The following is a 115,343-nucleotide window of genomic DNA, read 5'->3' on the forward strand; positions in this document are numbered from 1 at the left end:
CTGCGAGGTAAGCACTTGGATTGGCTTGTTTATAAACGTTATACTTTATAAAATCGGCATCTAGATTATGTTTATGCGCAAAGGCTACTCTAATCGTATCTGGCATTTTATTAAAGAAGTAATCTCTAATTAACTGCTTACCAAAATAGTTTCCGCTGGCATCATCCATTAAAATAAAACCAAGACTAGACACACGTTGGTGAAGATTGCTACCATCGTAATAACTACAATTAGAACCTGTACCTAAAATACAAACTACAGCAGCTTCATCATTAGTATTAATACAAGATCTTACGGCCGCATAGGTATCTTCCTTAACTTCTACCTTAGCATTGACAAAATAAGATTCTAAAACAAATTGTAATGACAGTCTAGGCTTATCCGTACCACAACCTGCACCATAAAAATACACATGTGTTACGTCTTCAGCAATAGCCATTAATGCTTTGCTTTTCTTTATAATTTTATTAATTTTTTTTTCTGCAACAATAGCAGGATTTAAACCTTTGGTTCTAATCTTATCCCCGAATTGATTCCCATCTTTATCGATTGCAATCCAATCGCATTTGGTAGAACCACCATCTGTAATTAAAATCATGATAATGTATATAAATAAAAATTCCGTAGTTTATGACAAGACATAATTCTACGGAATTTTCAGAATTAATAATATGTCTTAAAGGCTATTTACCTTTTGAGCTAAATCAACTAATTTGTTAGAATATCCAAACTCATTATCATACCAAGAGATTAACTTGAAGAATGTAGAATTTAATTCAATAGACGCATCAGCATCAAAAACACTAGTTTGTACTTCGCTCACGAAATCTTGAGAGACTACAGCATCTTCAGTATATCCTAAAACACCATTCATTCCTCCTTCAGAAGCACTTTTCATTGCAGCTTTGATGTCTGCTAAAGTTGTTTCTTTTTTAGTTTTCACTGTTAAATCTACAACAGAAACATCTACAGTTGGTACTCTAAATGCCATACCTGTAAGTTTTCCGTCTAATTCAGGAATTACTTTACCTACAGCTTTAGCTGCTCCTGTAGAACTTGGAATAATGTTGTTCAGTGCAGAACGACCTAAACGGTAGTTTTTACGTGACGGTGCATCTACAGTAAATTGTGTTGATGTTGTTGCGTGAATTGTAGTCATTAAAGCTTCTTCAATTCCGAAGTTATCTTCAATTACTTTAGCGATTGGCGCTAAACAGTTTGTTGTACAAGACGCGTTAGATACAATTGTATCTGAAGCTTTTAAAGTATCACAGTTAACCCCCATTACAAACATAGGAGCATCTTTACTTGGCGCAGAGATAACTACTTTTTTAGCACCACCATCAATATGGTATTGAGCTGTTTCTAAAGTGGTGAAGATCCCTGTACATTCTGCAACTACTGTTGCTCCAGCTTCATCCCATTTAAGGTTTTTAGGATCTTTTTCTGCAGTAATACGGATTGTTTTTCCATCTACAACTAAGTTACCGTCTTTAACCTCAACTGTACCATCAAATCTTCCGTGAACAGAATCATACTTTAATAAATATGCTAAGTGCTCTACATCTAATAAATCATTGATTGCTACAACATCGACGTCATCACGTTTAACCGTTGCTCTAAATACAATTCTTCCTATTCTTCCGAATCCGTTGATTCCTAATTTCAAATTTCCCATTTTTTTAATTTATTTTAATTGTTACTCTTATTAAATTGACATAATGTCTGAAACTCTTAAAAGTTCCTTATCTATTTTTGATTTTCCTTTTACGGCTTGATCAAATGGTGTTAAATCCATTCCATCATTTTTAAGACCTACCATATAATTACTCTTTCCGGTAATAATACTTTCAACAGCTTTTACACCCATTCTACTGGCTAAAACACGGTCGAAACAAGATGGAGATCCACCACGTTGCATGTGGCCTAATACAGAAACACGAACTTCGTATTCTGTCATATTTTCTTCTACATAGTCCTTAAGCTCAAATACGCTTTTTCCTATTTTATCCCCTTCAGCAACCACCACAATACTTGATGATTTTCCTGAAGTTTTACTACGACGTAGGGATTCTAGCAAACGATCTAATCCTAAATTTTCTTCAGGGATTAAGATTTCTTCTGCTCCTGCTCCTACACCTACGTTTAAGGCAATATGCCCTACATCGCGTCCCATAACTTCAATAAAGAATAATCGGTTATGTGAACTTGCTGTATCTCTAATCTTATCGATCACTTCTACCACGGTATTTAAAGCGGTATCGTATCCTAAGGTATGTGTTGTTCCATAAATATCATTATCTATGGTTCCTGGAATACCCATTACAGGAAAATCGAATTCTTTATTAAACACCATAGCACCGGTAAAACTACCATCACCACCAATAACCACAAAAGCATCAATTCCTGCTTTCTTTAATTGATCGTAAGCCGCTTTACGTCCTTCAACGGTCCTGAAGGCTTTTGAACGTGCCGATTTTAAAATTGTTCCTCCTTTGTTGATGATCCCTTTTACACTTCGGGCATCCATTTCAACAAAATCACCATCTATCATTCCTTCATATCCTCTATAAATACCGTAGCATTTTATAGAGTGAAATGCACAAGTTCTAACTACAGCTCTAATTGCAGCATTCATTCCTGGTGCATCACCACCTGATGTTAAAACACCTATTTTTTTAATTGTTTGTAGCATTGTCTTATTTATTTACAGTAAAATTAATAAACTCTACATAGATTAAACTGACTATTATCATAAAAAGATGGACTAATTTCTAATTCAATCGTTTTCGTTAATAAGTATTCAAAATATTATTGAAAAATTTATGAATTTCATAGTTTGATTTAAGATTATTCCTCCTTCATCATCATATAATCAGGAAGCAATTTCTCTTCTGTTGCTTTTGGTTTGGATTCTTGTTGGGGTGGATTTTTATCTTTTCTGTTCTCTCCAGAAAAAATAATTCGCAATAATTCTTTAAACGAATCGAACTCTACATTATAAGATAAACCGACCCCTTGGGTGTAGCCTATTTCTTCTCCGAAGTTACGGATGCTATTTTCTCTATTAAATACTTTTGCTCTTAGGGTTCCATCTTCATTTAAAAGTAAATCTATTTGTACATCTCCACTAATCACCGTTTGGCTGGCACTTCCAAAAGGTACCCCCACCTTACCATTAACCAATATTTTTTCACTTATTTTAGTTTGAAGGGTTACTCCAACCTTATTATCGGTTTGAAGCTCTGGGGTGTCTTGACCAATTTCAAAATCGAAACCGACATCTAGGTTGCCATTGCTTGTCCCAAAAAGGTTATTGACAATTCCCGTAAGACGTTCGGAAATGGTCCCTGTAAAATTAGCTCCGGTTACGCCACTAGAGAAGCCTCCAGACATTAAGAAAATTAAAGCTTGGTTATCGCGCTCTTCTTTAGAGGACAAACGGTATTCTAACTCCGATTTTACCGTAGAACTCACGTTCGGAAAACGGAAGTCGAACTGCGGATCGGGTTGCTCTAGCTTCCCTGTTAAATGAATTTCCACCTCTACATCTATACTCTGGTTTATAGGGTTATCTAACAACACCGAAGGGTTAGCATTACCCGCATAAAGGGCTTTTAAGTTGATTTCGGCCCCCATAGGCTCTCCTTCCCAAACGATACTCCCTCCTTGCTCAACTTTAAATTTCTTCTCTACAAAACCACCATATTTAAAATTGTAAAAGCCTTCGAGCACCACAAAATCACCCCACATATTAAAGGTTCCGTTGGTGTTGATTAAGAAATTGAGTCCCCCCACACCTTTACCTTTAATGGTACTTCCGGCTTCTTTATCAATAACAATTTCTATAGTAGCGTTTTCATTCACATTTAAATCAAAATCTAAGACCAGACCTTTAATTTCAATTTGTTCTGTGATCTCACCCTTTATTCTGTTGGCTTTTTCTTCAGGACTTAAAAAATGGATAAAGGAGTTGTCCCCAAAACTTTCAGCATCATTTAAAGGTATAAAGAATTCCGTTCCGGCTTCGGTACGTCCATTAATCACCTTAATAACCAATTGTTCGGTGGGGCCTTTAATTTCGGCTTTTCCGGAGATAAACCCTGTTCCGTAATACAACTCGTCTTCAGACTCTTCGGTATTTAACACTAATAAACGGTCTGTAGTGAGTTCTAAACCGAGTTTCCAATCGGAAAAATTATTATGAGCAATAAAACCATTAAGACTTCCTTTAGAGAAATATTTAGAATCCGTCATGGCCACATCATTAAAGATGAATTGCTGCCCACGCAAAGACACTTTAGAATCGAAATCGAAACCATAATCTACATTGAGATACGGAATGGATAAGCCGGCACGATCTAAAAGCAGCTCGCCATAAATGGCAGGCTTATTTAAACTCCCTGTAACATTGGCATAGCCAGAAACTAAACCTCTAATATTACTAATAACCCCTTCCCCTAGCGGATTTAAAGGATCTAGCATAAACTCTTCAAAGGTGACATCTAAATCTATCGTCGGATTTTTTTGTGCCACATCAATGGTTCCTTTTGCATCAAAAGATTTTAGGTTGTCATTAATTAACGTCACATCGACATCGTAATTGGTAATGGAATTGTTCCCTTCTATTTTAGCGTTTAGATTTCCTAAATCGTAATCATTAACAAACAAACTAGAAATTTCTACATCTGATTTTGGGAGATACACCCCATCGTTCTGTACCACATCTAACTTCCCATTTACAAGTCCTCTTAACGCTAAACTATCTATACGAGGAGTGATCTTCACCAACTCTACGTCTTTAAAATCTACATTAAAATTCTTATTTAAAGAGTCTTGTATGGCGCCAGATACGACTATTTCTTCATCTTCATGTGTTACACGAATAGGAAAAATGTTGAAGGTTTTAAAATCTCTATCAAACTGAATTTTGTTTAGACTGTCCTTTTTAGCATTTAAAAGCCAGTTGAACCCTTTAAAACGCACATCTGATTTTCTAATTCCCACTACCGATTTATTCGTTTTATCTATGGTGTAAAACAGATTGAGCTGAAAATCGTCCTTATTATTTTCTCCGCCTTTAAATTCCGTTTTAATCAGTAGTGTGTCGCGTCTTGTTACATTAATTAGACTAAACTGAGATGCATTATAAATCCCTGCATTTAAACTATCAATTTCTATATAGGTATTGTAAAGCGGGTTGCTATTATCAATATTAACATTAATGTTATTTGCAAAATAATCCTTGAACTTAATTTCTGGCGAATTAAATGTGAGCTCAAAGCCTTTTTCATCAGTTTCAATTTTACCTTCAATAAAGGTGTTTTTTCCAAGAATAAGATCTTTATAAAATACAGCCGCGATCTTAGAATAAATATTAAATCTAAAATCGATATACTGCCCTTTGTCCACCACATTAGGCACAAAATTGGTATAAATACTCCCAACAGAATTCTCAACTAAACCTAATATGTCTTTGGTTTTAAATTGTCCTGTAATACTTCCTTCTATAATATCTGGAGAATTTATGGCTATGGTACGCTCTTCATCTTCAAAAGTAGAGACGATATCAAAATCTTGAAATTCATAATCGCTATCTTGATTTTTATAGGTGGTATTTTTAATATTAATAGATCCTACAGCGTTATCAATTGTAGTTCCTACTGCAGACATGGTTACTAAACCTCTGAATTTTGAAATACTATCTCGAGTTACAAAATTTAAGGCGCTTAGGTTGGCGTACCCCACATTGGCTTTAAAATCGAATTTCTTAAGGTCTTCTGAAAAATCAGCCAAACCATTAAAGTTGAGTTGTAAGTTGAGATCTTCAACATCGAGGACCCCATTGAAAATACTATTTCCTAAATCTCCAGAGAGTTTAATATCTCTATAGGTATAATGGTTATAGTTAAGAATAAAAATATCCCCTGTTACTTCGGTGTTTAGGTTTTCTATGGTAAATCCTTTACCATTCACATCTAAATTTAAGGACGTATTTTCTACTAAAGGATCATTTATTAAGGCACCGATATTGAATTCTTCTAACACCACATTCCCCACGTAATTAGCATTATCGATATCATCAATATTAGTCAATTCTAAATTCGATTTAATATAGCCTAAATCGGTATCAATCTCTAAATCAGCCTCAACACGTTTAGTGGTTATAAAAGACGTTCCTTTGATTTTAAAATTCCCCACCTTAGAAATCACCGTTGGAATTGAATTCCCCAGAAGTCTTGGCATCAATGCTGTAAGATCGCGATAATTAGAAGCGAGGTTTTGAAAATTTCCACGTAAGGCAAAACTATCATCTTCCTTGCTGAATAAATTTTCAAAGGTAATAGCGCCAATAATTCTTGTGTTACTACTAGTACTTACATTGAGGTTTTTGGCTACAAGATTATTTAAAGTTCCAGAAAAATCGGCATTAAAATTAGCGTGCTGCTCGGTTCCGAATTCATCAAAAAAGACATTTAACTCTGTTAAAGAGATATCAGAATCTCTAAAACTGGCTTCCACATTAACCTTATCGCTAAAGTATTTAAAATCTTCACGGTTGTAATTAAACCTTAAATCTCCTTTTAATTCTGAAGCTCCTGTTTCAATATTTAAATCCCCAAAACTCATATGTTCCAAGGTGTATTCAAAATTAGCCATAAGGTTTTTCACCGCAATGCCACGACTGTCCTTAAAACTGAATTTATTGATACGAGCGCTTACTTCAGGCCCATTAATTAAAAAATTGGTGGTATTCGCGTTTAAATTGGTAAACTCAAATATTTTAGGCGTCTCAAGATTTTCATCAAGTAATCTAAAAATACCATCTTCAATAGACACATCGCTAGAAGAAAACAGAAACTCGCTTGGTCCAACACGTGGATTATCGGAATCAAATTTAGCGACAAACACATCTAGATTGGTATCGGATTCCCCTTTGTAAGTAATTAAATTAAACACTACATCCTGAAGATCGATATCGCCAAAATTAAGTTTGCTCTTATACAGATTTCTAAAACTAATAATAGAACTGTTTAACTCCCCCACACTAATAAGGGTGTCTTTTTTATAGTCTCTAATTAAGATTTCTTTTAGCTCTACATCGCCATTAAGCTGAAGTCCAACACGCCCAATATTAATGTCTGTTTTAAAATCGGCATTCACACGGTCGGTCACATACCTCCCCAAACGGGTTTGCACCGCTGGAATAGAAAGTATCAAAAACAAAATAAAAAAAAGTAGCAATATGATTCCTGCTAGTTTTCCTATTATTTTCAGTATCCGTTTGATAGAATTAATGCGTTTTAATGTGTGAAATCTTATTACCTTTGTCCCTACAATACGTTGTTAAATATGGCCTTGGACTATAAATGGTAAAATTAACAATTATTGTGCCTAATATCGACTATGGAAAAAGAAAATATTTACATCCTCGGAATTGAATCCTCTTGCGATGACACCTCTGCTGCTGTGCTATGTAACGCTCAAATTTTAAGTAATGTTGTTGCCAATCAAGAAATACATACAGAATATGGTGGTGTGGTACCCGAATTAGCCTCTAGAGCACACCAACAAAATATTGTTCCGGTTGTTCATCAAGCTTTAGAAAAAGCCGGAATAAAGAAGGAACAGCTCCATGCTATTGCTTTTACAAGAGGCCCAGGATTAATGGGATCGCTTCTTGTAGGCACTTCTTTTGCCAAATCTTTAGCTTATGGTTTAGATATTCCACTTATTGATATCAACCATATGCAGGCTCATATTTTGGCTCACTTTATTGATGAAGAGCATCAGCAAAAACCCTCGTTCCCGTTCTTAGCGATGACAATTTCTGGTGGCCATACACAAATTGTAAAAGTGAATAGCTATTTTGATATGGAGGTTTTAGGCGAAACTATTGACGATGCCGTTGGTGAAGCCTATGATAAAAGTGGAAAGGTTTTAGGTCTTGGATATCCTGCCGGACCAGAAATTGACAGACGCGCGCAATTGGGAAATCCTAAGGCTTTTAAATTTACCAAACCTAAAGTAGATGGTTTAAAATTTAGTTTTTCAGGATTAAAAACCGCCATTCTTTATTTCGTTCAACGCGAGGTTAAGGCCAATCCTAACTTTATAGAAGAAAACCTAAATGATATTTGTGCCTCTATTCAATACACGATTATTGGTATATTGATGGATAAACTAAAAATCGCTGTAAAACAAACGGGCATTAAGCAAATTGCCATTGGTGGTGGTGTTTCTGCCAATTCTGGTATACGCAAGGCATTAAAAGATGCTGAGCAGAAGTTTGGGTGGACTAGCTATATTCCAAAGTTTGAATATACCACCGATAATGCAGCCATGATTGGTATTGTGGGGTATTTAAAATACTTAGAAAAAGATTTCTCTGATTTTGATGTTATGGCCACAGCACGCTTAAAACTGTAAGGTTTAAAGTTTGTAGGTTATTTCTGTTGAAGATTTTTATGGGCTAGAAAGGCCCAGGAGGTCACAATTCTAATAATTATTACCCCTTCGTATAACATATTAGGTCGTTTCGTTCCATAATCGCTTAAAATTTAGTTGTTTTGTAAGACACCCAAATCAAACACTTTTTTTAATTATGAAACATTTACTGACCTTATTACTTTTCATGCCTTTTATCTGTGCGGCTCAATCTGACTTTGAGGAGCAACTCGATTCCATTTCAACACCAGAAGAAGCCACAACCTTTTTAAAAGAGAAGAAACCTTACAAAGGAAAACTCTTCACCTTTAACAAAGCAAAGCATAAAACCAAATTAGCCGACGAATTGTTTAGCATGTCTAAAGGTGGCAAAAAAGTGATTAAAAGCAACTATAAAAAAACCTACTATAAAGTTGTTGATAAGGCTAACGTTAATTATTCAAAATTTAGAATTATTGTTTTCGATGCCGCTAAAACTTCAAAAGAATCAGCCATAAACGAGCGTAAAGATGTGCTTACACAATTTTTACAAGGCTATCGTTTTAAAGATTTAGCCAAACATTATTCTCAAGGCCCTACCGCTAAAATGGGTGGTGACACCGGTTGGATTAAAGAAGGAGAAATGTCTCCAGAATTTGACGCAGAAGCTTTTCATGAAAATCACGCCTCTGATGAAGCTTTTATGGTAGACGACGCGGCCAACAATAAATATTATCTAGTTATCCAAACTGAGCCTATAACCTCTATTGAAGAGATTACGGTTTTAAAATTTAGTGAAAACATCGATTAATGCAGTTATTTTACAATCCACATATTACGGCACAAGACACCGACTTTAGTTTTGATAAAGATGAAAGTCGGCATATTGTAAAGGTTTTAAGAAAAACCGTCGGAGATACGCTACAAATAACCAACGGTCAAGGTTGGTTATTTGAAGCGGAACTCACCTCTGCACACCAAAAGCAGTGTTCCGTAAGTATCCTTTCTAAAACCTTACAACCACCACGTGACTACGATCTACATCTCGCTGTGGCACCTACAAAGATTAACGATCGTTACGAATGGTTTTTAGAAAAAGCCACAGAAATCGGCGTAAGCAGCATCACCCCTATTATCTGTGAGCATAGCGAACGTAAAGTTGTAAAATTAGAACGCTTTGAGAAGATTATACAATCGGCCATGAAGCAATCCTTACAATATTACTTGCCCACTTTAAACGCTCCTATAAGCTTTAAAACGTTTATGGATCAAGATTTTAAAGACCAAACCTTTATTGCCCACTGTGAAGAAACTGATAAAAAATCATTAAAATCACAATTACAACCTTCTGGCAGTTACACCATTTTAATAGGTCCGGAAGGCGACTTTAGCGTTAAAGAAATTGAAATGGCGTTGCAACATCAGTTTATTCCCGTAACTTTGGGTAAAACGCGTTTAAGAACGGAAACGGCCGCAATTGCAGCTTGCCATTCTGTAGCGTTTTTAAATGAATAAATGCATGAAAGTTTTCTTTTCCATACTCAGTCTTTTCGTTGCTTTAAATGTATTTTCTCAAGATGTTGCTATCTTAAAATACAAAGGTGGCGGGGATTGGTATAGTAACCCTACAGCACTCCCTAATTTAGTGAAGTATTGCAATGACCAAATTGGTACTAATATTAAGGAGAATGTTCAAACGGTAGAAGCCGGTAGCATCGATATTTTTCAATTTCCCTTGTTGCATATGACGGGGCATGGCAATGTCTTTTTTAATGATGACGATGCTGAAAATTTAAGAAACTATCTGATCTCAGGAGGCTTTCTCCATATTGATGACAATTATGGTATGGCTCCTTATGTGACCAAGGAATTAAAAAAAGTTTTCCCTAATGAGGAACTGATAGAAATTCCTCGCGACCATGAAATATTCCATACTGCTTTTGAATTTAATAACGGACTTCCTAAAATTCATGAACACGACGGAAAAACGCCTCAGGCCTTTGGTATTTTTGTAGACAATAGGCTTGTTTTACTTTTTACTTATGAAAGTGACTTGGGTGATGGTTGGGAAGACCAAGAAGTGCATAATGACCCTGAAGATGTTAGAGAAAAGGCTTTAAAAATGGGTGCTAACATTGTAAAATATGCTTTCGAAAACTAAATTTCAGTAGGGTTTTATATCACCTTCTTACAAGCGCTTTTAGAATTACACTATGCAACTGGACCATTACACTACCAATTTTAAGCAACAGCAACATCCTATTACTGTGGTATGCGATAACGTTAATAATGCTCCAAATATTGGCAGTTTGTTTAGAACAGCAGACGCCTTTGGTGTAAAGGAATTAATTTTTTGTGGTACAGACCTTCAGTTAGGCAGGCGTATGGCAAAAACTTCGCGTGCAACCGAAAAATATGTATCGCATAGAATTAATGAAACTATTGAAACCGTTATAAACGATTTTAAATCTAATAACTATTACCTTATTGCGCTTGAAATTTCTGAAACCAGCCAACCGTTAAGCACGTTTACGCTAAAAACCGACCGCCCTATTGTCCTTATTCTGGGCGATGAAAAGTTTGGCATTTCTGACACCATTTTAAGTCAAGTCGATGCCACTATTCATATTAATATGTATGGAAACAACAGCAGCATGAATGTGGTACAAGCCACAAGTATTGCGCTCTACGAATTAACCAAGCAACTTAATGCTTAAATTTGCCTTGCTCGAGATAATTCAGCATCTTTGAGTAAATCTAACCTTATGAATTCAAAAATAATTTCCCAAGGCCTGTTAAGAGCGCTCGGTATCATCGTAGCGGTGCTTCTTGTCCTCTATTTTTTATTTAAAATTCAGTCCGTAATTGTTTATATCGCTATTGCTGTGGTTATTTCGTTAATTGGACGTCCTATCATTCTATTTTTAAGGAATAGGCTTAAGTTTAATAATACCATCGCCGTCGTAACCACAATGCTTTTATTGGTAGGACTTTTAGTAGGACTAGTGGGCTTATTTATTCCATTAATTGTTGAACAAGGCCATAATTTAGCCTTGCTGAATATTGAGCAGCTTCAAGGCAATATTGAAAATCTCTACGATCAAATTATTACGTATTTCCAGTTTAACCATATTGATGTTGAGCAATCCATTAAAGACTCTAACCTTTTTGCTAAACTCGATTTTGCTATTATTCCTAATTTCTTAAACGGATTTATAAGTGGATTAGGAAGTTTTAGTATTGGTTTATTTTCAGTGCTTTTTATCTCATTCTTCTTTCTAAAAGACAGTAAATTGTTTGAAGACGGCCTTATGACCTTTATCCCTGTGGGCAATGAAGAGCGTTCAAAACGTTCTATAAATGCCATAAAAGATCTTCTTTCACGCTATTTTGTAGGCTTAATATTTCAGATTTTAATTTTATTTATCATTTATACAATCGTTCTTTTAATATTTGATATTGATAACGCTATTGTGATTGCCTTTCTATGTGCTTTGCTCAATTTGGTGCCTTATATAGGACCTGTAGTGAGTGGTTTTCTAATGCTTCTTTTAAGTATGTCTAGTAATTTGGGGGAAAATTTTAGTGACGTTATTTTACCAAAAACCACTTATGTGATGATTGGGTTTATCTTTGCACAATTGGTCGATAATTTTTTTAGTCAACCTTATATATTTTCAAAGAGTGTAAAATCGCATCCCTTAGAAATATTTTTAGTCATTATCATTGCCGGAATTCTTTTCGGTGTTGTGGGTATGGTAGTTGCAATACCAACCTATACTGCCATAAAAGTAGTTTTAAAAGAATTTTTATCGGACTATAACATCGTAAAAAAACTGACCAAAGGTTTATAATTTTATGTTGAAAGACGCACTGCTCCAACCCCAAGTTCAAGACTATATTAATCAGCATCTCAATGCAGACCCGACCGAACTTTTGCTTCGTGGCCTTCCTTTTGAAGATATAGATCCTAAATTGATCATAGAACAGATTGAAGCAAAAAAACGATGCGAAAAGAAACTTCCGACGTGGTATAAGGCGGAAAATATATACTATCCTAATAAGTTAAATATAGAACAAACTTCTTCAGAACAAACCGCCGCTTATAAAGCGGCTCTTGTTTCAGGAAAAAGCCTTATTGATGTTACGGGAGGATTTGGTGTAGACACCTATTATTTTTCAAAACAAATAGAACAGGTTATCCATTGTGAAATAAATACTGAGCTCTCTGCCCGTGTGGCGCATAATTTTAAGAGTTTAGACGCCGAGCACATTACTTGTCTCAGTACCGATGGTGTACAAGCCGTAACGGAATTAAAAACGCCTTTAGATTGGATTTATATTGATCCTTCTCGAAGAGATCAGAGCAAACAAAAAGTATTTTTATTAACGGATTGCGCTCCTGATATCACAGTTTATAAAACTGTGTTTCTAAAGCAAAGTAAAAACGTGATGATTAAAACATCACCATTATTAGATCTTACGGCCACATTACGCGATTTAGAGCATGTTAAGGAAATTCATATTGTGGCGTTGCAAAATGAAGTAAAAGAATTGCTTTGGATATTAGAACGGGATTTTACCGCTAGGCCACACATTAAAACCATCAACCTATTAAAATCTAAACATCAACATTTTGATTTTAATATAGACGAGGAATCATCCTCTATAGCAACCTACAGCAAGCCACTAGATTATTTGTACGAACCTAATGCGGCCGCCCTAAAATCTGGAGGGTTTCATATTCTGAGTCAAAAACTGAAGGTTGATAAATTGCACCAGCACGCACATTTATATACCTCAAATACCTTATTAGAATTTCCTGGACGACGTTTTAAGATTGAGAAGGTGTTACCGTATAACAAAAAAGCCCTTGCCAAGGAAAAGATTGTTAAAGCGAATATTACAACCCGTCATTTTCCAATTCCTGTAAAAGACCTTCGAAAGAAGTTTAAAATTAAAGATGGTGGCGAGATTTATTTATTTTTTACCACGGACACTGACAACTCAAAAATCGTCATTGTCTGCTCTAAAGTTTAAAATAAATTTAGAAGCCCAATTAAAATACGCGCTTTAATAAATTTATCCCTTTTTAATTTTTAAATGTACTCCAAAAAGGATCCCTAGCATTTAAATTTTTCAGAGAAATAAAAATAGGCTTAGTGCTCCAATTCTTTAGTTTTATTACGCTTTTAGCCTGTAGACACAAAAACCTTCAAAAAAAGTGCAATTTATTTTTAAGCATATCTAACTGATAAATATACAGTTAAAAAATAAGCGTCTAAATCTGCTAATTTTTTTTCAAAAAAAGTCTCTAAAATGTTGTGTCCTTCTAAATGTTCTCTTATATTTGCACCCGCAATTCAAGGATTGCAGATTGAAATACTGGAGAGGTGCCTGAGTGGCCGAAAGGAGCGGTTTGCTAAATCGTCGTAGGTGGAAACACTTACCCAGGGTTCGAATCCCTGTCTCTCCGCAAAATTTACTGCAGCTTATGCGACAGTATGTATTGAATTAAAGATAACCAATTCGGGGTGTAGCGTAGCCCGGTTATCGCGCCACGTTTGGGACGTGGAGGCCGCAGGTTCGAATCCTGCCACCCCGACTTTTATTGTAAATTTAGAGTTTAACTCTAAAGGGTCGCATAGCTCAGCTGGATAGAGCACCTGCCTTCTAAGCAGGCGGTCCTAGGTTCGAATCCTAGTGCGATCACAAAAAGCCTTACTATTTTTAGTAAGGCTTTTTTGTGTTTAATAACGCGGTAAAAGAACAATCCGCTCTGCATTGCAGAACGGATCTTAAAATTCTAAATCCAGAACACCTTTATAATTGCTTTTATGTTTTGGTTTAGCGCTATAAGGTAAATTCCCAACGCCAATTGAATCACTTCTTAAAGCGTGTGTTTTGGGGCTTTATTTTATAAATCTTTCTGAGTTTTGTGTGATCACTATTTTAAAAGGCCCAACCTTTTTACCAACCCTAATGGCAAAGATTGAAGGCGATAGGACAAAATAACCATTGGCTTCAAACTAACAGGTGGACCATATGCAAACTTTAAATCGAATTCAGATTCTAAATACGTAAAAGTTTCAGCACTGTATTTTATTTCTCCTTCCAACCAATTGGTCCAACCCATAACAATTTTCTTCATTCCTTTTCTTAGAATTAAAAAATCGTCATCAATCCCTGCATCGAACCCATAATATTTCGCCGTAACGCACCAACCGCGATTTTGCAATTCAGAAATGAGATGCGTCCACATTTCCGTTTTAATATTAATGGCCGTTTTATTCAAATTCAGTTTAAGCGTTTAAGTTTTTAAGTTAGTCGTGCACTTACAAACCTCACTAATTGGGCTTCGCTTTCAAATAGAAATAGCATACTTAAGTCTAGCTTCCCTCCTACACGCTTTATTTACAATAAGACCTCGCTTTTGGCTGTGTGTTCCTTGAGAGCTATTTAAAACGTTTCCTAGACCTCAGAAAACATGGCGAGCTCTAAGCCTGATTTTTTATAGAGGGTTATAGCGGCCATTTATAAGTGGTCCGTTAGCAGGATTCATTATTCCGGATATTCAATACGTAAATGATAGATATTCGCCAACTTGGACTTTAATACTTTTTTTATCGATTGAATTTCTTTAAACGTAATATCCGCATTAAGAAACTGTCCGTTTTCCATCTGTTTGTTAATGATATTCTCTACAAACTCATTAATCTTAGTACTAGTCGGTTCCTTTAAACTTTTAGAAGCCGCCTCTACACTATCACACATCATTAAAATAGCTGTTTCTTTACTAAACGGTGTTGGACCAGGATATCTAAAATCGTTAACGTCTACATTTTCATTTGTCGCTTTCTCCTTCATATAAAAATAGTACACCAAACTGGTACCATGATGGGTTCTAATAAAATCTATAACCCGATCTGGTAAGTTGTATTTCTTTGCAATCTCAATACCTTTAATGGTGTGATCTATAATAATTTTAGCACTTTCTTTGCTTGATAATTCATCATGCGGATTAAGAGCCGTACTCTGGTTTTCCGTGAAATACGTCGGATTGTTCATTTTACCAATATCATGATACAAGGCCCCTACTCGCACCAACATAGCATTCGCTCCAATTTCATTGGCCGAAGATTCAGCCAAATTTGCGACATTTAAAGAGTGGTGAAAGGTTCCGGGTGCTCTATTCGATAATTCTTTTAATAATTTAGTATTCGTGTCTGAAAGTTCTAATAAAGACACATCCGATACTAAACCAAATATTTTCTCATAAATGTAGATCAGCGGTTGCACAAATAAGGTGGCCAATCCGCATAATACAAACAACCCAAAGGTTTCTAGTTTTAATCCTGTAAGTTGTCCTTCATGAATAACGAAAAAGGCAAAATAAGCGATAATATAAATCAGGGTAATTTGCCCGACAGAAATAAAGAGGTTTGCACGCTTATACAATTCCGACACCGTTAAAATAGTAACCATCCCCGCAATGATTTGTAAAAACATATACTCATAACTATTAGGCACTACAAAACCTAAAAGCAAGACCGTTAAGACATGTGTAAACAACCCTAATCTGGCATCGAAAAACGCTTTTAAGACCAAAGGCATGATACACAATGGTACAATATAAATAAATTGGGAATTGACATTAACCACTAAAGAAGTAATTAAAATCATTAAAGCGATATTGAAAAATATAAAGGTGACTTTAGTGTTATTTAAAAACACCTCATTTCTATATTTTTGAAGAAACAGTAATAACATTAATAGCGTTAAGGCGACTAATACGGTATAAGATACCAAGACCCAGTTGTAATTGGCGGTATTCCACTCTTGAGACTCGTATTCTGATTTTAAAGAGCTTAAAATATCGTACTGAGGTTCTTCAATTACCTGTCCTTTAGAAATAATCAGCTGATCTTTCTCTACACGACCACGCGTTAAAGACAACCGCGATAATTCTTCCTCAAGGGCTTTATTGGTTAAGGTTTCATTGAGACTGATATTCGGTTGAATGACATCGAAAAAAATAGACACCATTCGTTTCTTAATCTCTATAGGAAAAGCATTTCCTAGGTCGGCCTCAATATGACCTCTAAGGGTACTGAGTTCATACAAACTGCCATATTGCACTTCTTTTTCCACTTTATTAGCCGTAGCTAACTTCACCACCCGATCATCATCATACTTATATTCTAAATCTAAAACCCCTTGATCATAGAGTTTTTTAATAATGGATTGCCCTTTTTTATACAAATCTGATTTATCACTTTCAAAATCGTTAGATTCAATAAAAACTTGATTAAATCGCGCTAAATAATCCGACAAGACATTCTGTTCAACCGCTTTATCAAGCTCGAAATAAACCAGACTTCGACTTGTAATTTCAGCTTTTTCTTCTTCAATCTCTTTGGCCGATTTTTTAATCGCAAAATTAAAAGGCGCGTAAAGATTTTCGGACTGCCAAGGCTTTCCTTTTTCAAACGAATACTTAAACTTTCCTGTTTTAGGAAACAGGTACACAATAAACAGTGTTGTAACAATAAACAACAACACTTTATAGACTAGAGCGTGGTTCTTATACCACTTGTTATAGAATACATTCATATACAATCAAATGTAATAAATATTAAATTTTTAGAGGGCTAATATCATTAATACATTCTCAAATCTCTCAAAAAATGTTTAATTTCGCACGAAACAACAATCAAACAAATTTATTATGAATAAGGATGTCGTTATCGTTTCAGCCGTAAGAACGCCAATAGGTAGTTTTTTAGGCCGTTTATCTACCGTTCCTGCCCCAAAATTAGGTGCTACAGCCATTAAGGGAGCCTTGGACAAAATCAATTTAAAACCCGAATTGGTAGATGAAGTCATTATGGGAAATGTTGTACAAGCAGGTACAGGACAAGCCCCTGCAAGACAGGCCGCCATTTATGCTGGAATTCCTAACACAGTACCTTGTTCTACAGTCAATAAAGTGTGTGCTTCAGGAATGAAAACGGTGATGCAAGCCGCACAAGCTATTCAACTTGGAGATGCAGAAATCGTAGTTGCAGGTGGTATGGAAAACATGAGCTTAATTCCACATTATTATCATGCAAGAACCGCCACTAAATTTGGACCTGCAACTTTAGAAGATGGTATGCAAAAAGACGGATTAGTGGATGCTTATGACAAAAATGCCATGGGAGTTTGCGCTGATGCTTGTGCTACAGAATATGAATTTTCTAGAGAAGCTCAAGACCATTTTGCTGTTCAATCTTACGAACGCTCTAAAGCCGCTTGGGACGCCGGAAAATTTAAAGATGAAGTTGTACCCGTAGAAGTTCCACAACGTCGTGGCGAACCTGTTTTAGTGGATACAGATGAAGAATACACAAACGTAAGAATGGATAAAATTCCTTCTTTACGTCCTGCTTTTAGTAAAGACGGCACGGTTACCGCTGCTAATGCCTCTACCATTAATGATGGAGCCGCCGCCTTAGTCCTTATGAGCAAAGCTAAAGCCGATGAATTAGGCTTAACCCCTTTAGCTTATATTAGAGGCTATGCAGATGCCGCCCAAGAACCAAAATGGTTTACAACAGCTCCTGCAAAAGCTTTACCTAAAGCCCTAGCCAAAGCAAACCTTGATCTTGATGCCATTGACTTTTTTGAGTTCAATGAAGCTTTTTCTGTGGTTGGTTTGGCAAATATGAAAATTTTAGGTTTAGACGATAGCAACGTTAATGTAAACGGAGGCGCTGTATCTTTAGGACACCCATTAGGTTGTTCTGGAGCTAGAATCCTTGTAACCTTAATACACGTCTTACACCAAAATAATGCAAAACTTGGAGCAGCCGCAATTTGTAATGGTGGTGGTGGTGCTTCTGCGATGATTTTAGAACGCGCTTAACAAAACTCTATGCAATACGGCATTTGCAATCTTGGGATTGTACCTATTAGAATTGAACCTACCGATACTAGTGAAATGGTAACGCAGGCCTTATATGGCGATTATTTTAAAGTGCTAGAACAGCGCAGAAATTGGAGCCGTATTCGTTTTGCTTACGATAATTATGAAGGGTGGATTGATAAGAAGCAATTTTTAGAAATTGATGCTTCTCAGTACGCAGATTTATCTAGAGCGAATATTAACTTATCTAAAGATTTAGTTGAATTTGTAACGGATGATGCTGACCACTTATACCCAATTCCTGCGGGCTCTAATATGAATGGACTAAAATTATTAGGCCATCATTTTGACGGCTTAACTTTGACCTCTAAAAGTCCGAAGGAAAACATAGTAAAATCGTCTTTTCTTTACCTCAACTCTCCTTATTTATGGGGTGGTAAAACACCGTTTGGAATAGACTGTTCGGGTTTTACACAAATGGTATACAAGCTTAACGGTTATAAAATTCAAAGAGATGCCTCGCAACAAGCGAAACAGGGTGAACCTTTAAGTTTTATTGAAGAGAGTGAACCTGGCGATCTTGCCTTTTTTGACAATGCCGAAGGGAATATCACCCACGTTGGAATTATTATGGAAAACAACTATATCATTCACGCTCATGGTAGGGTCCGTATTGACCGCTTAGACCATAGTGGTATTTACAATATTGATAGAAATATACACACGCACAAACTTAGAGTGATTAAAAAAATAGTATAAAAAAAAGCGACTTTTCAGTCGCTTTTTTTTTGATCTATCTTATTTCTTAGTTACCTGCAGCCGAAGCTTCAATCGCTTCAACTTTAGCACGCATTTCTTTAAATTTAGCGGTTTCACCTAATGCACTATAAATGTTCATTAAGGTTTTAGCGGCATCTAGATTTGTGTTTCTTAACTCTAATGCTTTCTCTAAATAAGGAATGGCATCATGATATAATTGCGAACGTTGCGCTTTTAATTCATCATACTTCTTATTATCTGCTGCACTAGTTCCTAAACCATTCATCTCTTCTACGATCGCGGCTTCACCACCTAAAATTACAACGGCTAAGTTATTGTAAGCATCAACATAGTTAGGATTAATTGAAATGGCTTTTTCATAGTATTTAATCGCTTGATCAGCGTTTCCACCTTCAGCAGCTAAAACCCCTAAGTTATATTGTAACTCTGCATTCCCTGGGTCTTTTTCAGTCGCTTCTTCCATTAAAGCTTTAAACTTTTCTTTATTCCCCATTTTCAAGTACACATTAGCTTCAGATAATAATAATCCTATATCATCTGGGTTTTCAGCTCTTGCATCTGCCATAGCCCCTAAAGCTTTTTCATTTTCTCCTTGAGAAACGTAAATAAGCGCAATGTTCTTTACAATCTCAGCTGTTTTAGCTTCAGATTTTTCGTCTTTAGGATCTTTATGTAATTTCGCTTTTACAGAAAAGTCACGCTGGTTTTTATCACCAAAAGATTCTTCTTTACCTGTTTCAACATTAACAGCGGTATAAAGCATACGCTCACCTCTATATCCCATATTTTTCAATTGAAGATAATAGTCTAAAGCTGCATCATAATCTGGCTCAGAAACTGCTGAAGAAGCTGCATAGTATAAATACATGGTATCTTTAGGAGACATTTTGTACACCTTTTCAAAACCTTTAGCGGCTACTTTAAAGTTCTTATTTGTAAAGGCTTTATTGGCCTTAGTTAAATAAGCGTTCATCATATCAGTAGTCATCTTATTAGCCTCTGAAGTATATTTTAATTTACCCATTTCAGACTCTAAAGTTTTTAGATTATCGATGCTCTCGATAGCTTCATCAATATTAGCGTCAGACCCTTGTCCATCCGCATATAAAGCTTGGGCTTTTAAATAATAAAATTTAGCTTTTAATTTATCGTCCATGCTTCCTAATAAAGCTTCTGCAGATGCTACCGCAGACTTGGCATCTCCGTAATTTGCATTTTTTATTGCTTTTTCAATTGCCTTTACTTCATTTTTTTGAGCAAAAGACATCGACGACATTGCCAAAAGCAACATTAATGTCATTAGTTTTTTCATCTCGTATTAAATAATTTAATTGTTAATTATAGTTTTTAGTTTTCAGTTTCGTTATTATCAATAGCCGTGCCATCTTCCTGCGTGTCATTAGCATCAAGAATTTCGGCGTCTAATTCTTCTATCACTTCTTCGTCCTCTTTCATCACTTTAGCAACGGCAGCAATAGAATCATTTCCTTTTAAGTTGATTAATTTAACCCCTTGTGTTGCACGTCCCATAACACGTAAATCAGCTACGGCCATACGAATTGCAATTCCAGATTTATTGATAATCATTAAATCATCATCATCTGTAACGTTTTTAATAGAGACTAAATTTCCTGTTTTTTCTGTGATAGAAATGGTTTTAACTCCCTTACCTCCTCTGTTGGTAATTCGGTAATCTTCTAAACTAGAACGTTTTCCGTAACCATTTTCAGAAACCACTAAGATATTGCTTTCCATATCATCTACGGCGATCATACCAATAACTTCGTCTGTGTTTTCATCTTGAAGACGAATACCACGGACTCCAGAAGCCCCTCTTCCCATTGGTCTAGTCTTCGCTTCTTCAAAACGAATGGCTTTACCAGATTTCAAGGCTAACATCACTTGGCTTTCCCCAGTCGTTAATTTTGCTTCTAGTAACTCATCGTCGTCTTTAATAGTAATGGCATTAATACCGTTAGAACGTGGTCTAGAATATTGCTCTAAAGATGTTTTCTTAACCTGTCCCTTTTTCGTTGCCATAATGACATAGTGACTGTTAATGTAAGCTTCATCTTTTAAATCTTGCGTACAAATGAAGGCCATAACCTTATCATCTTGCTCAATATTAATTAAATTCTGAATCGCTCTACCTTTTGAAGTTTTAGAACCTTCTGGAATTTCGTAAACACGCATCCAGAAACATTTTCCTTTCTGCGTAAAGAACAACATGTATTGGTGATTGGTTCCTACAAACAAGTGTTCTAAGAAGTCCTCATTTCGGGTTGTTGATGCTTTCTGACCTACTCCACCTCTATTTTGTGTTTTGTATTCTGAAAGAAGCGTTCTTTTAATATAACCGGCATGCGAAATGGTAATCACCACTTGTGCATCTGGAATCATATCTTCAATACTAAGATCTCCCCCAGCATATTCAATAATAGAACGACGCTCATCACCGTACTTTTCTTTAACAACTTCTAGTTCCTCCTTAATAATAGCCATTCGGCGTTCTTTCTTATCAAGAATATCTTTAAGATCAATGATAGTTTTCATGATCTCATCATATTCAGAACGTAATTTATCTTGTTCTAGACCTGTTAACTGACGCAGACGCATCTCAACAATAGCCTTGGCTTGAATTTCTGATAATTTAAAACGCTCTATTAAACTGTTTCGCGCTTCATCAGCATTACCCGAAGCACGGATAATTTTAATAACCTCATCAATATTATCTGAAGCAATAATTAAACCTTCTAAGATATGGGCACGCTCTTCAGCCTTACGCAATTCGTAAGTTGTACGTCTCACTACAACCTCGTGACGGTGTTCAACAAAATAGTGAATCAAATCTTTAAGATTCAATAACTGCGGACGTCCGTTTACTAAGGCAATATTATTTACACTAAAAGAGGTTTGTAAAGCCGAATACTTATAAAGTTTGTTCAGTACAATATTAGGAATAGCATCGCGCTTTAAAATAAAGACAATACGCATCCCTTTTCTATCCGATTCATCACGAATAGAAGCAATACCTTCCATCTTTTTCTCGTTTACCAAGTCAGCAATCTTCTTAATCATGTCTGCCTTATTCACTTGGTAAGGAATTTCAGTCACAATGATACATTCTCTTCCTTGAACCTCTTCAATAACCGCTTTACCACGCATTACAATACGTCCACGACCGGTATGAAAAGCTTCTTTTACACCATCATAGCCATAGATTGTTCCTCCAGTAGGGAAATCGGGTGCTTTTACGTGCTGAATTAATTCATCTATTTCAATATCATTATTGTCAATATACGCAATAGTACCATTAACAACCTCTGTTAAGTTGTGTGGCGGCATATTTGTAGCCATACCCACGGCAATACCAGAAGCACCATTAACAAGTAATCCTGGAATACGTGTAGGAAGTACTGTTGGTTCTTTTAAGGTATCATCGAAGTTTAATTTATGATCTACCGTTTCTTTCTCTATGTCCGCTAACATATCTTCCGATATCTTACGCATTCTAGCTTCTGTATAACGCATTGCTGCAGGGCTATCGCCATCTACAGACCCAAAGTTACCCTGTCCGTCTACTAACATATAACGTAAACTCCATTCTTGAGCCATACGAACCATGGCATCATATACAGAGGTATCTCCGTGTGGGTGATACTTACCTAAAACTTCACCGACGATTCTTGCTGATTTTTTATGTGCTGAATTTGCTCTAATACCAAGCTCATGCATACCATAAAGCACACGTCTATGTACCGGTTTTAAACCATCTCTTACATCTGGTAACGCACGTGACACAATGACCGACATTGAATAATCAATGTAAGCCGATTTCATTTCATCTTCAATGTTAATTGGAATGAGTTTTTCTCCTTCTGCCATATATAAAATTAATTAGTTTTTTTGTAAATCTTCATAACGTGCTAATATAACCAAAATACTACTGTTTACCGCTAAAATCCTCATCATTTTTGGGATTTTTTATTAACAATACAAGCGCGCATTTTAGTTAATAAGTATCTCTGTATTTCCTTTGATTTAAAATGCTTTTTCTGTCTCTTCGTTTAGAACATTTAATGACTTTAAAAGATCTTCTAAAATTGTCTTAACAACAAGGTGACAACATGACTATAAATGACTTAAAAATAACAGATTAGCAAAACCGCTTTCCGGCTATTTTTAAATTGTGTGCCACCTCTTATAATTCGAGAATTTAGAATCCTTTTAAAATTTCATTACGTTTAGGTATAGTTTTTGAACTGTACTTCATATGTTTTTATTATTTTTAATGCAGAAAGGAACACACTATGGATGATAATTTTTCCCCAAGAGTTAAAGATGTTATAGCTTATAGTAAAGAAGAAGCTTTACGATTAGGTCATGACTTTATAGGTACAGAGCACCTTATGCTTGGTCTATTAAGAGATGGCAACGGTAAGGCTATAGATATTTTAAGTGCTTTAGATATTGATCTAAATCACTTAAGACGTAAAGTAGAGATATTAAGTCCTGCGAATCCTAATATAGTTACAACAACTTCTAACGAAAAAAAGAACTTACACCTTACAAGGCAAGCTGAACGTGCTTTAAAGACAACGTTTCTAGAAGCGAAGTTATTTCAGAGCACTTCAATAAATACCGCCCACCTGTTATTGTGTATTTTAAGAAATGAAAATGACCCCACGACCAAGCTTTTAAATAAGTTAAAGGTAGATTATGATAACGTAAAAGAAGAATTTAAATCTATGATTACAAGCGAAGATGATTACCTAGACACACCGAAAGCAGAATCGTTTTCTGATGATGATATAAATGAAGAGGAAGAGGATGCAAAACAAAATCCTTTTGGTGGACCGTCTAACAAGAGCAACAAAAAATCTAAGACTCCAGTTTTAGATAATTTTGGAAGAGACTTAACCGTCCTTGCAGAGGAAGGGAAACTAGATCCTGTAGTTGGACGTGAAAAAGAAATACAACGTGTTTCTCAAATTTTAAGTCGAAGAAAGAAAAACAATCCTTTATTAATAGGAGAACCTGGTGTTGGTAAATCGGCTATTGCTGAAGGTTTAGCCTTACGCATCGTAAAACGTAAAGTATCACGTACTCTGTTTAACAAACGTGTTGTCACTTTAGACTTAGCCAGCCTTGTTGCCGGTACAAAATATAGAGGACAGTTTGAAGAGCGTATGAAAGCCGTTATGAATGAGCTTGAAAAGAATGACGACATCATCCTTTTTATAGATGAAATTCATACCATCGTTGGTGCTGGTGGCGCAACCGGAAGTTTAGATGCTTCTAATATGTTTAAGCCTGCCCTAGCAAGAGGTGAGATACAATGTATTGGTGCAACAACTTTAGATGAGTATAGACAGTATATTGAAAAAGATGGGGCCTTAGAGCGTCGTTTTCAAAAGGTTATTGTTGAACCGACATCGGTTGAAGAAACCATAGAGATTCTTAATAACATTAAAGCTAAATACGAAGAGCATCACAATGTGAATTATACTCCTGAAGCCATTGAAGCTTGTGTAAAACTAACTAACCGTTATATGACGGAACGTTTTTTACCAGATAAAGCGATTGATGCTTTAGATGAAGCAGGTTCACGAGTTCATATTACTAATATTGATGTGCCTAAGCAAATTCTAGAATTAGAGAAAAAACTTGAAGAAGTTAAAGAAACTAAGAATAGCGTTGTTAAAAAACAGAAATACGAAGAAGCTGCGAAACTTAGAGATGATGAAAAACGCTTAGAAAAAGAATTAGCAACAGCTCAAGAAACTTGGGAAGAAGAAACCAAACTTCATAAAGAAATTGTTACTGAAGATAATGTCGCGGATGTTATTTCTATGATGACCGGGATTCCTGTGAATAAAATTGCACAGACTGAAATTAACAAATTATCGCAATTACCAGAGTTAATTAAAGGTAAGGTTATTGGTCAAGATCAAGCGGTTGCAAAGGTGGTTAAAGCCATTCAGCGAAACAGAGCCGGATTAAAAGACCCAAACAAACCAATTGGCTCCTTTATCTTTTTAGGTCAGACTGGTGTTGGTAAAACCCAATTGGCTAAAGTATTGGCTCGCGAACTTTTTGAAAGTGAAGACTCACTGGTAAGAATAGACATGAGTGAGTACATGGAGAAATTTGCCATTTCACGTTTAATTGGTGCTCCTCCAGGATACGTTGGTTATGAAGAAGGTGGTCAGTTAACGGAAAAAATTAGACGTAAGCCTTACGCTGTTGTCCTTTTAGATGAAATTGAAAAGGCACACCCCGATGTCTTCAATATGCTTTTACAAGTATTAGATGACGGTTACTTAACGGATAGTTTAGGTCGAAAAATTGATTTTAGAAACACCATCATTATTATGACCTCTAATATTGGAGCTCGTAAGTTAAAAGACTTCGGTACCGGTGTTGGATTCGGAACTTCAGCTCGTGCTGCCCAAGAGACAGAGTATGCTAAAGGTGTTATTGAAAATGCTTTAAAGAAAGCTTTTGCACCAGAGTTCTTAAATAGAATTGATGATGTCATTGTGTTTAACGCCTTAGAAAAAGAAGATATCGGTAAGATTATTGATATTGAAATGGCTAAGTTAATTACAAGAATCAAAGATTTAGGCTATGAACTTACCTTAACTGAAAAGGCTAAGGATTATATTGCCGAAAAAGGATTTGACAAACAGTATGGAGCAAGACCTCTAAACAGAGCCATTCAGAAATACGTAGAAGATGCGCTTGCTGAAGAAATTATCAATTCTAAACTTCATGAAGGTGATACCATCTCAATGGACAAAGAAGAGGATAATGAGGTTTTAAGTATTAAAATTAAATCTTCTGAAAAGACCACTGAATCCTAAGAAATTTTAAATATTAAAGAAAAAAACTCTTTCCTATGAAAGAGTTTTTTTTCATCCTTGATACAACACCAATGAATGCATCCCTATCATTCGATTTTTGTAATATCAAAGTTTTTGATTTTTACATGATTGTAACCTTTAACGAAGGGGTTACTGTAACACCTAAAATGAATCATACCCTAATTCATGTTACAGAAACACACTTCGATGATCAACCTTTTGTTTATATCTCAAACAGAGTAAATTCTTATGCCGTAAATCCTGAAATCTATTTAGATACGGCTAAGATTAAAAACTTAAAAGGCTTAGCAATAGTCTCCACCAATTATCAAGCAAAAGTAAATGCGCGTATTGAAAAGATGTTCTTTTCTAAACCCTTTGAAACTTTTTCTGATATTGATGATGCCATCCGCTGGGGCCAAATGCTTATTTCAAGATAAAATTTAAGCTTAAGACCTATTAAGGCTTATTTTAAATCATAATGATTTAGAAATAATTCTTCGATCTCAATATCCACATCTTTTAAAAATTGGATTGAAGCTTCTATAGAATCATGCAAAACCTCATCTGCTTTTATAAACGGAACCACTTTTCTATATTGTTCTAGAAAAGATTCTAGCAAAGGTGAGGTTTTTAATGGTCTTCTAAATTCTAAAGCCTGAGAAGCATTCATCAACTCAATAGCCACGACACGCTCTACATTTTTAACTAAAGTATAGGCTTGGGTTGCGGCATTTGCTCCCATACTTACATGGTCTTCTTGTCCATTACTAGACACAATACTATCTATACTCGCGGGAGATGCCATTTGCTTATTGGCACTTACAATACTTGCGGCCGTGTACTGCGGAATCATAAATCCGGAATTTAAACCTGGGTTGTCCACTAAAAAGGCTGGCAAACCGCGTAATCCAGAGACCAATTGAAACACACGACGTTCTGAAATATTTCCTATTTCGGCCATAGCGATTTTTAAATAATCCAAAGCTAAGGCTAAGGGTTGTCCATGAAAATTCCCTCCAGAAATAATTAAATCTTCTTCATGAAAAATGTTAGGGTTATCCGTCACCGAATTAATCTCGGTTAAGATTACTTTTTCAACAAAATCTAAAGTATCCTTCGTGGCACCATGCACTTGAGGAATACAACGGAAAGAATAAGGATCTTGTACATGTTCTTTTTCACGCGTAATAAGTTCACTTCCTTTTAAAAGTTCATTAAAACGTCGGGCCACTTTACGCTGTCCTGGGTGAGGTCTTACCGCGTGAACTAAATCGTGAAATGGGTCTAAACGGCCATCAAAAGCGTCTAAAGAAATACCAGCAACAATATCTGCCAAGTACGATGTTTTATGAGACATTAAAAGTAAGTACACCCCATAGGCACTCATAAACTGTGTTCCGTTTAATAGCGCTAATCCCTCTTTGGCTTCAAGCTGAATTGGCTTCCAATTAAATTCCTCTAAAAGCGTAGCCGCCTCATATTCCTTATTTTGGTGCACCACTTTTCCTTTTCCTAATAACGGCAATGCTAAATGCGCTAAAGGTGCTAAATCTCCTGAAGCCCCTAAAGATCCTTGGGTAAAAACAAAAGGAAATATATCGTTATTAAAAAAATCAATTAAGCGTAAAACCGTATCTAGCTGTACACCACTATGCCCATAACTTAAAGACTGAATTTTTAAGAGCAACATCACTTTTACCACAGATTCCGGAACACGTTCTCCTGTTCCACAGGCATGCGACATTACTAAGTTTTCTTGTAACTGACTTAAGTCGGCATCAGAGATTTTTACATTATATAGAGATCCAAAACCGGTATTAATTCCATACATCGGTTTCTTTTCTTGAGCTAATTTATTATCTAAATAGGTTTTACATTTTTTAATTTCATTAGCAGAAGCTTCAGAAAGCTTTAATTTTTTCTTTTGATAAAAAATATTGTAAATCGTTACAATGTCTAGCGCTTCCGAAGAAATAATATGATAGTTGTCCATTTAGTTTATAATTTATAGAGGCTCAAAATTGAGAAATATTTTGGGTTTTACCATAACAATTTTGAAATCTTTAAACCCCATAAGCAATCCTGTTTTTAGTTCCTTGAAATCAATTCATTATAACCATGCGCCTCCCCTATTATCCCTTTATCATCACCCTAGCTTTGTAAGAAAACCATCTCGTCCAAAGCCTAAGCAAGACTAAAACCTTTTAAGACCTCAAAACGTAGCGCATATAAAAGCCTAATGCGACTAAAACCCATTGAATACGCCGCGCCTTAACTTTATAACAATTTTAAATTTAGTTTTCTCTTATATTTCTTACTTTTGAATTTAAACAAAATCATATTTATGAAACAATTATTATCACTTTGTATAGCTGTAACTTTAATGGCTTGTAAAGGAGAGCCTAAAGATTATGTAACCCTTTCTGGGAAAATTTCTAACCCTGATGAAAGTAAAACTTTAAAAGTCTTTAAAGGGAGAGGTTATGAAAAAATGATTTCTCTAGATGATGATGGTAGCTTTAAAGATACATTAAAGGTTATTGCTGGAGACTATAATTTTCAGCACGGAAAACAATATGGTCAGATCTATTTAGAAAATGACAATGTGTCTTCATTTACGACAGATAACAATAACTTCATAGATTCTTTAAAATTTGGAGGTGACGATTCTGACCTTAATAACTTCACCGTACAGTCTTTTTTACTTTCTAAAAAATTCTTTTCACCTAAGTTGGTGGCGTCAAATGATGCTGAAGTATTAAATAAGGCATTAGAAGATTATCAATCTAGCTATGACAACCTTAAAGAAAACTACACCGAAGTAGATTCTACACACAAAGCTTTAATGGACAAAAAGATTGCTGGTACCATCAGCCAAATTAGCAATTTTATAAAATCTAAACAAGCCACTAACAGCGCCTTTCCGGCAGGATCTCCTTCTCCTAGTTTTGAAGGCTATGAGAACCATGATGGTGGTACAACGTCCCTTTCAGATTTACAAGGTAAATATGTTTATATCGATTTATGGGCTACTTGGTGTGCACCTTGTTTAAAGGAAATTCCTTCTTTAAAACGTGTTGAGGAACAATATAAAGACAAGAATATTGAATTTGTAAGCATTTCTATTGATGAAGGTAGAGGTTATAAAAACGATAAAGCCGCAGCTTATAAAGCGTGGAAAAAAATGGTGTACGATAAAAATTTAGGTGGTATACAGTTATTAGCCGATAACGGTTTTAAATCTCAATTTGTTCAAGATTATAGAGTAAATGGTATTCCTAGATTTATCTTAATAGATCCTAAAGGTAATATTGTTAGTGCTGATGCGCCAAGACCTTCAAGTCCTGAGTTAATGAAGCTTTTTAACAAGCTTGACCTTTAGTCTTAATGACCTTAATAAAAAAGCCAGTTTCTCTTGAAACTGGCTTTTTTTATTCCTATTAAAATTTACTTCTTAGGTGCTTCCTCTACTTTTGGCTGCTCTGGTTGTTTAAATAAATCGATATAAGCTTCGCCCAAAGTCTCTATAATATGACTAGCTATTAGACTTTGATAGCCATAATCTTCTAAAGAAATATCGGCCGATTTCCCATGCAGATAAACCGCAAATATTGTCGCTGCCAAAGGACTGTAACCTTGTACTATTAAACCAGAAATTACGCCCGTAAGCACATCGCCTACACCGCCTGTGGCCATCCCCGGATTCCCCGTGGTATTGATGTATAATTTATCTTGATCTACCGTAATAGAATTGGCGCCTTTTATAAGGACAATAACCTCATGAGTTTTAGAGAACGTTTTTACTTTTTCAAGCTTTTCAAAATCACCTTTCCATGCCCCTATTAATCGCTCTAACTCTTTAGGGTGTGGTGTTAACACCGTCCCTTTTGGTAAATATTGTAATAAATCTTGGTGTTGCGCTAAAATATTAAGGCCATCTGCATCAATCACTAAGGGTACTGAATTCTGTTTTAAAAAGGCCTCAAATGTTTTCACGGTTGCTTCAGAAGTTCCTAAACCGACTCCAATTCCAATAACGCTAGGCTCTAAATCAAATTCAATATTTGAAATTTCTTTTTCCGAAGCATCTGTAATGACCATAACTTCGGGGATTGCCGTTTGCAAACTGTGGTATCCACACTCAGGAACATAAGCCGTTACCAATCCTGCTCCAGCACTTAACGCCGCTTTACTAGCGAGTTGTACAGCTCCAATTTTCCCATAACTTCCACCTAAAATCAGCACATGCCCAAAGTTCCCCTTATGAGAGAATTTTTCACGAGGTTTATATAAAGGTAAAACCTCATGTTTTCCAATTAATTCTACTTCGGTTTTTGTCTCCTTTAAATACTGGCGGTCTATCCCCACATCAATCACCTCCCATTGTCCAATAAACTTTGCGGTCTCTGGCAGGAAAAACACGAGCTTTGGGGACTGAAAACTTAAGGTATAATTGGCATAAACCACAGCTTTATCGTCGGTAATAGCTTCATCTGTATAAAGCCCAGACGGAATATCAATGGCCAGAGTAAATGCTTTTGAAGCTTTAAACTTTTGAAACAATTGAGCCACCCAAGGTTTTGCAGCCCTGTTAAAACCTATTCCAAATACGGCATCTACAATAATATCATCGCCCCCAATTTGAATTTCACTAAAATCATCTTCGCAACTTAACATTACGGGCCATTTTTTAGTCACATTTTTAATCTGATCATAGTGCTCTAAAAAATCTTTAGAGCGCTTATCACTGTAATTCACAATATAAGTTATGACGTGGTAGCCATGGGTAATTAAATGTCTCGCCATAACCAAACCATTGCCCCCATTATTACCAATACCGCAAAATACATGTATAGGAACTTGCGCGCCTTGCATTCGGGTATGAATCCAATTAAACAACTGTGTTCCTGCCTGCTCCATTAATTGGGTAGAACTAATATTTAAGCGCTCTACGGTTAGTTTATCGCCTTCGTAAATTTGTGCTTTAGAAAATAATTTCATGTACTAATACTTGTTTTTTATATCTGTTGTTTCTTTAACGACTTTCTCGATTTTTTTTAAGAATCCATACGCTCACTGAGAATCTATCAGCAATACATTTAAAACTCTTTGCAAATATTCAATTTTGTTTCATTTTTCTTAATGAAAAACCTTATTTTTATGAATTCCTTAAAAAGATTTGAATTGTTTTTTTATTGTTATAAAAATAATACATTTGATACGTACAATGAGCACACAAAACCACATAACACAAATTTTTTTAACGCCGATGATGCGCGTGTCTATGTCTATGTTCATTATTTCTAGCATTATTACCCCTTGGGGTAATCTGTAATATGCTCTCCGTCCCTTTGTGTCATCCTTGACATTTTTTTTTATCCTTATTTAAATATAAATTATATGAAAGTTCTCAAATTTGGTGGAACCTCAGTAGGTTCAGCCGAAAACATCAATAAAGTCATAGCCATATTAAACCAGCAATCTCAAGATACTGCCATTGCGGTTGTCGTTTCTGCCGTTGGTGGCATAACCGATAAATTACTGGAAGCCGGAAATTTAGCTTGCCAGAAAAACCTTGAATACAACCAAAAGTATGATACCATTTGGTCCATACACAACAGTGTTATTGAAGGTTTGTTCCCTACTACTCAAAATAACGAGGCCTTGCGTAAGCAACAAGATGAACTTAGAGACCTTGTTTCCGAAAAATTAAACGACTTAAAACAGCTTTTAAATGGAATTTATCTCATCAATGAGCTCTCGCCTAAAACCTTAGATAAACTCCTTAGTTTTGGAGAAACCTTATCGTCTACAATAATTTATCATACTTTAAAATCGCGCGCCGGAGATGTGGTTTTAAAAAATTCGCAAGAGCTTATTCTTACCGATTCTACCTTCAATAATGCCACAGTTAATTTTGAAGTCACAAATAAAAACATCACTGATTTTTTCAGTAAGAATACCAGTCCTATTGTTTTATTACCAGGGTTTATCTCTAAGTCTATTCATGGTGAAATAACCACATTAGGCCGTGGCGGATCAGATTATACTGCCGCTATAATTGCTGCTGCTATGGAGGTTGAAGAATTACAAATTTGGACTGACGTGAGTGGGATGTATACCACCAACCCAAAGCTTGTTAAGCAAGCCTCTCCTATTGAGCAACTGTCGTATCAGGAAGCTGTAGAGCTATCACACTTTGGTGCTAAAGTGCTCTACCCGCCTACGGTCATGCCGGTGTTAAAAAAGAAAATTCCAATTATCATAAAAAACACTTTAGATCCGGAAGCCGTTGGAACTACCATTACTAAACAGGTTACTCCGAGTGGAAATTCTCCAATTAAAGGCATCAGTAATATTGAAAATGTTGCATTATTAACCTTACAAGGTAACGGTATGGTTGGTGTTCCTGGTTTCAGTAAACGTTTATTTGAAACCTTGGCTCAAGAGAAAATAAACATCATTCTTATTACGCAATCGTCATCAGAGCATACTATTTGCTTCGGTATTTCACAAAATGACGCTCAACGTGCTAAAGAAGCTATAGACGCCATATTTGAGTATGAAATTTCATTACAAAAAATAGATCCTATAGTCGTAGAAACCGACTTATCAATCATCGCTGTTATTGGTGATAAAATGAAAAACCACCAAGGTATCAGTGGAAAAATGTTTAGTACGCTAGGAAAAAATAACGTGAATATAAGGGCCATCGCACAAGGCGCTTCAGAACGCAATATCTCTGCAGTAATACATAAAAACGACGTGAAAAAAGCACTCAACAGTTTACACGAACAATTCTTTGAAATAAAAACCAAACAGATCAACTTATTTATCACGGGTGTGGGTAATGTTGGCGAGCGTTTAATTGAACAAATTAAGCAACAAAAGGCTTATGTTAAAGAACAGTTTAAAATCAATTTAAGAATTACAGGCCTATCAAATTCAAGAACCATGGTGGTTAATGACGATGGCATTAATCTTAAACATTGGAAAACCGAATTAGAAAATGGAGAAAAGGCAAGTCTACAAAACTTCTTTGAGCATGCTAAAGCTTTAAATTTAAGAAACTCTGTTTTTATTGATATTACCGCTAATGAAGCTGTTTCTAACATTTACGGGCAATACCTCAAGGAAAGCATATCGGTGATTGCATGTAATAAAATTGCCTGTTCTGGTAACATTGAATACTATAATGAATTAAAGGCGCTATCAAGACAGTACAATGCTTCTTTTCTATTTGAAACCAATGTTGGTGCAGGCTTACCTGTAATTGATACCTTAAATCATTTAATCACTTCTGGGGATAAGATTAACACAATACAAGCTGTATTATCGGGTAGTCTTAATTTTATTTTCAATAATTTTAATACCGATACTACCTTTTACGATGTGGTAAAACAAGCCCAAGAAGAAGGTTATACCGAACCGGACCCTAGAATCGATCTCAGCGGCATTGATGTGGCAAGAAAAATATTAATCTTAGCCCGAGAGAGTGGTCATCAGATTGAATTATCTGAACTAGAAAGTGATAGTTTCTTAACTGAAAACGCTAATAATTCTGATAGTGTAGACGACTTTTTTGAAACGCTTAAAGCAGATGAAGCTTACTATCAAGGCCTTTATAAATCGGCTCAAGAACACAACAGCCAGTTAAAGTTTGTTGCCGAATTTAATGATGGTAAAGCTAAAGTTGGTTTACAAGAAATCCCTGAAGGACATCCTTTCTACAACCTAGAAGGAAAAGACAATATCGTTATGTTTTATACGCAGCGTTACCCAGAGCAACCTCTTATTATTAAAGGTGCCGGCGCCGGTGCAGATGTTACAGCTTCAGGATTATTTGCAGACATTATAAGAATCGCTAACAATTAAATGATGCAAAAAGAAATTAGATTATTCTCTCCAGCCACCGTAGCGAATGTTGCTTGTGGATTTGATGTGCTTGGGTTTTGTTTAGATACCATAGGCGATGAAATGGTCATTAGAACAACCGAAGCCAAAGGCATTAAAATCACTAAAATTGAAGGTTACGATTTACCTTATGAAGCTGAAAAAAATGTAGCCGGAGTTTCAGCTCTAGCCATGTATAATGCGCTTGAGCCCGATTGTGGTTTTGAAATAGAGATTTATAAAAACATTAAACCTGGTAGTGGTATTGGAAGCAGTTCTGCGAGCGCTGCAGGAAGTGTATATGGCATGAACCTTTTATTAGGATCGCCATTAGATTTCACGGCTTTAACCAATTTTGCTATGAAGGGTGAAGCCTTAGCAAGTCAGTGTGAACATGCCGATAACTTAGCTCCTGCTATTTTTGGTGGTTTTACCCTTGTAAAAAGTGCAAAGCCTCTAAAGATTTTAGAATTACCCACACCAGACGATTTGTATGCGACCTTAATTCATCCGCAAATTGAAATTAAAACTTCAGAATCGAGAGCGCTTCTCCCAAAAGAAATTCCCTTAGATCATGCTATTACGCAGTGGGCTAATGTAGGAAGTTTGGTACACGCCCTTCATACTTCTGACTACGCTTTAATTAAAGAGGCCCTACATGATGTGGTTATAGAACCGCATAGAAAGCAACTCATACCTCATTTCGATGCCGTAAAAACAGCGGTCCTAGAAGCCGGTGCATTGGGTTGTGCCATTTCAGGATCAGGCCCTTCTATTTTTGCGCTAAGTAAAGGTGAAAGCACTGCCAAAGCTGTGGAAAATGCCATGCGTAATGTCTATGCCAATACCGCCATAGACTTTGAAACCTATGTGTCTAAAATTAATACTGAAGGCATAAAGAAAATAAACTAATATACCGTTAATCAATAAGCTTATGAATTATTATTCTCTAAATAAAAAAGCGCCCAACACCACATTTGAAGATGCCGTTGTTAGAGGTCTTGCTCCAGACAAAGGCTTGTATTTCCCTGAAATCATAAGACCTTTAGATCCTTCATTTTTTGAAACTATTGAAGACAAATCCAATACAGAAATAGCCTTTGAGGCGATAAAACAATTTATTGTCCCAGAAATTCCTGAAGATGTTTTAAAGCAGATTGTAGAAGACACCTTAAATTTTGACTTTCCTGTGGCTGAAATTAATGAGCATATTTCAACCTTAGAGCTCTTTCACGGTCCTACCATGGCTTTTAAAGATGTTGGAGCACGTTTTATGGCACGATGCTTAGGCTATTTTAATGAACACAACACCAAAGATGTAACGGTTTTAGTGGCCACTTCAGGGGATACCGGAGGTGCCGTGGCTAATGGATTTTTAGGCGTTAAAGGGGTTAACGTTGTAATTCTGTATCCGAGTGGAAAGGTTAGTGATATTCAAGAAAAACAATTAACCACTTTAGGACAAAATATTACCGCTTTAGAAGTTGATGGTGTTTTTGACGATTGCCAAGACATGGTAAAACAAGCTTTTATGGATTCTGAATTGACTAGCCAAATGCAGTTGACTTCAGCAAATTCCATAAATATTGCGCGATGGTTACCACAACTCTTCTATTTTATGTTTACCTATAAGCAGTTAAAATCGAAGCATAAGGATTTAGCCTTTTCAGTACCAAGTGGAAATTTCGGAAATATCTGTGCAGGGATGGTGGCTCAAAAATTAGGTTTACCTATAAAACATTTTATTGCAGCCAATAATGCTAATGATACCATTGTTAATTATATGCTGACCCAGTCTTACGAGCCTAAACCTTCTGTGCAAACCATTAGTAATGCCATGGATGTGGGGAACCCTAGTAATTTTATTAGAATTCAAGAATTGCATAACAACGATTTTGACGCTTTAAAAGCTAATTTATCATCTTTCAGTTTTAATGATGAAGACACCAAAGCTGCACTATTAGAGTTGTATAATGAATACAATTATATTGCAGATCCTCATGGAGCCGTAGGATATTTGGGCGCTAAGACTTACTTAAAATCTAACGATGCTCATGTGGTTTTCTTAGAAACCGCACATCCTACTAAGTTTTTAGATGTAGTGGAAGAAGTGATTAGAGAAAACGTAGACCTACCGCCACAGATAGAATCGGTTATGCATAAAGAAAAGACCGCTATAAAAATAGATACCTATCAAGGGCTTAAAGATTATTTGCTCTCTTAATGCTGTCATTAGCATCGTCAACCTTTAAAACTAAATTTAGAATAAAATTTATGAACTACTTGCTTTATGCGTTTTTAGGTTTAATAGTCTTCCAGTCCTACGCACAACAAAAAGACCAAGACCTGCGCATAAAGTATGGGGTAACGCAAACTCAGATTGAAGCGTTTCAGTATGATAAAGGCGAGCTTATAAAACAGAAGCATCACGTTTTAACGTATGACCGTTATGGAAATCAGGTAGGCTTTAAAACTTTAAATACTGCTGGCGATTTAATCACTGAAACACGCTCCTATTATTCAGAAGATGGCCAAACAAAATACGATACTATTCGTGATGCCAATGAGGCCTTAAAACACCTCTCTATAATCACAAGACATAGAGCGCAGCGTTACACACAGTTTTTAAAAATAGCGCCTAAAGGAGATACTTTGGTGCAGCAATTAAAATACGTTGATCGGAATTTAAACGACAGTATTTTATTCAACATTAAAAACAAAAAACGTCTTACCCTTCAGAAATGGGATTATAACGATGGCGGCATGTTAATTTCTAAATCTTGGTATGATGAAAAAGGACGCCTTAAACGACAGGATGAGTACACCTACCACATCAACGGAAAGTGTAAAAAAATAAGAAACAAAAATCGTTATATCGTGGGGAACCAATGTAAAGACAAACTCACCACTATTGACAAATTTTCTTATCCCCAAAAAGCCGAACTCTACGGGATTACCCTTAATTATGAAAAAGGTGGCAAACGTATTATTACTAGAAATGATATGGGTTTAACTGAAAGTTTAGAAGTGGTATCCAAGAAAGGAAAACGGCTTGCCTTCATGAGTTTTCAATATCAGATGCTTAACAATCAATAATGCCAAAAACACTATATACCATATATGTTGTAGAGCTCTCTAAACGCGTTTTTACAGCAAACGCTAAATTTAGAAAAGCGAATCCGCATTATCATGGCGTTTTAGAATGTTTGTATGTCGGTATGACGAGTAAAACCCCTAAAGAACGCTTTATGCAACATAAAACAGGGCATAGATCTAAAAAAGGCTATAAAATAGCTTCAAAGATTGTGGAAACCTACGGCACCTATTTACGCCCAAGTCTTTATAATCATATTGATCCTTTCTTCACTCGTGCAGAAGCTTTAAAAGCTGAAGAACAGATTGCCTTAGAACTGCGACGGGAAGGCTATGCCGTTTGGTCTAATTAAAAAAATAAAGTTTTAATTAAACCTTTGTATTTTTCTGTAGTCTTAGTACAATAGACAAAATATATTATTTCAATATGCCATTTTCTTTACCCCGCAAAATACAGCTATACGCTATCGTTGTCCTATTTATTTTCACTACCAATTGCAGCAATTCAAAATCTAACACAACAGCTAATACTGCGACTAGCGAAGTCAACGCGGCTATTCCGGTATATGATTTTAAAACATTTGAACCCCTACTTTATACCGATACCGATAAAACCTATCTTGTCAATTTCTGGGCCATGTGGTGTGCCCCTTGTGTTAAGGAACTGCCCTATATTGAAGCTTTTGCTGAAAAGCACCCCGATGTTGAAGTCATTTTAGTCAGCTTAGATTTCCCAAAGGATATAGACACAAAGTTGAAACCTTTTTTAGAAGACAAAAACATAAACGCTAAAGTAGTTTTGCTTGATGATCCTGATGCCAACTCGTGGATTGATCAGATCAACCCTAATTGGACGGGTGCCATTCCTTATACCATACTATTTAATAAAGATAAACGCTTATACTTTGAACGTTCTTTTGAAAGTATAAATGACATAGAAACACAAATCCAAAACCTTAATTAAAAACAACTATGAAAAAAATCAGTGTCTTAATGGCCATCATTGGCTTATCTGCAAGTGTACTCGTCTCTTGTAAAAATGAAGAAAACAAACAAGGAGCACCTTCTGCTGAAAATCAACAAAGTGAGCCACGAGGAGAACGTCCACCACGCCCACACGATGGAGACCGTAAAGGCCCACCGCATCACGGCGGCGATAGAAAAGGACCTCCAAGAGGCGGTAGTCCAGAACAAACTAAGACCTTAGAAGAAATTGGCGGGTATAAAATTGGTGATGTTGCTACGGATTTCAACCTAAAAAATGTAGATGGCGAAATGGTTTCTTTAGCTAGTTTTGAAAATGCAAAAGGCTATATTGTTACTTTTACGTGTAATGAATGTCCATTTTCAAAATTATATGAAGACCGTTTAATTGCGTTAAACAACGAGTATGCTCCAAAAGGCTATCCTGTTATTGCTATTAACCCAAATAGTCCAGCCAGCGAGAAAGAAAGTTTTGAAGCTATGCAGAAACGATCTGAAGAAAAAGGATTTACATTTCCTTACTTAGTAGACGATAAGCAAAGTATATACCCTCAGTATGGTGCTGTTAGAACTCCACACGTATTTTTACTAGACGCGGAACGCAAAGTGCAGTACATTGGTACTATAGATGACAACGCTAAATCACCAGAAGATGTAAAGGTAAACTACGTTAAAGATGCCATTGCAGCGCTGGATAAAGGCGAATTACCAAGTCCTAATTTCACTAAAGCTATTGGTTGCCCTGTAAAGCCAAACAAGGCTTAAAACATTCAAATTAAGCACAAAAAAAACAGCATCTTATTGATGCTGTTTTTTTTATATTAAGATTTCTAAGTCTCTCTATCTTGAATAGTTTGGTGCTTCCTTGGTAATGGTTACATCATGCGGATGACTTTCATTAATACCAGAACTTGTAATTTTTACAAATTGTCCGTTTTCTTTCAACGTCTCAATATCTTTGGCTCCGCAATATCCCATACCTGCTCTAAGTCCACCGATAAATTGGTGAATACTTTCTACCAATTCACCTTTATAAGGTACACGACCAACAATTCCTTCTGGAACTAATTTTTTAATATCATCTTCCACATCTTGGAAGTAACGGTCTTTACTTCCTTGTTTCATAGCCTCTACAGAGCCCATTCCACGGTAAGATTTAAACTTACGTCCTTCATAGATAATGGTTTCACCAGGACTCTCTTTTGTACCTGCTAAAAGTGATCCTAACATCACGGTATCAGCACCGGCAGCAATCGCTTTAGGAATATCTCCTGTATAACGAATACCACCATCTGCAATCACCGGAACACCAGTTCCTTTAATCGCTGCAGCAACTTCTAATACGGCAGAGAACTGAGGAAAACCTACACCAGCCACGACACGTGTTGTACAGATAGAACCTGGACCAATTCCTACTTTTACAGCATCTGCTCCCGCTTCCACTAAATATTTAGCCGCAGCTCCTGTTGCAATGTTTCCTACAATGACTTCAAGCTGTGGGAATTTCTTTTTGATTTCTTTTAAAACCATAACCACACCTTTGGTATGACCATGAGCGGTATCAATAATAACCGCATCAACACCTGCTTTTACTAAAGCAGAAGCTCTATCTACAGCATCACCCGTAACACCGATAGCCGCAGCTACACGTAAGCGACCAAAAGAATCTTTATTAGCATTTGGTTTTTGCGTTACTTTAGTAATATCTCTAAAGGTAATGAGGCCTTTAAGTTTAAAGTTATCGTCTACAATTAAAAGTTTTTCAATTTTATTCTGTTGAAGAATGTGTTCTGCATCTTTTAGTGACGTTCCAACGGCAGCGGTAACCAAATTTTCTTTGGTCATTACCTCTACAATGGCTTTGCTCCCTTCATGTTCAAAACGTAAATCTCTATTGGTTACAATCCCTTTTAATTTCCCTTCTTCATCTACAATAGGAATACCTCCAATACCGTGCTCTGCCATATTTGCCTTAGCATCTAAAACCGTAGCCGTCATTGGTAACGTAACAGGATCTATAATCATTCCGCTTTCAGCACGTTTTACACGACGCACCTTATCGGCTTGCTGAGCAATGGTCATATTTTTATGTAACACACCAATTCCACCTTCCTGTGCCATGGCAATAGCCATTTTACTTTCGGTAACCGTATCCATAGCTGCAGAAATCACAGGAATGTTAATGGTTATATTTCTAGTAAATTTAGTTGTAATACTAACTTCGCGAGGAAGAATTTCGGAAAATGCTGGAACTAAGAGTACGTCATCATAAGTAAGACCTTCTCCAACAATTTTATTTTCGTGTGCTGTCATTGCAATTAAGATTTAATTGCGTGCAAAGATAAGCTAATATTTCCAAACTAGTGTTACTAAAACGTAACTTCTAATGTTGTAAACCAATTGCGCGGCGCAGATGGTATGATACCAGGACCTGGATAACCTGTAGCGCGTCTTGTAAAGTAAGCCTTATCCAATACATTATTAATCCCTGTTTCTAATTTGAACATTTTATAGCGATAGGAAATTGAAAGGTCTAAAATATCGTATTCTGGAATTTCACCAATAACGCCACTTAAATTGGATGCAACCGAATTGGTAGCGTCTGTAAATTGCCTTCCTAAATACGTGTATTGCATATTAGCCATAAGGTTTTTATAACCGAATTTTAAGCCTGTTTTTAAATTTAAATCGGGTACAAATTCTACCTTATTACCTTCAATTCCGGGTTGTTCAGACTTGGTATATTCTGAAGAAATAAAGGAAGTATTGATGTAATAATTGAAACTGAAATCGGTATTCAGTTTTAAGATTTTCTTCAAATTAAAATCAAATAAAGATTCTACACCATACATTACGGCATCTCCAATATTACCACGTTCACTAACAACGCTTCCGTCTTCCTGTGCTTTTTGAACAAAACCTATTCTATTATTGTAAAATAAGGCGAAGGCCCCAACATCATAGGATACGATATTATTATAATTTCCTCTTAAACCAAAATCTACCGTAAACCCATCTTCATCCGTAATATCAGGATTAATGGCAAAAGCAGGATTTACAATATTTATATCTGAAAAAGTAACAGAACGATAGTTTTGCGAAATATTAGCGTAAGCTTCTAAATTTGTAGTGGGTTTATAACTTAAACCTAAGCCTAATAACACAAAATTGCGTTCAAAATCACGATTATCTTCTACCGTCTCTTCAAAAATAACATTGCCTGCCGCATCTGTATTGATACGTTTATAAGCCCCTTCACTTTGTGTTTTTATATATTCGAATCTAAATCCAGGTGTCACAGAAAATTTATCATTCAGATAGAAGATATTTTCACCAAAGACTGCAACATTTAGATTTGGAAAATCAAAATCGGATTGATCTGAATAGTTGGGAAATTCATCGGTTCTGATATTAAAATCGGGACCTATTCCATCGGAACCTGGCCCTTGTTGTTGACTGTTATTGGCCTTGTAAAATTTAGAACCGATTAAGAAGGTGGCGTCTTTATTAAATATTTGATACTTGCTTAATAATCGCGCTTCAAAACCATAATTATTGAAATCTCCTTTTATTAAATCGCGCTCTGTATTCGGATCTACCTGATCCACACGATTGGTTCTAAAGCCTAATGCATTTCTTGAAGCATTCAACCCGAAAAAATTAAACGTAAAATTAGTCGCTTCTGAAAACTGATGTGCTAATTTAAAATTGTAGAGCAACCAATCTACTTCAAACCAATTTCGAGCTCTATTACTTTGGTAAGGGTCTTCATTAAACATGGTATCAGTTAAACCACCGGCTTGTTGTGCTAAATAATCTAAATATGTAAGTTCTGCTGTAACTGACGTATTTTTATTAAATTGATAACCAATATGAGCGTATATGTTTTTAGATTCGAACTCTGAATTTGGCCTAAACCCATCGCCTTTTTTATAATTGAAAAAGGTATAATAACTCCATTTATTGCTCGTCCCACTAAGGCTGGTAAAATTAGTGTACAAGCCAAAACTTCCTAAAGTATTCCTAGTAATGACCTCTAATGGTTTGTTGGGATTGGGGTCTTTCATTACAAAATTAATAAGTCCTCCAAACTGCGTTCCATATTGTAAAGATGCCGCTCCACGGATCACTTGTATTTGTTTTAATCCTTCTGAAGCTGGCGAATAATAACTTTCAGGATATCCTAGAACGTCTGCGCTAATATCATAACCATTTTGCCTCGTGTTAAAATTTGCGGTTCTATTAGGGTCTAAACCTCTACCACCGATATTAAGTTGTAATCCGGCATCATCATTCTGATAAATATTTAAACCTGCCACTTGGCTATAAAGTTGCCTCGCATTATTTGTGGCCAAATTGGCCATAGATTCTTCTACTAAAACCACCTCAGTTTTCTTTCCGGCATAAATGGCGGTTTCTTCAACATCCTTTAATCTACTTAAGTTAAAAACTTTAGATCTTCGTGCTGTAATTTCAACGACTGTTAAAGCTTCGCCAATGGTCTCTAATTGTTGATTTAAAACAACATCATTTTCAACGGTGATTGTAATTTCTAGTATTTTGAATTCATAAGAAAAATACACCAAATTCAAGGTTTGCTTTTGGGTTGTGAATTGATAATAGCCATTGGCATCGGACTTTGCCAACAACCCAGAAACTTTATCATAAACCTCTACATTTTTTACCGGTTCTTGTGTTTCCCGATTGGTAATAATACCAGATACCTTTTGTTGTGCATTAAGTGCAAATGCAGACAAAACAATTATTATAAATGTACTAAAGTCCTTTAATGTCATCTTTAAATGGTAAAATCCAATTTTTGGGTTTAAATGATTCCGTTTGTTTTAGCAAATCCACTTTGGGGTCAATGTAGCGTTCACTAGAGCGACCGTTTAGAGCCACAAAACTATCGACGTAAATTTCAATATTTTTATGCCCTTGTGCTGCAAAATGTTGTTCTAAATATTTGGCATACTCTAGAATAAAATCGGGCTGTGTGCTCATTTGTTTCTCTTGAAACGGTGTTAAAAAATCTGAATTATTTACAGAAAATGAATGTCCCGATGCTGCATCAACCACTTTAAATTCTGTATACCCTGCTTTTTCCATTAACATAACGCGCCAAGAAAACCGATAGCCTTCTTCGGTCCAAAATAATTCGTTAGGATACAACAAATAACGAAACGGCAAAAGTAATTGAATCGTAAAAAATAAACCTAAAATTGGCAAAATTATCTTTTGATTTTGAAATTTATAATTCGAAATTTCAATTGTAGAGGCTTTTAGCTTTAAAACGTTGCATAATTTTCGGAATCCATTTAAAATACGCTCATGTACATCGGCATCGAAAAAAATTAGAGTTGCGACAATCATGACATAAGGAAACATGCCTATAGGAAACAACACTCTTGTAAAGACATGGAAAAACACAATTAATGCAAAAGCAAAACCTCGTGTGCGCTTAAAAAGCATAAAAAAGGGAATGGTTAGATCATATAACATTCCAGACCAACTCATGGCCATATGAAACCATTCTTGTTGCATCACATTTTCGCCAATAAAAGGCAAATCATATTTGGAAGGCAACCATATTTTTAAAGGCATAGCTTTACACAACCAATCACTATTTATTTTGGCCAAACCGGCATAGACATAAACGATCCCTAATAACAGTTTTATGCTATTAATAGTCCATTTTGGAATTTGATGGTATTGCTTTTTTCTAATTATAGCGTCTAAAGAGAAGTACGCATTGGCGGGTAAGAAACACATTAAAAAACTCAATATACTTATAAAATAGTAGTGATTGAGGTATGTGGTTTTATCCATAAATTCGATATAGGTAAAACTTATAAAGAACGTGATAATGGCGATGCGATATTTTAATCCTAAGGCCACAAAGAGTGCCGATAAACCGCATATTACAAATAGAAGGTATGTATAATTGCCGATAGGTTTTACCCATTCGAAACCATAATACGAAAAGTGAAATTGAGGTTCTAAGTACAGTTTTTCAATCCAACCATAAGACCAAAACCTAATAATGCTTGCCAACATCATAAGACCAAAACCTATTCTGAACACCGCCAACGGTGCAGGATGGGTTTGTTTATTGAAATAGGATGTAAGTTTAATTAGCATAATGCAAAAAAAAGGATTCTTATTGAATAAGAATCCTTTTTGAATTTAATTTTTTAATTCTAGTCCCCATCAGCATCAACATAATCGACACTTACATTTAAGGCTTGTAACATATCAACCTTAAGTAAAACCACTGCCATTTGCAAAGCATCATAAGCTTCGGTCATTTTAGTGTTATCCATAGCAATCTGATCTGCAAAACTATCATCTAAGGTATTAATTTTAGATTGTGCGGTATCAAACTGATTATTTATAAGTACACTTAAGTCTTCCCCATTTTTTATGGTATTTAGATAGTCTAAATAAGAGGACAAACTTTCTCCTGTGGTAGAACTGTTATAATGTTTTCCATTAAAAAAATCTCTCACAGCAGTTAATGCTTCTGTTGCTAGCGTTTTTGAAATATCACTTCTATAATAAGCTTCTACTTTATCTGGCAACGGCGTTGTAGAGAAATTACCTGCAGGAATCCCAATTTTATTGGCTCTTAATCCTTTTTCGTAATAAAACATAAAATCGTTAATCAGTTTATTAATAGATCCTGTAGCCGTATTATTGGCATTATCAATAAACGTCTGACTGTAGGTTGCCCAACTTTGCGTAACATCTTGCGTTAGCGATTCCATTTGATTTACTAAATCTGAAACATAAGCCAAATATTTAGCCGCATCTGCATTTGATGTATAAAAGTTTAATATATCCATATCGTTATCCGCCAAACCATATAACATATAGTCTAAAGCAGGAAAACCAACTGCGTCATTATTATTAACATTAGCTAAATCATAATTCTGAGATTGAATATTATTTTGAATATCTGTAATATTTGTAGGATAGATATTCATCTGGTACCCAAAATTAATCTCTTCCGCTCTACCGATATTAAACATTTCAGCAGATTGCCATATTTTATAGGCATTATACCAAGCTGTCCTAAATGAATCTAGATTGGCTTGAGTAGGTGCATTTACAAAATTATCTTTTTCAGTTACCATATTGGTCACTGCTATATTTAAATCTTCATAAACCGGAACTATAATATTATCCGCCCAATTGGTTAACATCGCGGTTCTGTCAAAATTATCGGTTACACCTCCTGAACTCTCATCTGAAGAGCTACATGCCACGGCTAGTGCAGTGATTGTGAAGATTAAAAAAGCTTTCTTTAACATAGTTATTATTTTTTCAATTGTAAAAACAACGAAGTATAAACGTCCTAATAAAAGGAGGTTTATACTTTGAAGTTTTTGGCGTATTTCTTAGTTAATAGTTTGCGCAACGGTAAAGTCGAAACGATCTGCAATTGCAGTAGAAATAGCATCTAAAGTCTCTGGAGTTATATCCCAAAATCCGTTACCTGCAGAGATCTGTGCCATAAATGCATCAACCTCTGACTTGCTAAAATAAGGACTGTTTGTACCAGGTTGACGTGTAAATTGAAGACTGTACACAAATCCAAAACCTTCAGATAATTGGTGGAATGCGCTTGCCATATCGCCTTCTGCTAAGACTTCTTTTCCTCTTTGTAAATAATAAACACCTCTAACGGCTAAAACTTTAGAAATATTTTCTTTTATGATTTCAGCTTGTGCATCTCTCACGGTATAATTTTTCGCCACAATTGCAGCTCTACCCAATTTAAAAGCATCATAAACCGTTTCAGCAATCCCAGCAAAATCTTCATCCGCCTCTACTCTATCCATATATTCGCTTAAAAATGAATCTGCATCTAAAGTTGGCATAGTCGCATCAGCTTCCGCACCATATAAATAGCCAAATGCTTCATCCCATTTATGCTCCATCGTTGTATAAGATTTTCCTTCTTCAACGATATCATTATCATTATTAGAAATATTAGAAGCTTCATCTAAAACCGCAGGACTTAAATAATTATTAAGAATTTGATCTGTCATTAAACTTCCTATTAAACCTTTTGCAACAAATTGATTAAGTTCAAAACCTTTAGCGTTAATATATCTTACCGTTCCGCCACCAGCTTGTTGTAATTGTCCTGCATTTCCTGCACTTGCTGTATTATCCCAATTTGAAAATACATTTGTTGCTTGATCTGAAATCCAAGCGTCAAATTGTGATTTTATAGCATTCGCATCGGTAGTGTTTGCCGAGAAATAATCTTGAGAAGCCGCCACTTTACTTCTAAGACTTTTATCTGAAGCATTTAAATCTGAATCTAGAAAATCATTGGCTCCTTCAACGTGCGCAAACATAGCATCTAATTGAGCTTCTGAATAGGCATTATCTTTAAGTGCTGTTACAAATTCCTCACCCATTGCAATCCTTGTGGTTTGACCACTAAAACTTACCGTAGAATTTCCGTCTCTTGAAAACTCATAAGTTACAGGTGTATTGACTTGTGCTCCTGAAGCCCCATTATCATCATCACTAGAACATGATGTTAATACTGCTGCTATTGTAAATAAACTTAAGGCAATTTTTTTCATTTTTTTACTATTATATTATTCTTATTAAGACTTGGTATAAATAATTTCACGCGAAAATAAGACAAAAATTAATTCGATGCACTTTATTTAGATTAATTTTAAATAAAAAATTAAAGAATGTTTCTATACCATTTGAAGAACAACAGTAAACCACACTTATCCCCTTAGATACGGCGTTTAGATTTTAACAGTAATAAGAAATTAATAGCAGTCCATTTTAATTTGTGACCGCGCTTCAAAAGTACTTAAGGGCTCGTTTAATTGCGACGTGGTAATTTCATCTAAGACCGCTAACACCCGCGTTTGCATGGCAACAGAACCACAAATCATTACTGTTCCCTTATTTTTTAGGTGAGCGGCCACCAAATCTGATTGTTGAAGCAAGACATCTTGCACATAGATTTTATGAGACTGCTCTTGAGAAAATGCCGTAAACAGCTGCGTTAATTTACGCGTGTTGAGGGCATTTTGCAACACCTCAGCATACAAGTCTAAGGAGCTTTTAGTGCGTCCGCCCCAAAATAGATGTATGTTTCTTTGTTTTTTGTTGCTATTAATCATTCCTAAAAACGGTGCAATACCTGTACCATTGGCAATTAAAATAGCAGCTTTAGATTTTGGCAAGTGAAAGTCTGCATTGCTTTTTATTGTGGCCGTAAACGTATCCCCCTTGGTTAAACCACTAAAATAGGTAGAGCACAATCCTTGATCGTGTTTTTTAATACTCAGTAAAATATCGCCATTAGCAATTTTAGCAATTGAATATTCTCTAGCCGCTTCGTCTTTATTAGGTTTAAAAGCCAGCAAATCTCCCGATTGAAAAGCAATCCGTTTTAAAGGTCGCAACTGCAATAAGAAGGTCGCATCTTCATTAAGCGCTGTCCGTTTTACCACGCTAAAACGTCGCGTTGTTTTAGGATCAATTTTTTCTATAGGTTGAACAATCTGAAGTTGTTCTCCAGAGCTATTATTCCACGCTAAGACCCAATTATAGAAGGCTTCATAACTTTGATTATGAATTTTAACCAAGCCCATTTTCTGATTAAAATTTGGGTGGACTTGCAAGAGTTGATCGAGATCTTCAGCATACTTACAGTAATCAGGATATAATAGCGACCCAAAACCTACTACTGAAAAGGCCATGGTATTATTTTGACTTGTACTGGCTAGACGTTTTTCAAACTTATTCGCATTTATCGGCGCTTCCCCTTCTCCATAGGTTGCTGTAAATACCGTTAGTTCTTTAGCTTTTTTATAGGTGGTGTAAGTATTTAAAGCTGAAATATAAGCACTTTTCCCTTCCGCTAACAATGCCTCGTAGAAACTAGCAGCATATTTATAAGTACTTCCGGTTTCAGAACCTACGAGAATAATATGTTCCGCCTCATCCTTTTTAAATGAATTCTTGATTTTAACACTTGATTTTTGACGTTTTAAGGTCATGGCAAATCCTGAATAAATAAAGAAAATTAAGGCTATCCCTACTAAGGCTAAAACCAGCGCCCAAACGATGGTCCCTTGCCCTGTATGCAACCATAAACTCCATTGCGATAAACGGTGAACGATAGGATATGTTTGTTCACTCACCACCTCTCCAGAGACTTGATTTACTAAAAGTTCTTTATCCTTTAACGTGAGATAGAAATAGTCCTCAACATCTTCTGAAAAAGGAAATTCTAAATTTTTAACTTCTGAAATAGGTATAGACTTAAAAAGCTCGAAATCTGAAAATGCTATTTTAGCTATAGCCTCAGGGATATCTTCAGGATAGGTATGTGTAATTTTTGATTCTGGTAAAAGAGAAAACTTTTCTAAGGATAAATAAACACCAGTGAGCGCTACTATAATCACAGGAATTAAAAACCATCGTCCTAACTGAACATGGTAATACTGCTGAAAATTTTCATTGACGACCTTTGAGAAAAAACGAAGCATTCCGCCCTGCCGTTTGGCAATTAAGAGTACGCCCGTAATGGCCATTAAAATAAGGAAAAAAGAAACCAATCCGACAATAAAGCGTCCGGTTGATTTTAAAAATAAGGAGCGGTGTAAGTTTGTGGTAAACCTAAAGAGTGGCGCTTTTTCTATGAGTTCGCCTAACTTCTCACCCGTTTCGGGATTGATATAAAAGGTGGCGTTATCTCCTTCCGAAGTAATTACAGAAGCTACAACAAAATTATTCTCATCCGTGGAGATGGTCATAATTTCATCGTAGCGTTTATTAAGACTTTCTATTGTGGTTGCTAAAGTGGTATTCTCATTAATCTGGTAGGACTGTAACTGGTTAGACAAAGGCTCGAAGGCCAAAATCGTTCCTGTTATAGAGGCTAAAAGAATAAAAAGAGAAGACACAATAGCCAAGATAAGATGGCTAAATCTCCAAATAGAAAGAGTCATTTGCAATCTTATTTTTGAGGCATCATACGGATGTAACGGATAAAGCCTTTACCTTCTACTTTACTTTTTACGTTTGCAGAGGTAAGTTCTAGCTCCACATCACTTTCGTAATATTCTTGATCTTCAACAGCAGATTCAAAACGCAGCTTGTACCCTTTGTCTAATTTATCGTTATCAATTTCAATAACATTAATGGTACGCTCCCCACCACTTACGGTTGCTCCGGTAATGGCATCGATATTATTTCGTTTTTTTCCGTAAAAATCCCACCAAGACTCAACAGTGTTATACCACTCATCATCATCACCAATAACGTTTAAGGTTTCTACATATTCGCCTTCAGGATTTAAAAGCGAAATTACAATATAAGCACCTTCACCGGTGTAGTTGGTCATTTGAATCATACACTTATACTTCGTAACGTCTTTAAACGGACGGAATGAGACTAAGCCTAAGGTAAGCGTTAAAATTAAAACTAATGCTTTTGTGTTTTTCATGGTTGTAATTATATTACTTTAAAAATTCAATAGAGATGTTACGGTCGCTAAGCAATTCATTTTCTTTAGCTAAATCGTAAGCTGTTTCTTCAAAATCAGTGACAAGGTTTTTCTTTGCGCCTTGATCTACTAAAAACTTAAGAATGGTTGTGTCTTTAGCTTTTAGTGCTGCAATATGTAAAGCGGTATTGCCTTCACTATTTTTAGCATTAATATCTTGGTTCATGTCTACGGCAAGTTTTAATAAATCAAGACTATTTTGTTCAACGGCTAAATGGAACCAAGTGTTTCCGTTCTTTTGTACAGCCGTTACATCTGCACCATTCGATTTTAAGATCTCTAATTTTTTAGAAAAAGCCGCTTTGTTACGCGCCGAATAAGACCCAATGGCGTAAGCCACTAAGTTATTCCCATCAACATCTACGATGTCCGTTTTAAATCCTTTGTCAATTAAGTATGCTACAACTTCTGGAGAATTGGCTGCTACTGCTAAAGTTAAAGCCGACTGTCCTTTTTTATTGGTATTGTTAACGGCGTTTAAATGCTGTGCTAGTGTTTTTACAAGCTCTACATTATTGTTCCCTGCGGCATTCATAAATGCAGTATTCCCTTTATGGTCTGGAGTACTCACATCTAAACCTTTAGCCATTAAGTATTCTATAACTTTTAAATCTTTACCTCTCGCTGCAACAATATGTAATGGAGAAATACCTTCTTTATTAGTAACCTTAGGATTTAAGCCTACTGACTCTAAAAACGTATAGACCTCAACACCATTAGTGGTTCCTCTAGCGCCATTAGCCGCCATAATAAAGGCCTGATCAGTTCCTGTTAAACCTTTATCTACAAGCATTTTCAGTAAATCTAACTGCCCTTTTTTAACGGCATAATTAAAAATTCCATTTCCATCATTATCCGTGCTTTTAATAGATAAGCCTTTAGAGAGAAAATATGAAGTCAGTTTAAAGTCGGGATCACTTGGTGCCGCTAATAACAATGCATTAGCACCATGTGGGTTGGTTTCATGTACTAACTCTGAATTTTCCTTTAATATAAGCTCATAGACTTCAATGTTTTGCTGACCTGCACTAGCAGCAAAATGGATAACAGTACTCCCTTTGTCATCCGTTAAATCGGTTTTTGCGCCGAGTTTTAAAAGTTGCTCAACAATTGTTGAATTTCCTTTATACGCTGCCCAAAAGAGGTAGGTTCTACCATCATGAGTCAATTTATTAACGTCATTTCCTTTTTGCGTCAATAAATAATTAATTGTTGCTGTAGGTGCATCTTGTAAAATGGCATACACTACAGGATCGAAGTTTCCTTTATTCGCTTCGGAAGGATTATTCCCTTCCTTAATTTTCGCTTCTACTAACGCGACACTAGGTTGTGTCCCCCAAAAATCACGATTTAAAAGGATATTCTCTTTCTTCTTTTGAGCGTGAGTTGGAAGCGCCAATACTAATACAAGCACTATAATTAGGGGTTTTAAAATTTTCATATTTATAGGGGTTTATTTTCGTCTTATTTTACAAAAGATTCAATAATACTATTAATTTCTTTTTCTGCAATAATTTCATCATCAAATAAGTATTTGTATAACACTTTATTATCTACTTTTTCTTCTAACGTTAGATCTTTATCTCTTCCATATACATCATTCCATTTAGATCTCACCAATTTCCATTTTGCTTCGTGTTCTTTCCACCAATCTTTTGAAGCTTGACATCTACTATCATCAACTCTCTTATAGGTATTGTAACCTTTTTCTTTTGCTAAAATTACATCATCAGAACCAGCTACACGAATTACTTTTTCATTGTCTTGGTCATGAACCCAACCAAAGTTAGTAATTTCGTGACGGTTACCTCTTAATGTTATATTATAATCACTACGTTTAGTATATTCACGTCTTGGCAATGGTGCTGTGGTTGTATTTTCCCAATAATTTTTTCCATCTACGTGAACCCAAGATCCTGAGCCTTCATAACGTGGACTATCATCTACTTGATACACTTTTTGTGTCCATTGGCCTTTTACGTCGTCTTTAGATTTTTTCTCATAGGTCCAATTATTATCACCATTGTATATATAAAAATCTTGATTTTCAAACAACCAATCCTGTCTCCAATGCTTTATAATCATTGGTTCAGCCGGATTGCCTACTTGCAATAAATGCTGAATAGATATTTTATTTGAATCATCCTCTACCAACTGAGCCCACTCTAAGCCTCTATCTATTTTAGTTTCTGAAGGTCTATAAAGCGAATCTTGACTATAGTTGAAGGTCTCCGTAAAATTAAAAGTCACTTCAAAACAACCACACATTTCTTTTATGGCCTCTTGATCTTGGGTTTTCTTTTGTTGAGCATGAGCACCGAAGTTTAGGGCGACCACTAAGGATAAAACTAGGATAAATCTCTTCATCATTTATTTTGAGTTATTAGGTTTAAAAAAAAATTAAAAAAACTATTCTTATTTAGAATGAATTAAAATAAGATTCTATATTTGCGACAAATTTATCAAGAATGAGTCTAAATAAAAATAAAATATCTATTTATTTTTCAATTATTTTCTTTTCATGGTCTTTTGCTCAAGAGAAGGGCTTTCCTACAGATAGCATACGCAATTCCTCCCTAGATGAAGTTATTGTAACAGGACAAATAAATCCGACGTCTATAAAAAAATCAGTACATAACGTCATTGTTATCAACCGTAAACAAATTGAGCAAGTTGCCGCAAACAATTTGGCTGATGTATTAAATTTCAACCTCAATCTTAATATTATCCCTAACGTTCAAACCGGACGATCTACCATTTCATTTTTTGGTTTGGACTCCGAATATTTCAATATTCTTATTGATAACATCCCTATGGTTAGTGATAATGGGGTTGGGAATAATATAGATTTAACTCAAATTAATCTCGATAATATAGAACGTATCGAAATTGTTGAAGGTGCTATGGGTGTAGAATATGGGGCTAATGCCGTTTCTGGAGTCATTAATATTATCACTAAAACATCTATTGACCATGATTGGCGTATACAAGCCTATATACAAGAAGAAACCGTTAGCGATGAATATACTTGGTTTGACCAAGGCCGACATATACAATCTATAAACATTGCGCATAATATAAATGAAAAATGGATGGCGAAAATAGGCGTCAATCGTAACGATTTTGCAGGTTTCTTAAATCAAAAGCAAGGCGAAAATTATTATCAAAACGATGGTCTTAGAGGTTATGAATGGTTACCTAAAGAACAATTAACCAGCAATGCCCTACTCAACTATAAAGGCAACAATTTTAGACTGGTTTATAAATTTGAATATTTTAATGAGCGTATTAATTTTTACGATGCTTCGGTAAGAGCGAATATAGACACCGAAAACCAAACGAGTAATCCTTCTGCTACCGATAAAATATACACCACGAATAGGTTTGTAAATAACTTAAATATAGACGGCCAGCTAAACTCTGGTGCAAATTATAATGTAGCGCTCTCGTACCAACAACAACAGCGCGATTTAAACGAATTTAACTATTATATTTTAAGTCGAGAACGCAGTAATGAATCCGATGAAACTTACCAATCGAGTAAGGTTTTATTTTCTAAGGGAACCCTCAATAATATATTTAAACGTGACGCTTCTAACTTTCAATTGGGTTATGAAGCGCGTTATATGGAAGGGTTTGATACGCAAGCTTCGGGCAGCATCACCCAACAAGACAAAACCAATACGCAGACCAATGTTGCGGTCTTTGGGACTTCTGAGCTTAAGTTATCTCAAAAAATGTCTTTACGTCCGGGTATACGCTATGAATACAATACGCTTTTCTATTCTAAATTTTTAGGCTCATTAAGCGCGCGTTATTTAATGGCGAACGGTTTTGAGCTGCGTGGAAACCTCGGCACATCATACCGCGTTCCTAATTTTGAAGAACTCTATTATTATTTTGTTGACTCTAATCATGATGTACAAGGTAATGAAGATTTAAAACCCGAAAATGGTTACTCGGCATTTTTAAATTTAAAAAAACGAAGCTGGATTAACAACCTATCGCTCATCAACAATTTAAAAATAAGCTATTTAGATGTTTCAGACAAAATAGATCTTGCCGTTGTAAATGCAACTCCTTTACAATACCAATATATCAATATTGACACGTATAAACTGATTGGTTTCACCTTAGAAAACACCTTAAAAATGGAAGATCTTTCATTCAATTTAGGTGCTACTGTTCAAGGGATTTCCAGAATAAATAATAGTGAAGCTAATAGTAATGACAAGTTTCTTTACAACCTTCAATTAAACACTAGCGCGTCCTACTTTGTTAAACCCATAGAGACGGCTTTTACCCTCCTGTTAAAATACAATGGTGCCCAAGAGCAATATTACGCTACAGGAACAGATTCCGAAGGAAATTCAACCTTTTCATTAGCCAAAACTGAGGCTTATAGTTGGGTAGATGCATCCGTAAAAAAATCGTTTTTAGACCGTAAAATTGAGGCCACCCTTGGTGCTCGTAACCTTTTTGATGTGACCAATGTTAATGTTAGCAGCAGCACCACAGGAGGGACACATAGCACAAGTAACAACTCCCTTTTACTAGGCTACGGTCGTTCATTTTATCTTAAACTCTTATATAATTTAAATTTTTAAACCCTTAATAATTATGATAAACAAATATTTAAAAGTTGCCTTATGCTTTGGTATTATGGCATTGAATAGCTGTAGTAGCGATGATACAATTTCAGGACCAATTTCTGTTGTTATAGAAGGTGCAACAGTAACGCCAGAAGTTGGTGGATCTAATGAAGAAAACCAAGTGTATATAGACTTAAGCACAGATACCTCAATTGCTGTACAACGCGATTCTTGGGATTTAGGTTTTTATTCTGGTGATGAATTTAGAGTGGGCATCAACGGCTCTATTTATATGGCCACTTCAGCATTATCGACTACGGATATTGATGCGGTAAATTCTTCAACTGCAGAAGTCCAAGAATTACAACCTCTTGTTGCCATTGGGACGTTTGATGCTGATAATATGGAATTTATTGACGCGCCTTACGGTCAAATTACAGAAACGGCTATTGAAACAGTTTCATCTGTGGCTGATGAAAACCCTGTGTATTTAGTGAATTTAGGTTATGAAGTCGGTACCGAGGCTGCTCCTACCGGAAGCGTCGCTGTGGCAGGTGATGCAAGAGGTTGGAAAAAAATAAGAATTCTACGAGATGGAGATGACTATGTGCTTCAGTATGCCGACTTAGATGCCAGTACACATCAAGACATTACAATTTCAAAAGACAGCGCTTACAATTTCACCTTCTTTAGTTTTAATACCGAATCTGAAGTTAGTGTAGAACCGATAAAAACAAATTGGGACTTAAACTTCACCGTTTTTACGAATGAAATTGAAGGTTATGGCTCTTATGGCTATTCAGATTTTGTGGTGACCAATACCAAAGGCGGTGCTGTTTCTTATAAAATTGATACCGAAACGGAGGCTTACACTTATGAGGATTTTACTTTAACCGATGCCCTATCCATAGCTTTTGATACTGACCAACGCAACATTGGTAGTTCTTGGAGAGTTGGTGGAGGTCCAAGTAGCTCACCTGCCTTAATAGACAACGTTTTCTATATCGTTAAAGATAGCGCTGGCAACTATTATAAAATGCAATTTTTAGCCATGTATAGTGATGATGGCGAACGTGGTCATCCTAAATTTGTGTACAGCTTATTACAGTAGACGTATTCACAACTATAAAAAAAGAGTAGTTCGCTGCTCTTTTTTTACAACTCATTTCAAACCTTAGAATCATTATAAATAAGAAACTTATGAAAACAATTTTACAATTTTTAACCCTGCTATGTCTTAGTGCTACAGCATTTGCACAAGAAACCATCGTTAACCTATCTATGCAACCGAGTTACACAGATCAGGTGTATTATAAATTAAGTACAGCAACAGCAAGCGCATTCACAGCAAACTCTTGGGATATCGCTTTTTTAAGAACAAGTGCTTACAATTTTGGAATGCGCGTAAACAGTGGTATTGGTATTGAAGTCTTTGAAGCCGCTAATACGGCAGCAAGTTATAACACTATTGATGTCGCTAACGAAGCAAATTGGACTGCTCTTTATAACAGTGAAACGTCATGGAGTAACGGGGCTTTTGAGCAAGGCTCAGCAACCTATGGATTTGGAGAATATAATCCTATTACCCATGGTGTAGAAGGCAGTATTGTATTTGTTTTAAAATATGCAGACGGAACTTATAGAAAATTCATTAATGAAAGTTATGCAGCCGGTTACACCTTTAAGTATGCCACTTGGAATGCAGAAACGTCAACTTGGAGCGAAGACCAAACGGTAACACTCTCAAATTCAAACAATCCAAATAACAAATTCAATTATTATTCTTTACAAAATAATGAAGAAGTTGTGGCTGAACCTGCTATTTCAGATTGGGATTTTGTATTCACTAAATATGCAACCGATTATTTTGGTGATGGAAGTTTTTTCTACCCCGTAACAGGGGTTTTACATAGTGATGCAATTACCGTGGCACAAAACGATGAACAAAGTGGTATGCAAGCTAACCCAACATTAACTTATTCTGAAGACATCAATACTATCGGTTACGATTGGAAAACATTAAATGACGCTTGGGCTTACGATGTAAGCTCTAATCAGGCTTACTACATAAAATATGCAGACGATACTATTTACAGATTGTATTTTACAGCCTTTGAAGGAAGCAGTACAGGAAACCTTTCTTTTGGTTTTGAAAATGTAACGAACGCTTTAAGCATCGAAGATGTTAATAATTCTGTGGCTTTCGGAATATATCCTAATCCTACAACAGACAAAAAAGTAAATTTAGTTTATGATGTAAATACGTTATCTTCTCATAACAATGAGGTCGCTATTTTCTCTACTACAGGTCAAAAAGTATATCAAACGAACTTAAATTCTAACTCAGGATTTTATAATAAATCACTTGATTTATCTTCATTAACTAGTGGTATTTATGTTTTACAATTTACTTCTGGAAATAACACTGTAACTAAAAAACTAATTTTAAAGTAATTTCTATAATCTCATCATAAAATCGAGAAGAGTTAATTCAAACTCTTCTCTTTTTTTCAAAAAACCAAAACTTAGAATCATTCTAAATAAAACAATAATGAAAACATATAAATTAATCTTACTGTTCTTTACTATTATTCAATATTCTTACGCTCAACAATTTACAGAGAACACTGAAATTGAATTAAATGGTATCGTTTATGGCGAAGCGCAATGGATAAATATAGATAATAATTCTAGCGAAGAACTCATCATATCTGGATATGATGATTATTACAATAGCACATCAGCTATGTATTCATATCAACCTGAAACTATTGGGCTAATGAGTTTCGACATAGAAGCTTTTTCCAATTCAAATATTGAAATTTTAGATTTTAATAATGACGGTTTTACCGATTTTATAATAAATGGATTCAACTCTAGTGACTTACCAGAAACACTGTTATATGTTAACGACACCAATGGTTCCTTTACCTCACAAACTTTATCGATTCCTGGAACATCAACAGGCGAAATGAAAGTTGGTGACTTCAATAATGATAATTTAGATGATATAATTATTACCGGTATGGATGCGAATTACACATACATCGCTAAACTATACTTACAAAACAATGACGGTACTTTTACTGATACTCCGACTCCTTTTTTTGGTAATTCCTACGGAAGTATTTTGAGTTTTGATGCTAATAATGACGGTAACTTAGATATACTTCTTACAGGTTTTAGTAATAATTATACACCAGAAACAAAATTGTATCTTAATGATGGTAATGCTGTTTTTACAGAAAAAATAAATGCGGGTATCGCTGAAGTATATTTTTCTGCACTAAGCGCTGCTGATTATGATAATGATGGTGATGAAGATATTTTAATCTCTGGTTATGACTCCACATATAAGCCATTCACTGCATTATATAACAATGATGGTAATGCAAATTTCAACATCAATACAGAAATTAATTTAGCTAATTTATATTGGGGAGCAACTAATTTTGTAGATTATGATAATGATGGTGATTTAGATATTTTTATTACTGGTGCTGACGAAAACACGCTTCCTCATATAAAATTTTATAATAACATAAATAATGTATTTACAGAAGACACAAACGCAAATACCGGTATTTATGCCACCTACGTGAGCTCTGCACATTGGTCTGATTATGATAACGATGGAGATATGGATTTTGTTTTAAGTGGACTTAACAGTAACGGCGATGCAATTACGAAAGTTTATACTAATCAGAATGAAAATTTAAGTATTGAAGATGTCACTCATAATACACAGTTATTGCTACACCCCAACCCTTCAGTAAACAAAACAGTTAATTTAGTTTATGATGAGAACAACTTAAATTCATCTATAAATGCAGTGACAATTTATTCTTCTTTAGGGCAAAAGGTATACGAAACAGCATTGGTTAATTCATTTAATGAATACATAAAATCTCTAGATTTGACGTCTTTAGAAAATGGTATTTATTTAATGCAGTTTACTTTTGATAAGAAGCGCATTACAAAGAAACTAATTTTGAAATAGCAAACAGTACATCTATTTTTTATGGAAGCCCTCGCAACTCTTGTGAGGGTTTTTATGTTTTAATGATAGAACTTAAAAATTTTCGAGGCTTCATTATAAGCACTTTCAAAACACATGGCATTAAGATCATGAGCTTTCTTTTGGGTAAAGTAAGAAAACATTCTTTCGGTAGGCATGTTTCCTGTTAATTCATCTTTAGCCATAGGGCATCCGCCAAAACCTTGAATAGCCCCATCAAAACGTCTGCATCCGGCAAGGTAAGCCGCATCCACTTTTTCAAACCACGTTGTTGGTGTGGTATGGAGGTGAGCACCAAATTCTATATTTGAATATTCACGAATTAAATTTGAGAATAAATAATTGATGTTTTCAGCATCTGAACTACCAATAGTATCACTTAAGGATAGAATCTTTACACCCATTTTAGATAAGCGTTCAGTCCACTCCCCTACAATATCTACATTCCATGGATCACCATACGGATTTCCAAATCCCATAGAAATATACACCACAACTTGCTTATTACTCTTATCGGCAATTTCAAGGATTTCAGATAGCGTTACTACAGATTCTGCAATAGTCTTATGCGTATTTCGCATCTGAAAGTTTTCTGATATTGAAAACGGAAACCCTAAATAATCAATCGCTTTATGTACAGAGGCATCGTTAGCACCTCTGGTATTAGCAATAATTGCCAAGAGCTTACTCTTGGTTTTACTTAAGTCTAATTGAGCTAATACTTCGGCAGTATCTACCATTTGCGGAATCGCTTTTGGGGATACAAAACTTCCAAAATCAATGGTATCAAAACCAACGCGTAATAAGGATTGAATGTATTGTACTTTTTTTTCTGTTGGAATAAAAGCTTTAATGCCTTGCATGGCATCCCTTGGACATTCTATGATTTTAACCGGCTTGTTCATTAGTTCAAATATACATTAATTGAAATTGAATTTAAACTCGAAATTAGATTTCAAAATAAAATAGTCAACTTGTAAATGCCATTGCTTTGGTATAAATAAATACTCATTTTAGACATACCACTGGTATTCAGAGCCTATTTACCAATTGAACACGGCGGGTCCTAAAAAACCAAACCACAATGCGTAACCTGCTACGCTACCAAGACCTCCTGCGAGGATAAATGAAAACCGATAGCTTAAGGGTATAATTTTAAATACCACATAACCTGAAATGAGTAGTCCAATCACTAAGGTTAGTGTTGGTATCATCCATTCATTAAAACCCAAATCTCTAGAAATCTTAAATTCATCTCCCTGAAAATTCGATTGAGAATAAAATAGGGCTTCATAAGAAGCTAGTATAAAATTAAAGACCTCACGAAGCGCAAATAGTGCCATAAATACAGCAAGCCAATCTAGAGTCCTAAATTGAACCCGCCATTTTTTTCGTCTTAAAAAAGAAGTAATATACCTATACCACTTGTTAGTAAGGTTTGAGCGGGACCTCCTAGCGTAATGAATTTGTCGTGTAATTTATAGGTTTCATTGTAGGGATATCTTTCCATTACAATTTTATCTAAAGCTTGAAGTTTTATTTTTACATCTTCAGGCCATTCATCATAATCTAGATCACCGTAGGGTTCAGATAGTCTTTTAATTGCTTGTACCTCTTGATCTTCAGAAAAATCTTGACTATATCCCATACTGCCATAATTTAAGGTTGTGTTGTAACCAAAATAGTTTGCAACGGCAATATGACCCCATTCATGAGAAAGCGTACCGATAACAGTAAAAAGCATAAAAGAGAGGAAAATAGCAATAATAAATCTCGGAATAATCTTAAACCTTAGCATTTCACTAAGTTAAAATAAAAATCGCAATGCCAACAAAAACAATTATTTGAAGCCATTTTAAGACTAAACCAGAATTTTTATGTTTTAAGGTATAGCGCTTTATTTTACCTGCCAATAGGGCTATGGCAGTGAAAATGATAAAAGATACGAGCATAAAAATACCACCCAAAATATAGAATTGAATCACGGTATTCATAGTCTCGCTAAATAAAAACCCAGGAAAAAAAGCCAGAAAGAAAATGGTGACTTTAGGGTTAAGCACATTCATAAAAAAGCCTTGTACAAAACATTTTTTTAGACTCTTCTTGGGCATATGGTCAGCACTAAAATGGATTTCAGCATTAGACCTAAATACTTTATAAGCGAGAAATAAAAGGTAACAGGCGCCTAAGATTTTAATTCCTAAAAATAAGTTCTCATTAGCTTTAATAAGGGCAGATATCCCAAAAGCGAGTAAAGTAGTATGAACAATACATCCCGAAATTAAGCCACAAACCGTGGCCATTCCATAAGACTTCCCATTTGCGATACTTTGCACTAAAACATAGATATTATCTGGTCCTGGCGAAAGCGCCAGTGCAGAAGTGGCTATGATAAAAGAAATAAGAATATCGTAACTCAAAGGATCAGCATAAAAATTTCAAATGACGCAAAACTAAGGCATCGTTTACTTTAGTAAAGCCTTATTAATTTGTTTAATTAAAGCAGGCCCTTCATAAATAAAGCCGGTATACACCTGAACCAAGTCGGCACCAGCATCTAATTTCTCTAAAGCATCTTCGGCAGAATGAATCCCTCCTACTCCAATAATTGGGAACGCCTTGTTACTTTTATCGGCTAAGTATTTAATGACTTTGGTTGATTTTGTTTTAATAGGTTGTCCACTTAAACCTCCATTTCCTATTTCGTCTAATCGGGCGTCACTCGTTTTTAAACCTGTTCTATCAATAGATGTATTACTTGCAATAACGCCATCGAGATTGGTTTCTGCAATTAATTCTATAATTTCATCCAATTGTATGTCGTTTAAATCGGGTGCGATTTTAAGAAGAATTGGCTTTTGGGTATCAAAATTAGCGTTAGCACTTTGCACGCTAGAAATTAACTCTAATAAATAGTCTTTATCGTTTAATTTAGCATGGCTTCCTACGTTTGGACAACTCACATTAAGTACAAAATAATCGACATAAGGGTGCAAAGCATTAAAACATTCCAAATAATCTTTGGTATAATCCTCTGGACGTGTTTGCGTATTTTTCCCAATATTTCCACCAATAATAAGTTGGCCTTTATTCTTTTTTAATTGCGTTATTGCCGCCTCAAGCCCTTCATTATTAAAGCCCATTCTATTGATAATCCCTTTATCATCCTTTAAACGGAATAATCGTTTTTTAGGGTTTCCTTCTTGTGCTTTTGGGGTTACGGTTCCTATTTCAATAAAGCCAAATCCAAAATTAGCAAGATCATTATATAACACCGCATTTTTATCAAAACCAGCCGCTAAGCCTACAGGATTTTTAAAGGTAAGTCCAAATAACTGACGTTCTAGTTGTTTATCTTCAACCACAAACAGCGCTTTAAATAGGGCTTTAAATCCTGGTATTTTAGATAAGGTTCTCACCATAGAAAAGGTAAAATAATGTACTTTTTCAGGATCGAAAGAAAATAATATGGGTCTAATAATAGCTTTATACATAAGAAGAATTTTGCGAGACAAAAATAAACAACTCCTCGCTAAAATAAAGCATTCCATAAGCTAATAATTTTAACAGAAACTGTTATATATCATTATTTTTAGCTAAGAATTTTCTTAACTTTGAAATCCAAACCAAAATCAAATTATCATGAAAAAAATTATCGTTCCTGTTGATTTTTCAAAACATTCGGAATATGCTTTAGAAACCGCTGCTGAATTAGCGAAACAACACGATGCAGAATTAATTGTAATGCATATGCTAGAAATGTCTGAATCTATCTTTTCAGCTTCGTTAACAGAACGTAATGACGAAAATGCTTTTATGCTTTTGGTCGCTAAAAAGGAGTTTGATACATTTTTAGACCAACCTTATCTAGAAGGTCTTAAGGTTACTCCAATGATTAAATATTTAAAAGTATTAAATGAAGTTGCTACAGTGGCTAAAGAGGTGAATGCCGATATCATTGTTATGGGCTCTAGAGGTCATAATGATTACGACGGTGTATTTACAGGTTCTAATACTGAAAAAGTAGTTCGGCATAGCGACACGCCAGTATTAATTGTAAAGTCTAAACCAAGCGCTGTTAACTTTAACCATATTGTATTGGCTACAGATTTTTCAGAAGAAAGTATTCCTGCTATAACTAAAGCCTTAAACTTATTAAAAGAATTAGGTCAAGAGATTACACTATTAAACATTAATACACCAAACTTAGGCTTTTTAAGTACGGATGAAGTTGATGAAAAAATAGCTTTATTCTTAGAAAAAGCGAAATTAACAGAGAAAGATGTTACTATTGCACGTATAGCAGACCATAGTATAGAAGGTGGAATTTCTAGTTATATTAGACGTTCTAAAGCTGATGCTGTTTCTGTAATAACACACGGAAGAAAAGGCTTAAATCACTTTTTCAGTGGTAGCATTTCTGAAGATATCGTAAACCACGTGAAGCTTCCTGTGGTTACTTTTAAACTTTAATGATTACAATTTAAATAAAATTATGCAGCATATCATAGATCGTTTTATCGGTTATGTTACTATTGATACGGAATCTGATCCAAATTCAGAAACCACTCCGAGTACCGCTAAACAATGGGATTTAGCTAACAAATTAGTAGAAGAATTAAAAGCCATAGGATTAAGTGATGTAACCATAGATGATAACGCCTACATTATGGCCACATTACCTAGTAATGTAGAGCATGATGTTCCTGTTATTGGCTTTATATCGCATTTTGACACCTCTCCAGATTTTACAGGAGCCAACGTAAAACCTCAGATTATTGAGAATTACGATGGTAAAGATATTGTTTTAAATGCTGAACAAAACATTATCCTATCGCCAGATTATTTTGAAGATTTGTTGCAATACAAAGGACAAACTTTAATTACTACCGACGGAACTACACTTTTAGGTGCTGATGACAAAGCCGGGATTACAGAGATTGTAACGGCGATGGAATACCTTATTAATCATCCTGAAATTAAGCACGGAACCTTAAAAGTTGGGTTTACACCTGATGAAGAAATTGGTAGAGGTGCTCATAAATTTGATGTTGAAACATTTGGAGCCGACTGGGCCTACACCATGGATGGAAGTCAGGTTGGTGAGCTAGAATATGAAAACTTCAATGCCGCAGGTGCCAAAGTAACCGTTAAAGGTAAAATTGTACATCCAGGGTATGCGAAAGGTAAAATGATCAATTCTATGTACTATGCTACTGAATTTATTAATGTTTTACCACGTTTAGAAACACCAGAACACACGGAAGGTTATGAAGGTTTTTTCCACCTCCATAATATTGAAGGTGATGTTGAAGCCACAACGCTTGAGTATATTATTAGAGACCATGACAAAGATAAATTTGAAGCCCGAAAAGCTTTAATGGAAAAAATTGTCTCGGATCTTAATACCAAATATGAAAGTGAGATTTTTAATATTGAAATTAAAGATCAGTACTATAACATGAAAGAAAAAGTGGCTCCGGTAATGCATATCGTAGATATTGCAGAAGAAGCCATGAAAGCTGTTGGGGTTAAACCACTTATTAAAGCTATAAGAGGTGGTACAGATGGATCACAACTATCCTATATGGGATTACCTTGTCCTAACATCTTTGCTGGTGGACATAACTTCCATGGACGTTATGAATATGTTCCTGTAGAAAGTATTCAAAAAGCGGTTGAAGTAATTTGCAAAATTGCTGAATTAACGGCTGAAAAAAAATAAGTGTCCCTAATACGGAAGACTTTTAAAAGTTAGCAATATTATATTGCTAACTTTTTTTTTGCTTAACTTTAATCTATCCTAAGGGTTTCATTATAAAGATTAAGACCATGACAACGACACCTGCGCATGATAAACGTATTGCTGAAATGACCTTCGCTTCCGTTTATCCTCACTATATCACTAAAGTGGAAAAAAAAGGCCGCACTGTAGCAGAGCTTCATCAGGTCATAACCTGGCTTACCGGTTATACCGAAACCGATCTTACCCAACTGCTAAAAACTAAAGTTACTTTTGAAACGTTTTTTAAAAACGCTACCCTTCACCCTAACGCTAAATATATTACAGGGGTTATTTGTGGCTATCGAATAGAAGCCATAGAAACCCCATTAACCCAACAAGTACGTTACTTAGATAAACTTGTGGATGAGCTGGCTAAAGGCCGGAAAATGGATAAAATACTTCGTCAACCGAAATAAACCCGCTGCTCTACTTTCATTTTAAGCTGCAAAAAACTAAATTCATGTTAATTATTTTTTTATTTCTAAACGATTGGTTAGTTTTGTCCTGTAGTTAAATAGAAAGGTTTTTATCAACCTCAGAAATGGCAAGAAAAAAAGAATACAATAAAGAAGAGGTTTTAGAAAAAGCGATGCAGCTCTTTTGGAGAAATGGTTATGAGACCACTTCTATGCAGATGCTAGAAAAAGAAATGGGCATCAATAAGTTTTCTATATATTCTGCTTTTGGTAATAAACAGGGCTTATTTTTAGAAAGCCTAAACCATTACAAATTGAGAATCAATTCTATTTTTGAACCCTTAATACAAGGCACAAAAGGCTTAGAAGACATTAAGCAATTCTTTTATGACTCTGTACGTTCTAATTTTAATGATGAGGCTTTAAAAGGATGTTTAGTAACCAATACGTATAATGAATTTTCAGAAAGTGAAGACGTTTTAATCAAAGAACAAATGACTTCGTTTATGGAAGATTTAAAAGCCATTTTTATTGAAAAGCTACAAATGGATCCTAATAAAGATCAGGAAACCGTTTTAAAACAAGCTAATTATTTATTATTAGCAAAGCACGGTCTAGCGGCCGCAGCTAGGGTTAATACCCCAAAAGAAATTAAAGATTATATAGAAATGACCTTTAAAAACCTCTAAGGTTTTTTTTACAACAAAACTAAACGATTGTTTAGATATTATAAATTAAATAGAAAAAAGAAAAATTATGACAACTTTAAAAATTCACGATTTAGAAAGTGCACCTGAAGAAGGAAAAGCATTATTAGAAAACTCTCAAAAAGCTTACGGTATGATTCCTGGATTACACGGTGTATTAGCCGGAGCTCCAAAAATATTAGAAGCTTACCAAACTTTACATGAATTGTTTACGCAAACCTCATTTAACGAGGAAGAATTAACTGTCGTATGGCAAACCATTAACGTAGAGCACGCGTGTCATTATTGTGTACCTGCACATACCGGAATAGCGCATATGATGAAAGTTGATAATGATATCACCGAGGCCTTACGTAACGAAACTCCATTAGAAAGTGCTAAATTAGAAGCTTTACGTACAATGACCTTAACTATTGTTCGTAACCGTGGTAATGTAACACAAGATGATTTAGAGGCGTTCTACGCTGCAGGTTATGGCGAAGCACAAGTCTTAGAAATTATCTTAGGATTATCTCAAAAAGTAATTAGTAATTACACCAATCATATTGCAAATACCCCAGTAGACGACGCTTTTAAGAAATTTAGCTGGTCTAAATAAGCGCTAAAATAATCCCTGTTTACCCCTATTGATTAATAGTTTAAACCTTCCGATCCCTATCGGAAGGTTTATTAATTTTACAACACTGAAACGTAAATTTTAAACCTATCGACAATGACAAAGACTTTAAAAATAGATATTGTATCTGATGTGGTCTGCCCTTGGTGTACTATTGGCTATAAACGTTTAGAAAAAGCCATTTCAGAACTTGGTCTTGAAGACCGTGTAGAGATTGAATGGCAACCTTTTGAACTGAATCCTAATATGCCTGCAGACGGTCAAGACCTCACAGAACATATCAATGAGAAATACGGTGCAACTTTAGAACAACAAAAGGCCTCACAAGCCCAAATGGCAGCACATGGTGAAGAACTTGGTTTTACTTTTGACTACTTTGATGACATGCGAATGGTTAACACCTTTGACGCCCATATTTTATTAGACTATGCTAAGACCTTTAAAAAGCAAACCGCTTTAAAAATGCGTCTAACCACCGCTTTTTTTAGTGAACGTCAAGATGTATCTGATCGTGAGGTTTTAAAGCAAGCCTTATTAGATGTAGGCCTAAATGCTGAAGAAGCCTTAGCCAAATTAGATCTAGAATCAGAACAAGAAAAAATTAGAACCGAACAATCTTATTGGAAGAATTTAGGCGTTAATTCTGTCCCAACGTTTGTTTTTGACCGTAAAAGTGCCCTAACGGGAGCCCAACCTACGGACACCTTTAAGCAAGTCTTAAACGAATTACTTTAAAGGCTTAAAACGCTTTGCCAAGAACAGCTTTGACTGTTCTGTATAAGGCATAAAAAAAAGACCATTCAAATAATGAATGGTCTTTTTTTATATAAATACCTTTAGCTTATTTAGTCGCTGCAGGTGCATTTAATTTATTACTCATTTCCATAGAAATTGCAGAACGGTCAAACTTAATTTTCCCTGCTAATGTTTCAATAATACAACTATTATCTTTGTCATTTAATTCTACAATCTTTCCGTGCATACCACTTTTGGTTATCACACGATCACCACGTTTTAATTCGCTGGCAAATTTTTTCTCTTGTTTAGAGCGTTTCATTTGTGGTGCAATCATAAAGAAATACATCACTGCAAAAATAGCGATAAACGGTAAAAATGATCCTATTGCGTCCATTTAGTAATTTGTTATATGTAATAATTAATCGTGGTTATGTCCTTCATGACCTGGCTGCGTAGAGTATTTTCTAGGTGCAGCAGCATTATCAGTCGCTAAAGGATTAACTTTAGTTGTTGTCGTTCTTACTGGAGTTGTAGCAGCATTAGGATCTTTGTTAATGAATGCTGAAATTCTTACAGGAATTTGTCCTTTTTCAGTATTTGTAATCATCGTTAAAGACTTTGTTACTTTACCGTTTCCTCTACCGTTAAATTTAACTGTAAATTCTCCAGTTTCTCCTGGCTGAACTTCTTTTGTATAGTTTGTTGGTACAGTACATCCACAAGTACTTTTAATATCACTAACCACTAACATAGAGTTTCCTGTGTTTGTATATTTAAAAACAGTTTCTTGTGGAGTCCCATTTTCAATATTTCCAAAATCGTGCTCGGTCTTGTCTAAAGAAATTACAGCAAAATCACCTGCATTTGCATCTCTTTCAGCAGCAACCGCTACATTTTCGTCTTTTACTTTGCTTGCTGCATCATCTTTACAAGATGTAAACGCTACCATGCATAATGCACTAAGTCCTAAAATTACTTTTTTCATTACTATTAAATATTTATTAAAATTAGATTTCAATTTCGGCAAGCGAAGTTAATAATTATTTCAAGGTATTAAAATTTTTAGCGCTTTGTTAACACTTCGTTTGTAAGGCCTGCCTTAGCTGCGACGAAATCTTAATGCTCTAAACCTCTTCCCTTTTTTATGTCACTCCTAGGTAATAAGCTTTAATCTTTATATCTAATGTTCTCAGGTAGAAGGCTTAACTACATTAAACCTCTCCCCGTTTTCATATGAATATTATCGGCTTGGTATTCCTTAACAATTTTATCTAAAATACCATTAATAAAGTAGCTACTTTTTGGCGTCGAATACTCTTTGGCAATTTCTAAATATTCGTTAATTGTTACTTTATGAGGAATTGATGGGAATTTCTGAAATTCACAAAGTGCCATCTTCAATAAAACACCATCTAAACTGGCTAAACGCTCCGAGTCCCAATTGGTTGTTTTTTTACTGATCTCCTCTGCAAACTTTGAATTGTTTAAGAAGGTTTTCTTAAATAATTCAATAGCAAAATCACGATCTTCTTCATCTTTATACAAGTCAGGCAATAAAGCCGTTTCAGGAGAACTTAATTTAAGTTTACGAAGTACTTTAAGCATGGCTGTGTTTACCACTGGTAAATCATCAATCCACGTTAATTTTTTATCTTCAAAGAAATCAAAAAGCTTCTCGTTAGGCGCTATAATTTCAGTAAAAACATCAATTACAAACTGCTTATCTCTTTTAAAGTTTGGTTCCTCTTCTTCGGTATAAGCCTTATAGATATCGCTCTTTAAAATGGCTTTAAAAAGTAGATCGACATAATCAAACTCTAAATCCCAGAAATTCAGCTTTTGGCTAGAGATCACATCCTTTAACATCGTATTACTACTGATGGCATGAAGAACTTGATTTTCTTGAAATTTAAGATCCGGATTTTTATCTGCCGCTGTGCCTAATAATTTATTCTGCAACTTTTGGTTATGACTCTTACTCTTCTTGTGAAGTTCTGTTAATAAAGCCAACAGTGATAAATACAAATCGTACATACCATCTAAACTCTGTAATAGAAACTTTTGTTCCTTTATTAAATCATCACTTTCTGTCCCCTTAAAAGCATACATAGATTGCATAACTTTAATTCTGATGTGTCTTCTGTTTAGCATGTGTAAGAACTCACTTTATTTATGGTTTATTAAAAAAAGGTGAATCTCTAAAAAGATTCACCTTGCAAAAATACTATTAATTAATTTTTATATCAGAATTTAATCTGGACTATTTTAAGTTTTCTCGCTTACGTGTTTCAATACGCTCTCTAGCAATATTTAAAGCCGCATCATTTGTGGTCAGTTTATTCACCTTCGCGTTATCTAAAATTTCTAAGGTTGTATTATAGATATTTTCAGTTTTACGCATAATTTCTTGGCGGTCGTAATTTTCTAATTCAGCATAAACGTTGATAATACCACCGGCATTAATTAAGAAATCTGGCGCGTAAACGATACCGCGTTCTTGTAAAATTAAACCATGCTTATTTTCTTCGGCTAACTGATTATTAGCTGCACCAGCAATAACTTTAGCTTTAAGCTTATGAATTGTATCATTATTTATGGTAGCTCCTAATGCACAAGGCGCATAGATATCCATCTCCTCGCTATAAATATCATTACCACCATAGATGGTTACACCATATTTAGAACGCACCTCTTCTAAACGCTCTTGGCTTATATCTGAAATCGTTACATTAGCACCTTCGTTAACCAAATGCTCTACTAAAGCTTCACCAACGTTACCGATACCTTGAACAAATACATTCTTATCTTCTAAGATATCAGATCCGAATTGAAATTTCGAAGCTGCCTTCATTCCCATAAATACACCATAAGCTGTAATTGGAGAAGGGTTTCCTGCACCACCTTTACTTTCTGAAATACCAGTAACATAAGGGGTCACCTCTCTTACGGTATCCATATCTTCAGTAGCCATCCCTACATCCTCAGCTGTAATATAGCGTCCGCTTAAAGAATGAACAAACTCACCAAAACGTCGCATTAATTCTGGTGTCTTTTGGGTTTTAGCATCGCCAATAATAACCGCTTTACCACCACCTAAGTTTAGGCCGGTAATTGCTGACTTAAAGGTCATTCCACGAGATAAACGCAGCACATCATTTAGCGCTTCCCACTCGTTTTGATAATTCCACATTCTTGTACCACCCAAAGCTGGTCCTAAAACTGTATTATGAATACCAATTATAGCTTTTAAACCAGTATCTTTGTCATTGCAAAAAACAATTTGCTCATGATCGTCAAAAGAATTTTGTCCGAAAACCGGATCTATTTTATGGAGTTCTTTTGAAGTAATTATTTCTGATGTCATGTTACTTTAAATTAAGGGTGTCTACAGATATTCTAAAAAGCATGCAAAAGTAAATTATAAATAAAGGATTAGCAAAACATTAACTATTAAATACGATTCTCGTAATACTTTTGAGGGATTAAAACCTAGTATGAAAGCACTAAAACACCTACACAAATACTTTAATAAATACAGATATCGTTTAATCATTGGTATTATTATTACCATCATAGCCAAGGTGTTTGCCCTGTTTACGCCACGTTTAATAGGGAGCTCTATAAACATTGTTTCCGAACGATTGGACGGTACTATTTCTGATGAAATTTTTAAGCACGATTTAACAATCAACATCATTTATCTTGTTGGAGCGGCCATTTTAGCTGGAATATTTACCTTTTTAATGCGCCAAACCATTATAAACGTATCGCGATTTATAGAATTTGATTTAAAAAATGAGATTTATAAGCATTACCAAGTCTTATCCCTCAACTTTTATAAAACCAATAGAACAGGTGATTTAATGAACCGCATTAGTGAAGATGTGGGTAAAGTAAGAATGTATGTTGGTCCTGCTATTATGTATACCATTAATACAGTCACCTTATTTGTTATTGCTATTATTTATATGATAGACCGTTCACCATCATTAACCTTATACACCTTACTCCCGCTCCCTATTCTATCGGTAGTGATTTATAGATTAAGTCGTTTAATTAATAAGCGAAGTACCATTGTACAGCAATCCTTATCTACATTATCAACTTATTCTCAAGAGACTTTCAGTGGCATCTCTGTGATTAAATCTTATGGTATTGAACCTAGAACAAATAAAGAGTTTGAAGACCTTTCTGCAACCAATCGCGAAAAGCAAATTAACTTAACTAAAGTACAAGCCTTATTTTTCCCTATGATGATTTTACTCATTGGTGTAAGTAACCTCATCGTTATCTATGTAGGTGGGATGCAATATATGGCTGGTGAAATTGAAAAAATAGGAACCATTGCAGAATTTATTATTTATGTAAATATGCTTACTTGGCCCGTAGCAACAGTTGGTTGGGTGACGTCTTTAGTACAGCAAGCTGAAGCATCACAAGAGCGTATTAATGAATTTTTAAATACCCAGCCCGATATTCAGAATAATACCCCTGAATTAACCCCAATTAAAGGCGATATTACCTTTAAGAATGTATCATTCACTTATCCTGACACTAATATAGAAGCCTTAAAAGATGTAAGTTTCACATTACAATCTGGGCAAACATTGGCTATTTTAGGTAAAACAGGTTCGGGTAAATCTACCATCTTAGATCTCATTGGTCGTTTGTATGATATTGATCAAGGCCAAGTTTTAATAGATCAAACTCCGATTTCAGAATTAAACTTAAACAGTTTAAGAGAAAGTATCGGCTATGTGCCACAAGATGCTTTTCTATTTTCAGACAGTATAAAAAACAACATCAAATTCGGAAAAGAAGACGCTACCGATGAAGAGGTTATTGCTGCAGCGACCAACGCTAAAGTTCATAAAAATATTATTGGCTTTACTAAAGGCTATGATACGGTTTTAGGCGAACGTGGCATTACCTTATCTGGAGGTCAGAAACAACGGGTTTCCATCGCTAGAGCCATTATAAAACAGCCTGAAATATTGTTGTTTGATGACTGCCTCTCTGCGGTAGATACAGAAACCGAAGAGAAAATCTTAAAGAATTTGGTAAAATTAACGAAAGATAAAACCACCATTATTGTAAGTCACCGTATCTCTTCTGCCAAAAACGCAGACCATATTATTATCCTCGATGATGGAAAAGTTATAGAGTCTGGAAACCACGATACGCTTATTAATTCTGACGGGTATTATAAGGAGTTATACAACAAACAACGCTCTGAAAAAGAAATGTAGTTATTTGTTGTTTAGCTTACTTTTTTTTTAGATTTTTGGATTGAAATTAAAATAGATTGAGTTATGAGTGATTATGAAATGACGGACAAAGAAGAAATATACTCTAAAGTATTACGTGCAGGGAGAAGAACCTATTTCTTTGATGTTAGAGCTACCAAAGCTGGAGATTATTATTTAACGGTTACTGAGAGTAAGAAATTTACGAATGATGATGGATCTTTCTACTACAAAAAGCATAAAATTTACTTATACAAAGAAGACTTTACAGAATTTAAAGAGATCTTAGCTGAAATGACAGACTATATCATTAGCGAAAAGGGTCAAGAAGTGATTAGCGAACGTCACCAAAAAGATTTTAAGCGTGATGATGAATTTGTAACGCTTGAAGCTAAAACACCAGAAGATACTAAAAACGCAGAAAGTTTTACAGATATCAGTTTTGACGATATTTAAAACCAATCGTATTAAAATAACCTTTTTAAAGCCCTGATATATTTATCAGGGTTTTATAATTAATTACATTTTAAGACAGGACACTTCCATTTTTTACCGTTTGTTCGGGTTGTAGTAAAAAGACATCTTTAGCTTTAACAGCACCAACCACTAAACATTCGCTCATAAAATTAGCAATTTGCTTCTTTGGGAAGTTCACAACAGCCACAATTTGCCGTCCCAACAAATCTTCTTTTTGATATTGTGTTGTAATTTGTGCAGACGTTTTTTTCACCCCTAAGGCTCCAAAGTCAATGACTAACTGATATGCCGGCCGGTGCGCTTTAGGAAAGTCATGAACTTTTATAATGGTTCCTATTCGTAAATCAACTTTTGTAAAGTCTTCAAATGTTACTATCTTTTCCATGTCTATAACAAAGGGCAATTTAATTGTCCGCTAAAAACAAATATACAGAAATAATGGCTCGCACAGAATCTAACATGTTGCCCCTTGGCACTAAAGCCCCTCAATTTAAACTTACAGATACTGTAGATAACACTAAAAAATCACTTCAAGAATTAAAAGGCACTAAAGGTACTTTGGTAATGTTTATTTGCAACCACTGCCCTTTTGTACTTCATGTAAGTTCAGAGTTATCGCAATTGGCAAAAGATTATATTTCTAAAGGGATTAACTGTATTGCAATTTCAAGTAATGATGTTGCTAATTACCCACAAGACCGACCAGAGTTAATGGCAGAACACGCTATTAATGAAGATTATATTTTCCCTTATTTATACGATCAGACGCAAAATGTAGCCAAAGCTTATGAAGCAGCTTGTACGCCAGATTTTTTCTTGTTTGATTCTGATTTAAGTTTGGTTTATACCGGACAACTAGACGATTCTAGACCCGATAATGGTATTCCTGTAACCGGAAAAGACCTCAGAGCCGCCATGACCGCCTTAGTGAATAATACACCTATAGATCCCGACCAAAAACCGAGCTTAGGTTGTGGTATAAAATGGAAATAATAAAGCAAGAGCGTTAGCAACTTTAACGGAAGCCCTAGCCGCAATAAAACGATAAGCCTTAATTGTTTTTAAAGCCGTCTGTATGAGCTATAAAACCTTTGAAACCGACAGATTAATCATAAGACCGACGACTTTAGAGGATGCTAGTTTTATACTTCAGCTTTTAAATAGTCCTTCTTGGTTAAAATATATTGGCGACAGAAACGTACATACCATAGCGGAGGCCGAGGATTATATCAGCCAAAAAATTACAGCACAACTAGAACGGTTAGGGTTTGCCAATTACACCATTATAAGAAAGCAAGATTTCACAAAAATTGGAACCTGCGGATTGTACGATCGAGAAGGTCTAGAAGGTGTTGATATCGGTTTTGCTTTTCTTTCTGACTATACCGGAAAAGGCTATGCCTACGAAGCTGCAAACCGAGTATTGACTGCCGCTTTTAATGATTTTAACCTTCAGGAAGTCTGTGCTATTACGGATAAAGATAATTTCGCTTCACAAAGGCTTCTTGAAAAATTAGGTCTACAACCCGCTGGAGAAATTGCATTCCCTGAAAGTGAAGATCCTCTTTTATTATACAATATAAAGCCGTAAAAGCGCCTTTTCCTTATCCTTTTAAAGATTTCCTCCTCCTTAATAAAGGGCCTGTTAGTTTTCAATTTTATTGATTATATTAGTCACATATTCAAAGTTATAAGCTAAGAATACAACCGGCAATCAATCTTTAATTAATGAACCCTTTTATGAGAAATATATTGACCTTAATTTTACTTCTTACTTCTCTTTTCCTACAAGCCCAATATTTTCAGGCGCAATTACAATTAACAGATGGCAGTATCTTACAGGGTTATGCCAAACTACCATCTAATAAACTTTTTGAAAATAGTGTTAAATTTAAAAGTACAGAGAAAGGAAAAACGGAAAAAATTAAAGATAGCGAATTATCAAAAATCCTTATCACATCTAAGCAAGGCGTTCAATTTTTATTTGAAAGGCTCAACGTAGTCCATTTATTTAAATCTTTGGGAAAAGATTACGAAATGGAAAAGACAAAAAAACATTGGCAATTGCGCTTCCATACCAATGATCTTCTCAACTGTTATGCCTTAGCGCAACGCTATAAATTAGACAAAAATGGTATGATGCACTCTATAACAGGAGCCCATTCCATGTGGGAGTTTTTATATTTCACTTTACAGCGACGTGAAGAAGACAAAACCTACATTGTAAACGCTAAAGGCTTTTCAAACGGGCAAGTACGAAAAGCAATGGCCCTCTTTTTTAAAGACAGTCCAGAATTTGTAGAACGTATAGAAAATAAAGATTTTAAGAATGCTAATGTTAGCGATGTGGCAGATGCCTATGCCGCGTTAAAATCCTAATGTTTTACACAATATTTAGAAGCCAACTCTTCTTAAGCCCAAGGAGAATATTATCTTTGTAAAGCATCCAAAACAATAGGTTTTATGATTTTTATTGATAACGAAGGGCATACAGATCCTAAATTAAACTTGGCATTAGAAGAACACATTCTTAGACATTTTGATGCCTCTACGGACTATTTACTGTTTTATATTAACGCCCCTTCCATTATAATAGGTCGTAACCAAAATACCTTAGAAGAGATTAACCAAGAATATATTGAAGCGAACAATATTCATGTGGTAAGACGGGTTTCTGGTGGCGGTGCGGTGTATCATGACTTGGGGAACTTAAACTTTAGCTTTATCACGAATCACGATGGAAAAAGCATTAGCAACTTTAAAAAATTTACAGCTCCGGTCATTAAGGTTTTAAACGCTATGGGGGTTGCCGCAGAATTAAAAGGTCGTAACGATATCTTAGTAAACGAACAAAAAATTTCGGGGACCGCACAATTCTCTACTGGAAAGCGCATGATTAGTCACGGAACCTTGTTGTTTAACACAGATATGAGTGAAGTGGTAAAAGCGCTTCAAGTTAAAATGAGCAAAATACAATCTAAAGGGCACAAATCTGTACGCAGTCGTGTGGCTAATATTAGTGATTTTTTAGAGACGCCCTTAAGCATGACCGATTTTAAATCGGAGTTACTTCAAGGCTTATACGAAGCTAGTGAGCCTTTTGAAACTTATAGGCTAACCGAAGCCGAATGGAAAGCGGTTTATGACTTAAAAGCCGAAAAATATGATCTGTGGGACTGGAATTACGGACGCTCCCCGAAGTTTAATATTCAGCGGAATAAACGATTTCCTATCGGCGAAATTGACCTTCGTATTTTTGTTGAAAAAGGTCATATTTCAGATTTTAAAATCTTTGGTGATTTCTTTGGAAGACAACCGGTTTCAGACCTTGAAAACTTGCTCATTGGAGTGCCTTATGACAAACATGAAATAAGTAAAGCCCTAGAATCCGTGGCTATCGAGCATTATTTTGGAACTCTTGAAAAATCAGATTTCTTAACGCTAGTCTATGGAAATGATTAAGACCTACGCCTTATAACACATACCAATACACCATAAAAAAATGGCAAATGGCACCACCTAACACAAACAAATGCCAGATCACATGGTTATACGGAATTTTATTAATGGCGTAAAAAATAATGCCAACGGTGTAGAATAATCCACCTGCAAAAAGCCATAATATACCATCAGACCCCATTTCAATGGAAAGGTTTGAAAAATCAAAAACAATAAGCCATCCCATTACCAAATAAAGTAATGTTGAAAATATTTCGAATCGGCCCGTAAAAAACAGTTTTAAAATCACACCAAAAGCAGCGATACCCCAAACGGTATAAAACAACACCCAACCTAAACTATCGGGAAGAACAAGCAATAATACAGGCGTGTACGTCCCTGCGATAAGCACATAAATACTAATATGATCTACAATTCTAAAATAGTATTTGCGTTGTTCATCTTCAACGGCGTGGTACAAGGTTGAGGCTAAGAATAAAATTATAATAGACAGCCCATAAACGATGACGCTAAACACGCTCCACGGCGTAAGCTTATCGGCATTAAGAAGCAATAAGACTAAGGCTACAACCCCTAATAAGGCCCCAATACCATGCGTCCAGGCATTGAGTAACTCTTCTCGTTTTGTTTGAATTCTCATCTTTAATAATGCTTATCTGAAGTCGTTGCTTTTGGTGCTGCCCATTTACTTACACAGCTATAAAAATCAATATCAAAAGCCGGATCTTGGCGCTTTAAACGTTCACTTTGAAAGGCCCGTTGCAAAATATCTTCAATTAAATAATCTTCTTCAACATCAATTGGAGCAAACTCTCGTTTTAAAGAAATATCGAATAAACTCGCGGTACTATTAAACCAAAAGGCACGCCAACCATTTCTGAGTTCTTTAATAAGTTCAAAGGTGGTTCTTCCGGTTTGCCGATGTATCAGTTTCACTAAGATTTGCCCTTCCGTTTTGGTGAGTTTTTTTAGTTCTGATGAAAATTCATCTTGTATGTATTTCTGAATTATTTTAGCATAACGTTTTTTATCGCGCTTACTTTCTAACCCTTCCAATCTGGCTTGAAGCGTTTCTAAACGTTCTGCAGCCAATTTGGCATACGGATATACTTTTAAGGTTTTTCGTCTTAAAATAATATAACGGATTCGAGATTTGCGATCAGAAAATTTTAGAGGTGGCAAAACCAAAACCTCATTTAAATCTACGCTGGTTACAGGAATAGAGTCGCCTTCAATAATCATATAATGCACCACTGTAGAGTCTTGCTCAACGGGATCTATTTGGGCATTCAAAATCAATGAAAAAAACAATGCTATATAAGTACAGTACTTCATGAATAAATAGCCTACTAAAATCGTTCCAAAAATGCTTTTTGTGTCATTTCAAAATTACTAATATTTGTGCGCTCTAGACTTAAATTCTTCAACTTATTCTCCTCTTTTTTTTATGTGATGAGCGCTGTGTATGGAAGTTAAAAGGTATAAAAAAACCTTTCAGAATACATACATCTGAAAGGTCTTTAACATCATTTTAATACGATTTACAACTGCTGACGGTTGTCTACAGAGTTTCTGTCAATGAGTTTATTATAAGGGTCTACCCCCACTTCGGTTGGTTTTTCATCTACAATGATAGAAATGGTATTATGAATGGCCGTTATTTTATGCTTCTTTAAATAAAGTTGCTTTTCTTCCATTTTTCCATCAACATTATGGCTCGTGAACACGCCAACATCAATATAGTCTTGTAAAGGCAGAGATAAAATAGGTTTGGTTCTCCCTTCAGGCACATAAGAAATAGAATCTCTACCAGGTTCAGAAAATAATTGCTTTCCTTTTTCGTCGTTTCTATATTTACTTACTTCAAATTCTATATCCACTTTATACTGTCCGTTGTCCAAGGCCGTACTGCTCACATTTTTTATGCTATTATCATAAAGCGTTATGGTTTCAAACATATCTTTAATCACATATTGAAGGCTATCAGGAGTCACGGCTTTTATATGATTTACCATATCTATAGACGTTGTATAAGGAGGTTCTTGAAATTTCACCTTCTCTACATAGGTTTTTAAGGCGGCATTTAAAACCGTTTCACCTATATAATCACTTAAAGCATAAAACACCAAAGAGCCTTTTTGATAACGAATATAACCTTGTCCGTCGTTGTACATCAATGGTTTTTCGCGTTTACTCTCAAAGGTGCGTTGAAAGAGGTAATCATCTAAAGCGCGCTTAAGAAATTTACGCATTTGAGGTTTTCCTAACTCCTTTTCTAAAACTTTAAGAGCCACATATTCCGACAAACTTTCAGATAACATGGTTGCTCCTAAAACATCAGCGCCAATAACTTGATGAGCCCACCACTGGTGTGCCACTTCGTGTACCGTAATAGCGTAGGTGTAATTAAGATCGCCATCTTCGCTATCCTCAACATCGGCAATAAACCCGGCATCTCCAGAAAACGGAATGGTATTAGGGAAGGACTGGGCAAATCCGCCACTAGGAAATTCAACAATTCTCAGTTGCTTGTGCTGATATAGACTGAAGTTTTCACTGTTATAAGCTAAGGACGCTTTCATCCCATCCATCATACTTTCGAGATTGTACTCGTGTCCTTTGTGATAATAAATTTCAAGATCGACGTCCTTCCACTTGTCTTTTTTAACCTCGTATTCTGCTGAATTATAAGCGTAAAAATTCAAGATTTTACTATCCATTTTGTAATGAAAATAGCGCCTTCCCTCTTTTACCCATTCTTTTTGCAGATAACCCGGAGCAATGGCAATTTGTCCCTCTGTGGTACTCACCGTGGTTTCAAAATCAATCCAATCACTATCTTTAGAAAGATAAGTGTTCCCTAACGCTGTAGAGTCTGAAGGATGTGGTTTTAATTGGTTTGGAGCTAAGCCATATTTTTCACGAGTTTTATCGTCAGTAAGTTCGCCTCCGTTATAACCTAAATTAGGAAAAAGCTCCATATTACTCACAAAAGTTCCATTTTTTATAACAGGCGAATTGTTAAGGAATAAGGTATTCGGTTTATTTTTAACCGTAAACTCTAAGCGTAAAGAATCCCCAGGTTGAAGCGTTTGCTTTAATTGATAAATATTGAAATTATATAAGGTATCTTCAGAAACCAGATTATTGTCTTTGTTGAATTTAAAAGTACTGTCATAATCGTTATAGTTAAGAAAGATACTATCTATACCCTGCTCCGTTTTATTAATCATGGTATAACGTCCTGAAGCTTCAAAATTTTGTGCTTCCGTAAATAGATCTAAGTCCACATCTACAGCGATAATGCGAGGCTGTGCATAGGCCTCATATTTTTTATATTTCTTTTCCCAATTCACTCTTAATTCCTCTTGTTCTTTAGAAGAATAGCGATCGTTTTGAATATTGGTTTCGTGATAAATGGTATACCCTAGAAGGAAAAATCCAACTAAAACGGCTACAAAAGTGATGGCAAATGTTGTTTTAAACCGAGCATTCGCGATCTCAATACGTTCTGAAAAGGAACTCGGAAGACCACGAACCCAAAATAAAGCCGCGATAAGCATGAGTACTAATCCTCCAAGGGTCCAATACAACTTATAAAACATATAACGCGGTAAGGACTCTCCATAACCATTCATGTCGTTATAGCTAAACCCAGAATCATCATTATATTTAAATAAGGGTTGCTCAATACCCGCCAAACTCAACAATGGAATTCCGATGGAAAGCACCAATAAAACAAATAATCCTAAATACGGATTTCTAATTAAGGTTTGTACCATAAGCGCTAAACAGGCCCAAATGACATAATTGATAAGTTTTAAACCAAACAGTTCTTTGATATACAGCCCTAATTCTATATCGAAATAGCCTTGATAAAGTTGAAATAAAATTCCTGCGACCATTATTACTGATAGCAGCAAAATCTGCATGAGTACAAGGGCTATAAATTTAGAGGCAAACAAGGACCAATTGGGTATGGGTGTGACGTCTTCTAATCCGTTAATATTAGCAATCTTACTCCGGTTGACTAACATTCCGGCATAGAGAAAGGTACAGATATTTATGGCGATGACAAATATTCCTCCGCCTTGTAGCATAAGCCAGGTTCTTGGATAAGAAGAGGCGCCAACTTGGCTTCCGGCTTCAGATAAGGCCACCAAAACAATAATAAGTCCGACCAGCACAATGCTGATAAATGCCCAACTTTTTACAATATATTTAAATTCAACTTGAGCTATTTTCCAAGTCGCCTTTAAGTTTTGAATAAAAGAATAATCATAGCTTACCTTTGGCAAATCGATCTTAACAATACCGCCAAAATTTCGCTTTGTAGCTCGCTCACCTTTCTTCTTTCTGAAAAATGAAAATGACATTGCATTTTGGCTGAATGAAAACAGTTTAAATACAATTCCAAAAATTAAACTCGCAATACCTAACCAGAGCAAACGGTTATACATAATCACTTCTTTAATAGGAATATGCAGTTCATTTTGCTCATAAACCGTCCAATAACGGGTATAATAACTCACTGCCGATGACCCAAAAGGATCAAATAGAGACGCTAAATAACGGTAGTCTTGATCGTAGAGAAAGTTGTCAGTAATACGTTGCACAAACAACAATAGAATAACGGTAATAAAACCCGCTGCAATATTCCTGGAGAAGGTCACAACCGCAAAAACAATAGCACCAAACAAGAGTATATTAGGTAAAATAAACAGCCAATAGGTATTGAGATACGACTGAAAATCAAAAGGTATTATTAAATCGGCATTTGTGCCAGGCAGTCGGTACCCGATAACCATACCAACCCCAATAGTCATTACAATTAGAGAGACCACCACAATAGCACTAAAAAATTTAGCGAATAAATAATTGGCTTTGGTAAACGGATAAGAATATAAAATGGAATGCATTTCGCTTTTAAAATCTCTATTTATAGAAGCTCCAATAATTGAAGGAAATAAAAAGAAAATTAAAATGGCTAATCCGTTAAACAAACCATTAACCCCAAGCGGTGCGTTTACAATTCGAGATGAACCCGTCGTTGCGGTGATACTATCAAAAATACCCGCTGTAGTTGCGGCCATAAATACGGCAATCACGAAAAAAATAGCCATATAAATATAAGTTACAGGCATTTTTAACCAGAATTTTAATTCATGAAAAAATATTGTAGAAAACATAGACGTACGTTTAAATGAATAAAATTAAAGGGCTGCAACAGGTTCGTCTGACTTTAAGGCAATAAAATAAACATCGTCTAGCTGAGGTTCTACAGCTATAAAATCGGCACTTGGCTGCACGTCATTAAACACACGGATATTAAGAGAATTATCTTCGTTATAATTAGAAGACAACACATTAAATTGGGCTTCATGAGCTTCTAAATCATCTCTATCAATAGTTTTAGTCCAAATACGATTTTTTAATTCTAAGCGCGCTTGCGTTGGAGTGGCTTGTTTTAAAATACGTCCTCCATTCAATATAGCCATATCATTACATAGTTCTTTAACGTCTTCTACAATATGGGTAGAGAAAATAACGGTACAATTGGTCCCCACTTCTCTTAAAACATTTAAAAAACGATGGCGTTCTGCCGGATCTAAGCCTGCGGTAGGCTCATCTACAATAATTAATTTCGGATTATTTAATAACAATTGAGCAATTCCAAAACGCTGTTTCATCCCTCCTGAATAGCCAGCCACGTATTTTTTACGCATCTCATAGAGGTTGGTAATTTCTAAAACTTCTTTAATTAAGGCTTGGCGTTCCGTTTTAGAATGAATGCCTTTCAAGGTGGCAAAATAATCTAATAACGCTTCGGCCGACATTTTTGGGTAAACGCCAAAAGATTGTGGTAAATACCCCAAGATCTTACGCAAAGCCATATTGTCTTCTAAGACATTGATATCACCAAAGGTAATAGTACCAGAATCGGGTTTCTGTAGTGTGGCAATGGTGCGCATTAAAGACGATTTCCCTGCTCCATTAGGCCCTAAGAGCCCAAACATTCCGGTTCCGATTTCAAGATTAAGATGATCTATAGCTTTTACGCCATTTTTATAGGTTTTAGTAAGGTCTTTAATTACCAGCTTCATAATTGGGTTCGTTTTGGATGATTGTAATATAGGTCTAAAAATAGCTGAATTTGTTACAAAAATTTCTTAAAGCGTTTTATAGCTGAATAAATCCTTTTATTTTTACAGAAATTCAAAAATTTACATATGGCTTCTAAAAGCATACTTAATAAAAAATCACTCGATTTTCTTGAAAAATATTTAAATAATGCCTCTCCTACAGGTTACGAATGGGAGGGTCAAAAAATCTGGATGGATTACCTAAAACCTTACGTTGATGAGTTTATCACTGACACTTATGGTTCTGCGGTAGCTGTTATAAACCCTGAAGCCAAATATAAAGTGGTGATTGAGGGACATGCCGATGAGATTTCATGGTATGTGAATTATATTTCTGATAACGGCTTACTCTACGTGGTAAGAAACGGTGGTAGTGATCACCAAATTGCACCGAGTAAAATTGTAAACATTCATACCAAAAATGGTATTGTTAAAGGGGTTTTCGGTTGGCCAGCTATTCATACTAGAAATAAATCTAAAGAAGAAGCTCCAAAACCTGACAATATTTGTATTGATATAGGAGCAAAAGACAAGGAAGAAGTTGAAAAAATGGGCGTTCATGTAGGTTGTGTTATCACTTACCCTGATGAATTTCACATCTTAAACGAAGATAAGTTTGTTTGTAGAGCTTTAGATAACCGTATGGGCGGATTTATGATTGCTGAAGTTGCACGTTTACTTAAAGAGAACAAACAAGAGTTAGATTTTGGACTTTACATTACAAACTCTGTACAAGAAGAAATTGGTTTACGTGGTGCAGAAATGATAACGCAGACCATTAAACCAAATGTTGCTATTGTAACGGACGTGACCCATGATACGACTACACCAATGATAGATCAGAAAACGCAAGGTTACGCTGAGATTGGTAAAGGACCGGTTGTCGCTTATGCCCCAGCCGTACAACAGAAATTGCGCGATTTAATTACAGATACTGCCGAAGAGAAAAATATTCCTTTTCAACGTGCCGCACTCTCTAGAGCAACAGGAACGGACACCGATGCCTTTGCCTATAGCAATGGTGGTGTAGCTTCAGCATTAATTTCTTTACCGCTACGTTATATGCATACCACTGTAGAAATGGTACATAGAGATGACGTAGAGAACGTGATTAAATTAATATATGAATCGTTATTGAAAATTGAGAACGGGGAAACCTTCAGCTATTTTAAATAATTAATTAAAAAGACCTGTTAGAGATTTCAAATCTAACAGGTCTATTTTTTTTACCATGGATGAATTCTTAGATATCGTTGACAAACAAGGTGTTTCTTTAGGGTATAAAGCTTTAAAATCTGAAGCGCATACTAAAGGGCTTTACCACAACACCATTCATTTATGGCTTTACACGCCAGAAGGCAAAATCTTACTACAACAACGCTCGCATAAAAAGGCCATATATCCCTTACTTTGGGATGTGTCGGTTGCCGGACATATAGATGCTGGGGAATCATTCATACAAGCAGCACTGCGCGAAACAAAAGAAGAAATAGGTTTAGAATTAACAGCCAATGCCCTTGAAAAAGTAGGCACTTTTCTCCATGAAAGCCGTTACGCCGAAGGCCGTATTCAAGATAATGAATTTCATCAGGTATTCAAAGCCCAATTAAACGTACCTATAGCCCATTTAGTTATACAAGAATCTGAAGTGGAAGCTATAAAGTTAGTTTCAATAGCAGAATTTAAAATGCTTTTAGACCACAGTGCAGAGAACGGACACTTTATTCCGAGTAACCGCGATTATTACTTAAAGGTTATAGAAGCGATATCTACCACCTTAGAATTACCTAAAGAATAGGTTAAAAGACTACAGATTAAAAACCATACTGAGCGGATTACTTCTGAAGTGAGCATTAAAACAGGGTTAAAAAAATAAAAACCCCAACCCGTTAAGGTTGAGGTTATATCTAGTCAGTTCTTCTCAGTCAATAAGTCCCCCTTCGACTAATAGCTATACCCCTATATCTAATGTATGACCTCGAATTATGACTATATCAAAATGTAAAAACGATGTTCATAAGAATATCTTTATTACGATTTGGTTGACACAAAAATACAAACGAAATGGACAAAATGTGTCCTTTTCAAATTTATTATGAGTAAAATACTTACTTTTTTTCGGCTTGGCAGATAACGCGCTCAGAACGTTAACCTTATACCTGTAGGCGCTTTCTTTCATTTTTAAAGAAATTTCCATCGCTAAAATTCCTCCCTGTCTTATAAAAAGTTAGATTTCATCCCATAAGTACTAAAATACAACACTATATTTTAATATCCTAGGGATTTTTCAATATAACATAACTTAATAATAATCAACCATCAAAGCCAAATGATGCTTTACATATTCTTTAATGGGCTGAGGACTTACAACTTTAACCCACAGATTATATTTTAAGATTTCCATTAAAAACTCATAATTAGGTTCAATATAGATTTTTATTTCACCCCAAATATTAGGGTTTTTATAATCTAAATTTCTAGTATCCATTGCTTTAGGCCTATAAATAATTTTTTGAGAATGGTGTAAGGGATTATTTTCTAAATATTTAAAATGATGATTAGCTACCTGAATATGAATCCATTCCGGTTTTATATTGGTCTTTAAGACCCCAATGGCATGTTCAAAGTAGGTTGAAGGATTAAAATCTATAGGATTTTTTACATGGCGTTTGCTTATTACTAAGGATTTAATGCGGTCATCTAAACTAAACGCATAAATTCCATACTGCTCGTTATGGGCCATTAAATACCACGATTTATTAATTTCTTTAATATGCAGAGGTTGAAAAAAACCTTTAATCGTCTGAAAGCCGTTATCTTCATACCATCCCTGATATTCTAATTCTATACTAAAGTTCTGATCTATGGCATGAATTAAAGGAACCAAGTCTACCCGAGAGCTTAAGGAACTCCGCGCCGTACTTAAATGTGCTTTCCAAGCATGAGCGTGGTGGTGCAGCAAATAAAGTTCGGTCTTTTCGTAAACCTCTTTGAGCTTTTCACTAATTCCAGCACTGTCTACATAATAACCGTAATTACGTTTGTGTAAAATTATCGTATAGTAATACGATTTAATTTTTTCTAAATCGCGTTTTATCGTTTTCTGACTATGAAGGTTTAATTTGTCGTACAAATCATCTTCATTATGATTGGCGCGAATTCGATCTAATGTTCGCTGTAACTCTTCTAATGGCACATAGCCATTATTATGAATACCGTAAACACTAGGATTAGATATGATACGTACAATATAGTAGCGGCGTAAAAACTCTGGGGTCATTAATTTTCTGAAATAAAAAAATCCAATTTAATCATAATATTTTAAATGCCTAAAAGGAATCGGTTTTATATATTTGACAGCCTATACAGAAGACATGACATCAGTTTTTAGCCGAAAGGATTTTATTGCCACAAAATGGTTTACCCTTGAAAAAATCATCCAGTTTATAACCGGTGTTTTTATTGTTCCTAAAATTTTTAGCACTTTAGGGACTGTTGATATCGGTAAACTAAAATTTGTAGAATCGGTATTAGGGATGTTTACACCTTTGTTTTTACTGGGCTTATCTGCCATTTGCATCAGAGAAATCATTTTTAAACCCAAACAGAGCCCTCAAATTTTATCGACAGCCTTTTACCTTAGACTTGTCAGTTGGCTTTTAATCTTCATCGGCGTCTTTATCTACTTTGGTATAGCGAAGAGTAGTCCGTTATCCCATTTATATATCATTATTGCTCTCAGCTATCTCTTTAAACTCACGGATATTTTTGAATATTATTTACTAGCACAAAAATGGACCAAAATCATATTCATCTGTAAAATTACAACCTTAAGTATTATTGTGGCGCTACAGTATTACGGTGTTAAAAACCATTTAAGTGTGGACTATTTTGCGCAACTTATAGTCCTTGACTTTTTTATTCAAGGTTTTATTTACTTTCTTATTTTAAGACTGAAGAAACCCTTTTTATTTCAATCGTGGCGCTTTAATTGGCCTTTAGGTAAGTCCCTTTTAAAAATGGCCTTTCCCCTAATGATTTCTAATGCAATCATCATGTTTTACATTACGATTGATGAATTGTTTTTAAAATATTTTATAGGCGATCATGCTAATGGCATATTTGCTACTGTTCAATTTTTAGTAATTGCCTTAAGTTGGAATTTAGGATTTTCAATTATAAACGCCCTCTACCCTTCTCTCGCAGAATCGTATCAAAACGATACGGCCTTGTATCGAAAAAAAATCATCCGCCTGTTTAAAATTATGCTCATCCTCGGGACAGCTATTGGTCTATTATACACCTTTTTCGGAGGATATATTTTAAGCGAATATTTCTCAGAAAGCTATATTGAAGCCTTAAATCCCTTGCTCATATTCTGCTGGTCGCCACTAATTATATTTATAGGCATGATCTATGAAAAACACCTTATTAACACTAATGACCTTAATAAAAATGTTTACCGATTTAGTTTAGGCTGCGCCGTTAACGTTGTTTTGTGCTATTTGCTCATTCCTATTTTTAAAGTCGAAGGTGCTGCCATTGCGGTACTCCTCAGCCATTTTTCCACTAATATTCTATATATGTTCTTAGATCGTAAGAGCAGACGACAACTCTTATCTTTTATTTAATCTATGACATTACTTCTTCTTGCCATCGCTCCTGTTTTTAGTATTATTCTTTATATCTATTTTCAAGATAAATATGATAAGGAACCAAAACGTCTTTTAGCCATCAGCTTTGCCCTTGGGGCCGTGGTAAGTATTCTCATTGTATTTGTACTCTATCTTTTTACAGGCCGATTTATCCCTTTAACTGACGAATTTAGTATTTGGCAACAATTTATTCAGGCTTTTGTAGTGGTAGCCTTAGCCGAAGAATTCAGTAAATACGTTATTGTAAAATATTATGCCCAACCGCAAAAAGCTTTTAATGAACCTTATGATGGCATTATGTATGCCGTTATGGTATCTATGGGATTTGCTTGTACGGAAAACATCTTGTATGTTATTAATGGAGGTTATCAAGTAGCCTTATTAAGAGCGCTTACGGCTGTTCCGGCCCATGCGGTCTTTGGCATCATTATGGGCTTTTATATGGGGAAATCAAAATTTTCAAACCGCAGCGTTTTATTTAATTTAACCGGACTGTTTTTAGCCGTGTTATTTCATGGCGCTTATGATTTCTTCTTATTTATTAATTTTATTCCAGGCATTTCAATTGGGGCCTTTATCTCTCTAATTATCGGAATTTTTCTTTCAAAAAAAGCCATAAAGGCCCATCAAGATAATTCTCATTTTAGATCACTTTAATTTAGTATTCCAGCAGCGGTAGACAAAGCGCGATTATCATATTTTCAATACTATATGATAATTCGCCGTGTAAATTTGTTATTTTGCAATAGATTTAGGTCAAAATAATTAATCACGTAAAATTTCTACGATGTATAAAATTAAAGTTAATTCGTCTCACACGTTCAATCTCTCAAAAGAAAGCTTAGAGACCTTAGATATTATAGAAACAACGCCCCTACATTATCATTTACTTCATGAACATACCAGTGTTAAGGCAGAAATCTTAACCTCTAATTTCAACAAGAAATTCTATACGGTAAAAGTCAATAACAACACCTATGAGGTCAATTTATATGATGCCTTAGATCAGCAAATAGAAGCCTTAGGTTTCGAGATTGGTGCCTCTAAACAAATCCATGAAATTAAAGCTCCAATGCCTGGACTAATACTCGAAGTGCATGTTAAAGCGGGTGATGCAGTTAAAGAGAATGACACCTTACTCATTTTAGAAGCGATGAAAATGGAAAATGTGATCCATTCCCCTCGTGAAGGTGTGATAAAATCTGTCACCATAAAACAAGGCGAAACTGTAGACAAAAATGCCCTTCTTATTGCATTTGAATAAGACTGCGGAAGGGATTAGTGCGCAATTCATGTTTTTTAAAGAAACAAAACACGCACTCAATACACACCCTTTGTCTATAACGTAAAATAATAGATTCAATCTGTTCCTAAATTGTTAGGACGACCCAATTACAATCTTTCATGAAAAAAATATTAGTTGCCAATAGAGGAGAAATTGCTGTAAGAGTTATGCGTACGGCAAAGAAAATGGGACTTGAAACCGTAGCCGTATTTTCTGAAGCCGACAGAAACGCTCCTCATGTAAAATATGCCGATCAAGCTGTTTGTATTGGCCCTGCACCGTCTAGCGAGTCGTATTTAAAAGCCGATAAAATTATTGAAGTGGCACAACAATTAGACGTTGATGCCATCCATCCGGGTTACGGGTTCCTTAGTGAAAACGCTGCCTTTGCGGAACTTTGTGAAGCGAACAACATCATATTTATTGGACCACGCTCTAAGGCTATTAAAGTTATGGGAAGCAAATTGGCGGCAAAAGAAACCGTTAAAGCCTACGATATTCCTATGGTTCCTGGTACGGAAAATGCCATTACAGATATTCCACGTGCTAAAGACATAGCCAAAGGCATTGGTTTTCCTATTTTAATAAAAGCTTCTGCCGGAGGTGGTGGAAAAGGAATGCGTGTTGTAAAAAACGAAGCCGAGTTTGAAAGTCAAATGCACAGAGCCATAAGTGAGGCTAAATCGGCCTTTGGAGATGGAGCCGTCTTTATTGAAAAATATGTCGCTTCTCCTCGTCATATTGAAATACAAATCATGGCCGATATGCACGGTCAAGTAATTCATCTTTTTGAACGCGAATGTTCCATACAACGTCGACATCAAAAAGTTATAGAAGAAGCGCCGTCTGTTGCGATAACACCCGAATTAAGAGAAAAAATGGGGCAAGCCGCCATTAACGTGGCACGCTCTTGCGATTATATTGGCGCAGGAACGGTAGAGTTTCTTTTAGATGAAGATCATAATTTCTATTTTTTAGAAATGAACACGAGGCTTCAGGTAGAACATCCGGTGACCGAATGGATTTCAGGGGTGGATTTAGTAGCACTTCAAATTAAAGTTGCTAGAGGTGAAAAACTCAATTTAAAACAAGAGGATTTAAAAATTAACGGACATGCCCTAGAACTTCGGGTATATGCTGAAGATCCTATGAACGATTTTTTACCTAGCGTAGGCCACTTAGAGGTGTATCAATGGCCAGAAGGTAAAAATATTAGAGTCGATAATGGCTTTGAGCAAGGTATGGACATTCCTATTTATTACGACCCTATGCTTTCTAAGCTTATCACCTACGGCGACACAAGAGACGAGGCTATTGCGCAAATGATTAAGGCTATTGAAGCTTTTAACGTTGTTGGCGTGCAAACAACCTTAGGTTTCGGGCATTTTGTTTGTCATCACGACGCTTTTAAAAGTGGACAGTTTGATACGCATTTTGTAGAAAAATATTACGCTCCGGACCTCTTAAAACAACAAGACGAATTAGAGGCCGAAATTGCCGCTAAAATAGCCTTAAAAGAATACTTAAAAGCACAACAAATGTTACGCGTTCCGCAATAAATAAAGCTTTACATAGCCTAAAAAAGGAACCCAATAAACACACGTTAAATTTTATTTGCAATAGACCTTGCGATAAGATTAAAATATAAATCCCATGGATCAAAAAATAAAAACACTCAATGATAAATTAGCCTTAGCCAAATTAGGCGGAGGTCAAGCCCGAATAGACAAGCAACACGAAAAGAAAAAACTAACCGCTAGAGAGCGTGTGATGTACTTACTCGATGAAGGTTCTTTTGAAGAAATTGGTGCTTTAGTCACTCATAGAACCAAAGATTTTGGAATGGCAGACCAACAATATTACGGTGATGGTGTTGTTACAGGTTATGGGACCTTAAATGGTAAATTAATCTATGTGTTTGCTCAAGATTTTACCGTATTTGGAGGGTCTTTATCTGAAACTCATGCTGAAAAGATTTGTAAAATTATGGATATGGCCATTAATGTTGGGGCCCCTTTAGTAGGGCTTAACGATTCTGGTGGTGCTCGTATTCAAGAAGGAGTACGCTCTTTAGGAGGTTATGCCGATATTTTTTATAAAAACGTGCAAGCCTCAGGAGTCATTCCGCAAATCTCAGCGATTATGGGACCCTGCGCAGGTGGTGCCGTATATTCGCCTGCAATGACCGATTTCACCATGATGGTACAAGATACCAGCTATATGTTTGTTACAGGACCTAATGTGGTAAAAACCGTAACTAATGAAGCCGTGACCAGTGAAGAGTTAGGTGGTGCTAGTGTACACGCTTCAAAATCTGGAGTGGCACATATAACCGCGACTAATGATGTAGAATGTTTAGAAGACATCAAAAAACTTCTTAGCTATCTCCCACAGAGTCATAAAGAAAAAGCCGATTCACTCCCTTTTGAACTGAAAGAAGAAATAAGACCCGATCTCAATTCTATAGTTCCAGAAAATCCGAATAAGCCTTATGATATGCATGAGGTAATTACAGGGATTATTGATGAAGATTCTTTTTATGAAATTCATAAAGATTACGCTGAAAATATCATCGTTGGCTTTGCCCGTTTAGGCGGTCGAAGTATCGGTATTGTGGCCAACCAACCCATGTTTTTAGCGGGTGTTTTAGACGTCGATAGCTCTAAAAAAGCGGCCCGATTTGTTCGTTTTTGCGACTGTTTTAATATTCCATTACTCGTTTTAGAAGATGTTCCTGGCTTTTTACCCGGAACCGATCAAGAGTGGAACGGTATCATTGTTAACGGCGCCAAATTATTATATGCCTTTAGTGAGGCTACCGTACCAAGAGTGACGGTCATTACACGTAAAGCCTATGGTGGAGCTTATGATGTAATGAACTCTAAGCATATTGGAGCCGATATGAATTTTGCTTGGCCTAATGCTGAAATTGCTGTAATGGGTGCAAAAGGAGCTGCCGAAATTATTTTTAAGAAAGAGATTTCAAATGCAGAAGACAAAGAGGCTAAATTAAAAGAAAAAGAGGCCGAATACGCCAAACTATTTGCCAACCCTTATAGTGCTGCCGAACGTGGATTTATAGACGATGTTATTCTGCCACAAAACACAAGACGTAAATTAATTAAGGCTTTTAAAATGTTAGAAAATAAAGCGGTTCCGAAGCCGGATCGTAAACACGGTAACATTCCCTTATAAGAGCGCATTAAGATAAGCCTACTAAAAACCTGATAAGATATTATGCCTTATCAGGTTTTTTATTTTCTAGAAAAGAAATTTAGAGGCACTATTAAAATCAAATTTAAATTAACGTTAAGGCATTTTACACTACACACAATAGCCTTACATTTGCGGAATGCAAAAAGAAGAAAGGTCACAACTAGAATTTGTTACATTAATGGCTGCCTTAATGGCTATGGTCGCCATTGCTATTGATGCTGTATTACCTGCATTACCAGATATTGGTGCCTATTTAAAAAGCACTGGAGATACTGAAAACCAAAAGTTAATTACCACTATATTTTTAGGTATTGGTTTTGGTCAGCTCCTTTTTGGTCCGCTTTCGGATAGTTTTGGCCGTAAACCAATGGTCTATTGTGGCTTTGTTATCTTTGTCATTGCCTCTATCATCTGTATGACAACTCGTAGTTTTGAGATGATGTTACTGGGTCGTATTTTGCAAGGTGTTGGCTTATCATCTCCAAGAACCATGAGTATCGCCATAGTACGGGATTCTTATAGTGGCGATCATATGGCTAAGATTCTTTCCATCGTAACGATGACTTTTATTTTAGTACCCGTTATTGCTCCGATGCTAGGACAGTTTCTATTGCTTCATTTTGGATGGACCTCCATTTTTACGGTTAATTTAATATTCGGATCCTTTGTAATGATTTGGTTTTGGAAACGGCAACCCGAAACACTGCATAAATCGTATCAGAAAACATTTCACCTTTCCATTTTTAAATCAGGATCTATTACGTTTTTCAGAATTAAATCTGCCGTTATTTATACTTTACTCTCCGGATTGGTTACCGGGTCGTTTATGGTATACTTGAGTACATCGCAACAGATTTTTCAAGTTCAGTATAATTTAGGGGAATATTTCCCCTACATCTTTGCGAGTTTGGCGGTCACCATTGGTCTGTCTACCTTTCTAAATAGTGCTATTGTGATGCGTTTTGGAATGTGGAATTTAGTCCATATTGCCTTACTCGTTTTTATCAGTACGGCCTTTATCTATGTGGTATTATTCTGGTCGGGCGTTAACCCTCCTATTGGCGTTTTAATAGGCTTTTTAATGGTACAATTTGCGAGCGTTGCTTTCCTATTTGGAAATTATAGAGCTTTAGCCATGGAGCCTATGGGGCATATTGCAGGTATTGGGTCGGCCTTAAATGGATTTATTTCCACTGTCATGGCTGTTCCGATTGCGAATTTTATTGGTAGCTTTATTACCACCTCTGTTTTACCGCTGTTCTTAGGATTCTTAATTACCGGTATTATTGGTTTGATCTTATTTTACAGTGTAAAAAAACCTGTACGAGTAAAAGGATAATAGTCGCTTAAAAAATATCTAAACTCCCCTTGCCTTCTCTAATAATCTCAGGGGTTTCCGTTGATAAATCGATAATCGTTGACGCTTCGTTATCGCCGTAACCTCCATCAATGACTAGATCTACCAGATTATCCCATTTTTCTAATATAAGCTCGGGATCTGTCGTGTATTCTAAGACATCATCTTCATCTCTAATAGAGGTTGACACAATAGGATTACCAAGGGCAGCAACTATTGCTAAGGCTATGGAATTATCGGGTACTCTAATCCCAACTGTTTTTCGCTTTTTAAAGGGGTTTGGTAAATTTTTAGAGCCTGGTAACACAAATGTATAAGGCCCAGGTAAGGCACGTTTTAAAATTTTAAAGGTGGTGGTATCAATCTGTTTCACATAATCACTAAGATTACTTAAATCTTCACAAACAAAAGAAAAGTTAGACTTTTCAAGCTTTACACCTTTAATTTTAGCAATACGTTCTAAAGCTTTTATATTGGTAATATCGCAACCTAAACCATAAACCGTATCGGTAGGGTAAATAATTAGTCCGCCACTCTTTAAAACCTTTATGACTTTCTGAATCTCTTTTGGATTGGGGTTTTCAGGATATATTTTAATGAATTCAGCCATAATTTGTGTCTTTACAATAAGAAATACAAAGTAACTATATTTTTTTTATAGGAAGGAACTAATTCTTTAAATCGTCTTTAAAAAATTCATGTAAACTTCGGTCTAGGTTCTTAATTGATAAGTCGCTATCAAAATTTTAACCCTTAATCGTCATTCTATATGTGATTCTATGAAAGAAAAAAGAAACCCAACTTAAAGGCTTTATAAGCACTCTAAATTGGGTTAAATATTTTGAATAGTTTCAATAGTTGAGCATTAACGCTCCTATTAAATCATCATCTTTATTTGGTACGTAAGATATCTAATTTAGCAAAACGCAATAAAAGTTTTTTGACATCGCCATTCTGAAATTTTATTTCAGCTTTAGCGTCAGCGCCGGTGCCTTCTAGTTTTAAAACTTCACCTCTACCAAATCGATCGTGATTTACGGTGTTTCCTTCTTTTAATTTGGTATCAAAAGAGCTTGCACTGTTGTCAGTATCGGCAAGGGGTTTCATTTTTTTTGGGGTACTAATTTGAAATTTTTCAGGTTTCTTCTTAGAATCTTTTCTCAAAATTTTTGCTGTTTTTGGTTTCGCAAATCGAATGCGATTAGGTTCTATGTCTCCAAAGATAGAATCGTCTAACATTGGGTTGACACGTTGTTGTTTTAAGGGTGTTACGATATTTACAAATTCCTCGTCAATTTCTTCAATAAATCGACTTGGTTCTGCGTCTATTAATTTTCCCCATCGGTAACGCGATAAGGTATAAGTTAAATAAGCTTGTTTTTCGGCTCTTGTTAAAGCCACATAAAATAAACGGCGTTCTTCTTCAAGTTCACTTCTTGTGTTCATACTCATGCCACTTGGAAACAAATCTTCTTCCATTCCCACGATAAATACGTGTCCGAACTCTAATCCTTTTGCCAAGTGAATGGTCATTAATGCCACGTGATCCGGATCTCCCTTGTCACCGTCTAAATCGGTCGCTAGAGCAATATCCTCTAAGAATTCAGCTAAAGAATCACCTGCATCAGCCAATTCAATTTGTCCTTCAACGAAATCTTTAATACCGTTTAATAATTCTTGAACGTTATCCATCTTCACCACACCTTCTGGTGTTGCGTCCTTGTTCAGTTCTCTAATTAAACCACTGGTTTTTGTAACATGCTCAGCCAAGTCAAAGGCATTCGCTGTTTTATTCATCACTTGGTAACTCTCAATAAGTGTCACAAAATCTTTCAACTTATTTTTTGTTCCCCCATTGATGTTTATATCTACTTTATCGATGTTTTGTAAAATCTCAAAAATAGTTTTCCCATAGGTATTAGCCGCCACAATTAAGCGGTCTACCGTAGTTTGCCCAATACCACGTGCTGGATAATTGATAACACGTTTTAAAGCTTCCTCATCGGAAGGGTTGAGCACTAAACGTAGATAGGCCGTTAAATCTTTAATCTCTTTACGTTGGTAGAACGATAAACCACCATAAATACGATATGGAATATCGCGTTTACGTAAGGCATCTTCAATAGCCCTAGACTGCGCATTGGTACGGTATAAAACGGCAAAATCACTGTTGTTCAGTTGCTCATTCATTTTAGTTTCCCAAATGGTACTGGCCACATAACGCCCTTCATCACCATCGGTTAATGCGCGGTGAACTTTTACTTTTTCACCTTCATCATTAGCCGTCCAAACAACCTTATCTAATTTAGTTTGGTTGTGCTCTATAACAGAGTTTGCTGCTCCAACTATACATTTAGTAGAGCGGTAATTCTGCTCTAAGCGGTACATCTTAACCCCGTCGTAATCTTTTTGGAAATTTAAAATATTACTAATATTGGCACCACGGAAGGCATAGATACTTTGGGCATCATCCCCTACGACACAAATATTTTGAAAACGATCTGCTAATGCTCTTACAATTAGATATTGCGAGTGGTTGGTATCTTGATACTCATCTACCATGATATATCTAAAACGGTCTTGGTATTGCGCTAATACCGCAGGAAAACGGGTTAAAAGTTCGTTAGTTCTTAGTAGTAAGTCATCAAAATCCATGGCTCCCGCCTTAAAACAACGATCCACGTATTCTTTATAAATCTCCCCCATTCTTGGACGTCTTGCCATAGCATCGGCCTCCATTAATTCAGGGTTTTTATAATACGCTTTTACGGTTACTAAGTTATTTTTATAAGACGAGATACGGCTATAAACCTGTTTGGTTTTATAGATGTCCTTATCGAGTCCCATTTCTTTTATAATAGACCCCATTAATTTTTGAGAATCTTGGGTATCGTAAATTGTAAAATTACTCGGATACCCTAAATGGTGCCCTTCAAAACGTAAAATCTTGGCAAAAACAGAGTGAAAGGTTCCCATCCAAAGATTTTTAGCTTCACTGCTTCCTACGATGTCTGCAATTCTACCTTTCATTTCCTTGGCCGCCTTATTGGTAAAGGTTAAGGCCAAAATATTAAAGGCATCAATTCCTTTGCTCATAAGATAAGCAATACGAAATGTAAGCACACGTGTTTTACCAGAACCTGCACCAGCAATGATAATCATTGGGCCATCAATCTGTATGGTAGGCGCCAATTGCGCCTCATTAAGTTGACTAAGATACTTTTCCAATCTAATATTTTTTGAAGCTGTAAATTTACGGATAGTCTCATAGTTTTCCGCATTGAATTGCTATAATTTATTAAGAATGTTATTAAGAGTCGCTTCAATTTAGGACTCCTTTTCCCCATCACCCGCCATAGCAGAAATTAAAGCCGCTTTAATATTTAACCATACAAAATTAAAAACCGATTTGGTAGTATCGCGTTCTACGGATTCTGAATGTCCAAAACGATAATTATTTTTTTCATCATCACTATCTTTAGAAACAAATAGATTCACTAGCGTTGATAAGAGCTTGTTTTTTTCCTTTCCGTCTTTTCTTAAAATAGCGACTTTAAAATCGTCATAATTCACTTTTAAGTCTATTTGCCCCACTCTAGAATCTCCTCCAATAGTGAAATAAGTTTGTAGCAACTCTCCTTGAAGATCCACATTAAGATTAGGTTTGGTGAATTGAGCTAATTCTGACGCTTTAAAATTTTGTAAATCGGCTTTAAAAATGAATTGATCCGTAGAATCGGCTACCTTAAAATTCCAATCTACATTTAAAGTCGCACTATCCATAAATTGTGTGTTAATACTAATCACAGTGTCTTCATCTAAAAATGTATTTCCTAAATGCCAAATGCGGGCATTCATCTCTGTAAAATCTAAGCGACCCGCTGGTTCATCTACTTTCACTTTCTCTAAATAAGACAACGTCCCATTTTTAATTTTTAAGGTTTCTAATCCGAGCTGAAAATCTAAGTCTCGCAACATGCGGCTGTAGAGTAATTTTGTACTGGTATCATCAGGAAGTAATTTATTTCTATAAATTTCAGCTTTAGGCGTGTTTAAAAGCACAGATTTAGACGTGAAGTAAAAGCGCTCTTCTTGATTAAATCCAAAATCTAAATCTTGCAATTCAATGTCTTTAATAAACACCTTAAAATGATCGCGCTCTTTTTTTAACACTGCATCATATTCTGGTTTTGAATATTTGGTACGGAATTGAAATCCGCTTAAACGGGCCGTATGGTTGGTAATATCAACACTATCAATAGCTAAATCTTCATAGGGGTTTGCTGCAAAATTTAAAGCTTTAGTTTGAAGGTGATAGGATTTGAACTCTAGCTTTTCGTCTTTATTTTGGGCTTCGGCCTTAATTTTTAATTCTGAAATTTTAAAGTTTAAATCTGAAGTACTCAAGATAACACTATCATTTACAGCATTCTTGATTAAAATACCGGCTTGCTTTAAAGCTAGACTTTCAATGGTAATATTCTGTGTTAATCCCTCTAAAAAGCTTTGCTCATAACTACTACGCGTCACAACAGGATTATGGTTATAGGTCGCAATGAGCTTTACCACATTTAAATTTTTAGCTGTAATTTCATTATGCACGATATAATCCCAATAACTTAAATCATTCAATTCTATGGTTTGCAATTGCGCATCTAATAAGGTTTTACCCGTTGTTTTTCCGCTTAACACAACTTTAGGTTGAGAAAGCGACACATCTCCTCCCCATAAGGCCACATGAAGATCCTTATACGTTACTTTTACGGTTGGACTCAAATCAGCCAAGGCGGCTTCTAGTTTTTGACTTACCACATAATTAGCCACATAGGTTAATCCCCCAACAAGACAGAGAAGGACAATCCCTAGTATTGCTAATTTCTTATATTTATGCTTCATATTTTTGGAGATAAAATTTCTAAATCTTTAAATTAAATTAACTTTACAGTTTGGCGTTATAAGGTACCCTTAATAGGGGAAGCGTTATAACCGGGAATCAATTAATGTTAACTCAATAAAAAATCTATTTCAATGGATCTTGACAGGATTATAGACTTACTTTTTAATATTGCACCTGCAGCTCTTGTAGGCGCTATGGCATACTATTTTTTTAAGCAACACGTAAACAATGAAAATAATAGACGGCATTTTTTAATGCATAAAGATCTGCAGAAAGAAAGTTTACCCCTACGTTTACAAGCCTATGAACGAATGACACTTTTTTTAGAACGCATCTCGCCTTCTAAACTTCTAACGCGTGTTCACCCAACTTCTACGAGTAAAACCGATTACGAAAGTTTACTTATTGCAACGATAGAGCAAGAATTAGAGCATAATTTAACGCAACAAATTTATGTGAGTGATCAATGTTGGTCTATCACTATTGCGGCTAAAAATGCCACCATTCAACTTATTAGAAAAGCGGCCCTACCCGATACTACGGAAAATGCCTCAAAATTACGAGAAATGGTATTAACCGAACTTATGGATAAACCTGCTCCAAGTAATGCTGCTCTTGCGTATATTAAACAAGAGGTCAGCGACCTTTGGTAAAACACCTTAAAGCTTAAATAAAAAAGGCTTCTCAATGAGAAGCCTTTTTTATTAGTATTTAACTAAGTTCTTTATGAAAGAATCCATTTATTCCGTCACTAAAAATGCTTTTAAAGTTTCCTCATAAATTTTTTCGTACATAGGAACAATATTACGCAAATCGAATTTTTGCGATTGTAATTTTGCATTACTTTTAAAGGTTTCTAGGGTTTTGATGTCTGTAAGGATTTTTAAGGCATTATCAGACATATCGTGTATCGCATTAACATCACTCAAATAACCGGAATACCCATCTTCATTAACCTCTGATAAACCTCCTGTATTTGTAGAAATTACAGGAACACTGCTAGCCATAGCTTCTAAAGCCGCTAAACCAAAACTTTCGGTTTGAGAGGGTAATAAAAACAAATCACTAAAGCAGAGAATTCTATCTATTTCATTACTATTTCCGAAGAAAATAACGCGTTCACTGATTCCTAATTCTTCAGCCAATCGTTCAGCAGCTTCTTTTTCTGGCCCCTCACCGACCATCATTAATTTGGCTGGTAATGCTTTTTGAATGTTATAAAACACCTTAATAACATCGGGAATACGTTTTACTTCTCTAAAATTACTAATATGCGTAATGATGCGCTCATCATCTTCTGCCATCATCCCACGTTGACAATCGGTAAACTTAGGTTCGTGTTTTTCTAAATCGATAAAATTAGGAACGACAGAAATTTCATTTTTAATATCGAACAAACGCATGGTATCTTGCTTTAAACTTTCTGAAACAGAAGTTACGGCATTAGATTTATTGATACTAAAGGTTACGGCTGGTTTATAAAACGGATGACTTCCTACAAGCGTAATGTCCGTACCATGTAAGGTGGTAACGATAGGCACATAAATCCCTTCATCTTTTAACATTTGCTGGGCCATATAAGCGGCATAAGCATGCGGAATGGCATAATGCACATGTAATAATTCTATACCGTGCAGTTTTACCATATCCACTAATTTACTGGATAAGGCCAGCTCGTAAGGTTGATATAAAAATAAAGGATATTCGGGTACATGAACTTCATGAAAATGAACATTATTACTCAACAATTCTAAACGTACCGGTTGGCTGTAGGTGATAAAATGAATTTCGTGACCACGTTTAGACAATTCTAAACCTAATTCTGTAGCGACGACACCACTACCTCCAAATGTTGGGTAACAAACAATTCCTATTTTCATTTTTTGTATTTAATATTAAAATGACCTGCGCCGCAGCCCAAATCTGAGGTTATAGTCGTAATTTATTCAGACTCCTTTCTGTAGATGCCTTATAAATTGTAAATCATACCCCTTTCACCTTCCTAATAATTTCAAACTTAGAAAGTGTTCCTAAAGTATCGCTCTAATACAGCGCCCTTTAGTCTATAATAGCTTCGTAAATTAAACGTTGTATTTCAGTCCGTATATTTTCTCTCAGCAATAAGTTTTTACCCGCTTCAGGATACGTTCGGTTGGCCAAAAACACATAAACAATTTCTTCTTCCGGATCGGCCCAAGCATAGGTCCCTGTAAAGCCTGAGTGTCCAAAACTAGTCATAGATAAACAACCGCATGTTGGTCCTTCATCGCCTAATTGAGGTTTATCGAAACCTATACCACGTCTATTATTATTTCCACAATAATAGCAGTAGTTAAACTTATCAATAGTTTCAGGATCTAAGTAGCGCTTTCCTCCGTAAAACCCTTTTTGCAAGTACATTTGCATAATCTTAGCCACGTCATTAGCATTACTAAACACACCAGCATGTCCGCCTACCCCATTTTGCATTGCTGCTCCCATATCATGCACATAACCATGAACTTCTTTATAACGGTAGTAGTTATCAATTTCCGTAGGAACAATATCCTTTAAACTGAATTTCTTTCTTGGATTATAGGTGGTATAATTAGCCCCTAGTGCTTTATAAAAACGATCTTCCGTGATTTCACTTAGCGGTTTCGCGTAGAAATCTTCCAAATATTTTTTTAAGATGTAATACGGTAAATCGCTATAACGGTATCTTAAACTCGGTAACAAATCACTATCTCTGATAATTTTTTGTATCGTATCTTGATAATCATCACGCATAAATAAGGTGCTCGTAACCTCTGTTCTATACCCCTCTGTACTTTTGAATTTGTAATATTTAGGATCTGGTAATTTGGTTAGCGAATCTAAAGTGGCATAATAAAATGGCACCCATGGCTTAAGACGTGCGTAATGCGATAACATCTTTTTTAAGGTAATATTCTTTTTGTTGGTGGTTTTAAACTCCGGCATTAAATCGCCTAATTTATCGTCTAAACTCACAGAACCTTGCTCTTCTAACTCCATTAACACAGGAAGCGTGGCTAAAATTTTGGTTAAAGACGCCACATCGTAGAGGTCATTAAAATCTACAGGATTCTTCTTTTTATAAGTATGATACCCAAAATTCTTACTGTAAACCACCTTCCCTTTTCGGGCGACTAAGATTTGAATACCTGGCGTCATTTTTCCTTCTATCGCATAATTGGCTATGGAATCTATGCGTAATAAACGATCAGAATCCATCCCCACGCGTTCTGGCAAACCATAACTTAAACTCATAATAGAATTATAGCTTTTCCCCGTACCGACAGGGAAAAACGGACCTGCACTTACCGGTAATTTACCTTTAGCATCGATAGCACCGAAAATTAACTGCGCTGATTTTTCTTGTGCAATAGTACTATTTTGATAGCTGACCACCACACTTTCAATATTCTCTACAGTAAGCAAATCGTTTAAAGCATAAGGTCTGGCAAAGACATCTAAAACCACCGTATTGGTGCGTGCAATTTCATATAACCATGCCATTTCTTTTTGAGAAAACTTATAACTCTTCCAAGGGTTCGCATTCGATTTGTGAAAGCCAACAACAACCGTATTATAATTCTGAAGTTTAGCAATGACTTCATCTAATTTTTTAGCTTTAATCTCATGAACTTTAGTGTATTTCTTTAAAGATTCAAGAAAAACAGAGCCTGAGTCGTCACCTAAGGCCACATACGCTATTTTCTTAGTTTCTAAATCTCTAAAAGGCAACAAGTCGTTATTATTTTTTACCACTGTAAGGGCGTTTTCCATAAGCTCTTCATATAGCAAATCGTCCTTTAATCTATTGAGATCATTTTTTAAATTATAAATCCCTATTGGTGAGTAATTCTGAAGTCCAACTTTGTATTTAGCCATCAATATTTTCTTTACAGAATAAGCTAAACGTTCTTCCGTAATCACCCCTTGATTAAGAGCTTCGGCAAATTTTGCAATACCTGCAGCAGGATCTTCAGACATGAGCATCACATCGTTACCTGCTAAAAAGGCCATCAAATCGATTTCGCCTCCTTTTACCAAACTTTTTGTTTTAGACCCATCAACATCTCGTGCCACATAATCCGCTGCCCCTTTCATGGTTAAAGCATCCGTGAAAATTAGGCCATTAAAACCCAACTGTTCTTTTAAAATATCGGTGACAATATGTTTAGATAATGACGATGGAAAATCTCTACGTGCTTCTAAACTTGGTACATTAAGATGCGCCACCATAACACTTGCTAATCCTTCTTTTATAAGGGTTCGGTAAGGATAGATCTCTATAGAATCGATTCGTTTCGCACTAAAATTAATGGTCGGTAGTTTTAAATGCGAATCGTCTTCTGTATCCCCATGCCCAGGAAAATGTTTCGCATTGGCTAAGGTTCCTGCACTTTGCATACCTTTCATAAAGGCCAATCCTTTTTCGGTAACATTATCACGGTCTTCACCAAACGAACGGTTTCCGATTATAGGGTTCTTAGGATTGGTATTGATATCTACGGCTGGTGCAAAATTAAAATGCACCCCAAGGCGTTTGCAATGCTCGCCTATTTGTCGTCCGGCTTGCTCTACCAATTTAGGATCGGAAATAGCGCCAAGCGTCATATTCCAAGGAAAAGCATAAGTAGAATCTAAGCGCATACTTAGTCCCCATTCGGCATCCATTCCTATTAATAACGGCACCTTAGAGGCTGCCTGAAGCTCATTATTCAATTGGGCTTGACGCACAGGACCTCCATTAGAATAAATTAATCCCCCTATATGTTGATTCTTTATTAATTGCGCAATCTTAGTCTCATGAGCTCTTCCTTTATTAGAAAATACCTGCACCATAAAAAGCTGTCCAATACGCTCTTCTACAGACATCGCATTATACAGGCTATCCACCCATTTCTTTTGTTGAATAGAATCGGTAGTTTGAAGGGGATGACGCGCGCTGTTTTGAGCAAAAAGAAATTGAAAACAACCACAAATTAGAAAAAGGGCAATATATCGCATTAGCAATCTTTAAAGATTATAAATTTAGTACGTAAAATGACATCGATTATTGTGCCAAATTACCATAATTAAAAGGAAGTTAAAAAGACTTTAAGATAGATTTATATATCGATTTTAAAGGGCGTTGTTTAGCCTTCAGACACCAAATCAATTTGACGGTCGTGGTAGCCTAATAAGTACAGTACCCCATCTAAACCAATACTAGAAATAGAACTCTGAGCACTATCCTTAACCTTAGGCTTGGCATGAAATGCAATCCCTAAGCCCGCTAAGTTTAGCATTGGTAGATCATTAGCACCGTCACCAACAGCAATGGTTTGACTAATATCTATGTGCATATTATCAGCTAACAATTGTAAGTATTCTGCTTTTTTATTACCATCTACAATATCACCAAGGTAGCCTCCTGTTAAGGCACCATCTTTAATTTCTAATTGGTTAGCGTAGACGTAATCTATATCTAATTTTTCTTGTAGGTAGTGGCCAAAATAGGTAAATCCACCCGATAAAATAGCGGTTTTAAACCCGTAGTAATGTAAGGTATCTATAAGACGTTTTGCGCCTTTAGTAATTGGCAAACGTTCTGCCACTTCCTGTAAAACAGATTCGCTTAAGCCTTCTAAAAGTTTCATTCGTCTTTTAAAACTTTCATTAAAATCAATTTCGCCTTGCATCGCGGCTTCTGTAATGGCTTTTACTTCATTACCAACACCTGCTAATTCAGCTAATTCGTCAATGACTTCAGTCTGAATTAAGGTCGAATCCATATCAAAACATACCAAACGTCTATTGCGTCTAAAGATATTATCTTCTTGGAAAGCGATATCAACATCTAACTCTCTAGAAATAGCCATCATTTTTTCAGTAAAATCGGACTTATCTCCTATTCGACCACGAATTGATAGTTGTATGGATGCTCTAGGATATTCTTCTTTATTAATTAAAGACGTACGCCCTGTAAGACGTTTAATAGAATCGATATTCAGGTTTTTTTCTGAAATAACTTTAGTAACTTCAGAAATTTGAACCGCCGCTAAACGTTCGCCAACTATGGTTACAATATAACGATCCTTCCCTTGAAGGTTCACCCAATCTTCATAATCTTCTAAGGATATGGGAGAAAACTTTGCGGTCAACTCCAACTCGTAAGCCTTAAACAATAAATCCTTAAGTACGGCTGCCGATTTTTTTCCTGATTTTATTTCAAACATAATCCCTAGAGAAAGGGTATCATGAATATTTGCTTGACCAATATCTAAAACTTTAGCATCATACTCTGCTAATACGCTGGTTAAGCTTGAAGTTAATCCTGGTTTATCTTGTCCTGAAATGTTTAATAAAAAAATGTCTGTAGCCACAATTGAGGTTTTGGGTTAGTCCTTTAATCTGTAATGTAAAAGTGACTATTCTTGTTGAGATATAAAAATTTTTATCTTGAAAGTCTTATTTTATAAATCGACTGTGCCAACTTTCGCTCGCGGGAACCTCCCAGTTTTCGTTGAATTCGGCAATATTAGTCACCAAATTATTAAATACAATTGTATTTTTAGACACCGCTTTTTGTTGTGCCATTTTCTTAAAATCAACTAAGGGTTTATAGGCTATAAATTCTCCTTGTTTGTAAGATACATTCATCTTATCCATAAGGTCTACGTTGTACTGCTGTTCTAACTGTTGAATAAAATTCACGGAAGCATCAATAGAACAACCTGTAGCGCTATTTAAAGACTGATCCATCGCTATAACGATAAACCTTTTGTACACTAATTTAAAGCCTGCTTTTAAATCTTTTCCGTGAGCAGTCCACGCTTCTATAAACGTTTCTAACTGTCCTTTTAATTGTACAATTTCATCATCTGAAAACGAACGGTTGGCTTGGTAAATCCAAACTCTAGACTCTTCGGGGAGGGTATTAAAATCAACTAGCATAAAATTATTTTTTCTAAGACACAAAAATAAGACTTTACATCCAATCTCGGTCTTGAGATTCCACCTTATATAACAAATAATTGTATATTGAAAGGGCTTCAGATTTAGAAATATAGGGAATGGTTACAGACTGTGATGCGGTTGAAATTACAAGCGAAGCCACCTTTCTTGGTCTTTGAAAAATGCTTTGCTTAAGTTTCACACTTTGAATTTTATGAATTTCTAGAATCTGAGTGGTCGTATCAATAACGCCACTGCCTATGGTAATAAAGTTTTCCGAAATTCTATAATAGGCTTTTCGGTAAGACGTAAGCACGTACAAAACTGCTAAGGGTATAAAAATGAGGTTAACCCATAGCGCGTCTATCCCTAAAAAGGCAAACCCTAAGCCATTAAGAACCGTAAAAAATAAAAGCATTTCTAAAGCGGCAATCCGCATATAATACGGACGTGGTTTTCGTTTTTCGCCTTCTTCTTCAAAGTACCCTGATAATAATTTATTGATTAAATAATGAAGCTGTTCTTTTTCTAAGGCTACTATATTAAAGTTCTTTTGCTGTTTAACATTGACCATAGCTTGTTTTACGGCCAAAGTATGTAAGCCTAACGCTTGTTTTAGACGGTTTGTGCTAATCACTAAATTCTGAATACGGCTAGGCGTTAAACTTAAAGACACTTTATCAAACAGGCCTTTATTAATCTCCACGGTCTTTTGGTGCTCTACCACTTCAAGATTAAAATTTATGATAAAGGTTTTTACCACAGAAAAGAGCAATGAAAATAATACAGCACCTAAAATTAAGATGGCATTGGTAAGTATTAAATTAAAGATCGTCTCTTCATCAAAATTCACATAGTCCTCTATACGTTCTTCAATATTTAAGGCTTTCAGATAGTCTTCCAATTCGGTATACAAACCAAAAACAAAAGTGGTTATTAATAAAAAACTCTTAAAATGATTTTGAGAAATACCTTCGAGTAGCAAACGGATAGGCGTCACTTTAAAAAAAACATCACGATCGTTTCCTACGGCTTGTGTAGGGCTTTCCACAGCATTTATAACATTGTTTTTTGCAAACAACTTGAATTTTAAATCTAGGGCGGTAGCTTTATCTAAGGCATTAATTTCTATTTCAGATTTTTTATCGCCGGCGGTTTCTATTTTTAAAGAAACTACATTAATGACTTGCTGTAAAAAATTCTGCTTGATATAAACATTCTGAATTTTAGACTTCGGAATAATTGTATTGTCCTTATTAATTACCCCCGTAGCTAGATGGAAATCGTCATCACTTAAATGGAATTTAAAATTTAAATATTTTAAAATAGCTATGATTAAGATGACGATTAAAACCGTGATAAGACCTAACAGTAATCTAAACGGTGTGACTCCGCCTAAGGTCTGATTTTTAACGATGGACAATCCAAAAGCAATAAAAAGCACAAAGAACTTTTTAAAGAATGAGATGGTCTTAAACGCAAAAATGACTATAATTCCTTTTGACGATTGCCGTATGGGATGTGAAAAATCAGTTATCTCCATTAATCTTTGCGCTTATAACCTCTTTAATTTGCGTAGCTTCCAAGTGCGGCAATCCACTTATACTTAAATCGCTACCAGACTCTCCTGCGGTATAAATTTTAAGGGTTGCCAATCCGAAATAACGGGCCAACCAACTCCTTGACTCTTCCACATGTTGAATTCTAGAAATCGGTACCGTCACTTTATTATGCACTAGGAGACCTTTTGCATAAATAACATCATGTGTTCTTAGGGCATATTTACGCTTTTGAAAGGCCAAAAAACTCACCAAAAAATTAAACACACAAAACAATACCACAGCCAACAGAACATACCATATACTTATAGGCAAGTAGATTTCTTTGTTTTCAATAAGATATTTACCGAGAAAAACGAAACCTATTAAAACCGTATAAATAAGTAATTTATTAAGGGCAATAATCTTTAAATAGGCTTTTGAAATGGGCTTAAGAATCACATCTTCAACACGAGGTAAGTCTTCCGTTTGCATTTGAGAATTTATAAAGGTCATTTTACTATTAATGTTTAGGACGAAAAATAAATACAACTCAATTTTAATTCTTGAAACCTTAATGCTGAAGTTAAAAAACTATCGATATGATACCCATAAGTTCCAATAACCACTTCTGTAGAACGCTAAATCACGATTAATAAGATAGACCTAAAAACTTTCAAGTTAAGCCTCCATTCTATCCTACAAAGTCCAAAAACATTGATCTGCTAGAATAAAATTCGCAGACTAATTAATAACTGTATCGCTTAGGCGTTGGCAATTAATTCTGCAATATCCATGACTTTAATTTCAGCTTCTTTTTCTTTAAACTTTACACCGTCCGTCATCATAGTATTACAATACGGGCAGCCTGTCGCAATAATTTCCGGTTGCGTCTCTAAAGCATCTTCTGTTCTTAAAACATTGATTTCCTTATTTCCAGGTTCAGCATCTTTAAACATTTGTGCACCTCCCGCTCCACAGCATAACGCTGTTCCTTTATGGCGCTTCATTTCAATGAGGTTGGCATTGGTTTTTTTGAGCACATCTCTAGGCGCGTCGTAAACACTATTGGCACGTCCTAAATAACAAGGATCATGGAAAGTAATCCGTTTTCCTTTGTAGGTGTCTCCCCCTAAAGTTAAACGTCCTGAGGCAATAAGTTCTTCTATAAACTGCGTATGGTGAATAACTTCATATTGCCCACCGAGACCAGGGTATTCATTTTTTATACAATTGAAAGAATGCGGATCACAGGTTACAATACGCTTTACCTCATAAGAATTAAGCACTTCAATATTCATAACGGCTTGCATTTGAAACAAAAACTCGTTTCCTGCACGTTTAGCCACATCACCAGTGTTACTTTCTTCAGTTCCTAAAACAGCAAAATCGACTTTAGCCTTATTTAAGATTTTTACAAAAGCTTTGGTTATTTTCTTTGCTCTATCATCATAACTTCCAGCAGAACCTACCCAAAATAAAATTTCAGGTTGTTTGCCTTCTGCCATATACTTTGCCATGGTTGGCACTTTAAGTTCTTCGCTCATAATGTCTCACTTATTTTTTCTTATAGGTTACAATTAACCCAAATCCGATACCTAATAAAGCGCCTGCTATAAATCCACCTAAAAAACCGGTATCATTATTCCAAATGTAATAAAAGGCTATTGCAGATAAAACCGTGACCACAATTCCTAATTGCAGTCTAATGCGTGGTTTTAATTTAAGAAAATAATTCATTCTTATTCATCTTTCCAATTCAGACGGTCCATTTGGTTATATGGCCATGGTGCACCGTTATTCTCTATATTGGTCATCATTGTATTTAATTCCATAGGAGCCGCACTTTGCTCCATCACTAAATAACGACGCATATCCATAATAATAGATAATGGATTAATACTTACCGGACAGGCTTCTACACAAGCGTTACACGTCGTACACGCCCAAAGCTCTTCATTGGTAATATAATCACCTAGAAGTTGTTTTCCATCGTCTTTAAATTCACCGTTATTAGCATCAATATTTTTACCAACTTCCTCTAAACGATCTCGCGTATCCATCATGATTTTACGAGGCGATAATTTTTTACCGGTAAGATTAGCCGGGCATTCACTTGTACAACGTCCACACTCGGTACAAGTATAAGCGTTGAGCAATTGAATTTGGCTTAAATCCATAACATCACTCGCTCCAAATTTAGCAGGCACGTCGTCTTCTGCGCCTTCTGGGGCTGCCGCAAAAGGATCGGCATCCGGATCCATCATTAATTTCACCTCTGCCGTGACAGCCTCTAAGTTATTAAACTTTCCTTTAGGCTCCACCTTTCCAAAATACACATTAGGAAACGCTAAAAGAATATGTAAGTGCTTAGAAAAGTATAAATAATTTAAAAAGATAAGTATGCCTACAATATGTAACCACCATGCGGTACGTTCAATAGCACTTAAGCCTTCAGGAGAAACCCCATCAAAGAGCGGTGCAATAAATTGAGAAATGACATTACCAATCCCTAAGTTTTGAAATTCGGTATCCGTGGCATTCATAATTAAAAATAAAGCCATTAAAACCACTTCAAAATATAGAATAACATTTCCATCGCTCTTTGGCCAACCTTTCATTTCTGAACTTAAGAAACGTTTTATTTTTATGATGTTTCTTCTAATCCAAAATACAGTTACCGCCACGAGCACTAAAACCGCTAAAATTTCAAAAGTGCCTATTAAAAACCCATAAACCGCATTGGGTAATACGGATAAACCTATACGGTGGGTTCCGAAAAGCCCGTCGATAATAATTTCTAAAACTTCAATATTGATAATTATAAAACCAACATAAACAATAACATGCAGAAAACCAGAAATGGGACGTTTTACCATTTTACTTTGACCTAAAGCGATATAGGCCATGTTTTTCCAGCGTTGTGGTTTGTTATCACTGGCATCAACCTCTTGTCCTAATTTAATATTACGAATCAGTTTTTTAATATTACGTGCAAAAAAACCAATCCCTACAATTAGGATTACAGCAAAAATGATATTCGGTACGTATTCCATAAGTGGCGGCTTAATTATTATTTAGTTGCTCTGGCGTAGGCGCTTCATAAGGAATTTCTCTTTTAGACAAAATACGTCTGTAGCGCGCAGGGTGTAATTTAATATCTAAAAGTAAAAGTTGTAACTCTTTAGAAGCATTATCTAAATTAGTGTAGAGGCCATCATCTTTTAATAATTTCCCCATAGTTCCTTCTCCGGCTTCAAGACCTGCAGCAAGACCGTTAAGTTTGGCCACCATAGCATCTAAATTTTTAACCGTATTAGACAATTTTGCCTCATTAAGATCCTTTATTAAAATAGCTAATTCTGCACTAGTCGCATCAAAATTTTCTAAAAGCGAGGCGATTTTTTTATCGTTCTCGTTAATAAGGTTATTCGCTGCAAATGCAACCGTTTTAAAAGACTTAAGTGTTGCGTTTAATTCTGCGATAGTTTGTTTAAGCCCGTCTTCAGACTCATCAACAACTAAGGCATTTAAATTGGTTAATAAGGTATCTGAAGATCTTAAGGTAACGCCTAAATCTTCACTAATCCCTGAAAAATTCTTTTCTAATGATGAAATCATTCCGGGCTTTACTTCCGACTTAATAAAATCTCCTGGCTCTGCGTTTACACCACTATTTCCTTCAACAATAGCTAGGGCATTCCCCCCCATAAGACCATCTTGATAAAGTCTTACCTTACTATTATTAGAAAATTTTAATTTAGGATTTACGGTAAATGCAATACGTGTTTTACCGGTTTCGTAATCGTATTTAATATGTTCTATCTTCCCTATCTTATTCCCTTTAATGGTCACTGGAGACGACATACTAAGGGCGTTATAATCGAATTCTGTATAATAGGTATTTGAATTTTCAAATAAGTCTTCACCTTTAAGAAAGGTGAATAGGTAGATACAAAAGGCAATGCCTGCTAGGACTAGGATTGCGGTTTTAACTTCTCTTGAGATTTTCAATGGGCTTTATTTAGTTTGTAAACAAAATTAGGAATAAATATACTAATAAAGTTTTTAATTTGAATCAGATTTTAAGGCTTCGGAAACATCAATCTTTTTTCCGTCTTTAAAGGCAACAACAAATGCGCCAGGATATCCGTTTAATTTGGCTTGATTCTGAAGTTGCTTAACCTCATTATAGTCAGAGGTTTGTCCGCTGTAGTATTTATAGACAGCTCCTGCTTTTTCTCTTGAAATATCAGCAAGCCCTTTAAAATTATAGGACTTCGGTTCTAAAGCTCTAGAACTGGCCGCAATTTGCACTTTAAAAACAATGCCTTCAACAATACGAGGACTTTCTTTTTCCTCAACCATGGATTCCGCTTCAACCTGAAGAATTTTACTCCCCACGTTCTGATCGAGTTCCTTTTTATAATCTAAAACCGCTTCTTTTATAGCGTTCGCCATTTTAGTCTGACCGGCCTTAGAGTTTAAAAATTTTCCTTCGCTATTATTAGTTAAAAACCCAACCTCTACCAACACACTTGGCATGTAGGTATTACGAATAACCAAAAGACTAGCTTGCTTTAAGCCACGACTTTTACGCTTTGCCTTCCCGATAAAATTATCTTCAATTTTTCGAGCCAAAACCACACTTTGTTCTACATAAACTTCCTGTTCTATACCAATAGCAATTGAAGACTCTGGAGAGCTAGGGTCAAAACCCGCATAGTTTTCTTCGTAATTATCCTCTAAGAAAATCACTTCATTCTCTTTTTTAGCGACATCAAAATTACGTCCCGTATTTTTTTCACCTAAAACAAAAGTTTCGGTCCCGCTAGCCTGAGAGCTGTGCGCATTACAGTGAATAGAGACAAACAAGTCTGCATCTGCCCTATTGGCAATATTGGCACGTTCGTGCAATTCTATAAAAACATCGGTTTTACGAGTATAGATCACTTTAATATCAGGATTTTTTTCTAGGGCCTTCCCTACCTCTAGGGTAACTTTTAAGGCAATATCCTTTTCACTATGTCCGTTTCCAACATTTCCAGAATCTCCACCCCCGTGTCCTGCATCTAAAACAACAACAAATTTATTGTCTTGCGCCTGTAAATAGGCCGAAGATGTTAAAGAACTAATAAATATAAGAATGAATAATACTATTGTAGGTTTAGGTATCGTTTGCATATGTAATTTAACGTTTTTTCAACTTGGTTTAACACAATGTCCTCATTAAATAAGTTCGTAATTTTCATTTTCTAGTTTTAATAAACTAATCAAAAAAAATACTGTACTTTTGGCGTTTCAAAAACCGAGCCATACTTTTACAAAAATACACTTAAAAGCATTGCAGACAAAAAGCTTATACATACTTTTTACCCTTAGTTTTACAGTGTTTATCAACACGTTTAGCTTGGCACAAGAATTACCGAAAAAAGAAGGTCGTATTCCTGCTAAACAGCAGAAAGACACCACCTCAATTGTGTTAGATTCCATTGTAAATCCGCCACAAAAGACCATAGAAATTGATTCTACTAAGCAAGATTCTACCAAACAGAAAGGCCTTTTAGAAGGTACCGTAAAGTATACTGCTGCGGACTATGTCTCCTTAAACCAAAAGAAAACCAAAATTTACCTTTACAATAAAGCCGAAGTTTTATACCAAGATATGGAGATAAAAGCTGGGGTTATTGAAATTGATTACAGCAAGAATTTAGTTTATGCTGGTCGTATAAAAGATTCTACAGGATATAGCCAACGCCCGGTTTTTACACAAGGACAAAACGTTATTGAACCCGATTCTATTGTCTTTAATACCGAAACAAAAAAAGCTTTGGTTTTTAATTCGAGAACAGAGCAACAAGGTTTTAAGGTTTATTCGCCTATAACGAAGAAAGAAAATGATTCGGTTTACTTTATGAAAAACGGTCGTTTTACCACGGCTGAAGATGAAGAGGACCCAGAGTATCAATTTGTGACCACTAAAATGAAAATGGTCCCGAATAAAAAAGTTATTGTAGGTCCTACTTATATGGAAATTTATGGCGTTCCTACACCCATAGCGTTGCCATTTGCCTTCTTCCCGATGACCAAAAAGCAAACCTCCGGAATTATTTTTCCATCCTTCGGTGAAGACAGCAATAGAGGGTACAACCTACAGAATGGAGGGTATTACTTTGCTATAAGTGATTATTTAGATTTGGCCGTTCTTGGAGACTATTATACCAACGGAAGTTACGGATTGCGTATAGAAAACAACTATGCCCTACGTTATAAGTTTAAAGGAAATATTAGCTTTAGATATGAAAATCTTCTTAATGAAGAGCGTGGTTTCCCCGACTTTAGTCAGAGTACCATTTACAACATCAGGTGGTCCCACAGTCAAGATACAAAGGCCAACCCCAATTCTAGATTCTCGGCCTCTGTAAACTTAGGAAGTAGTACCTATTACCAAGAGTCTATTAATCAGCTCAACCAATCTAATTTTCTCAACAACACCTTAGCGTCTTCTGTATCGTATTCCAAAACCTTTACGGGGGACCCACAAGTTAATTTAAGTTTAACGGCAACGCACAGTCAGAATACCAATACTGGCGATATTAATTTAACTCTACCAACATTACAAGCGTCTATGGGACGGGTTTATCCGTTTGCCCCAAAGACAGGCTCTAAAAATGGGATTATTGAAAACATCAACTTTCAAGTTACCACCAGAGGGGAATATAGCATACAAACCAACGACTCTATTTTTGGAAAAAGTGAAATGTATGACGATGCTGAAATAGGTATGTCGCACAGCTTACCAATCACTACCAATTTTAAAATCTTTGATTATTTTAGTGTAAGTGCCAATGCAAGCCTTCAGGAAAATTGGACCTTAAAAACTATAAGTCGTTATTACGATCAGGCGAATGACGAAGTCGTTACCGTAAACAAAAATGGTTTTGATCGTTACTTAACCTATAGTGCTGGCGCCAGTATAGGAACCACTATTTATGGAATGTACGATTTTGAAAATGAAAATAAAGACGCGAAACTAAAGGCTATAAGGCACGTTATGCGACCTTCTATTAGCTACTCCATTACACCGGCATTTGATCAGTATTACGAAACCTACGACGTTATTGATGCTGATGGGACAACCACAGATCAAGTAGAATACTCACGGTTTGAAAACTCGCTTTATGGGGCTCCAGGAAATGCATTTTCTAGTAGTATTGGGCTATCTTTAAGTAATAATATTGAAGCTAAAGTACGCGCCAAAGATTCTACACAAACCGAACCTGAAAAAGTAACCTTATTAAACAGTCTTAATTTTTCTACGGCTTATGATATTGCAGCCGACTCCATAAAATGGAGTCCATTACGATTAACGGGAGGAACGCAGATTTTAAACAATAAAATGAGTGTTAACTTTAGCATGACGATGAACCCGTATGCTTTAGACAGCAATAACGACGTCATCAACACCTTTAACATTAATAATGGGGGAAGTTTATTTCGATTAACCTCAGCTAACGTCAGCATGAGTTACACCTTATCTAACGATAGTTTTTCAGGTAAGGATGATAAAGAAAAAGAAGCCTCTGCTGCAGAATCTGCACGTTCCGGTGGCCGTACAGATGATTTATTTGGACGGACTCAAGACTATGCCAATCAGCGCCTCTCAGATGACGACCGAAGTGAAGATGAAAAGGAAGAGAACAACGAATTTTACAACTATAAAATGCCGTGGAGTTTACGATTAGCCTATGCGGCCAATTACAACAACACGCAACGCCAAAACGAAATCTCTAGCCATTCATTAATGTTTTCTGGTGATGTAGACATTTCACCAAAATGGAGTATTGGTGCCTCTTCAGGTTACGATTTTGCCAATCAAGGGTTCTCATACACCCAATTACGTTTTGAGCGTGATCTACTAAGTTGGCGAATGAATTTTTCATGGATTCCGTTTAGTGACCAAAGCTCTTGGAACTTCTTTATCGGTATTAAATCTAACTTATTAAAAGATTTAAAATACGATAAGCAAAAGCAAGCGGACAAAACTGTTGGGAATTAATCCTCTTGTCCTAGACCTTACGAGAGAACTTACTTCTTTTTACTTCATAAGAGTGCACTTTCAAATTTTATCTTAAATTTGGTATAGAATCGAGATCAAACCTCTCACATCACTACATTAAATTAAGTTCTATGAAAAAAGTAATAAACACCCCTAAAGCACCTGCACCAATTGGCCCATACAACCAAGCCATCTTAACCGGAAACACCTTATATACCTCCGGACAAATTGCTTTAGACCCTGAAACTATGGAGCTCGTTACTGACGATATTCAAACAGAAACAAAGCAAGTTATGGAAAACATGAAAGCGGTTTTAGAGGCTGCTGACATGAGTTTTGAAAACGTTATAAAGTCTTCTATTTTTATCAGTGATATGAATAATTTTAAAGATATCAATACCGTTTACGGTACTTATTTTGATGAAGCCACTGCGCCTGCTAGAGAAACAGTAGAAGTTGCCAACTTACCAAAATTTGTTAATGTTGAAATTAGCATGATTGCTATAAAATAATAAACAGCTTAAATAAACCTCTTTTCTGAATCTCTAAATCTAGAGAAAAAGACTAGAGGTTTTTTTAATTCGTAAAGATTCTCTTTTTTACTTTTTATTTTGTTAACTTTAATCATAAATTTTTTCATAAATGATTGAGGTTATTACGAATAGACAAGAGTGGAATGCAGAATTAGACCGTATAGGAGCGGTGGATTTCTACCATACTTATAGCTATCATCAACTTTCAAAACGTGAGGAAGAACTTCCTGTTCTACTGAAGTATAATGAAGGGCAATCGGTCATTTTTCTTCCCTTACTTCTCAGAAATATTGAAAATTCAGAATACAAAGATGCCACCTCTGTTTATGGGTATTGTGGTATTTTAGCTCAAAACATAGACCCTAATTTTAAGAAAGACAATTTTTACAGGGCCTTAAATACCTTTTTAAATAAAACGAAGATTATAGCCGTCTTCACCAGACTCCACCCCTATATTGATGAAGCCGAATTTATGCTTCAGAATTTAGGACAGATTACCTCCTTAGGAAAAGTGGTTTATATAGACCTCAGCAAAACCCTAGAAGAGCAACGTGCTAGCTATAATAGACGCTTAAAAACCTATATCAATAAAGCGCGAAAATTATGTACGGTTATTGAAGGGACTACTGAAGAACACTTGGATATTTTTATCAGTCTTTATCATGAAAACATGCGACGTATTGAAGCCACTGACGATTATTTTTTTGATACTGATTATTACCGCCAGTTACTAACGAGTGACGATTACGAAGCCTCATTATTGATGTGTAAACACAATGCAACCGGTGAAATTATTGCTGGTGCTATTTTTATAAAATCGGGCAACATTATTCAATACCATCTCTCAGGCTTAAACCATTTGTATTTTGATCTTCAACCCATTAAACTCATTATTGATGAAATGCGAATTCAAGGCACACTTCAGGGCTATCACTACCTTAACCTAGGTGGTGGAAAAGGCAGTGAAGAAGATTCCTTATTTGAGTTTAAAGCTAAATTCTCTAAGGATGTTAAGATTTTTAAAATTTGGAAATACATCGTTAATAAAGACGCTTACAAAGCGCTTTCGGAGTCTCACTTACAAACTGAGTTAAAATCAGAAGACCTCGATAAAGGATTCTTTCCAAAGTATCGCGCACCGCTAAAATCTC

95 protein-coding genes and 3 tRNA genes (2 of these 98 only partly in view) are annotated in these 115,343 nt (G+C 35.6%); 50 read left to right on the plus strand and 48 right to left on the minus strand.

All coding sequences use genetic code 11. The annotated features are described in order from the left end of the window. The 4 genes from ACFQ13_RS04345 to ACFQ13_RS04360 form a co-directional block, all read right to left on the minus strand. A protein-coding gene (locus ACFQ13_RS04345; protein ID WP_386114444.1) for a BadF/BadG/BcrA/BcrD ATPase family protein crosses the window boundary here: on the minus strand, positions 1-598 show its 5' portion. 266 nt of this gene lie to the left of the window's left edge; only the first 598 of its 864 coding nucleotides appear in the window; the start codon lies at positions 596-598; its stop codon lies off the left edge, out of view. A 78-nt stretch (positions 599-676) separates the two neighbouring features. After that, positions 677-1,678, minus strand: a complete 1,002-nt coding sequence (gene gap, locus ACFQ13_RS04350; RefSeq protein WP_114309566.1) for a type I glyceraldehyde-3-phosphate dehydrogenase — start codon at positions 1,676-1,678, stop codon at positions 677-679. A 30-nt stretch (positions 1,679-1,708) separates the two neighbouring features. After that, a complete protein-coding gene (gene pfkA / locus ACFQ13_RS04355) occupies positions 1,709-2,695 on the minus strand; it encodes a 6-phosphofructokinase (RefSeq protein WP_114309565.1) in 987 nt (328 codons plus the stop codon). A 155-nt stretch (positions 2,696-2,850) separates the two neighbouring features. After that, complete coding sequence (locus ACFQ13_RS04360; protein ID WP_386114448.1) at positions 2,851-7,221, minus strand: translocation/assembly module TamB domain-containing protein; 4,371 nt, start codon at positions 7,219-7,221, stop codon at positions 2,851-2,853. Between the two features lie 186 nt (positions 7,222-7,407). Here ACFQ13_RS04360 and tsaD point away from each other — a divergent pair, with 186 nt between their 5' ends. The 10 genes from tsaD (at position 7,408) to ACFQ13_RS04410 (ending at position 14,139) form a co-directional block, all read left to right on the plus strand. Continuing rightward, entirely contained in the window at positions 7,408-8,430 is a 1,023-nt protein-coding gene (gene tsaD / locus ACFQ13_RS04365; protein WP_386114450.1) for a tRNA (adenosine(37)-N6)-threonylcarbamoyltransferase complex transferase subunit TsaD, read from the plus strand. Between the two features lie 175 nt (positions 8,431-8,605). Further along, entirely contained in the window at positions 8,606-9,238 is a 633-nt protein-coding gene (locus tag ACFQ13_RS04370; protein WP_386114453.1) for a peptidylprolyl isomerase, read from the plus strand. Further along, entirely contained in the window at positions 9,238-9,942 is a 705-nt protein-coding gene (locus ACFQ13_RS04375) for a 16S rRNA (uracil(1498)-N(3))-methyltransferase (protein ID WP_386114455.1), read from the plus strand. Before ACFQ13_RS04370 ends, ACFQ13_RS04375 begins: the two co-directional genes overlap by 1 nt. 4 nt (positions 9,943-9,946) lie before the next feature. Then, the gene (locus tag ACFQ13_RS04380) at positions 9,947-10,588 is read left to right on the plus strand and encodes a DUF4159 domain-containing protein (RefSeq protein ID WP_386114457.1); all 642 of its coding nucleotides are present in this window, start codon (positions 9,947-9,949) and stop codon (positions 10,586-10,588) included. 52 nt (positions 10,589-10,640) lie between these two features. Then, on the plus strand, positions 10,641-11,144 hold the full coding sequence (locus ACFQ13_RS04385; RefSeq protein ID WP_386114459.1) for a TrmH family RNA methyltransferase: 504 nt from the start codon (positions 10,641-10,643) through the stop codon (positions 11,142-11,144). Positions 11,145-11,192: 48 nt separating this feature from the next. Beyond that, positions 11,193-12,281, plus strand: a complete 1,089-nt coding sequence (locus ACFQ13_RS04390) for an AI-2E family transporter (RefSeq protein ID WP_386114462.1) — start codon at positions 11,193-11,195, stop codon at positions 12,279-12,281. Positions 12,282-12,285: 4 nt separating this feature from the next. Further along, positions 12,286-13,467: a THUMP-like domain-containing protein gene (locus ACFQ13_RS04395; RefSeq protein WP_386114466.1), complete on the plus strand. Its 1,182-nt coding sequence runs from the start codon at positions 12,286-12,288 to the stop codon at positions 13,465-13,467. A gap of 347 nt (positions 13,468-13,814) precedes the next feature. Beyond that, positions 13,815-13,903: transfer RNA gene (locus ACFQ13_RS04400), tRNA-Ser, on the plus strand. 54 nt (positions 13,904-13,957) lie between these two features. Continuing rightward, positions 13,958-14,032 (plus strand) — tRNA-Pro (locus ACFQ13_RS04405). Positions 14,033-14,065: 33 nt separating this feature from the next. Next, positions 14,066-14,139: transfer RNA gene (locus ACFQ13_RS04410), tRNA-Arg, on the plus strand. A gap of 235 nt (positions 14,140-14,374) precedes the next feature. Here ACFQ13_RS04410 and ACFQ13_RS04415 read toward each other — a convergent pair. Both ACFQ13_RS04415 and ACFQ13_RS04420 read right to left on the minus strand, forming a co-directional pair. Further along, positions 14,375-14,722 (minus strand): hypothetical protein, encoded by a 348-nt coding sequence (locus tag ACFQ13_RS04415; RefSeq protein ID WP_386114469.1) that lies wholly within the window; start codon positions 14,720-14,722, stop codon positions 14,375-14,377. Between the two features lie 266 nt (positions 14,723-14,988). After that, positions 14,989-17,040: an HD family phosphohydrolase gene (locus tag ACFQ13_RS04420; RefSeq protein ID WP_386114472.1), complete on the minus strand. Its 2,052-nt coding sequence runs from the start codon at positions 17,038-17,040 to the stop codon at positions 14,989-14,991. A gap of 115 nt (positions 17,041-17,155) precedes the next feature. Here ACFQ13_RS04420 and ACFQ13_RS04425 point away from each other — a divergent pair, with 115 nt between their 5' ends. Further along, on the plus strand, positions 17,156-18,334 hold the full coding sequence (locus tag ACFQ13_RS04425; protein ID WP_386114474.1) for an acetyl-CoA C-acyltransferase: 1,179 nt from the start codon (positions 17,156-17,158) through the stop codon (positions 18,332-18,334). Between the two features lie 9 nt (positions 18,335-18,343). Beyond that, complete coding sequence (locus tag ACFQ13_RS04430; RefSeq protein ID WP_386114477.1) at positions 18,344-19,093, plus strand: C40 family peptidase; 750 nt, start codon at positions 18,344-18,346, stop codon at positions 19,091-19,093. Positions 19,094-19,139: 46 nt separating this feature from the next. Here ACFQ13_RS04430 and ACFQ13_RS04435 read toward each other — a convergent pair whose 3' ends face one another. Continuing rightward, positions 19,140-20,426 carry a tetratricopeptide repeat protein gene (locus tag ACFQ13_RS04435; RefSeq protein WP_386114480.1) on the minus strand — a complete coding sequence of 429 codons (1,287 nt, stop codon included), beginning with the start codon at positions 20,424-20,426 and terminating at the stop codon, positions 19,140-19,142. 35 nt (positions 20,427-20,461) lie between these two features. Continuing rightward, positions 20,462-22,999, minus strand: a complete 2,538-nt coding sequence (gene gyrA, locus ACFQ13_RS04440) for a DNA gyrase subunit A (RefSeq protein WP_386114483.1) — start codon at positions 22,997-22,999, stop codon at positions 20,462-20,464. A gap of 425 nt (positions 23,000-23,424) precedes the next feature. Here gyrA and ACFQ13_RS04445 point away from each other — a divergent pair, with 425 nt between their 5' ends. Together ACFQ13_RS04445 and ACFQ13_RS04450 are read left to right on the plus strand one after the other, a co-directional pair. Beyond that, positions 23,425-25,980 carry an ATP-dependent Clp protease ATP-binding subunit gene (locus tag ACFQ13_RS04445; protein ID WP_386114486.1) on the plus strand — a complete coding sequence of 852 codons (2,556 nt, stop codon included), beginning with the start codon at positions 23,425-23,427 and terminating at the stop codon, positions 25,978-25,980. Positions 25,981-26,015: 35 nt separating this feature from the next. Then, on the plus strand, positions 26,016-26,420 hold the full coding sequence (locus ACFQ13_RS04450; protein WP_386114489.1) for a hypothetical protein: 405 nt from the start codon (positions 26,016-26,018) through the stop codon (positions 26,418-26,420). Between the two features lie 26 nt (positions 26,421-26,446). Here the strand turns inward: ACFQ13_RS04450 and hutH are convergent, their stop codons facing one another. Beyond that, positions 26,447-27,976: a histidine ammonia-lyase gene (gene hutH / locus ACFQ13_RS04455; protein ID WP_386114491.1), complete on the minus strand. Its 1,530-nt coding sequence runs from the start codon at positions 27,974-27,976 to the stop codon at positions 26,447-26,449. 351 nt (positions 27,977-28,327) lie between these two features. On the opposite strand from hutH, the gene ACFQ13_RS04460 reads away from it, so the two are divergent. After that, positions 28,328-29,365: a TlpA family protein disulfide reductase gene (locus ACFQ13_RS04460; RefSeq protein ID WP_386114494.1), complete on the plus strand. Its 1,038-nt coding sequence runs from the start codon at positions 28,328-28,330 to the stop codon at positions 29,363-29,365. A gap of 65 nt (positions 29,366-29,430) precedes the next feature. On the opposite strand, the gene ACFQ13_RS04465 is transcribed toward ACFQ13_RS04460, so the two are convergent. Beyond that, positions 29,431-30,984, minus strand: coding sequence for an NAD(P)H-hydrate dehydratase (locus tag ACFQ13_RS04465; protein ID WP_386114497.1), 1,554 nt, complete (start codon positions 30,982-30,984; stop codon positions 29,431-29,433). A 399-nt stretch (positions 30,985-31,383) separates the two neighbouring features. Between ACFQ13_RS04465 and thrA the strand changes: the two genes are divergently transcribed. The 7 genes from thrA (at position 31,384) to ACFQ13_RS04500 (ending at position 38,718) form a co-directional block, all read left to right on the plus strand. Then, positions 31,384-33,858, plus strand: a complete 2,475-nt coding sequence (gene thrA / locus ACFQ13_RS04470) for a bifunctional aspartate kinase/homoserine dehydrogenase I (protein ID WP_386114499.1) — start codon at positions 31,384-31,386, stop codon at positions 33,856-33,858. Positions 33,859-33,861: 3 nt separating this feature from the next. Beyond that, positions 33,862-34,788 (plus strand): homoserine kinase, encoded by a 927-nt coding sequence (locus tag ACFQ13_RS04475; protein ID WP_386115118.1) that lies wholly within the window; start codon positions 33,862-33,864, stop codon positions 34,786-34,788. Between the two features lie 22 nt (positions 34,789-34,810). Further along, the gene (thrC, locus tag ACFQ13_RS04480) at positions 34,811-36,100 is read left to right on the plus strand and encodes a threonine synthase (RefSeq protein ID WP_386114502.1); all 1,290 of its coding nucleotides are present in this window, start codon (positions 34,811-34,813) and stop codon (positions 36,098-36,100) included. A gap of 50 nt (positions 36,101-36,150) precedes the next feature. Further along, positions 36,151-36,972, plus strand: a complete 822-nt coding sequence (locus ACFQ13_RS04485) for a hypothetical protein (protein WP_386114504.1) — start codon at positions 36,151-36,153, stop codon at positions 36,970-36,972. Beyond that, positions 36,972-37,322: a ribose-5-phosphate isomerase gene (locus ACFQ13_RS04490; protein ID WP_386114506.1), complete on the plus strand. Its 351-nt coding sequence runs from the start codon at positions 36,972-36,974 to the stop codon at positions 37,320-37,322. Before ACFQ13_RS04485 ends, ACFQ13_RS04490 begins: the two co-directional genes overlap by 1 nt. 74 nt (positions 37,323-37,396) lie before the next feature. Next, a complete protein-coding gene (locus ACFQ13_RS04495) occupies positions 37,397-37,933 on the plus strand; it encodes a TlpA family protein disulfide reductase (protein WP_386114508.1) in 537 nt (178 codons plus the stop codon). Between the two features lie 8 nt (positions 37,934-37,941). Beyond that, positions 37,942-38,718 carry a thioredoxin family protein gene (locus ACFQ13_RS04500; RefSeq protein ID WP_386114510.1) on the plus strand — a complete coding sequence of 259 codons (777 nt, stop codon included), beginning with the start codon at positions 37,942-37,944 and terminating at the stop codon, positions 38,716-38,718. 75 nt (positions 38,719-38,793) lie between these two features. On the opposite strand, the gene guaB is transcribed toward ACFQ13_RS04500, so the two are convergent. The 9 genes from guaB to ACFQ13_RS04545 all read right to left on the minus strand — a co-directional run bounded on the left by guaB (position 38,794) and on the right by ACFQ13_RS04545 (position 51,880). Then, positions 38,794-40,266, minus strand: coding sequence for an IMP dehydrogenase (gene guaB, locus ACFQ13_RS04505; protein WP_386114513.1), 1,473 nt, complete (start codon positions 40,264-40,266; stop codon positions 38,794-38,796). 56 nt (positions 40,267-40,322) lie between these two features. Further along, on the minus strand, positions 40,323-42,749 hold the full coding sequence (locus ACFQ13_RS04510) for a TonB-dependent receptor domain-containing protein (protein ID WP_386114516.1): 2,427 nt from the start codon (positions 42,747-42,749) through the stop codon (positions 40,323-40,325). Beyond that, positions 42,730-44,094 carry an HTTM domain-containing protein gene (locus ACFQ13_RS04515; protein ID WP_386114519.1) on the minus strand — a complete coding sequence of 455 codons (1,365 nt, stop codon included), beginning with the start codon at positions 44,092-44,094 and terminating at the stop codon, positions 42,730-42,732. The genes ACFQ13_RS04510 and ACFQ13_RS04515 overlap by 20 nt, the downstream gene beginning before the upstream one ends. A 59-nt stretch (positions 44,095-44,153) precedes the next feature. Then, complete coding sequence (locus ACFQ13_RS04520; RefSeq protein ID WP_386114522.1) at positions 44,154-45,266, minus strand: imelysin family protein; 1,113 nt, start codon at positions 45,264-45,266, stop codon at positions 44,154-44,156. A gap of 87 nt (positions 45,267-45,353) precedes the next feature. Further along, the gene (locus ACFQ13_RS04525; protein ID WP_386114524.1) at positions 45,354-46,556 is read right to left on the minus strand and encodes a DUF4856 domain-containing protein; all 1,203 of its coding nucleotides are present in this window, start codon (positions 46,554-46,556) and stop codon (positions 45,354-45,356) included. A gap of 201 nt (positions 46,557-46,757) precedes the next feature. Further along, positions 46,758-48,953 (minus strand): PepSY domain-containing protein, encoded by a 2,196-nt coding sequence (locus ACFQ13_RS04530; RefSeq protein WP_386114527.1) that lies wholly within the window; start codon positions 48,951-48,953, stop codon positions 46,758-46,760. A gap of 8 nt (positions 48,954-48,961) precedes the next feature. Continuing rightward, the gene (locus ACFQ13_RS04535) at positions 48,962-49,450 is read right to left on the minus strand and encodes a DUF2271 domain-containing protein (RefSeq protein WP_386114530.1); all 489 of its coding nucleotides are present in this window, start codon (positions 49,448-49,450) and stop codon (positions 48,962-48,964) included. 13 nt (positions 49,451-49,463) lie between these two features. Beyond that, positions 49,464-50,951 (minus strand): ankyrin repeat domain-containing protein, encoded by a 1,488-nt coding sequence (locus tag ACFQ13_RS04540; protein ID WP_386114533.1) that lies wholly within the window; start codon positions 50,949-50,951, stop codon positions 49,464-49,466. A 23-nt stretch (positions 50,952-50,974) separates the two neighbouring features. Beyond that, positions 50,975-51,880 carry a DUF6607 family protein gene (locus ACFQ13_RS04545; RefSeq protein ID WP_386114536.1) on the minus strand — a complete coding sequence of 302 codons (906 nt, stop codon included), beginning with the start codon at positions 51,878-51,880 and terminating at the stop codon, positions 50,975-50,977. A gap of 98 nt (positions 51,881-51,978) precedes the next feature. Between ACFQ13_RS04545 and ACFQ13_RS04550 the strand changes: the two genes are divergently transcribed. From ACFQ13_RS04550 to ACFQ13_RS04565, 4 genes are all read left to right on the plus strand, one after another. Continuing rightward, positions 51,979-54,117 (plus strand): TonB-dependent receptor plug domain-containing protein, encoded by a 2,139-nt coding sequence (locus ACFQ13_RS04550; protein WP_386114539.1) that lies wholly within the window; start codon positions 51,979-51,981, stop codon positions 54,115-54,117. Positions 54,118-54,130: 13 nt separating this feature from the next. Next, positions 54,131-55,213, plus strand: a complete 1,083-nt coding sequence (locus ACFQ13_RS04555; protein WP_386114542.1) for an HmuY family protein — start codon at positions 54,131-54,133, stop codon at positions 55,211-55,213. Positions 55,214-55,302: 89 nt separating this feature from the next. Then, on the plus strand, positions 55,303-56,556 hold the full coding sequence (locus ACFQ13_RS04560; RefSeq protein WP_386114545.1) for a T9SS type A sorting domain-containing protein: 1,254 nt from the start codon (positions 55,303-55,305) through the stop codon (positions 56,554-56,556). Positions 56,557-56,653: 97 nt separating this feature from the next. Continuing rightward, on the plus strand, positions 56,654-58,102 hold the full coding sequence (locus ACFQ13_RS04565; RefSeq protein WP_386114548.1) for an FG-GAP-like repeat-containing protein: 1,449 nt from the start codon (positions 56,654-56,656) through the stop codon (positions 58,100-58,102). Between the two features lie 59 nt (positions 58,103-58,161). Here ACFQ13_RS04565 and ACFQ13_RS04570 read toward each other — a convergent pair whose 3' ends face one another. From ACFQ13_RS04570 to ACFQ13_RS04590, 5 genes are all read right to left on the minus strand, one after another. Beyond that, on the minus strand, positions 58,162-59,025 hold the full coding sequence (locus ACFQ13_RS04570; RefSeq protein WP_386114551.1) for a hydroxymethylglutaryl-CoA lyase: 864 nt from the start codon (positions 59,023-59,025) through the stop codon (positions 58,162-58,164). A 138-nt stretch (positions 59,026-59,163) separates the two neighbouring features. Beyond that, positions 59,164-59,463 carry a hypothetical protein gene (locus ACFQ13_RS04575; protein ID WP_386114554.1) on the minus strand — a complete coding sequence of 100 codons (300 nt, stop codon included), beginning with the start codon at positions 59,461-59,463 and terminating at the stop codon, positions 59,164-59,166. Between the two features lie 53 nt (positions 59,464-59,516). Further along, on the minus strand, positions 59,517-59,918 hold the full coding sequence (locus tag ACFQ13_RS04580; protein WP_386114556.1) for a hypothetical protein: 402 nt from the start codon (positions 59,916-59,918) through the stop codon (positions 59,517-59,519). 4 nt (positions 59,919-59,922) lie between these two features. Continuing rightward, positions 59,923-60,540 (minus strand): LysE family translocator, encoded by a 618-nt coding sequence (locus tag ACFQ13_RS04585; protein ID WP_386114558.1) that lies wholly within the window; start codon positions 60,538-60,540, stop codon positions 59,923-59,925. A gap of 45 nt (positions 60,541-60,585) precedes the next feature. After that, positions 60,586-61,614, minus strand: coding sequence for a quinone-dependent dihydroorotate dehydrogenase (locus tag ACFQ13_RS04590; RefSeq protein WP_386114561.1), 1,029 nt, complete (start codon positions 61,612-61,614; stop codon positions 60,586-60,588). A 148-nt stretch (positions 61,615-61,762) separates the two neighbouring features. Between ACFQ13_RS04590 and ACFQ13_RS04595 the strand changes: the two genes are divergently transcribed. The 6 genes from ACFQ13_RS04595 to ACFQ13_RS04620 all read left to right on the plus strand — a co-directional run bounded on the left by ACFQ13_RS04595 (position 61,763) and on the right by ACFQ13_RS04620 (position 66,379). After that, positions 61,763-62,593 carry a universal stress protein gene (locus ACFQ13_RS04595; RefSeq protein ID WP_386114564.1) on the plus strand — a complete coding sequence of 277 codons (831 nt, stop codon included), beginning with the start codon at positions 61,763-61,765 and terminating at the stop codon, positions 62,591-62,593. Positions 62,594-62,615: 22 nt separating this feature from the next. Then, positions 62,616-63,845, plus strand: coding sequence for a peptidase T (pepT, locus tag ACFQ13_RS04600; RefSeq protein ID WP_386114567.1), 1,230 nt, complete (start codon positions 62,616-62,618; stop codon positions 63,843-63,845). A gap of 107 nt (positions 63,846-63,952) precedes the next feature. After that, positions 63,953-64,321: a DUF2200 domain-containing protein gene (locus tag ACFQ13_RS04605; RefSeq protein ID WP_386114570.1), complete on the plus strand. Its 369-nt coding sequence runs from the start codon at positions 63,953-63,955 to the stop codon at positions 64,319-64,321. Positions 64,322-64,446: 125 nt separating this feature from the next. Beyond that, on the plus strand, positions 64,447-65,010 hold the full coding sequence (locus ACFQ13_RS04610; RefSeq protein WP_386114573.1) for a TetR/AcrR family transcriptional regulator: 564 nt from the start codon (positions 64,447-64,449) through the stop codon (positions 65,008-65,010). A gap of 67 nt (positions 65,011-65,077) precedes the next feature. Continuing rightward, positions 65,078-65,626 (plus strand): carboxymuconolactone decarboxylase family protein, encoded by a 549-nt coding sequence (locus tag ACFQ13_RS04615; RefSeq protein ID WP_386114575.1) that lies wholly within the window; start codon positions 65,078-65,080, stop codon positions 65,624-65,626. 114 nt (positions 65,627-65,740) lie between these two features. Then, positions 65,741-66,379 carry a DsbA family oxidoreductase gene (locus ACFQ13_RS04620; protein ID WP_386114577.1) on the plus strand — a complete coding sequence of 213 codons (639 nt, stop codon included), beginning with the start codon at positions 65,741-65,743 and terminating at the stop codon, positions 66,377-66,379. A gap of 106 nt (positions 66,380-66,485) precedes the next feature. Here ACFQ13_RS04620 and yajC read toward each other — a convergent pair whose 3' ends face one another. The 4 genes from yajC to ACFQ13_RS04640 form a co-directional block, all read right to left on the minus strand. Continuing rightward, positions 66,486-66,776 carry a preprotein translocase subunit YajC gene (gene yajC, locus ACFQ13_RS04625; protein WP_114309516.1) on the minus strand — a complete coding sequence of 97 codons (291 nt, stop codon included), beginning with the start codon at positions 66,774-66,776 and terminating at the stop codon, positions 66,486-66,488. A gap of 24 nt (positions 66,777-66,800) precedes the next feature. After that, on the minus strand, positions 66,801-67,367 hold the full coding sequence (locus tag ACFQ13_RS04630; protein WP_386114579.1) for a DUF1573 domain-containing protein: 567 nt from the start codon (positions 67,365-67,367) through the stop codon (positions 66,801-66,803). 221 nt (positions 67,368-67,588) lie between these two features. Continuing rightward, complete coding sequence (nusB, locus tag ACFQ13_RS04635) at positions 67,589-68,533, minus strand: transcription antitermination factor NusB (protein WP_386114581.1); 945 nt, start codon at positions 68,531-68,533, stop codon at positions 67,589-67,591. 109 nt (positions 68,534-68,642) lie between these two features. Next, complete coding sequence (locus ACFQ13_RS04640) at positions 68,643-69,746, minus strand: Glu/Leu/Phe/Val family dehydrogenase (RefSeq protein ID WP_114309514.1); 1,104 nt, start codon at positions 69,744-69,746, stop codon at positions 68,643-68,645. Between the two features lie 130 nt (positions 69,747-69,876). On the opposite strand from ACFQ13_RS04640, the gene ACFQ13_RS04645 reads away from it, so the two are divergent. Together ACFQ13_RS04645 and ACFQ13_RS04650 are read left to right on the plus strand one after the other, a co-directional pair. Beyond that, complete coding sequence (locus tag ACFQ13_RS04645) at positions 69,877-71,631, plus strand: ABC transporter ATP-binding protein (protein ID WP_386114585.1); 1,755 nt, start codon at positions 69,877-69,879, stop codon at positions 71,629-71,631. Positions 71,632-71,694: 63 nt separating this feature from the next. Continuing rightward, positions 71,695-72,084, plus strand: a complete 390-nt coding sequence (locus tag ACFQ13_RS04650; RefSeq protein WP_386114587.1) for a PUR family DNA/RNA-binding protein — start codon at positions 71,695-71,697, stop codon at positions 72,082-72,084. Between the two features lie 70 nt (positions 72,085-72,154). Here ACFQ13_RS04650 and ACFQ13_RS04655 read toward each other — a convergent pair whose 3' ends face one another. Beyond that, on the minus strand, positions 72,155-72,490 hold the full coding sequence (locus ACFQ13_RS04655; RefSeq protein WP_386114590.1) for a tRNA-binding protein: 336 nt from the start codon (positions 72,488-72,490) through the stop codon (positions 72,155-72,157). Positions 72,491-72,543: 53 nt separating this feature from the next. On the opposite strand from ACFQ13_RS04655, the gene ACFQ13_RS04660 reads away from it, so the two are divergent. The 4 genes from ACFQ13_RS04660 to ACFQ13_RS04675 all read left to right on the plus strand — a co-directional run bounded on the left by ACFQ13_RS04660 (position 72,544) and on the right by ACFQ13_RS04675 (position 75,567). After that, the gene (locus ACFQ13_RS04660; protein WP_386114592.1) at positions 72,544-73,098 is read left to right on the plus strand and encodes a thioredoxin family protein; all 555 of its coding nucleotides are present in this window, start codon (positions 72,544-72,546) and stop codon (positions 73,096-73,098) included. A gap of 82 nt (positions 73,099-73,180) precedes the next feature. Beyond that, positions 73,181-73,696 carry a GNAT family N-acetyltransferase gene (locus tag ACFQ13_RS04665; protein ID WP_386114595.1) on the plus strand — a complete coding sequence of 172 codons (516 nt, stop codon included), beginning with the start codon at positions 73,181-73,183 and terminating at the stop codon, positions 73,694-73,696. Positions 73,697-73,845: 149 nt separating this feature from the next. Then, on the plus strand, positions 73,846-74,484 hold the full coding sequence (locus ACFQ13_RS04670; RefSeq protein ID WP_386114598.1) for a hypothetical protein: 639 nt from the start codon (positions 73,846-73,848) through the stop codon (positions 74,482-74,484). 84 nt (positions 74,485-74,568) lie between these two features. Next, complete coding sequence (locus tag ACFQ13_RS04675; RefSeq protein WP_386114601.1) at positions 74,569-75,567, plus strand: lipoate--protein ligase; 999 nt, start codon at positions 74,569-74,571, stop codon at positions 75,565-75,567. Between the two features lie 10 nt (positions 75,568-75,577). Here the strand turns inward: ACFQ13_RS04675 and trhA are convergent, their stop codons facing one another. From trhA to ACFQ13_RS04695, 4 genes are all read right to left on the minus strand, one after another. Then, positions 75,578-76,204, minus strand: a complete 627-nt coding sequence (gene trhA, locus ACFQ13_RS04680) for a PAQR family membrane homeostasis protein TrhA (RefSeq protein ID WP_386114603.1) — start codon at positions 76,202-76,204, stop codon at positions 75,578-75,580. A gap of 2 nt (positions 76,205-76,206) precedes the next feature. Beyond that, entirely contained in the window at positions 76,207-76,899 is a 693-nt protein-coding gene (locus ACFQ13_RS04685; protein WP_386114606.1) for a DUF4294 domain-containing protein, read from the minus strand. Between the two features lie 206 nt (positions 76,900-77,105). After that, a complete protein-coding gene (locus ACFQ13_RS04690) occupies positions 77,106-80,753 on the minus strand; it encodes an ABC transporter permease/M1 family aminopeptidase (RefSeq protein WP_386114609.1) in 3,648 nt (1,215 codons plus the stop codon). A gap of 24 nt (positions 80,754-80,777) precedes the next feature. After that, positions 80,778-81,668 (minus strand): ABC transporter ATP-binding protein, encoded by an 891-nt coding sequence (locus tag ACFQ13_RS04695; RefSeq protein ID WP_386114612.1) that lies wholly within the window; start codon positions 81,666-81,668, stop codon positions 80,778-80,780. A gap of 126 nt (positions 81,669-81,794) precedes the next feature. Here ACFQ13_RS04695 and ACFQ13_RS04700 point away from each other — a divergent pair, with 126 nt between their 5' ends. Together ACFQ13_RS04700 and ACFQ13_RS04705 are read left to right on the plus strand one after the other, a co-directional pair. After that, entirely contained in the window at positions 81,795-82,883 is a 1,089-nt protein-coding gene (locus tag ACFQ13_RS04700) for a M42 family metallopeptidase (protein ID WP_386114614.1), read from the plus strand. Positions 82,884-82,938: 55 nt separating this feature from the next. Beyond that, positions 82,939-83,505: an NUDIX hydrolase gene (locus ACFQ13_RS04705; RefSeq protein ID WP_386114617.1), complete on the plus strand. Its 567-nt coding sequence runs from the start codon at positions 82,939-82,941 to the stop codon at positions 83,503-83,505. A 504-nt stretch (positions 83,506-84,009) separates the two neighbouring features. Here the strand turns inward: ACFQ13_RS04705 and ACFQ13_RS04710 are convergent. Then, complete coding sequence (locus ACFQ13_RS04710) at positions 84,010-84,987, minus strand: helix-turn-helix transcriptional regulator (RefSeq protein WP_386114620.1); 978 nt, start codon at positions 84,985-84,987, stop codon at positions 84,010-84,012. A 94-nt stretch (positions 84,988-85,081) separates the two neighbouring features. Here ACFQ13_RS04710 and ACFQ13_RS04715 point away from each other — a divergent pair, with 94 nt between their 5' ends. The 6 genes from ACFQ13_RS04715 to ACFQ13_RS04740 all read left to right on the plus strand — a co-directional run bounded on the left by ACFQ13_RS04715 (position 85,082) and on the right by ACFQ13_RS04740 (position 92,202). Then, complete coding sequence (locus ACFQ13_RS04715; RefSeq protein WP_386114623.1) at positions 85,082-86,338, plus strand: flippase; 1,257 nt, start codon at positions 85,082-85,084, stop codon at positions 86,336-86,338. Positions 86,339-86,341: 3 nt separating this feature from the next. Further along, positions 86,342-87,019: a PrsW family intramembrane metalloprotease gene (locus tag ACFQ13_RS04720; RefSeq protein WP_386114626.1), complete on the plus strand. Its 678-nt coding sequence runs from the start codon at positions 86,342-86,344 to the stop codon at positions 87,017-87,019. A 130-nt stretch (positions 87,020-87,149) separates the two neighbouring features. Next, the gene (locus ACFQ13_RS04725; RefSeq protein ID WP_386114629.1) at positions 87,150-87,626 is read left to right on the plus strand and encodes an acetyl-CoA carboxylase biotin carboxyl carrier protein subunit; all 477 of its coding nucleotides are present in this window, start codon (positions 87,150-87,152) and stop codon (positions 87,624-87,626) included. 140 nt (positions 87,627-87,766) lie between these two features. Continuing rightward, the gene (gene accC, locus ACFQ13_RS04730) at positions 87,767-89,206 is read left to right on the plus strand and encodes an acetyl-CoA carboxylase biotin carboxylase subunit (protein WP_386114631.1); all 1,440 of its coding nucleotides are present in this window, start codon (positions 87,767-87,769) and stop codon (positions 89,204-89,206) included. Between the two features lie 94 nt (positions 89,207-89,300). Further along, entirely contained in the window at positions 89,301-90,842 is a 1,542-nt protein-coding gene (locus tag ACFQ13_RS04735) for an acyl-CoA carboxylase subunit beta (protein ID WP_386114634.1), read from the plus strand. A 157-nt stretch (positions 90,843-90,999) separates the two neighbouring features. Continuing rightward, the gene (locus ACFQ13_RS04740; RefSeq protein WP_386114637.1) at positions 91,000-92,202 is read left to right on the plus strand and encodes a multidrug effflux MFS transporter; all 1,203 of its coding nucleotides are present in this window, start codon (positions 91,000-91,002) and stop codon (positions 92,200-92,202) included. A 7-nt stretch (positions 92,203-92,209) separates the two neighbouring features. Here the strand turns inward: ACFQ13_RS04740 and ACFQ13_RS04745 are convergent, their stop codons facing one another. The 3 genes from ACFQ13_RS04745 to ACFQ13_RS04755 all read right to left on the minus strand — a co-directional run bounded on the left by ACFQ13_RS04745 (position 92,210) and on the right by ACFQ13_RS04755 (position 97,116). Then, positions 92,210-92,830, minus strand: a complete 621-nt coding sequence (locus tag ACFQ13_RS04745; protein WP_114309493.1) for an L-threonylcarbamoyladenylate synthase — start codon at positions 92,828-92,830, stop codon at positions 92,210-92,212. Positions 92,831-93,111: 281 nt separating this feature from the next. Continuing rightward, positions 93,112-95,448, minus strand: coding sequence for an ATP-dependent helicase (locus ACFQ13_RS04750; protein WP_386114640.1), 2,337 nt, complete (start codon positions 95,446-95,448; stop codon positions 93,112-93,114). Between the two features lie 99 nt (positions 95,449-95,547). Next, on the minus strand, positions 95,548-97,116 hold the full coding sequence (locus ACFQ13_RS04755; protein WP_386114643.1) for a hypothetical protein: 1,569 nt from the start codon (positions 97,114-97,116) through the stop codon (positions 95,548-95,550). Between the two features lie 132 nt (positions 97,117-97,248). Here ACFQ13_RS04755 and ACFQ13_RS04760 point away from each other — a divergent pair, with 132 nt between their 5' ends. Further along, positions 97,249-97,770, plus strand: coding sequence for a DUF7935 family protein (locus tag ACFQ13_RS04760; protein WP_386114645.1), 522 nt, complete (start codon positions 97,249-97,251; stop codon positions 97,768-97,770). 87 nt (positions 97,771-97,857) lie between these two features. On the opposite strand, the gene bshA is transcribed toward ACFQ13_RS04760, so the two are convergent. From bshA to ACFQ13_RS04815, 11 genes are all read right to left on the minus strand, one after another. Then, complete coding sequence (bshA, locus tag ACFQ13_RS04765) at positions 97,858-98,997, minus strand: N-acetyl-alpha-D-glucosaminyl L-malate synthase BshA (RefSeq protein WP_386114648.1); 1,140 nt, start codon at positions 98,995-98,997, stop codon at positions 97,858-97,860. A gap of 178 nt (positions 98,998-99,175) precedes the next feature. Then, positions 99,176-102,133, minus strand: coding sequence for a glycoside hydrolase family 3 N-terminal domain-containing protein (locus ACFQ13_RS04770; protein WP_386114651.1), 2,958 nt, complete (start codon positions 102,131-102,133; stop codon positions 99,176-99,178). 128 nt (positions 102,134-102,261) lie between these two features. Further along, positions 102,262-103,491 (minus strand): phosphoserine phosphatase SerB, encoded by a 1,230-nt coding sequence (gene serB / locus ACFQ13_RS04775; protein WP_386114653.1) that lies wholly within the window; start codon positions 103,489-103,491, stop codon positions 102,262-102,264. Positions 103,492-103,576: 85 nt separating this feature from the next. Further along, entirely contained in the window at positions 103,577-104,062 is a 486-nt protein-coding gene (locus ACFQ13_RS04780) for an ABC transporter ATPase (RefSeq protein WP_114309486.1), read from the minus strand. Positions 104,063-104,096: 34 nt separating this feature from the next. After that, complete coding sequence (locus ACFQ13_RS04785; protein WP_386114655.1) at positions 104,097-105,605, minus strand: PH domain-containing protein; 1,509 nt, start codon at positions 105,603-105,605, stop codon at positions 104,097-104,099. Then, entirely contained in the window at positions 105,592-106,116 is a 525-nt protein-coding gene (locus ACFQ13_RS04790) for a PH domain-containing protein (protein ID WP_386114657.1), read from the minus strand. The genes ACFQ13_RS04785 and ACFQ13_RS04790 overlap by 14 nt, the downstream gene beginning before the upstream one ends. A gap of 248 nt (positions 106,117-106,364) precedes the next feature. Beyond that, complete coding sequence (locus tag ACFQ13_RS04795; RefSeq protein WP_386114659.1) at positions 106,365-107,147, minus strand: (Fe-S)-binding protein; 783 nt, start codon at positions 107,145-107,147, stop codon at positions 106,365-106,367. A 10-nt stretch (positions 107,148-107,157) separates the two neighbouring features. Next, a complete protein-coding gene (locus tag ACFQ13_RS04800) occupies positions 107,158-107,340 on the minus strand; it encodes a hypothetical protein (protein WP_114309482.1) in 183 nt (60 codons plus the stop codon). 2 nt (positions 107,341-107,342) lie between these two features. Beyond that, positions 107,343-108,656: a 4Fe-4S dicluster domain-containing protein gene (locus tag ACFQ13_RS04805; protein ID WP_386114661.1), complete on the minus strand. Its 1,314-nt coding sequence runs from the start codon at positions 108,654-108,656 to the stop codon at positions 107,343-107,345. Between the two features lie 10 nt (positions 108,657-108,666). Then, positions 108,667-109,614: an MlaD family protein gene (locus tag ACFQ13_RS04810; protein WP_386114663.1), complete on the minus strand. Its 948-nt coding sequence runs from the start codon at positions 109,612-109,614 to the stop codon at positions 108,667-108,669. Between the two features lie 54 nt (positions 109,615-109,668). Then, positions 109,669-110,784 carry an N-acetylmuramoyl-L-alanine amidase family protein gene (locus ACFQ13_RS04815; RefSeq protein WP_386114665.1) on the minus strand — a complete coding sequence of 372 codons (1,116 nt, stop codon included), beginning with the start codon at positions 110,782-110,784 and terminating at the stop codon, positions 109,669-109,671. A gap of 109 nt (positions 110,785-110,893) precedes the next feature. Here ACFQ13_RS04815 and ACFQ13_RS04820 point away from each other — a divergent pair, with 109 nt between their 5' ends. The 3 genes from ACFQ13_RS04820 to ACFQ13_RS04830 form a co-directional block, all read left to right on the plus strand. After that, on the plus strand, positions 110,894-113,659 hold the full coding sequence (locus ACFQ13_RS04820; RefSeq protein WP_386114668.1) for a putative LPS assembly protein LptD: 2,766 nt from the start codon (positions 110,894-110,896) through the stop codon (positions 113,657-113,659). A gap of 131 nt (positions 113,660-113,790) precedes the next feature. Then, positions 113,791-114,171, plus strand: coding sequence for a RidA family protein (locus ACFQ13_RS04825; protein WP_386114669.1), 381 nt, complete (start codon positions 113,791-113,793; stop codon positions 114,169-114,171). 130 nt (positions 114,172-114,301) lie between these two features. Continuing rightward, on the plus strand, positions 114,302-115,343 hold the 5' portion of the coding sequence (locus ACFQ13_RS04830) for a GNAT family N-acetyltransferase (protein WP_386114671.1). It continues 8 nt past the right edge of the window; 1,042 of the gene's 1,050 nt are visible here — the first part of the coding sequence; it begins with the start codon at positions 114,302-114,304; its stop codon lies off the right edge, out of view.

Origin of the sequence: Winogradskyella rapida, assembly GCF_042675845.1 — a bacterium.
Classification (GTDB): domain Bacteria; phylum Bacteroidota; class Bacteroidia; order Flavobacteriales; family Flavobacteriaceae; genus Winogradskyella; species Winogradskyella rapida.

Bases quoted from the DNA above. Each gene is read 5' to 3' on its own strand.
- ACFQ13_RS04780 (WP_114309486.1), bottom strand. From the start codon at position 104,062: ATGCTAGTTGATTTTAATACCCTCCCCGAAGAGTCTAGAGTTTGGATT.
- ACFQ13_RS04575 (WP_386114554.1), bottom strand. From the start codon at position 59,463: ATGGCACTATTTGCGCTTCGTGAGGTCTTTAATTTTATACTAGCTTCT.
- ACFQ13_RS04540 (WP_386114533.1), bottom strand. From the start codon at position 50,951: ATGAAAATTTTAAAACCCCTAATTATAGTGCTTGTATTAGTATTGGCG.
- tsaD (WP_386114450.1), top strand. From the start codon at position 7,408: ATGGAAAAAGAAAATATTTACATCCTCGGAATTGAATCCTCTTGCGAT.
- nusB (WP_386114581.1), bottom strand. From the start codon at position 68,533: ATGCTAAACAGAAGACACATCAGAATTAAAGTTATGCAATCTATGTAT.
- ACFQ13_RS04385 (WP_386114459.1), top strand. From the start codon at position 10,641: ATGCAACTGGACCATTACACTACCAATTTTAAGCAACAGCAACATCCT.
- ACFQ13_RS04555 (WP_386114542.1), top strand. From the start codon at position 54,131: ATGATAAACAAATATTTAAAAGTTGCCTTATGCTTTGGTATTATGGCA.
- ACFQ13_RS04485 (WP_386114504.1), top strand. From the start codon at position 36,151: ATGAACTACTTGCTTTATGCGTTTTTAGGTTTAATAGTCTTCCAGTCC.
- ACFQ13_RS04510 (WP_386114516.1), bottom strand. From the start codon at position 42,749: ATGACATTAAAGGACTTTAGTACATTTATAATAATTGTTTTGTCTGCA.
- ACFQ13_RS04815 (WP_386114665.1), bottom strand. From the start codon at position 110,784: ATGCAAACGATACCTAAACCTACAATAGTATTATTCATTCTTATATTT.
- ACFQ13_RS04755 (WP_386114643.1), bottom strand. From the start codon at position 97,116: ATGAAGCATAAATATAAGAAATTAGCAATACTAGGGATTGTCCTTCTC.
- ACFQ13_RS04465 (WP_386114497.1), bottom strand. From the start codon at position 30,984: ATGAAATTATTTTCTAAAGCACAAATTTACGAAGGCGATAAACTAACC.
- ACFQ13_RS04475 (WP_386115118.1), top strand. From the start codon at position 33,862: ATGCAAAAAGAAATTAGATTATTCTCTCCAGCCACCGTAGCGAATGTT.
- accC (WP_386114631.1), top strand. From the start codon at position 87,767: ATGAAAAAAATATTAGTTGCCAATAGAGGAGAAATTGCTGTAAGAGTT.
- ACFQ13_RS04380 (WP_386114457.1), top strand. From the start codon at position 9,947: ATGAAAGTTTTCTTTTCCATACTCAGTCTTTTCGTTGCTTTAAATGTA.
- ACFQ13_RS04425 (WP_386114474.1), top strand. From the start codon at position 17,156: ATGAATAAGGATGTCGTTATCGTTTCAGCCGTAAGAACGCCAATAGGT.
- ACFQ13_RS04615 (WP_386114575.1), top strand. From the start codon at position 65,078: ATGACAACTTTAAAAATTCACGATTTAGAAAGTGCACCTGAAGAAGGA.
- ACFQ13_RS04805 (WP_386114661.1), bottom strand. From the start codon at position 108,656: ATGGAATACGTACCGAATATCATTTTTGCTGTAATCCTAATTGTAGGG.
- ACFQ13_RS04645 (WP_386114585.1), top strand. From the start codon at position 69,877: ATGAAAGCACTAAAACACCTACACAAATACTTTAATAAATACAGATAT.
- ACFQ13_RS04560 (WP_386114545.1), top strand. From the start codon at position 55,303: ATGAAAACAATTTTACAATTTTTAACCCTGCTATGTCTTAGTGCTACA.
- ACFQ13_RS04420 (WP_386114472.1), bottom strand. From the start codon at position 17,040: ATGAATGTATTCTATAACAAGTGGTATAAGAACCACGCTCTAGTCTAT.
- ACFQ13_RS04460 (WP_386114494.1), top strand. From the start codon at position 28,328: ATGAAACAATTATTATCACTTTGTATAGCTGTAACTTTAATGGCTTGT.
- pepT (WP_386114567.1), top strand. From the start codon at position 62,616: ATGCAGCATATCATAGATCGTTTTATCGGTTATGTTACTATTGATACG.
- ACFQ13_RS04495 (WP_386114508.1), top strand. From the start codon at position 37,397: ATGCCATTTTCTTTACCCCGCAAAATACAGCTATACGCTATCGTTGTC.
- trhA (WP_386114603.1), bottom strand. From the start codon at position 76,204: ATGAGAATTCAAACAAAACGAGAAGAGTTACTCAATGCCTGGACGCAT.
- ACFQ13_RS04675 (WP_386114601.1), top strand. From the start codon at position 74,569: ATGATTTTTATTGATAACGAAGGGCATACAGATCCTAAATTAAACTTG.
- gap (WP_114309566.1), bottom strand. From the start codon at position 1,678: ATGGGAAATTTGAAATTAGGAATCAACGGATTCGGAAGAATAGGAAGA.
- ACFQ13_RS04370 (WP_386114453.1), top strand. From the start codon at position 8,606: ATGAAACATTTACTGACCTTATTACTTTTCATGCCTTTTATCTGTGCG.
- ACFQ13_RS04785 (WP_386114655.1), bottom strand. From the start codon at position 105,605: ATGGAGATAACTGATTTTTCACATCCCATACGGCAATCGTCAAAAGGA.
- hutH (WP_386114491.1), bottom strand. From the start codon at position 27,976: ATGGACAACTATCATATTATTTCTTCGGAAGCGCTAGACATTGTAACG.
- ACFQ13_RS04660 (WP_386114592.1), top strand. From the start codon at position 72,544: ATGGCTCGCACAGAATCTAACATGTTGCCCCTTGGCACTAAAGCCCCT.
- ACFQ13_RS04580 (WP_386114556.1), bottom strand. From the start codon at position 59,918: ATGCTAAGGTTTAAGATTATTCCGAGATTTATTATTGCTATTTTCCTC.
- ACFQ13_RS04725 (WP_386114629.1), top strand. From the start codon at position 87,150: ATGTATAAAATTAAAGTTAATTCGTCTCACACGTTCAATCTCTCAAAA.
- ACFQ13_RS04770 (WP_386114651.1), bottom strand. From the start codon at position 102,133: ATGCGATATATTGCCCTTTTTCTAATTTGTGGTTGTTTTCAATTTCTT.
- thrC (WP_386114502.1), top strand. From the start codon at position 34,811: ATGAATTATTATTCTCTAAATAAAAAAGCGCCCAACACCACATTTGAA.
- ACFQ13_RS04795 (WP_386114659.1), bottom strand. From the start codon at position 107,147: ATGAGCGAAGAACTTAAAGTGCCAACCATGGCAAAGTATATGGCAGAA.
- ACFQ13_RS04590 (WP_386114561.1), bottom strand. From the start codon at position 61,614: ATGTATAAAGCTATTATTAGACCCATATTATTTTCTTTCGATCCTGAA.
- guaB (WP_386114513.1), bottom strand. From the start codon at position 40,266: ATGACAGCACACGAAAATAAAATTGTTGGAGAAGGTCTTACTTATGAT.
- ACFQ13_RS04670 (WP_386114598.1), top strand. From the start codon at position 73,846: ATGAGAAATATATTGACCTTAATTTTACTTCTTACTTCTCTTTTCCTA.
- ACFQ13_RS04790 (WP_386114657.1), bottom strand. From the start codon at position 106,116: ATGACCTTTATAAATTCTCAAATGCAAACGGAAGACTTACCTCGTGTT.
- ACFQ13_RS04825 (WP_386114669.1), top strand. From the start codon at position 113,791: ATGAAAAAAGTAATAAACACCCCTAAAGCACCTGCACCAATTGGCCCA.
- ACFQ13_RS04700 (WP_386114614.1), top strand. From the start codon at position 81,795: ATGGCTTCTAAAAGCATACTTAATAAAAAATCACTCGATTTTCTTGAA.
- ACFQ13_RS04690 (WP_386114609.1), bottom strand. From the start codon at position 80,753: ATGTTTTCTACAATATTTTTTCATGAATTAAAATTCTGGTTAAAAATG.
- ACFQ13_RS04515 (WP_386114519.1), bottom strand. From the start codon at position 44,094: ATGCTAATTAAACTTACATCCTATTTCAATAAACAAACCCATCCTGCA.
- ACFQ13_RS04705 (WP_386114617.1), top strand. From the start codon at position 82,939: ATGGATGAATTCTTAGATATCGTTGACAAACAAGGTGTTTCTTTAGGG.
- bshA (WP_386114648.1), bottom strand. From the start codon at position 98,997: ATGAAAATAGGAATTGTTTGTTACCCAACATTTGGAGGTAGTGGTGTC.
- ACFQ13_RS04530 (WP_386114527.1), bottom strand. From the start codon at position 48,953: ATGACTCTTTCTATTTGGAGATTTAGCCATCTTATCTTGGCTATTGTG.
- ACFQ13_RS04695 (WP_386114612.1), bottom strand. From the start codon at position 81,668: ATGAAGCTGGTAATTAAAGACCTTACTAAAACCTATAAAAATGGCGTA.
- ACFQ13_RS04375 (WP_386114455.1), top strand. From the start codon at position 9,238: ATGCAGTTATTTTACAATCCACATATTACGGCACAAGACACCGACTTT.
- thrA (WP_386114499.1), top strand. From the start codon at position 31,384: ATGAAAGTTCTCAAATTTGGTGGAACCTCAGTAGGTTCAGCCGAAAAC.
- ACFQ13_RS04390 (WP_386114462.1), top strand. From the start codon at position 11,193: ATGAATTCAAAAATAATTTCCCAAGGCCTGTTAAGAGCGCTCGGTATC.
- ACFQ13_RS04655 (WP_386114590.1), bottom strand. From the start codon at position 72,490: ATGGAAAAGATAGTAACATTTGAAGACTTTACAAAAGTTGATTTACGA.
- ACFQ13_RS04745 (WP_114309493.1), bottom strand. From the start codon at position 92,830: ATGGCTGAATTCATTAAAATATATCCTGAAAACCCCAATCCAAAAGAG.
- ACFQ13_RS04570 (WP_386114551.1), bottom strand. From the start codon at position 59,025: ATGAACAAGCCGGTTAAAATCATAGAATGTCCAAGGGATGCCATGCAA.
- ACFQ13_RS04550 (WP_386114539.1), top strand. From the start codon at position 51,979: ATGAGTCTAAATAAAAATAAAATATCTATTTATTTTTCAATTATTTTC.
- ACFQ13_RS04650 (WP_386114587.1), top strand. From the start codon at position 71,695: ATGAGTGATTATGAAATGACGGACAAAGAAGAAATATACTCTAAAGTA.
- ACFQ13_RS04800 (WP_114309482.1), bottom strand. From the start codon at position 107,340: ATGAATTATTTTCTTAAATTAAAACCACGCATTAGACTGCAATTAGGA.
- ACFQ13_RS04740 (WP_386114637.1), top strand. From the start codon at position 91,000: ATGCAAAAAGAAGAAAGGTCACAACTAGAATTTGTTACATTAATGGCT.
- ACFQ13_RS04450 (WP_386114489.1), top strand. From the start codon at position 26,016: ATGAAAGAGTTTTTTTTCATCCTTGATACAACACCAATGAATGCATCC.
- pfkA (WP_114309565.1), bottom strand. From the start codon at position 2,695: ATGCTACAAACAATTAAAAAAATAGGTGTTTTAACATCAGGTGGTGAT.
- ACFQ13_RS04595 (WP_386114564.1), top strand. From the start codon at position 61,763: ATGAAAAAAATTATCGTTCCTGTTGATTTTTCAAAACATTCGGAATAT.
- ACFQ13_RS04520 (WP_386114522.1), bottom strand. From the start codon at position 45,266: ATGTTAAAGAAAGCTTTTTTAATCTTCACAATCACTGCACTAGCCGTG.
- ACFQ13_RS04605 (WP_386114570.1), top strand. From the start codon at position 63,953: ATGACAACGACACCTGCGCATGATAAACGTATTGCTGAAATGACCTTC.
- ACFQ13_RS04545 (WP_386114536.1), bottom strand. From the start codon at position 51,880: ATGATGAAGAGATTTATCCTAGTTTTATCCTTAGTGGTCGCCCTAAAC.
- ACFQ13_RS04630 (WP_386114579.1), bottom strand. From the start codon at position 67,367: ATGAAAAAAGTAATTTTAGGACTTAGTGCATTATGCATGGTAGCGTTT.
- ACFQ13_RS04435 (WP_386114480.1), bottom strand. From the start codon at position 20,426: ATGAAAAAACTAATGACATTAATGTTGCTTTTGGCAATGTCGTCGATG.
- ACFQ13_RS04760 (WP_386114645.1), top strand. From the start codon at position 97,249: ATGGATCTTGACAGGATTATAGACTTACTTTTTAATATTGCACCTGCA.
- ACFQ13_RS04430 (WP_386114477.1), top strand. From the start codon at position 18,344: ATGCAATACGGCATTTGCAATCTTGGGATTGTACCTATTAGAATTGAA.
- ACFQ13_RS04500 (WP_386114510.1), top strand. From the start codon at position 37,942: ATGAAAAAAATCAGTGTCTTAATGGCCATCATTGGCTTATCTGCAAGT.
- ACFQ13_RS04640 (WP_114309514.1), bottom strand. From the start codon at position 69,746: ATGACATCAGAAATAATTACTTCAAAAGAACTCCATAAAATAGATCCG.
- gyrA (WP_386114483.1), bottom strand. From the start codon at position 22,999: ATGGCAGAAGGAGAAAAACTCATTCCAATTAACATTGAAGATGAAATG.
- ACFQ13_RS04735 (WP_386114634.1), top strand. From the start codon at position 89,301: ATGGATCAAAAAATAAAAACACTCAATGATAAATTAGCCTTAGCCAAA.
- ACFQ13_RS04710 (WP_386114620.1), bottom strand. From the start codon at position 84,987: ATGACCCCAGAGTTTTTACGCCGCTACTATATTGTACGTATCATATCT.
- ACFQ13_RS04685 (WP_386114606.1), bottom strand. From the start codon at position 76,899: ATGAAGTACTGTACTTATATAGCATTGTTTTTTTCATTGATTTTGAAT.
- ACFQ13_RS04525 (WP_386114524.1), bottom strand. From the start codon at position 46,556: ATGAAAAAAATTGCCTTAAGTTTATTTACAATAGCAGCAGTATTAACA.
- ACFQ13_RS04395 (WP_386114466.1), top strand. From the start codon at position 12,286: ATGTTGAAAGACGCACTGCTCCAACCCCAAGTTCAAGACTATATTAAT.
- yajC (WP_114309516.1), bottom strand. From the start codon at position 66,776: ATGGACGCAATAGGATCATTTTTACCGTTTATCGCTATTTTTGCAGTG.
- ACFQ13_RS04720 (WP_386114626.1), top strand. From the start codon at position 86,342: ATGACATTACTTCTTCTTGCCATCGCTCCTGTTTTTAGTATTATTCTT.
- ACFQ13_RS04490 (WP_386114506.1), top strand. From the start codon at position 36,972: ATGCCAAAAACACTATATACCATATATGTTGTAGAGCTCTCTAAACGC.
- ACFQ13_RS04535 (WP_386114530.1), bottom strand. From the start codon at position 49,450: ATGAAAAACACAAAAGCATTAGTTTTAATTTTAACGCTTACCTTAGGC.
- ACFQ13_RS04565 (WP_386114548.1), top strand. From the start codon at position 56,654: ATGAAAACATATAAATTAATCTTACTGTTCTTTACTATTATTCAATAT.
- ACFQ13_RS04610 (WP_386114573.1), top strand. From the start codon at position 64,447: ATGGCAAGAAAAAAAGAATACAATAAAGAAGAGGTTTTAGAAAAAGCG.
- ACFQ13_RS04620 (WP_386114577.1), top strand. From the start codon at position 65,741: ATGACAAAGACTTTAAAAATAGATATTGTATCTGATGTGGTCTGCCCT.
- ACFQ13_RS04665 (WP_386114595.1), top strand. From the start codon at position 73,181: ATGAGCTATAAAACCTTTGAAACCGACAGATTAATCATAAGACCGACG.
- ACFQ13_RS04445 (WP_386114486.1), top strand. From the start codon at position 23,425: ATGGATGATAATTTTTCCCCAAGAGTTAAAGATGTTATAGCTTATAGT.
- ACFQ13_RS04715 (WP_386114623.1), top strand. From the start codon at position 85,082: ATGACATCAGTTTTTAGCCGAAAGGATTTTATTGCCACAAAATGGTTT.